The sequence below is a fragment of the Paludibacter sp. genome (genome assembly GCF_009712605.1).
In the GTDB taxonomy this organism is placed as follows: domain Bacteria; phylum Bacteroidota; class Bacteroidia; order Bacteroidales; family Paludibacteraceae; genus Microbacter.
This window is the reverse complement of the sequence record NZ_WASO01000014.1, coordinates 288,356-403,698: the sequence shown is the minus strand read 5'-3', so window position 1 is coordinate 403,698 and position 115,343 is coordinate 288,356. Positions and strand designations below refer to the sequence as shown.

General features: G+C 41.5%; 97 protein-coding genes (2 of these 97 running past the window's edge). 54 read left to right on the top strand and 43 right to left on the bottom strand.

Annotated features, from left to right (window positions below; genetic code table 11):
- From F8N35_RS11995 to F8N35_RS11980, 4 genes are all read left to right on the top strand, one after another.
- Positions 1-674: the final stretch of an ABC-F family ATP-binding cassette domain-containing protein gene (locus F8N35_RS11995; RefSeq protein ID WP_293053303.1), read on the top strand. The gene continues 964 nt to the left of window position 1, outside the view; 674 of the gene's 1,638 nt are visible here — the last part of the coding sequence; its start codon lies off the left edge, out of view; its stop codon occupies positions 672-674.
- Between the two features lie 136 nt (positions 675-810).
- Positions 811-1,921 (top strand): peptide chain release factor 2 gene (gene prfB / locus F8N35_RS11990; RefSeq protein ID WP_293053301.1). Its coding sequence is split into 2 segments (ribosomal slippage): positions 811-873 and positions 875-1,921, totalling 1,110 coding nucleotides; the frame shifts between segments, so codons are not numbered across the junction.
- 56 nt (positions 1,922-1,977) lie between these two features.
- Positions 1,978-3,501 carry a 2,3-bisphosphoglycerate-independent phosphoglycerate mutase gene (gene gpmI / locus F8N35_RS11985; RefSeq protein WP_293053299.1) on the top strand — a complete coding sequence of 508 codons (1,524 nt, stop codon included), beginning with the start codon at positions 1,978-1,980 and terminating at the stop codon, positions 3,499-3,501.
- 104 nt (positions 3,502-3,605) lie between these two features.
- Positions 3,606-4,295, top strand: a complete 690-nt coding sequence (locus tag F8N35_RS11980; protein WP_293053297.1) for a porin family protein — start codon at positions 3,606-3,608, stop codon at positions 4,293-4,295.
- A 2-nt stretch (positions 4,296-4,297) separates the two neighbouring features.
- Here the strand turns inward: F8N35_RS11980 and gmk are convergent, their stop codons facing one another.
- Positions 4,298-4,864, bottom strand: a complete 567-nt coding sequence (gene gmk / locus F8N35_RS11975; protein ID WP_293053295.1) for a guanylate kinase — start codon at positions 4,862-4,864, stop codon at positions 4,298-4,300.
- 46 nt (positions 4,865-4,910) lie between these two features.
- Positions 4,911-5,780 carry a YicC/YloC family endoribonuclease gene (locus F8N35_RS11970; RefSeq protein WP_293053294.1) on the bottom strand — a complete coding sequence of 290 codons (870 nt, stop codon included), beginning with the start codon at positions 5,778-5,780 and terminating at the stop codon, positions 4,911-4,913.
- 116 nt (positions 5,781-5,896) lie between these two features.
- Between F8N35_RS11970 and tsaB the strand changes: the two genes are divergently transcribed.
- The 17 genes from tsaB to uvrB all read left to right on the top strand — a co-directional run bounded on the left by tsaB (position 5,897) and on the right by uvrB (position 27,542).
- Positions 5,897-6,610 (top strand): tRNA (adenosine(37)-N6)-threonylcarbamoyltransferase complex dimerization subunit type 1 TsaB, encoded by a 714-nt coding sequence (tsaB, locus tag F8N35_RS11965; RefSeq protein ID WP_293053292.1) that lies wholly within the window; start codon positions 5,897-5,899, stop codon positions 6,608-6,610.
- A gap of 49 nt (positions 6,611-6,659) precedes the next feature.
- Complete coding sequence (locus F8N35_RS11960) at positions 6,660-9,092, top strand: helix-turn-helix domain-containing protein (RefSeq protein WP_293053289.1); 2,433 nt, start codon at positions 6,660-6,662, stop codon at positions 9,090-9,092.
- Between the two features lie 55 nt (positions 9,093-9,147).
- Positions 9,148-10,047 carry a patatin-like phospholipase family protein gene (locus F8N35_RS11955; protein ID WP_293053286.1) on the top strand — a complete coding sequence of 300 codons (900 nt, stop codon included), beginning with the start codon at positions 9,148-9,150 and terminating at the stop codon, positions 10,045-10,047.
- Positions 10,048-10,068: 21 nt separating this feature from the next.
- Entirely contained in the window at positions 10,069-11,961 is a 1,893-nt protein-coding gene (locus F8N35_RS11950; RefSeq protein WP_293053283.1) for an AMP-binding protein, read from the top strand.
- Positions 11,962-12,599: 638 nt separating this feature from the next.
- Positions 12,600-13,940 (top strand): tRNA (N(6)-L-threonylcarbamoyladenosine(37)-C(2))-methylthiotransferase MtaB, encoded by a 1,341-nt coding sequence (gene mtaB, locus F8N35_RS11945; protein WP_293053280.1) that lies wholly within the window; start codon positions 12,600-12,602, stop codon positions 13,938-13,940.
- Between the two features lie 242 nt (positions 13,941-14,182).
- The gene (gene tgt / locus F8N35_RS11940) at positions 14,183-15,313 is read left to right on the top strand and encodes a tRNA guanosine(34) transglycosylase Tgt (protein ID WP_293053277.1); all 1,131 of its coding nucleotides are present in this window, start codon (positions 14,183-14,185) and stop codon (positions 15,311-15,313) included.
- A 445-nt stretch (positions 15,314-15,758) separates the two neighbouring features.
- Positions 15,759-16,355, top strand: a complete 597-nt coding sequence (locus F8N35_RS11935) for a hypothetical protein (RefSeq protein ID WP_293053274.1) — start codon at positions 15,759-15,761, stop codon at positions 16,353-16,355.
- Between the two features lie 349 nt (positions 16,356-16,704).
- On the top strand, positions 16,705-17,067 hold the full coding sequence (locus F8N35_RS11930) for an MTH938/NDUFAF3 family protein (RefSeq protein WP_293053271.1): 363 nt from the start codon (positions 16,705-16,707) through the stop codon (positions 17,065-17,067).
- A gap of 64 nt (positions 17,068-17,131) precedes the next feature.
- A complete protein-coding gene (locus F8N35_RS11925; protein ID WP_293053268.1) occupies positions 17,132-17,587 on the top strand; it encodes a YbaK/EbsC family protein in 456 nt (151 codons plus the stop codon).
- A 323-nt stretch (positions 17,588-17,910) separates the two neighbouring features.
- Positions 17,911-20,250 carry a TonB-dependent receptor gene (locus tag F8N35_RS11920; protein WP_293053264.1) on the top strand — a complete coding sequence of 780 codons (2,340 nt, stop codon included), beginning with the start codon at positions 17,911-17,913 and terminating at the stop codon, positions 20,248-20,250.
- Positions 20,251-20,254: 4 nt separating this feature from the next.
- Positions 20,255-21,130 (top strand): DUF4249 family protein, encoded by an 876-nt coding sequence (locus F8N35_RS11915; RefSeq protein ID WP_293053261.1) that lies wholly within the window; start codon positions 20,255-20,257, stop codon positions 21,128-21,130.
- Between the two features lie 11 nt (positions 21,131-21,141).
- Complete coding sequence (locus tag F8N35_RS11910) at positions 21,142-21,750, top strand: hydrolase (protein ID WP_293053258.1); 609 nt, start codon at positions 21,142-21,144, stop codon at positions 21,748-21,750.
- Between the two features lie 479 nt (positions 21,751-22,229).
- Positions 22,230-22,739, top strand: coding sequence for an NUDIX domain-containing protein (locus F8N35_RS11905; protein WP_293053656.1), 510 nt, complete (start codon positions 22,230-22,232; stop codon positions 22,737-22,739).
- The gene (locus F8N35_RS11900) at positions 22,739-23,665 is read left to right on the top strand and encodes a nucleoside recognition domain-containing protein (RefSeq protein WP_293053255.1); all 927 of its coding nucleotides are present in this window, start codon (positions 22,739-22,741) and stop codon (positions 23,663-23,665) included. The genes F8N35_RS11905 and F8N35_RS11900 overlap by 1 nt, the downstream gene beginning before the upstream one ends.
- A gap of 61 nt (positions 23,666-23,726) precedes the next feature.
- On the top strand, positions 23,727-24,416 hold the full coding sequence (locus tag F8N35_RS11895; RefSeq protein WP_293053252.1) for a DUF4919 domain-containing protein: 690 nt from the start codon (positions 23,727-23,729) through the stop codon (positions 24,414-24,416).
- 75 nt (positions 24,417-24,491) lie between these two features.
- A complete protein-coding gene (locus F8N35_RS11890) occupies positions 24,492-25,208 on the top strand; it encodes an HAD-IA family hydrolase (protein ID WP_293053249.1) in 717 nt (238 codons plus the stop codon).
- 318 nt (positions 25,209-25,526) lie between these two features.
- A complete protein-coding gene (gene uvrB / locus F8N35_RS11885; protein ID WP_293053246.1) occupies positions 25,527-27,542 on the top strand; it encodes an excinuclease ABC subunit UvrB in 2,016 nt (671 codons plus the stop codon).
- 82 nt (positions 27,543-27,624) lie between these two features.
- Here uvrB and F8N35_RS11880 read toward each other — a convergent pair whose 3' ends face one another.
- On the bottom strand, positions 27,625-27,963 hold the full coding sequence (locus F8N35_RS11880; RefSeq protein WP_293053243.1) for a DUF3795 domain-containing protein: 339 nt from the start codon (positions 27,961-27,963) through the stop codon (positions 27,625-27,627).
- A gap of 119 nt (positions 27,964-28,082) precedes the next feature.
- On the opposite strand from F8N35_RS11880, the gene F8N35_RS11875 reads away from it, so the two are divergent.
- Together F8N35_RS11875 and F8N35_RS11870 are read left to right on the top strand one after the other, a co-directional pair.
- A complete protein-coding gene (locus tag F8N35_RS11875) occupies positions 28,083-28,607 on the top strand; it encodes a hypothetical protein (RefSeq protein WP_293053240.1) in 525 nt (174 codons plus the stop codon).
- Between the two features lie 88 nt (positions 28,608-28,695).
- Positions 28,696-28,989: a hypothetical protein gene (locus tag F8N35_RS11870; protein ID WP_293053237.1), complete on the top strand. Its 294-nt coding sequence runs from the start codon at positions 28,696-28,698 to the stop codon at positions 28,987-28,989.
- A 5-nt stretch (positions 28,990-28,994) separates the two neighbouring features.
- Here the strand turns inward: F8N35_RS11870 and F8N35_RS11865 are convergent, their stop codons facing one another.
- Together F8N35_RS11865 and F8N35_RS11860 are read right to left on the bottom strand one after the other, a co-directional pair.
- Positions 28,995-29,372, bottom strand: a complete 378-nt coding sequence (locus F8N35_RS11865) for a DUF1801 domain-containing protein (RefSeq protein WP_293053235.1) — start codon at positions 29,370-29,372, stop codon at positions 28,995-28,997.
- Complete coding sequence (locus F8N35_RS11860; RefSeq protein WP_293053233.1) at positions 29,369-29,854, bottom strand: histidine phosphatase family protein; 486 nt, start codon at positions 29,852-29,854, stop codon at positions 29,369-29,371. The genes F8N35_RS11865 and F8N35_RS11860 overlap by 4 nt, the downstream gene beginning before the upstream one ends.
- 593 nt (positions 29,855-30,447) lie before the next feature.
- Here F8N35_RS11860 and F8N35_RS11855 point away from each other — a divergent pair.
- From F8N35_RS11855 to F8N35_RS11840, 4 genes are all read left to right on the top strand, one after another.
- Complete coding sequence (locus F8N35_RS11855; RefSeq protein WP_293053230.1) at positions 30,448-31,422, top strand: hypothetical protein; 975 nt, start codon at positions 30,448-30,450, stop codon at positions 31,420-31,422.
- Positions 31,423-31,480: 58 nt separating this feature from the next.
- Positions 31,481-32,239: a hypothetical protein gene (locus tag F8N35_RS11850; protein WP_293053227.1), complete on the top strand. Its 759-nt coding sequence runs from the start codon at positions 31,481-31,483 to the stop codon at positions 32,237-32,239.
- Positions 32,240-32,341: 102 nt separating this feature from the next.
- Positions 32,342-36,286: a hypothetical protein gene (locus F8N35_RS11845; protein ID WP_293053224.1), complete on the top strand. Its 3,945-nt coding sequence runs from the start codon at positions 32,342-32,344 to the stop codon at positions 36,284-36,286.
- Positions 36,287-36,452: 166 nt separating this feature from the next.
- The gene (locus F8N35_RS11840; RefSeq protein WP_293053221.1) at positions 36,453-38,621 is read left to right on the top strand and encodes a gliding motility-associated C-terminal domain-containing protein; all 2,169 of its coding nucleotides are present in this window, start codon (positions 36,453-36,455) and stop codon (positions 38,619-38,621) included.
- Positions 38,622-38,739: 118 nt separating this feature from the next.
- On the opposite strand, the gene argB is transcribed toward F8N35_RS11840, so the two are convergent.
- The 3 genes from argB to prmA all read right to left on the bottom strand — a co-directional run bounded on the left by argB (position 38,740) and on the right by prmA (position 41,385).
- On the bottom strand, positions 38,740-39,507 hold the full coding sequence (gene argB, locus F8N35_RS11835) for an acetylglutamate kinase (protein WP_293053218.1): 768 nt from the start codon (positions 39,505-39,507) through the stop codon (positions 38,740-38,742).
- 4 nt (positions 39,508-39,511) lie between these two features.
- Positions 39,512-40,465, bottom strand: coding sequence for an N-acetylornithine carbamoyltransferase (locus tag F8N35_RS11830; RefSeq protein ID WP_293053215.1), 954 nt, complete (start codon positions 40,463-40,465; stop codon positions 39,512-39,514).
- An 80-nt stretch (positions 40,466-40,545) separates the two neighbouring features.
- Positions 40,546-41,385, bottom strand: coding sequence for a 50S ribosomal protein L11 methyltransferase (prmA, locus tag F8N35_RS11825; RefSeq protein ID WP_293053212.1), 840 nt, complete (start codon positions 41,383-41,385; stop codon positions 40,546-40,548).
- 223 nt (positions 41,386-41,608) lie between these two features.
- Here prmA and F8N35_RS11820 point away from each other — a divergent pair, with 223 nt between their 5' ends.
- The 6 genes from F8N35_RS11820 to F8N35_RS11795 all read left to right on the top strand — a co-directional run bounded on the left by F8N35_RS11820 (position 41,609) and on the right by F8N35_RS11795 (position 47,622).
- Entirely contained in the window at positions 41,609-42,940 is a 1,332-nt protein-coding gene (locus F8N35_RS11820; RefSeq protein WP_293053209.1) for a hypothetical protein, read from the top strand.
- 58 nt (positions 42,941-42,998) lie between these two features.
- Entirely contained in the window at positions 42,999-44,525 is a 1,527-nt protein-coding gene (locus tag F8N35_RS11815; RefSeq protein WP_293053206.1) for an outer membrane protein transport protein, read from the top strand.
- A gap of 305 nt (positions 44,526-44,830) precedes the next feature.
- A complete protein-coding gene (metK, locus tag F8N35_RS11810) occupies positions 44,831-46,120 on the top strand; it encodes a methionine adenosyltransferase (protein WP_068705312.1) in 1,290 nt (429 codons plus the stop codon).
- Between the two features lie 54 nt (positions 46,121-46,174).
- Positions 46,175-46,582 carry a hypothetical protein gene (locus F8N35_RS11805; RefSeq protein ID WP_293053202.1) on the top strand — a complete coding sequence of 136 codons (408 nt, stop codon included), beginning with the start codon at positions 46,175-46,177 and terminating at the stop codon, positions 46,580-46,582.
- A 156-nt stretch (positions 46,583-46,738) separates the two neighbouring features.
- Positions 46,739-47,209, top strand: a complete 471-nt coding sequence (gene greA, locus F8N35_RS11800; protein WP_293053200.1) for a transcription elongation factor GreA — start codon at positions 46,739-46,741, stop codon at positions 47,207-47,209.
- A 20-nt stretch (positions 47,210-47,229) separates the two neighbouring features.
- The gene (locus tag F8N35_RS11795; RefSeq protein WP_293053198.1) at positions 47,230-47,622 is read left to right on the top strand and encodes an HIT family protein; all 393 of its coding nucleotides are present in this window, start codon (positions 47,230-47,232) and stop codon (positions 47,620-47,622) included.
- A gap of 5 nt (positions 47,623-47,627) precedes the next feature.
- Here the strand turns inward: F8N35_RS11795 and fmt are convergent, their stop codons facing one another.
- Together fmt and F8N35_RS11785 are read right to left on the bottom strand one after the other, a co-directional pair.
- On the bottom strand, positions 47,628-48,587 hold the full coding sequence (fmt, locus tag F8N35_RS11790) for a methionyl-tRNA formyltransferase (protein WP_293053195.1): 960 nt from the start codon (positions 48,585-48,587) through the stop codon (positions 47,628-47,630).
- 21 nt (positions 48,588-48,608) lie between these two features.
- Complete coding sequence (locus F8N35_RS11785) at positions 48,609-49,487, bottom strand: NAD kinase (protein ID WP_293053192.1); 879 nt, start codon at positions 49,485-49,487, stop codon at positions 48,609-48,611.
- Between the two features lie 325 nt (positions 49,488-49,812).
- Between F8N35_RS11785 and F8N35_RS11780 the strand changes: the two genes are divergently transcribed.
- The 6 genes from F8N35_RS11780 to F8N35_RS11755 all read left to right on the top strand — a co-directional run bounded on the left by F8N35_RS11780 (position 49,813) and on the right by F8N35_RS11755 (position 54,218).
- Positions 49,813-50,526 (top strand): pyridoxine 5'-phosphate synthase, encoded by a 714-nt coding sequence (locus F8N35_RS11780; protein ID WP_293053189.1) that lies wholly within the window; start codon positions 49,813-49,815, stop codon positions 50,524-50,526.
- 60 nt (positions 50,527-50,586) lie between these two features.
- Positions 50,587-51,264: a MotA/TolQ/ExbB proton channel family protein gene (locus F8N35_RS11775; RefSeq protein ID WP_293053186.1), complete on the top strand. Its 678-nt coding sequence runs from the start codon at positions 50,587-50,589 to the stop codon at positions 51,262-51,264.
- 23 nt (positions 51,265-51,287) lie between these two features.
- Positions 51,288-51,695 carry a biopolymer transporter ExbD gene (locus tag F8N35_RS11770; RefSeq protein ID WP_293053183.1) on the top strand — a complete coding sequence of 136 codons (408 nt, stop codon included), beginning with the start codon at positions 51,288-51,290 and terminating at the stop codon, positions 51,693-51,695.
- Between the two features lie 29 nt (positions 51,696-51,724).
- A complete protein-coding gene (locus F8N35_RS11765) occupies positions 51,725-52,507 on the top strand; it encodes an energy transducer TonB (RefSeq protein ID WP_293053180.1) in 783 nt (260 codons plus the stop codon).
- 9 nt (positions 52,508-52,516) lie between these two features.
- Positions 52,517-53,074: a DJ-1 family glyoxalase III gene (locus F8N35_RS11760; protein WP_293053177.1), complete on the top strand. Its 558-nt coding sequence runs from the start codon at positions 52,517-52,519 to the stop codon at positions 53,072-53,074.
- Between the two features lie 109 nt (positions 53,075-53,183).
- Complete coding sequence (locus tag F8N35_RS11755; protein ID WP_293053174.1) at positions 53,184-54,218, top strand: bifunctional oligoribonuclease/PAP phosphatase NrnA; 1,035 nt, start codon at positions 53,184-53,186, stop codon at positions 54,216-54,218.
- A 40-nt stretch (positions 54,219-54,258) separates the two neighbouring features.
- Here the strand turns inward: F8N35_RS11755 and F8N35_RS11750 are convergent, their stop codons facing one another.
- The 8 genes from F8N35_RS11750 to F8N35_RS11715 all read right to left on the bottom strand — a co-directional run bounded on the left by F8N35_RS11750 (position 54,259) and on the right by F8N35_RS11715 (position 64,321).
- Positions 54,259-55,524, bottom strand: coding sequence for an adenylosuccinate synthase (locus tag F8N35_RS11750; RefSeq protein WP_293053171.1), 1,266 nt, complete (start codon positions 55,522-55,524; stop codon positions 54,259-54,261).
- 159 nt (positions 55,525-55,683) lie between these two features.
- The gene (locus tag F8N35_RS11745) at positions 55,684-56,052 is read right to left on the bottom strand and encodes a VOC family protein (protein ID WP_293053168.1); all 369 of its coding nucleotides are present in this window, start codon (positions 56,050-56,052) and stop codon (positions 55,684-55,686) included.
- Between the two features lie 18 nt (positions 56,053-56,070).
- Positions 56,071-56,826 carry a succinate dehydrogenase/fumarate reductase iron-sulfur subunit gene (locus tag F8N35_RS11740; RefSeq protein WP_068705287.1) on the bottom strand — a complete coding sequence of 252 codons (756 nt, stop codon included), beginning with the start codon at positions 56,824-56,826 and terminating at the stop codon, positions 56,071-56,073.
- A gap of 5 nt (positions 56,827-56,831) precedes the next feature.
- Entirely contained in the window at positions 56,832-58,772 is a 1,941-nt protein-coding gene (locus F8N35_RS11735) for a fumarate reductase/succinate dehydrogenase flavoprotein subunit (protein WP_293053163.1), read from the bottom strand.
- A 38-nt stretch (positions 58,773-58,810) separates the two neighbouring features.
- Positions 58,811-59,482 carry a succinate dehydrogenase cytochrome b subunit gene (locus F8N35_RS11730; RefSeq protein WP_068705283.1) on the bottom strand — a complete coding sequence of 224 codons (672 nt, stop codon included), beginning with the start codon at positions 59,480-59,482 and terminating at the stop codon, positions 58,811-58,813.
- 283 nt (positions 59,483-59,765) lie between these two features.
- A complete protein-coding gene (locus tag F8N35_RS11725; RefSeq protein ID WP_293053159.1) occupies positions 59,766-62,333 on the bottom strand; it encodes an adenosylcobalamin-dependent ribonucleoside-diphosphate reductase in 2,568 nt (855 codons plus the stop codon).
- A 430-nt stretch (positions 62,334-62,763) separates the two neighbouring features.
- Positions 62,764-63,360: an aminotransferase class IV gene (locus F8N35_RS11720; RefSeq protein WP_363928381.1), complete on the bottom strand. Its 597-nt coding sequence runs from the start codon at positions 63,358-63,360 to the stop codon at positions 62,764-62,766.
- Positions 63,335-64,321: an aminodeoxychorismate synthase component I gene (locus F8N35_RS11715; protein ID WP_293053654.1), complete on the bottom strand. Its 987-nt coding sequence runs from the start codon at positions 64,319-64,321 to the stop codon at positions 63,335-63,337. Before F8N35_RS11715 ends, F8N35_RS11720 begins: the two co-directional genes overlap by 26 nt.
- A 307-nt stretch (positions 64,322-64,628) precedes the next feature.
- Here F8N35_RS11715 and F8N35_RS11710 point away from each other — a divergent pair, with 307 nt between their 5' ends.
- The 8 genes from F8N35_RS11710 to F8N35_RS11675 all read left to right on the top strand — a co-directional run bounded on the left by F8N35_RS11710 (position 64,629) and on the right by F8N35_RS11675 (position 69,951).
- Positions 64,629-65,009, top strand: a complete 381-nt coding sequence (locus F8N35_RS11710) for a hypothetical protein (RefSeq protein ID WP_293053153.1) — start codon at positions 64,629-64,631, stop codon at positions 65,007-65,009.
- Between the two features lie 37 nt (positions 65,010-65,046).
- Positions 65,047-65,736 carry a pyridoxamine 5'-phosphate oxidase gene (gene pdxH, locus F8N35_RS11705; RefSeq protein WP_293053150.1) on the top strand — a complete coding sequence of 230 codons (690 nt, stop codon included), beginning with the start codon at positions 65,047-65,049 and terminating at the stop codon, positions 65,734-65,736.
- 24 nt (positions 65,737-65,760) lie between these two features.
- The gene (thpR, locus tag F8N35_RS11700) at positions 65,761-66,345 is read left to right on the top strand and encodes an RNA 2',3'-cyclic phosphodiesterase (protein ID WP_293053147.1); all 585 of its coding nucleotides are present in this window, start codon (positions 65,761-65,763) and stop codon (positions 66,343-66,345) included.
- 61 nt (positions 66,346-66,406) lie between these two features.
- A complete protein-coding gene (locus F8N35_RS11695; protein WP_293053146.1) occupies positions 66,407-66,709 on the top strand; it encodes a hypothetical protein in 303 nt (100 codons plus the stop codon).
- A 510-nt stretch (positions 66,710-67,219) separates the two neighbouring features.
- Positions 67,220-67,774, top strand: a complete 555-nt coding sequence (locus F8N35_RS11690) for a hemerythrin domain-containing protein (RefSeq protein WP_293053144.1) — start codon at positions 67,220-67,222, stop codon at positions 67,772-67,774.
- 44 nt (positions 67,775-67,818) lie between these two features.
- Positions 67,819-68,541, top strand: coding sequence for a hypothetical protein (locus F8N35_RS11685; protein WP_293053141.1), 723 nt, complete (start codon positions 67,819-67,821; stop codon positions 68,539-68,541).
- Between the two features lie 22 nt (positions 68,542-68,563).
- Positions 68,564-68,818, top strand: coding sequence for a DUF2007 domain-containing protein (locus tag F8N35_RS11680; RefSeq protein WP_293053138.1), 255 nt, complete (start codon positions 68,564-68,566; stop codon positions 68,816-68,818).
- A 20-nt stretch (positions 68,819-68,838) separates the two neighbouring features.
- Positions 68,839-69,951 (top strand): transglutaminase-like domain-containing protein, encoded by a 1,113-nt coding sequence (locus F8N35_RS11675; RefSeq protein ID WP_293053135.1) that lies wholly within the window; start codon positions 68,839-68,841, stop codon positions 69,949-69,951.
- Here the strand turns inward: F8N35_RS11675 and F8N35_RS11670 are convergent.
- From F8N35_RS11670 to F8N35_RS11615, 12 genes are all read right to left on the bottom strand, one after another.
- Positions 69,945-73,595 (bottom strand): family 78 glycoside hydrolase catalytic domain, encoded by a 3,651-nt coding sequence (locus F8N35_RS11670; protein ID WP_293053132.1) that lies wholly within the window; start codon positions 73,593-73,595, stop codon positions 69,945-69,947. The genes F8N35_RS11675 and F8N35_RS11670 overlap by 7 nt on opposite strands.
- A 196-nt stretch (positions 73,596-73,791) precedes the next feature.
- Complete coding sequence (locus tag F8N35_RS11665) at positions 73,792-74,979, bottom strand: PLP-dependent aminotransferase family protein (RefSeq protein ID WP_293053129.1); 1,188 nt, start codon at positions 74,977-74,979, stop codon at positions 73,792-73,794.
- A 269-nt stretch (positions 74,980-75,248) separates the two neighbouring features.
- A complete protein-coding gene (locus tag F8N35_RS11660) occupies positions 75,249-76,439 on the bottom strand; it encodes a DUF255 domain-containing protein (RefSeq protein ID WP_293053126.1) in 1,191 nt (396 codons plus the stop codon).
- 293 nt (positions 76,440-76,732) lie between these two features.
- Positions 76,733-77,083 (bottom strand): YciI family protein, encoded by a 351-nt coding sequence (locus F8N35_RS11655; protein WP_293053123.1) that lies wholly within the window; start codon positions 77,081-77,083, stop codon positions 76,733-76,735.
- 14 nt (positions 77,084-77,097) lie between these two features.
- Positions 77,098-77,487, bottom strand: coding sequence for a DUF1398 family protein (locus tag F8N35_RS11650; RefSeq protein WP_293053121.1), 390 nt, complete (start codon positions 77,485-77,487; stop codon positions 77,098-77,100).
- A 365-nt stretch (positions 77,488-77,852) separates the two neighbouring features.
- Positions 77,853-78,281 (bottom strand): hypothetical protein, encoded by a 429-nt coding sequence (locus tag F8N35_RS11645; protein WP_293053117.1) that lies wholly within the window; start codon positions 78,279-78,281, stop codon positions 77,853-77,855.
- Between the two features lie 343 nt (positions 78,282-78,624).
- The gene (locus F8N35_RS11640) at positions 78,625-79,197 is read right to left on the bottom strand and encodes a hypothetical protein (RefSeq protein WP_293053114.1); all 573 of its coding nucleotides are present in this window, start codon (positions 79,195-79,197) and stop codon (positions 78,625-78,627) included.
- Positions 79,198-79,321: 124 nt separating this feature from the next.
- Positions 79,322-81,145, bottom strand: a complete 1,824-nt coding sequence (locus F8N35_RS11635) for an alkaline phosphatase family protein (protein ID WP_293053112.1) — start codon at positions 81,143-81,145, stop codon at positions 79,322-79,324.
- A 324-nt stretch (positions 81,146-81,469) separates the two neighbouring features.
- Positions 81,470-81,916, bottom strand: coding sequence for a MarR family transcriptional regulator (locus F8N35_RS11630; RefSeq protein WP_293053110.1), 447 nt, complete (start codon positions 81,914-81,916; stop codon positions 81,470-81,472).
- A 244-nt stretch (positions 81,917-82,160) separates the two neighbouring features.
- Positions 82,161-86,624, bottom strand: a complete 4,464-nt coding sequence (locus F8N35_RS11625) for an efflux RND transporter permease subunit (protein WP_293053108.1) — start codon at positions 86,622-86,624, stop codon at positions 82,161-82,163.
- Between the two features lie 151 nt (positions 86,625-86,775).
- Positions 86,776-87,891 (bottom strand): efflux RND transporter periplasmic adaptor subunit, encoded by a 1,116-nt coding sequence (locus F8N35_RS11620; protein WP_293053105.1) that lies wholly within the window; start codon positions 87,889-87,891, stop codon positions 86,776-86,778.
- Positions 87,891-88,496: a TetR/AcrR family transcriptional regulator gene (locus F8N35_RS11615; protein ID WP_293053103.1), complete on the bottom strand. Its 606-nt coding sequence runs from the start codon at positions 88,494-88,496 to the stop codon at positions 87,891-87,893. Before F8N35_RS11615 ends, F8N35_RS11620 begins: the two co-directional genes overlap by 1 nt.
- A 365-nt stretch (positions 88,497-88,861) precedes the next feature.
- On the opposite strand from F8N35_RS11615, the gene F8N35_RS11610 reads away from it, so the two are divergent.
- From F8N35_RS11610 to F8N35_RS11595, 4 genes are all read left to right on the top strand, one after another.
- Positions 88,862-89,242 carry a DUF805 domain-containing protein gene (locus F8N35_RS11610; RefSeq protein WP_293053100.1) on the top strand — a complete coding sequence of 127 codons (381 nt, stop codon included), beginning with the start codon at positions 88,862-88,864 and terminating at the stop codon, positions 89,240-89,242.
- Between the two features lie 418 nt (positions 89,243-89,660).
- The gene (locus tag F8N35_RS11605) at positions 89,661-89,852 is read left to right on the top strand and encodes a hypothetical protein (protein WP_293053098.1); all 192 of its coding nucleotides are present in this window, start codon (positions 89,661-89,663) and stop codon (positions 89,850-89,852) included.
- Positions 89,853-89,856: 4 nt separating this feature from the next.
- Entirely contained in the window at positions 89,857-90,615 is a 759-nt protein-coding gene (locus F8N35_RS11600) for a DUF72 domain-containing protein (RefSeq protein ID WP_293053095.1), read from the top strand.
- Positions 90,616-90,652: 37 nt separating this feature from the next.
- Positions 90,653-92,047 (top strand): alpha/beta fold hydrolase, encoded by a 1,395-nt coding sequence (locus tag F8N35_RS11595; RefSeq protein WP_293053093.1) that lies wholly within the window; start codon positions 90,653-90,655, stop codon positions 92,045-92,047.
- Between the two features lie 193 nt (positions 92,048-92,240).
- Here the strand turns inward: F8N35_RS11595 and F8N35_RS11590 are convergent, their stop codons facing one another.
- From F8N35_RS11590 to gcvP, 12 genes are all read right to left on the bottom strand, one after another.
- Complete coding sequence (locus tag F8N35_RS11590; RefSeq protein WP_293053089.1) at positions 92,241-92,411, bottom strand: FeoB-associated Cys-rich membrane protein; 171 nt, start codon at positions 92,409-92,411, stop codon at positions 92,241-92,243.
- A 5-nt stretch (positions 92,412-92,416) separates the two neighbouring features.
- Complete coding sequence (locus F8N35_RS11585) at positions 92,417-93,058, bottom strand: cation transporter (protein WP_293053086.1); 642 nt, start codon at positions 93,056-93,058, stop codon at positions 92,417-92,419.
- Between the two features lie 10 nt (positions 93,059-93,068).
- Complete coding sequence (gene feoB / locus F8N35_RS11580; protein ID WP_293053051.1) at positions 93,069-95,546, bottom strand: ferrous iron transport protein B; 2,478 nt, start codon at positions 95,544-95,546, stop codon at positions 93,069-93,071.
- 43 nt (positions 95,547-95,589) lie between these two features.
- On the bottom strand, positions 95,590-96,723 hold the full coding sequence (locus F8N35_RS11575) for a carbohydrate porin (protein WP_293053049.1): 1,134 nt from the start codon (positions 96,721-96,723) through the stop codon (positions 95,590-95,592).
- A gap of 112 nt (positions 96,724-96,835) precedes the next feature.
- On the bottom strand, positions 96,836-97,441 hold the full coding sequence (locus F8N35_RS11570; protein ID WP_293053046.1) for a response regulator transcription factor: 606 nt from the start codon (positions 97,439-97,441) through the stop codon (positions 96,836-96,838).
- A gap of 10 nt (positions 97,442-97,451) precedes the next feature.
- Entirely contained in the window at positions 97,452-98,177 is a 726-nt protein-coding gene (locus tag F8N35_RS11565; RefSeq protein WP_293053044.1) for a hemerythrin domain-containing protein, read from the bottom strand.
- 9 nt (positions 98,178-98,186) lie between these two features.
- Positions 98,187-98,666 carry a 2-C-methyl-D-erythritol 2,4-cyclodiphosphate synthase gene (gene ispF, locus F8N35_RS11560; protein WP_293053041.1) on the bottom strand — a complete coding sequence of 160 codons (480 nt, stop codon included), beginning with the start codon at positions 98,664-98,666 and terminating at the stop codon, positions 98,187-98,189.
- 150 nt (positions 98,667-98,816) lie between these two features.
- A complete protein-coding gene (porV, locus tag F8N35_RS11555; protein ID WP_293053038.1) occupies positions 98,817-99,950 on the bottom strand; it encodes a type IX secretion system outer membrane channel protein PorV in 1,134 nt (377 codons plus the stop codon).
- A 133-nt stretch (positions 99,951-100,083) separates the two neighbouring features.
- Positions 100,084-103,503: a type IX secretion system sortase PorU gene (gene porU, locus F8N35_RS11550; protein ID WP_293053035.1), complete on the bottom strand. Its 3,420-nt coding sequence runs from the start codon at positions 103,501-103,503 to the stop codon at positions 100,084-100,086.
- Positions 103,504-103,557: 54 nt separating this feature from the next.
- Entirely contained in the window at positions 103,558-104,172 is a 615-nt protein-coding gene (locus F8N35_RS11545) for a fumarylacetoacetate hydrolase family protein (protein WP_293053032.1), read from the bottom strand.
- Between the two features lie 224 nt (positions 104,173-104,396).
- The gene (locus tag F8N35_RS11540; RefSeq protein WP_293053029.1) at positions 104,397-105,032 is read right to left on the bottom strand and encodes a redox-sensing transcriptional repressor Rex; all 636 of its coding nucleotides are present in this window, start codon (positions 105,030-105,032) and stop codon (positions 104,397-104,399) included.
- A 66-nt stretch (positions 105,033-105,098) separates the two neighbouring features.
- On the bottom strand, positions 105,099-107,945 hold the full coding sequence (gene gcvP / locus F8N35_RS11535; protein ID WP_293053026.1) for an aminomethyl-transferring glycine dehydrogenase: 2,847 nt from the start codon (positions 107,943-107,945) through the stop codon (positions 105,099-105,101).
- Positions 107,946-108,357: 412 nt separating this feature from the next.
- Here gcvP and F8N35_RS11530 point away from each other — a divergent pair, with 412 nt between their 5' ends.
- From F8N35_RS11530 to F8N35_RS11520, 3 genes are all read left to right on the top strand, one after another.
- Positions 108,358-110,385: an oligopeptide transporter, OPT family gene (locus F8N35_RS11530; RefSeq protein WP_293053023.1), complete on the top strand. Its 2,028-nt coding sequence runs from the start codon at positions 108,358-108,360 to the stop codon at positions 110,383-110,385.
- A gap of 236 nt (positions 110,386-110,621) precedes the next feature.
- Positions 110,622-113,153 (top strand): M6 family metalloprotease domain-containing protein, encoded by a 2,532-nt coding sequence (locus tag F8N35_RS11525; RefSeq protein WP_293053020.1) that lies wholly within the window; start codon positions 110,622-110,624, stop codon positions 113,151-113,153.
- A gap of 130 nt (positions 113,154-113,283) precedes the next feature.
- Complete coding sequence (locus F8N35_RS11520; RefSeq protein ID WP_293053017.1) at positions 113,284-114,948, top strand: peptide MFS transporter; 1,665 nt, start codon at positions 113,284-113,286, stop codon at positions 114,946-114,948.
- 143 nt (positions 114,949-115,091) lie between these two features.
- Here F8N35_RS11520 and F8N35_RS11515 read toward each other — a convergent pair whose 3' ends face one another.
- Positions 115,092-115,343: the end of a TonB-dependent receptor gene (locus F8N35_RS11515; RefSeq protein WP_293053014.1), read on the bottom strand. The gene runs 2,163 nt beyond the window's last position; 252 of the gene's 2,415 nt are visible here — the last part of the coding sequence; its start codon lies off the right edge, out of view — the gene reads right to left on this strand; the stop codon is at positions 115,092-115,094.

Genomic DNA, 115,343 nt, shown 5'->3' with positions numbered 1-115,343 from the left:
GCTCCGGAAGCTATCCGGTAATTTGCGATGGCGTTGGCAAAAGTTACGACGAACATGTGGTCTTTTCAAATGCCAATTTCACTATTGAGAGAGGAGAGAAAGTTGCATTTGTGGGTAAAAACGGTGAAGGTAAATCGACCATGGTCAAGTGTATCATGAATGAAATTGAGCATGATGGTAAACTGACACTAGGACACAATACCATGATTGGTTATTTTGCACAGAATGAAGCTTCTATGCTAGACGAGAACATTACCGTTTTTCAGACTATCGACGATATTGCCAAAGGAGATGTACGAACAAAGATCAAGGATTTCCTCGGTGCGTTTATGTTTGGTGGCGACGACATCAATAAGAAAGTGAAGGTATTGTCGGGTGGGGAACGTACCCGCTTGGCAATGATTAAGCTTCTTCTCGAGCCGGTCAACCTGCTAATTCTCGATGAGCCGACGAATCACCTGGATATGAAAACAAAAGACATTCTGAAAAGCGCCTTGCAAGACTACGACGGAACGTTGATTCTGGTATCGCACGACCGTGATTTTCTGGATGGGCTTGCGAGTAAGGTGTATGAATTTGGTAATAAAAAAGTAACTGAGCACTTGGGAGACATTAAAGGTTTTCTTGAAAAGAAAAAAATGGAAAACCTGAGAGAATTGGAGAAGAAAAATTGATGCAATAAGAAACTGTGAATTAAGTCGCTCTAACTTTCTGAATATGGCTTGTTGCCTTGCTATTGCCTTAATTTTTGCTTAACTTTGCACTTTGATTTGAAGTAATAAAAACAAAATATAAAATATTAATTAACAAATGATTACGACTGAACAACTGAAAGCAGTGTCAGAACGCGAGGACGCGTTGAGGAGGTACCTTTGACGTCGACAACAAGATAATACAGCTCGAAGAAGAAGAAATGCGCACTCATGCCGAAAATTTCTGGGAAGATCAGAAATCGGCGGAAGCGCAAATGAAGAAAATCCGCGAAATAAAAGTGTGGGTTGAAGGTTACAACGAGGTGCATAATGCAATCGGAGAACTGGAGCTTGCATTTGATTTTTTCAAAGAAGGCGTCGCCGACGAAAATGAAGTAGATGCTGCTTATGCAAAAGCAGTGCAACTGGTTGAAGATCTGGAGATGCGCAATATGTTGCGTCGCGAGGAAGATAAATTTGGTGCGGTTATTAAAATTGTAGCCGGTGCCGGTGGTACCGAAGCGCAGGACTGGGCCGATATGCTTTTCCGTATGTACCAACGCTGGTGCGAACGCCAGAATTACAAGTGCGAAATCACCAATTTTCAGGAAGGTGACGAAGCCGGTCTCAAAACCGTTACCATGCAGGTCGACGGTGATATGGCATATGGTTATCTGAAAAGTGAAAATGGGGTTCACCGTCTGGTACGTGTTTCTCCATTCAATGCTCAGGGAAAACGTATGACCTCATTTACTTCGGTTTTTGTGGTTCCTTTGGTGGACGATACCATCGAAATTGAGGTTAATCCGGCAAACCTTAGCTGGGATACTTTCCGTTCGAGTGGTGCTGGTGGACAGAACGTAAACAAGGTGGAAACCGGTGTGCGTTTGCACTATAAGTTCAAGAATCCGGTTACCGGAGAAATGGACGAAATTGTGATCGAAAATACCGAAAGCCGTTCGCAGTTTGGGAACAAGGACAATGCAATGCGTTTGTTGAAATCGCAGTTGTATGAACTGGAACTCGAGAAACGCCGTGCCGAATCGGCCAAGGTGGAAGCCGGAAAGAAGAAGATAGAGTGGGGATCGCAGATCCGAAGCTATGTATTCGACGACCGTCGTGTAAAAGATCACCGAACAAACTATCAGACCTCTAACGTAGGTGCCGTGATGGATGGTGATATCGATGCATTCATCAAAGCCTACCTGATGGAATTCGGAGGAGAATAGTCTCCAATGGGTCAAAGTAAATTGTAAATTATTAAATCGTAAATAAAATAGGTATTATGAGTAAGAAAGCTATGCTGATGATCCTCGATGGCTGGGGAATCGGCAACAAATCGAAAGCCGACGTTATCTCTGAAACGCCGACTCCATACTGGGACTATTTAGTATCAACCTATCCTAACTCGCAATTGCAGGCATCAGGTGAAAACGTTGGTTTGCCTGACGGTCAGATGGGTAACTCCGAAGTGGGTCACTTGAATATTGGCGCCGGCCGCGTGGTGTACCAGGATTTGGTGAAAATCAATATTGCCTGCCGCGACAATTCAATTTTGAAAAATCCGGGCATTGTGGAAGCATACGAATATGCTAAAGCTAACGACAAGAAAATTCATTTATTGGGTTTGGTATCTGATGGCGGTGTACACAGCTCGTTGGATCATCTTTTCAAACTGACAGAAATTTCGAAACACTACGGTGTGGATAAAACCTATGTTCACTGCTTTATGGACGGTCGCGATACTGACCCACGCAGTGGTAAAGGTTTTATCGAAGCGCTTGATAACCATCTGAAAACTTCGACCGGTAAAATCGCTTCGATCATTGGCCGTTACTATGCAATGGATCGCGACAAACGTTGGGAACGTGTGAAAGAATCATACGACCTGATGGTTGAAGGCAAGGGTACTCCAGCTACCGATGCGGTTGCTGCCGTACAAGCTTCATACGATAATGGCGTTACCGACGAATTTATCAAACCGATCGTGATGACTGATGCTGCGGGTGCTCCGTTGGCAAAAATCGAAAGCGGCGACGTGGTGATTTTCTTCAATTTCCGTAACGACCGTGCCAAAGAGTTGACTATTGTATTGACTCAACAGGATATGCCTGAAGCAGGAATGCATACTATTCCTTTGCACTATTATACAATGACTCCGTACGATGCAAAATTCCAGGGCTTGCACATTTTGTTTGATAAAGACAATGTACAAAACACTCTGGGCGAAATCGTAGCGAAAGAAGGTTTGAAGCAGTTGCGTATTGCAGAAACTGAAAAATATGCGCACGTTACTTTCTTCTTCTCAGGTGGTCGCGAAGCTGAATTTGATGGTGAAGAACGTATCCTGATTCCTTCTCCGAAGGTGGCAACATACGATTTACAACCTGAAATGAGCGCATTCAAAGTGGCCGACGCATTGGAAGAAGCCATCAATACTCAGAAGTTCGACTTTATTGCTGTAAATTTTGCCAATGGCGATATGGTTGGTCATACAGGTATTTACGAAGCAATCGAAACTGCCGTGAAAGCTGTTGACAAATGTCTGAATCAGGTGGTTGAAGCGGCAAAAAAGAATGGTTACGAGGTGATCATCATTGCCGACCACGGAAATGCAGATAACGCTGTGAATAATGATGGTTCGGCCAATACAGCTCACTCGTTGAATCCGGTTCCTTTTGTATATGTAACAGAAAAGAAAGATGCAAAAGTTGAAAACGGTATTCTTGCTGACGTTGCTCCTTCGCTTTGTGGTTTGCTTGGCATTGCTCAACCTACAGAGATGACAGGAAAGAACCTGATTCATTAATTTGATCCGATATATTGCTCCCTTCTTTGATATTTTCAGGGAAGGGAGTTTTTTATTGCAATTTTTCTTGTATAATTGCGTTATAATATCAAAGAGATTTACGAATGAAGCGAATTCTGTTAATAATAAGCTGTTGGCTGTTAGTGGGTAGTGTGTTTGCCGAAGAAGATTTTCATGAGGCAGATCAACGAACCTGGCATTATGGCTTTACGTTGGGAATGAATTCGTATGGTTTTGCAGTAACTCCAAGGGATCCGAAATTAGTAGGTGTGCAGGTCTCGTCTTTTACTCCCGGGTTTACGGTTGGTATTATTGGCGATTTGAGATTGAATAACTTTTTCAATTTGCGATTTACTCCTTCTCTCAATTTTACTCAACGTACTTTATTGTATCACGATTTTACTTCGACAACAAGTAACTGGGAGGGTCAGTATGTGCAGTCGACGTTCGTCACTTTGCCCCTATATATCAAGTATCGTGCAGTCTGGTATAAGCGCTCTCGCCCTTATTTAATTGCAGGAGGAGGTATTGACTGTGATTTGCAACGCGGAAAAGACGTAAATGTTTACCTGAAAACTTATAGCCCTTTTATTGCTTTTGGAATGGGCTGTGACATCTATTTTGATTTCTTCCGCTTGTCGCCGGAGTTTAAATTTTGTCTCGGAATGAGTGATGTGCTGACTCCTCTGTCTTCGAGAGATACAGGCACATTTACTTCTGACCAAAAACGCTATACGGATGTTATTTCGCGTCTGACTTCAAAAGCATTTGTGTTGACATTCAACTTTGAATGATCTTAAGCTGACAAAAATTTTCCGATAGTTTCTTCTGTTTTAGCAATCGCGTCTTCCAGTTGATCGTTGATAATCACAACGTCAAATTTCGGAGCAAACTCAAGTTCCCATTCCGCTTTATTGATGCGCTGTTCGATCACTTCGGGAGCATCCGTTCCACGTCCGTGCAGTCGTTTACGAAGTTCTTCCACCGATGGAGGTTGAACAAACACAGCCAACGCTCTGTCACCGAAATATTTTTTGATATTTACTCCGCCCACTACGTCCACATCGAAAATGAGGTTTTTTCCTTCTGCCAGGCAGCGTTCCACTTCGCTTTTCAAAGTCCCATAGAACTTATCGGGGTAAACCTCCTCAAATTCAATAAATTCGTCATTAGCAATCTTCTGACGAAATATTTCAGGAGTCAGAAAGAAGTATTCCACGCCGTCTTTTTCCTCTCCACGAGGAGCCCGACTGGTTGCTGAAATTGAAAAACTCAGGTTAAAATTCTGTTGAAGAAGATGTTGTATCAGTGTGCTCTTTCCCGAACCGGACGGAGCTGAAAAAATAATTACTTTACCGGACATACGTTAATTTCAAGTTTCAAGTTCAAAGTTCCAAAATGACAGCCTGTTAAAGTACGTTCAGTACCTGCTCTTTGATCTGTTCCAGTTCGTCTTTCATCAAAACGACGATTTTTTGCAGTTCGGCATGGTTGGCTTTTGAACCGAGCGTATTGATTTCGCGACCCATTTCCTGAGCGATAAAACCAAGTTTTTTGCCGGGATTATGCTCTTTTTTCATTGTTTCGCGGAAATAATTCAAGTGGTTTTGCAAGCGAGATTTTTCTTCGTTCACATCCAGTTTCTCGATGTAGAAAATCAGTTCCTGCTCAAAACGATCGGCATTGTAGTTTTCGCTCACGTTTTGCAGACCATCGCGCAGGCGTGTTTTGATGCGTTCGATGCGTTCGGATTCATATTGGCCGACAGTACCCAGTAATCTCTCAATGTTATCCACTTTTGTGGTGAATACCTTTGCAAGCGAATCGCCTTCCTGTACACGGAATTTTACCAGCTGGTCAATTGCTTCCTGCGTTATTTTTGCCACTTCCAACCATTCGTTTTCTTCGAGTTGTTGATCTTCGTTTTTCAGTACTTCGGGTAAACGAAGCAGCGTGGAAAACCAATCGGCAGGTAATGGAATATTTTCCGAGTCGGAGAGTTGTTTTATCTGGTTGTAGTAATCTTTCAGAATAGCTCCGTTGATTTGAGTAGAAGCAACCACGTTGGTCGTGGAAACATTGATGCTCAGGTCTACTTTTCCCCGTTCGAGTTGTTGTGTCACCATGCGACGTAAATCGAGATCTTTTTCACGGTATTGCCCGGGCATCCGTGTCGAAATATCCATTTGTTTACTATTCAGAGATTTAATTTCGATTCTGATTTGTTTGTCGTTGTAGGTGCCGGTGGCTTTGCCATATCCGGTCATGGATTGGAGCATAATGTTGATTCTAAAATTAGAGCGCAAATGTACGCTTTTTTGAGTTAAAAATCGTACTTTTGTGCCACAAATTAGCGCTGTAATATTATGGCGCTTTTGCATCTAAATACTTAATTATGTCATCAATACTTCATATCGAAACATCCACTACTGTTTGTTCCGTGGTTTTATCGGAGAACGGTAAGGTTGTTTCGGAACGAATTTCTCTTACCGGCCCGTCACATGCTTCCTTACTCGGTGTTTTTGTGCAGGAAATACTTCAGGAAACCAAGGCGCATCCCGATGCAGTTGCTGTTAGTTGCGGTCCTGGTTCGTACACAGGCCTGCGCATCGGCGTTTCTACCGCCAAAGGACTTTGCTATGGCTGGAATGTTCCTCTTATTGCAGTAAATACGCTTCAGTTGCTTGCTTCGACGGTTGCTACCGAAACACCGGTAGACGAAAATACGCTTTTCTGTCCGATGATCGATGCGCGTCGCATGGAGGTATTCTCGGCTTTTTATGACAAAGATCTCCATCTGTTTCGCGAAATTGCAGCCGATATTGTGGACGAAAATTCCTATCTCGATATTTTGGCCAGTCATAAAGTGCTCTTCTTTGGAAACGGAGCCGATAAATGCCGTAGCAGCATTACGCACCCTAATGCCGAATTTATAGACGACATCCAACCCAAAGCCTCCAATATGATTCCGTTGGCAGAGAAAGCGTTTGCTGCCGGGGAATTTGTGGATGTTGCTTACTTCGAACCGTTCTATCTCAAAGAGTTTGTTGCAACAGTACCCAAAAATAGGGTGCTGAATGTAGAACAAGGAGTAAATAGCAAAGAATAAAGATAGCTACGGTTGTAAAATCTCAAAGAGAATTAGAACTACAAAAAATTTGACTACGTTTCAAAACAATGAACAGGCAGATTTGGCATTGCAATACATTCAATGCACCGATCAGCACCTGTTTCTGACCGGGAAGGCAGGAACGGGCAAGACCACTTTCTTGAAACGGTTGCGCGAGATTTCTCCGAAACGCATGATTGTGGTGGCCCCGACGGGTGTTGCTGCCATTAATGCCGAAGGTGTTACTATCCACTCCTTTTTTTCGTTGCCCTTTACGCCGTTTATTCCGAAAGAGGCGAGGGTAGAGAACGAAAGCGAGCGTCAATACCGTTTCTCACACATCAAAATTGATATTTTGCGGAGCCTGGATCTGTTGGTGATCGACGAGATCAGTATGGTTCGGGCCGACATTCTCGATGCTATCGACGAAGTGTTGCGCCGCTATAAAAACAAGAACAAGCCCTTTGGTGGTGTTCAGCTGCTGATGATCGGCGACCTGCAACAATTGCCTCCCGTGGTGACCGATGCCGATTCGGAAGTGCTGAAGCGCTATTACGATACCAATTTCTTTTACGGAAGCAGAGCTTTAAGTAAAACCCGTTTTGTCACTATAGAACTACAACATATCTACCGTCAAAGCGAGGCAAAATTTATCGGACTGCTCAATGCCGTACGAGACAATCAACTGTCGCCGGAAGTGATCGATTTGTTGCGTCAGCGTACGATTCCGGGCTTTCAGGCCGACGACTATATAATGCTGACCACGCATAACCATCAGGCACAGCGCATCAACGATCAACGCCTGAAGGAGCTGAAAAATGCCTCGTGGTTCTTCAAAGCAAAGGTCACCGGTGATTTTCCCGAAAGTTCGTATCCAACCGATTTCGAGCTGGAACTGAAGCCGGGAGCCCGTGTAATGTTCCTCAAAAACGATTCGTCGCCCGAAAAAGCCTATTTTAATGGAAAAATCGGGGTAATAACCTCCATCGACGATGAAACGATTTATGTGCAGAGCGAAGGAGAAGAGCGCATTATTGCTGTGCATCCGATGGAGTGGAACAACATGCAGTACACCATCGACGATGCAACGCAAGAGATTGTTGAGACAGTGATCGGCACTTTTGAGCAATATCCGCTCAAACTGGCCTGGGCCATTACCATTCACAAAAGCCAGGGTCTGACTTTCGATAAAGTAGTGATAGACGCACGGGCTGCTTTTGCTCACGGACAGGTGTATGTTGCTCTGAGCCGTTGTCGTTCGCTGGATGGATTGGTGCTCAGCACACCGGTGCACCAGAATAGTTTGGTAAGCAATTCGGAAATAGAACAATTTACCCGTCAGCAAAAAGCGAATGCTCCATCGCAGGAATCATTGCGGACGGCGCAGCAATATTACATGCAGGAGTTATTAATCGATCTGTTCGACTTTACTCCGTTGCAAAAAGAGATTATCAACCTGATATACCGTTTGCGAGAAAACGAACAGGTTGTAAGTGGAAACATTCATGTGACTATTCGCAACACAAAAGAATTTGTTAATCAGGAGATTGTTGAAATTGGCATAAAATTTCATTCTCAGATCAACGAATTGATTGCACAGAACGGAGATGTGGAAAATAATCCCCTGTTGCAGGAGCGAATCAGAAAAGCAACTTTCTTTTTCGGGGAGAAAATCGATCGTTGTATGGCCGACGTGGATGCGTTGGAGTTTGAGACGGACAACAAAGCGATTCGAAAGAGTATTTCTGATGCATTGGATAAACTGAAAGAACAAATCGTTGGCAAAAAACAGGCACTGAAGAGTTGTGCTGATGGTTTTCGACTGAGCGAATATCTTTCGGCAAGAGCCAAAGCTATCCTGAAAGGAGATAAGCCTGAAACTGAAAAGTATAAACCGGCCTCATTGAAATCTTCGGCTCATCCCGATCTGTTACTGAAGTTGCGAGCCTGGCGTAATGCTACTGCCGACCAACAAAACGTGCAGCCTTACGATGTATTGCGGCAGAAGTCGATGGACGAATTGATTGCCAAACTTCCGACAAATAAGAAGTTGCTCAAGTCGATAAAAGGTTTTGGTGCAAAACGAATCCGTGAATATGGCGACGAATTGATTGATATTATTACCGGGTACATGCAGGAAAAGGGGCTTGCCATTGTGGTGGAGACCGACGAAAAAGAGCCGGAAGGAAAAGTCAGCACCTTCGATGTTACATATAATCTATTTACCAGCGGCTTGAATGCCGCAGCTATTGCCAAAGAGCGGGGATTGACACTTACTACCATTGAAGGACACTTGGCACGCTTTGTGAAAGAAGAAAAGATCGATATTGCGGTGTTGCTGCCGGATGACAAGCTTCGGAAAGCGTTGGATTACTTCAAATCGGCAGAAACCGTGGGGCTCACACCGGCTTATGAAGCGCTTCAGGGGGCGTTATCGTACGGAGAATTGAAGTATGTACTCAGCTATTTGAACCGACCCTAAAAACCACGAAACTCACGTTGTTTTGTATTCCATATCACAAATTAAACGTCTGAAGATGAAGAAATTTTATCTTTTTATTTTACTATCAAGCTTTGTTGTGGCCTCGTTTGCACAACAAATGCGTCTTGGCGTAACGCTGAGTGGTGGTGGAGCGCTTGGCTTTGCTCATATCGGGGCATTGCAGGCACTTGAGGAAGCCGGATTTCATCCGCAGTTTGTTTCCGGAACCAGCATGGGTGCTGTTGTTGGCTCTTTTTATGCGGCAGGATACTCGCCGCACCAGATTCTGATAATGACGCAGAACGAAAAAATGTACAAAAAGAGCAAACTTATTAAAGTATTGCCACACAGCGATGCTACTGGTCTGTCGACTCACAATGCCTTGCGAACCGTATTGAAGAAATATATTCCGAGTGATGATTTTGATAGCCTGCCCAAACGGTTTTTCTGTTGTGCAACTGATCTTACTAACGGTCAGGCGGCCTATTTTGGGCACGGAAAACGGTTGAGTGAATATGTGGTGGCTTCGGCTTCTATTCCGGGCGTGTTTGATGCGATTATGATTGATTCTGTTAGTTATGTGGATGGAGGGGCGTTAAACAATATTCCTACACAACCTATCCGTCCTCTTTGTGATGTTGTAATCGGCATAAATGTAGATACATACGATCACGATATGAAGTTGACAGGTCCTATCAGTGTATTAAATAAGACAGTGAAGGTGATGCTTGCCCATAATTCAAAACAGGGTGCCGATATGTGCGACTTTTTGATTAATATTCCGCACAGTAAAAAGATAAGCTCTTTTAGTTATGGGCGTTACAAAGATATTTATATGAACGGCTACATTATCGTGAAGAAATATCTCGCAGAGCATCCCGAAATGTTGAAGTATGCCGATAAGAAACCATCTGTACCTGCTGAAATACCAGTTATTTCTCTGCCGCAAAACTAAAATTACACGAATCAACCGTACATGGAGAAAACGTTAATCAATCTTTTCGAGGAATCGGTTAAGAAATATGCCGAGCGTCCCTTTTTATTCGAAAAAATCACTGATAAGTTTCAGGAAACTACATACAAGCAGACCCGTGAGCTGGTTTACCGCCTGGGAGCTGGTTTACAAGCCATCGGAGTACGCAAAGGCGACGCGATGGCATTGTTGTCCGAAGGCCGCAACTGGTGGATTATGGGCGAATTGGCCATGTTTTACGCCGGGGCTATCAATGTGCCGCTTTCTATCAAACTGGAAGAGAGCAACGATCTGTTGTTTCGTCTGCAACATGCCGATGTAAAGTATATTATGGTTTCAGGCAATCAGTTGCCCAAGATACGCACTATTCTCGATCAGTTACCTGCTGTGCAAAAAGTGATTGTATTTGATCGACAGGAAGAATATGCCGCAAAAGAGCTATTCATTGACGATGTATTACAGGCCGGCGATCAATACCTGAAAGATCATTCGGAAGAGGAATTTCTATCAATAGCCAAATCGTTGAAAAATGATGACTTGGCAACCATTACTTATACCTCCGGTACAACTGCCGAACCCAAGGGTGTGATGCTGACGCATCGCAATTATACTGCCAATATCGAACAGGCGTTGACCCTGTTGATTATACCGGAAACATGGCGCACGCTGGTCATCCTGCCGCTCGATCACTGCTTCGCACATGTGGCCGGCTTTTACATTTTTATGAAATGTGGTGCAGGAGTGGCAACCGTGCAGGTGGGTAAATCACCGCTGGAGACATTGCGCAATATTCCGGTCAACATTAAGGAGATAAAGCCGCACATGATCCTGAGTGTTCCGGCATTGGCCAAGAATTTCCGTAAAAATATCGAGAATGGTGTGCGTGCGCAGGGTAAAGCGCTCAACCGACTGTTTCACATCGCACTGAAAGTAGCTTATATCTACAATCAGGACGGATGGAACAAAGGGGCAGGGTGGAGATGTATGCTCAAACCATTGGTTACCTGGTTCGATAATATTCTTTTTTCAAAGTTACGAGAGAGTTTTGGCGGCAATTTGCAGTTTTTTGTTGGTGGCGGTGCGTTGCTCGACAAAGATTTACAGCAATTCTACTATGCTATCGGCATACCGATGTTTCAAGGATATGGACTATCGGAAGCGACACCGATTATCTCTTCCAATGTTCCGGTCAGCCATAAATTCGGATCGTCGGGAGTGTTAGTACAACCACTTGACATCAAAATTCTTGATAGCGATGGCAAAGAATTACCTGCCGGAGAGAAAGGCGAGATCGTTATCCGTGGAGAAAACGTGATGGCCGGCTACTGGAAGAATCCCGTATCGACAGCCGACACGGTAAAAGAGGGCTGGCTTTACACCGGCGATATGGGATATATGAGCAGCGACGGCTATCTCTATGTGTTGGGGCGTTTCAAGAGTCTGCTGATCGGTAGCGACGGCGAAAAATACAGTCCCGAGGGTATCGAAGAGGCCTTGGTCTCGATGACACACCATATCGATCAGGTAGTGTTACACAATAATCAGGATGCCTATACCACGGCATTAATTGTGCCTAATAAAGAGGCTCTCAAACGCCATATCAAACATGCATCCGACTCACCCGAAGGTCGAAAAGAGGCTGTGCAACTGCTTATAAACGAAATAAACAAGTTCAGAGCCGGAGGCGTACATGCCGGAATGTTTCCTGAGCGATGGCTACCTACAACAATTGCCGTATTGCCCGAACCGTTTACCGAACAAAATCACATGGTAAACAGCACTATGAAGGTAGTGCGCGGAAAAGTGGAAGAAGTTTATGCCGAAACCATCGATTCCCTCTACACCGCCGAAGGAAAGAATATGCTGAACGAAAGGAATTTGCAGAATGTATTTTGATAGAAGATAAGTCTATGTGGAAAATCAGATTGTTTGTGATTTTACTGTCGACATGGGTAATAGGTACATCTTGTACAAATACTGTTCGTCAGCAGAAGGAACAATTGGGGTCTTACGCATCTTTGTATACTCCGGTCATAAATGCTGTTTCCCAACACGATTCCATCAGTTCCTGTTTAATCAAAAAACAATTGGTAGGCTGCTTTCCTGTTGATACAAATCGACTTCAACCTCCGGCTCCTTTGTGTTTTTCGGTTAGCGAAATACTAGATAGATTCAAATCCAACAATGATGCCAAACAGGATTCTCTGTCTATAATCCGGCAATTTGAGGATTTCCGTAATACAAATACACTAATAGCACTCAAAGCAATAACGTATCAAAAATATACTCAGGCTGATTCATTTTATTTCTGGATTCCTGTGTTTTCAGCAAATAAAAGGTATGCAATCGTACAATATGGAAGAAAAGAAACAAATAAACGAAGCGATAAAATTAAAAGGATTGTATTGCGGCAGGATGATAATCAATGGATTGTTGTCAATGAGGAATAATATAATCTTGTAGAATAATATTTGGATGTTGGAGAATGCAACAAATACACTTACCACTTATCCCTTACCACTAACCACTAATTTATGATCGATACTTCACAATTTACAGATAAAAAAGCGGCGTACCTCACGTTGGGATGCCGCCTCAATTTTTCGGAAACCTCCGCCATTGGCAAAACATTGTCCGATGCGGGGTTTCGCAAGGTGCGCGCCGGAGAACAGGCCGACATCTGCGTAATTAATACCTGCTCGGTGACCGATATTGCCGACAAAAAATGCCGTCAGGCCATCCACAAGATGGTACGCAACCATCCTGATGCTTTTGTGGTGGTGACGGGCTGCTATGCTCAGTTAAAACCCGAAGAGATTGCCGGAATAGAGGGCGTGGATCTGGTGCTCGGAGCCAACGAAAAGTTCGACGTGCTCAACTTTATCGAGGATTTGCATAAAAAGGGTCGGGGAGAGGTACACTCTACCGCTATCGACGACGTGAAAGCGTTTCATCCTTCGGTTTCGCACGACGACCGTACCCGCTTTTTCCTCAAAGTGCAGGACGGATGTGACTATCGGTGCAGTTATTGCACCATTCCCTTTGCTCGGGGCAAGAGCCGCAACGGAACCATTGCCGACACGGTAAAGATTGCCGAACAGGCAGTCGCCGAAGGGGCAAAAGAGATCGTTTTGTCGGGCATCAATATTGGTGATTTCGGTAAATCGACCGGAGAAACCTTCTTTGAACTGGTACAAGCGCTTGACAATGTAAAAGGTGTTGAACGATACCGTATTAGTAGTATCGAACCAAATCTGATCACGAACGAAATTATCGACTTCGCAGCAAAATCATCACACTTTGTGCCTCACTATCATATTCCTTTGCAGTCGGGCAACAATGAGATACTCGGTTTGATGCGTCGCCGCTACAAACGCGAACTCTTTGCCGAACGCATTACGGAAATCAAGCGCGTAATGCCTGATGCGTTTATCGGCGTGGATGTAATTGTAGGCGTGCGGGGCGAAACGGACGAACATTTCGAAGATGCCTATCGTTTTATCGAAAGTCTGCCCATCTCGCAACTGCATGTTTTCACCTATTCGGAACGTCCCGGTACCAAAGCACTGGAAATAGACTACACCGTGCCAATAAACGTGCGCAAGCAGCGCAGCGAACGGCTGCACGAGCTGTCGGAACGGAAAACAAGGGCATTCTACGAAAGTCAGATAGGGAAGAGCGCGAAGGTGCTTTGGGAATCAGCTCGGAAAGGCGAATGGATGCACGGTTTTACGGATAACTACGTGCGTGTGTCGGCTCCCTATGACAAATCGAAGATCAACACCATTGAAGAAGTGGTGCTGAAAGGATTTCACCCCGAAGAAGATCATGGAATGATGAGTCTGGACTGCGAGTTAGTACACAGTGCGCAGTAAACAGTACTCAATATAGCGGATAAAAATTGTAAGCATGCTTTGATTTACCCCCAACCCCCTAAATGGGGCTCTAACCATGCAAAATGAGCACAATTAACTCATTTCACAGTCTTATTCCTCCCCTTTAGGGGAGGTTGGGAGGGGCTGATAACCAAAGAAGTAAAAATCAATATTAAAGAAAAGCAGAAAAGTGTTCCGTTATGGAATCTCGGAACAAATAAATTTTGGAATAACATATTCTTATGAATTTTGAATTACAACATACCGATTCGAAGTCAAATGCACGTGCAGGAGTAATAACCACCGATCACGGAACTATTGAAACGCCTATTTTTATGCCGGTGGGCACGGCAGGTTCGGTGAAAGCGGTGCATCAGCGCGAACTGAAGGAGGATATTAAAGCGCAGATTATTCTGGGGAACACCTACCATCTTTATCTGCGTCCGGGTTTGAACATTATAGAGAAGGCCGGCGGACTGCACAAGTTCAACGGATGGGATCGACCTATACTCACCGACAGTGGAGGTTATCAGGTATTTTCGCTTAGCGACAATCGCAAGCTGAAAGAGGATGGCGCACACTTCCGTTCGCATATCGACGGATCGAAACACCTTTTCACTCCCGAAAATGTGGTGGACATTCAGCGTACTATCGGGGCCGATATCATTATGGCCTTCGACGAATGCACGCCCGGAACGGCCGATTACGATTATGCCAAACAATCGATGGAACTCACCCATCGCTGGCTGGCACGCGGCCTTGCGCATTTCGACGAAACAGAACCGAAGTACGGATATTCGCAAACCTATTTTCCTATTGTTCAGGGCTGTGTTTATCCTGACCTGCGGAAGCAGTCGGCCGAGTTTATCGCCTCGCAAAACCGTGAAGGGAATGCCATTGGCGGCCTTGCCGTGGGCGAACCGACCGACAAAATGTACGAGATGATAGAGGTGGTGAACGAAATTCTGCCCAAAGACCGTCCGCGCTACCTGATGGGAGTGGGTACGCCCGCCAACATTTTGGAGGGAATTGAGCGGGGAGTCGATATGTTCGATTGCGTGATGCCCACCCGCAATGGCCGCAACGGAATGTTGTTTACCAGTCAGGGTATAATGAACATGAAGAACGAGAAGTGGAAAGACGACTTTTCGCCCATCGATCCCGCGGGCACTTCTTATGTCGACTCGTTCTATTCCAAGGCATACCTGCGTCATCTGTTCCACAGCCAGGAGTTTCTGGCCATGCAGATAGCCTCGATTCACAACCTGGCCTTCTATCTTTGGCTGGCAGGCGAAGCGCGCAAACATATCATTGCCGGCGACTTCAGCAGCTGGAAGCCACAAATGGTGCGCCAGGTATCGCAACGCCTGTAAACAGCGCATCCAAACATATCGACGGAGTAATATAGCCCGAAAAAGGCCGTATTACTCCGTTTCTTTTTAAAACAAAGTCAATTAATGGTCAATAAAAACGATTTAATTTTAAAACAAAGTCATTTATTTAGCGATCAAACTCATTTAATTTCAAAACAAAACCATTTGTTGAGAGATCGAAAGCATCTGTTGCCTAAACAAAATGATTTGTTGGACGATCAAACTCATTTGTTGAGCAATAAAAATGATTTATCAGGCAGTCGAATGTCATTATTTGTGGGTTTATTGGATCTGTTCAATAAGCTGTGTCAGTAAAATGATAAAGAACAGTGTTTGATTTAGCATTAAGAGAATAAATTAACTAAAAACGTGTTTTATGGAGAGAAAGTTGTAGATTTGGGGCGGAAAAACATATAATAATCTAATACCAAAAATAGAATAACCGATGAAAAACATTCACCCCTTTTTAGTTATGATATTCTTATTTTATGGATATCTAAATGGATCTGCACAAAGTTTAACCGAATTTAGAGCAATGCTGAAAGACTATGGAATGAACATTACCATACCCGATGGTTTTATAGAAACAAAGGTGATACCGAATGATAACATGGAATATGATTATGCTATCAAATATCCGGATCGCGATTTTGAACTCAGGTATGCAATTCGGCCTATTTTATATAAAAGCTATGCCAACGATACAATTCGAAAAGAGATAGAAGGCCAGCGTTCGTTTCGAAATACATCATACGGAACGGTACTGGAGACTATTATTCTGAATATTACAGGAGGAAAGGAGTATCAATGTCAAGCATTTGATAAAAAATCGGTAAAAATGGAATTTAATGCCGATTGGGGGGCAACCTCTTTTCTGGAGCTCAATTCAGGTTTTGGAAAAGGTTATAAATATTGCATGATTATTGCCATTCACAAAGATAATGTGGCAGATGCCTATTATTTCTATTTGTCAAATACAAAAGCAAACTTTTCAGCTAATATGGATCCATTGTTCCATACTTTGAAATTTATAAATGAATAAAGTAAAACATGATAGAGTATAGGATGATGTTGGTTCTCTGCAAATTTTTCAAAGGATACGTTGCCAGCTCGCTTTTATTTCTTGCGGTTAATTACAAAGTAAATTGCGATGAGTTTTACCCCTAAATCCCCAGAAGGGGACTTTGGAGCAGTGCAAGCAGAAGCATTTGAACAAGAAACAAGTCCAGTTGGCAGATTAAAGCCCCTTCAGGGGTTTGGGGTCGTGACATCGTAGATCGTCAGTAGATTTTTAGATAGCGTGAATCACACCTTCATTTTCTATTGCCCCGCAGTACAACTTCCTTCCGAAAAGCCTACCTTTACAGAGTAATTAATCAGACATTCAGCCAATGCAACCCACTATCGATAGCACCCGTTTCGGCGAGATTATCATTGAAGGAAAAACCTATACACACGACGTCGTGATCGGCTTGGACGGAATGGTAAGAAATCGCAACAAACGTTTGTCTAGCGCACAATATGGCACGTCTCACATCATTTCTTTGGATGAAGCACAGGATGTGTATGCTGCCGGAGCTGCATTGCTGATAGTCGGTACCGGACAAACCGGATACGTCGAACTCTCAAAACAGGCAAATGAATATTTCAAACAGCATGGATGTCATGTGCTGTTGATGCCCACTCCCCAGGCGATTGAAACCTGGAACTCTATTGAAGAAGCTGCCATCGGCTTGTTCCATGTCACCTGCTGACACCTCTCACCGGGCCTCTCCGGCCTTACATTGGTATATTTTCTATATTCTAAATCAGATTATTATGCCAGTTGCCAAGTTAGTTGAGTTTCTCAACGCCAATAACATCAAATTTGTCTCCATTCGCCATTCGAAAGCTTACACGGCCAATGAAATTGCCCATTCTGCACATATCCATGGACAGGAACTGGCAAAAACGGTTGTGATACGGGTAAACGGGAAAATGGCTTTGGCTGTGCTTCCGGCTTCGGGACGGGTTCATCCCGACATGCTGAAAGAAGCCATCGGAGCTGAAACGGTATCTGTTTGTAACGAACGTGAATTTCTGGATAAGTTCCCGGGCTGCGAACTGGGTGCTATGCCTCCGTTCGGAAACCTTTACGGAATGGATGTTTATGTATCGACAGCCCTGACCGAAGACAAGGAAATTGCTTTTAATGCAGGAACTCTTACCGAACTCATCAGACTGTCGTACAAAGATTTCGAGAATTTGGTTAAACCTAAAATTGTACGTTTTTGAAGGACCGTATTGCTAATAACGCGATGCGTCATCATTTTAAAACAACCAGAAAAACGGCAAAATTCTTGCAGCTTTTTTGGTTGTTTTATTTAGTCTTGGATTTTACCAAACCGTCTAATAGTGATAAAAAGCATCCTAAAAGGTGTGTAAATGCTAGATTTTGCATTATCTTTGATCTCTCTTTTCACTGGAACGCCAGCAATTATTTGTCTTTCTACATTATTAATACCGTACTAACAAAATCTAAAGGGTTAAATGCTTGATTTTCTAACGTGTTTAAGTACATGTGATAAGTTGTAACTCTTAAGCAGATTTTGTTGTGTATGATATTTCGATTTTTACTCATAATAACCTTTTTAATTTATGTTTCCGCTTTATCTGCCATTGTACCGGTGACAGATAAAATCAGTCTGAGTGGGATCATCAAAGACCATGCAAATGGAGAAGCTTTGATGGGCGTAACCGTAAGCATTCGCGAACTGAGAGCAGGAGCTCCGACAAATCAGTCCGGCTTCTATTCTATCACCATACCCAAAGGTCAATATACCATTGAAGTCTCATATCTGGGCTATCAAACGCAGATTTTACACTTAGATTTGACAAAGTCGAAAAATCTGGATCTGGAAATGCAGATGACCCCTAAAGAGATGAAAGAAGTGGTGGTTTCTTCCCCAAAAACGGATCTGATAGCGTCCAATACCATGAGCAAACAGCAGGTATCTATTAATACAATGCGTAAAATGCCGGCTCTTATGGGTGAAGTTGACTTGCTAAAGGTAGTTCAGTTATTGCCCGGTGTCGTATCGGCAGGCGAGGGATCATCAAGTTTCAGTGTTCGTGGAGGAGGCATTGACCAGAATCTGATACTGTTAGATGATGCACCTATTTTTCATGCTTCTCACATGATGGGTTTCTTTTCAGTTTTTAATAACGATGCAATCCGGAATATGACCCTTTACAAAGGAGACATACCGGCGGCATACGGAGGGCGCTTGTCTTCTTTGTTGGAAGTCCAAACAAAAGATGGCAATTCGAAAAAGATCTCTGGCAGTGGTGGTATTGGATTAATATCCAGCAGGCTGACATTGGAAGGTCCTTTGGATTCAGATAAAACCACTTTTATTGTATCGGGAAGGCGTACGTATGCTGATATGTTTCTAAAGTTGTCTCATAATGCCGATATAAAAGATAATGAATTGTATTTCTATGATTTAAATGCTAAGATAAATCATAAGTTTGATAAAAATAACCGCGTTTTTGTTTCGGCCTATCTGGGTAGCGACTTTTTTAATAACAGTAACGTTGGGTTCAGTTTTGGAAATGCGGCTGTTACAGCTCGATGGAATCACCTGTTTTCTCAAAAGTTCTTCTGTAATATTTCTTTGAATTATAGTCGTTTTAAATACAATCTGCAATCAAAATATAGCACAGATAATAATTTTGACTGGCAATATGCCATGCGGGACTTTAATTTCAGAAGCGATTTTACGTATGTTAGTAATCCTCGCCATACCCTGAAATTTGGTTATACCGGTATTTATCACATTCTTCACCCGGGCAAAATTGTCACAGAAGATAAAGCACCGGGAGCAAGTGATTTTGTATTGCCAAGTGTTTATGCTATAGAAAACGCATTGTACATAACAGATGAGTATAAATTGTCGGACCGCTTATTCGTAAAAGCTGGTTTGCGTTCTACCTGTTTTGCTGATATTGGCAAGGGAACAGTCTACAATTATGACCAAAATTATAATGTGGTGGACTCAACCGTTTATAAGCCGGGACAAATAATAAAGGCTTTTTTTCGGGTTTCTCCTCGTTTAGGCATCAACTATCTTATTGATGAACATTCGTCTTTAAAAGCCAGTTATGCCCGCACTAATCAATATTTACAAATGGCATCCAATTCCACGGCCGGAACACCGCTTGACCTTTGGTTTACAGCCGGTAAAAACATTCAACCGCAAGGATGTAATCAGTTTGCAATCGGTTATTTTCGTAGCTTGTTCACCAATACAATTGAAACATCGGTCGAGTTGTTTTATAAGAGGATGTCTAATACCATTGATTTCAAGGATCACGCACGGTTGATTATGAATCGTGAACTAGAAGGAGAATTGCGTTTTGGTAGTTCTTATGCTTATGGAGCTGAATTTCAGTTGCAAAAGACTCAGGGAAAACTTACAGGATGGGTTAGTTATACCTATTCTCATGCTCAATCTACAATTAACGGAATAAATGATAATCAACCATACAGATCGCCATATGATAGGCCTAATACGATTTATTTAGCTGGAAATTATGAGTTGAATAGAAGTCTTTATTTTGGAACAACATTTGTTTATGCAACCGGACTGCCCATTACGTATCCTGTGGGAAGAATGGAAATAGACGGTGTAATTCTGCCTGTTTATTCAAAACGCAATGCTTATCGTATGCCCGACTATCACAGGTTGGACGTTTCTCTTACGTGGGTGCCCCGCGGTATCAAAAACCGCAAATGGAAGAGTGAATGGAATTTTTCTTTGTACAATGTCTATGGACATAAAAACGCATGGGCTATCAATTTTGTACAGGAACAAAACAATCCGTATAAAACAAAAGCAGAAATGACTTATCTGTTTTCGGTTGTGCCATCTATTACGTATAACTTTAAATTTTAACACCATGAAATTCAAGTTATTCTTCATTACAATATTTGTGACAATATTATTTGCGTCCTGTACAACAGATATAGATGTAAAGCTTGATTCTATCCCTTCAGAACTGGTTGTAGACGGAGCTATTAGCACAGACACTGCAGAACATGTGGTACATCTGAAGAAGACCGGAAATTATTTTTGCGACCAACCAGCAAACGTGGTTTCTGGTGCTTCCGTCACTCTCAGCGATGGCATAAAATCAATAGCCTTGTTTGAAGATGAGCAAGAAAAGGGAGCATACAAAACACCATCGAATTACTTTGGTGTGGTTGGGCGTACTTATACTTTAACCATAACTGATATAGACGTAAATGGAGATGGAATACCTGAGACATATACGGCCTCAAGTACGCTCAATGCAGTTCCTCCGCTTAAAATGATACAAGTGGAAAAGCAAGAACTGTTTTATGAAAACGTGTGGGCTGTAAATGCTTGGATGAAAGACCCATCAGGGGTGTCAAACTATTACCTGACGAAAGCCTATAAAAATAATATCTGTATTTCAGATACAATTACGGAATGGGGATTGGTTAGCGATGCTTTATTTGATGGTACGGAGGTTTGTGGTAGAACCATGTTGTATATTCATACAGAAAATAAAGCGGAAAAAATTCATTCCGGAGATCGGGTGATGCTTGAAATATGCGGTATAACAAAGGATTATTATAGTTTTATCGGTGAAGTAAAAGCCGAATTCCGGGGGCATAATCCATTGTTTGGAGGCCAGCCTGCCAATATCAGAACGAATGTTATACAGACTTCCCCGAAAAATGCAGCAAACTATCCCAGAGGTTATTTTGCTGCATATGCAATTTCGAGAGCAGGAACGGTTTACAAATAATTTTAATTACAATGAGAATTGAACATTTACCGGAGGATAATGCGGCACGAATCAGTCCGTTAGTATCCAGAAACCGTACATTTGAACTTTTAAAACAATACAACTGTGAGGAGTTTCATATTCAGCATGCGGAAACGGTAGAAGCTACCATGCGCTATTTCGCCCGAACTTTAGGTTATACGCAAGAACAGGAGTTTTGGGGATTGGTTGGCTTGTTGCACGATCTGGATTTTGAACAATTTCCGGATGAACACTGCATTAAAGTTCAGGAAATTATGGAAGCCGAGAATATTGATCCGGAGATTGAACGAGCGGTGGTTTCTCATGGTTATGGCCATAGAGTAAATGTACAGCCGGAACATGAAATGGAAAAAGTGCTATATGCGGTAGACGAGCTGACCGGCCTGATTGGTGCGGCAATACTTATGCGGCCAAGCAAAAGCACACTGGATATGACAGTTTCTTCGTTGAAAAAGAAATTCAAAGACAAAAAATTTGCTGCCGGATGTTCGCGTGATGTCATTCAGCATGGAGCTGAAATGCTCGGGTGGGAGCTTGACTACCTGATAGATGAGACCATTAAAGCAATGCAGGAAAAAGAACTATCTGAAAAATCATGAAAAGATTTACGACCAGATACAAAACAAAAGACAACGGCTTATAGTTTGATAATGAAACGCTATAAGCCGTTTTTTGTATGTTTGAAGAATATATAGAAAAGAACTGGTTATGAGCTTGCAATGATACTGCGTCAGATTTGGAACGGCCTTGACCGGTGAGCCAAAAAACAAGTGAGAAAGTGGTAAGAATCACCCTTGTTCGAAGTTTGCGACGTAAGGAGAAAACAAGTTTGGGTGATTACCACTTTCGAACGCCGGTTTTTTGAGCGAAGCGGGCATAGCCTTGAATTTTTTGCTTCCTTTTGGCTTCAAGGCAAAAAGGGAGTCGGGGTTATAGGGGTGGAAACCCCTTACTAAAATCTTAAATATACAATTCTTGCCGTTTCGTTTTTTTTACCTTCTCATGCCTGAAAATATAGTACCTTTGCACTGTTTTTCTGTGAAAGATTTTCAGCAGGCAATTTAATTCAGATCAAACAATTATGGACGAAATATTTCCGTTGGTAGATGAGCAGGGCAACGTAATCGGCAAAGCAACCCGCAAAGAATGTCACGGGGGAACGTTTTGGTTGCACCCTGTGGTTCATCTCCATATTTTTAACAGTAAAGGCGAACTCTTTCTTCAAAAACGAGCCATGACTAAGGATACACAACCCGGTAAATGGGATACTGCTGTCGGCGGTCACGTGGATTACGGAGAAGAAGTGGAAACGGCACTAAAACGTGAAGCTTTTGAAGAATTGGGCGTTACAGGATTTACTTCAAGTGTTGTTGCACGATATGTTTGGCAGTCGGCAGTAGAAAAGGAATTGGTAAATGCGTTCCGAACCGTTTATGACGGAAAGTTCAAACTCGACTACAATGAGCTGGACGAAGGTAGGTTTTGGACCATTGATGAAATAACGGCCTCATTGGGTAAAGGTATTTTTACGCCTAATTTTGAACATGATTTCATGTTGGTAATGAAATCCCTGAACAAGGAACAATAATGCAAAGAGTCGTTTCCTGTATTCGTCTGGCCTTGCCGAAAGCCACACACACTATCGTCTGGTTGCTGAAACTGATGCTGCCGGTGGCTTTGTTCGTCAGTTTTCTGCAATACTGGGGAGTAATGGACTGGATGGCACAGTATCTGTCTCCGGTGTTTATTCATATTGGCTTGCCAGGTGCTTCTGCTATCGTTTTTATTACCAGCCTGTTTTTGCCTCTCTATTCGGTTTTGGCTGTGATCGCAACCATGACATTGGGAATGCGAGAAATAACAATTCTGGCTATAATGTGCCTGATTTCGCATAGTTTGATAATAGAAACCGCGGTACAAAAACGAACGGGCTCTTCAGTACTGAACATGCTGGTAGTGCGTATTGGCATGAGTTTTACGGCTGCAGTGTTATTGAACTGGCTTTTGCCAACAACAGGATTTGCCGTATCACATTCTACAGAACAGGTAACGCACCTTTCATCTGTTACTGATGTACTGCTTTTGTGGGCTAAGAGCTCCATAATGTTGATTATTAAGGTTTCATTAATTCTTTACGGACTCTTTATTCTACAAAACCTACTCAACGAATTTAAGTGGCTCGATAAGATTTCAAGCTTCTTCGCGCCAATTATGAGATTTTTCGGGCTCTCAAGAGAAGTCTCATTTCTGTGGTTTGTTGCACAGACACTCGGGCTAGCATACGGATCGGCTGTGGTGATCGAACAGGTGGAAAAAGGTATAGTAAACAAGCGGGATGCCAATATGCTCAACTATCATATTGCCGTCAATCACTCATTGCTGGAAGATACGTTACTATTCGTTTCAATTGGTGTATCGATGTTCTGGATCGTGGTTCCCCGCATTGGACTGGCTTTTCTGGTCGTTTGGGGCATTCATGCAATACGAAGAATTATCCCGTCGATAAAATTGTAATTATCTCCATTAGTGAAGTATTTTTTGATAGAGTTATTTTAATTTACAAATTGTACATAACATGCTAAGAAATATATTATTGTGTCTTGTTATTTCAGTAACTACTTTATGTGTTGCACAAAAACAACCTGCTACGCCGCCCAACTATAATTCGCTAAGAAGAATCATAGTAGATGAAAAGTTTGATTGCTATTACCCGAAACTGATGCAACGTTTTCTGGCAAATGACACAACTATGACGATGGAGCAGGTACGTTCTCTGTATTATGGATATACGCTGCAAAAAGAATACAAGCCTTATTATCACAATACAAAGGATTCGCTGTTGTTTTCGTATGCCCGAAAGGTAAGCAAGACAACCGCAGACTGCGATACCATTATTCGACTCACCAGACAATCGTTGAGTGCTTTTCCATTCGATCTTTATAAGCTCAATCAATTGGCCTATGCTTATCATATGACTGGCAGAAACGATTTAGCTCATCTTTATACACTGAAAGCAAAGCAAATAGCCGCAGCTATTTTTTCAACAGGAGATGGGAGAACCCAGATGACAGCATGGCACGTAATTTCGGTTTCGGATGAATATGAACTGATTTATCTGCTGGGATTGTTTCCCGTCGACCAGCGCTTTGTTTACAGTGATTGTGATTTTATCACTGTAGCAAAAAACAGATTGGGCGTTAGAGGCTTCTATTTCAATATCAAAAGACTGATAGATGTAAATGGAGAAATGCCCACTTCTAATTGAATTAAGAACTTTATTCATACCTGAAAAACCGTGCTACGAGTATTAATTTAAGAATCAACTAAATAGTTTTAAGGCATGACACTTCAACCCGTCAACGATTTTGTTCAACAACATTCATATCCCGAGTTTTCATTAAAAGCAGTATTTTTCGACATGGACGGCGTTCTTTTCGATTCGATGCCGGCACATGCCGAAGCCTGGGTCAGAGCTATCCGTAACATTGGCATGCCTTTTACGCATTATGAGGCTTATATGCACGAGGGACGAACCGGATCGGGAACTATTAACGGCATTTTTCAACGCGAACTGGGACGTAATGCTACCAAGGAAGAGCTGGATGCCATTTATCAGCACAAAAGCGAAGAATTCAGAGATCTTAGCGAAACCATACCTATGCCGTTTGCCGACAATTTACTGAACAAGATCAAAGCAAAAGGTTTGGATATTGTTTTAGTAACCGGTTCGGGACAGGCAAGTCTGCTCGATAATTTGGAAGTTTACTATCCTGGAATTTTTCGTCAGGACAAAATGGTTACGGCTTTCGACGTAAAATATGGAAAACCCAATCCGGAACCTTACCTGATGGGCTTGCAAAAAGCGGGGGTAAAACCATGGGAGGCTGTAGTTGTGGAGAATGCTCCCCTAGGAGTGGAATCTGCCAAAGGTGCCGGAATATTCACTATTGCCATCAACACCGGTATTCTGGAAGATGACGTCCTGATTGATGCCGGTGCAAATATCGTTCTTCCCGGTATGGAAGAGCTTTTCAATCAATGGGACAACTTATTCTGATTAGTAATTTCAGACTGTATTTCGGGATATATACTAACAATGGTTCGTTATAAAATATGTTTCTCTCGCAAAGCCGCAAAGTCACAAAGAAAAACTTTCGGTTTTTCTTTGTAGCGTCTTAAGTCATAAATATATGTAGATCAATTATTGATGAGTACTTTGCGCCTCTGCGTCTTTGCGTGAAAAAATAAGTCGCAGAAAAAAACGATAAATCGTTTTTTTTATCTATCAATTTGATTTACAGCACCATAAGTGCTTTTGCAAAGAAGTGTTGTATTAAGGCAGATCTTTATCATTATAAATTAATAATTAGATACAGTGGATTTCAAGATTATATCGGAATACAAACCTACCGGCGATCAGCCTGAAGCAATTCGTCAGTTGGCCGAAGGGCTCAATAATGGAACAAAGTTTCAGACATTGCTTGGCGTGACCGGTTCCGGAAAAACCTTTACCATAGCCAATATGGTGCAGGAGGTGAATCGTCCGACACTGGTTTTGAGCCACAATAAGACTTTGGCTGCGCAGCTTTACGGAGAGTTCAAGAGTTTCTTTCCTAATAATGCGGTGGAGTATTTCGTTTCTTACTACGATTACTATCAACCAGAAGCTTATCTTCCGACCAGCGACACCTACATTGAAAAGGATCTTTCGATCAACGATGAAATAGAAAAACTCAGACTTTCAGCGACTTCGGCATTATTGTCGGGACGCAGAGATGTGCTGGTGGTGTCCTCCGTATCCTGCCTGTATGGTATCGGAAATCCGGAAGACTTTTACAGCAATACTATTCCCATTCACAAAGGCCAAACAATAGCCAGAAATGCGTTTCTCCGTTCTTTGGTGGATAGTTTGTATTCGCGAAACGAAATTGATTTCAATCGTGGTAATTTTCGGGTAAAAGGAGAAACGGTTGATATATTTCTGGCATATTCAGACGTTGCTCTGAGAGTTGTTTTCTGGGGTGACGAAATTGACGAAATAGAGACCATAGATCCGTTTAACGGTAATACTATTGAGATATTCGACCAATATCAGATTTATCCAGCCAATATCTTCGTTACAACGAAAGAACGCATCAATCGTGCCATAAATGAGATTCAGGACGACATGATGAAGCAGGTGGCTTTCTTCGAATCGGAAGGAAAACCATATGAAGCCAAAAGAATCAAGGAGAGAGTGACTTACGATCTTGAAATGATACGCGAATTGGGTTATTGTTCGGGGGTAGAAAACTATTCGCGCTATTTTGACGGGCGTGCTCCGGGTAGCCGGCCTTTCTGTCTGCTCGACTATTTTCCGAAAGATTTTTTGATGGTAATTGACGAAAGTCATGTTACGGTACCACAAATCCGCGCGATGTACGGAGGCGATGCTTCACGTAAACAGAATCTTGTAGAATACGGATTTCGTTTACCGGCAGCGATGGATAACCGTCCTTTGAAATTTGAAGAATTTGAAACGCTGACACCGCAAGTGATATTCGTAAGCGCCACGCCGGCGGACTACGAATTAAAACAGTCGGATGGGGTAGTGGTGGAACAGGTGGTGCGTCCTACTGGCTTGCTCGATCCTATTATCGACTTACGGCCCAGTCTGAACCAGATAGACGACTTGATGGAAGAGATTGCCCAACGTACCGAAAAAGACGAACGGGTGTTGGTAACCACGCTCACCAAGCGTATGGCCGAAGAGCTGACCGACTATTTCATGAAAATGGGTATCCGCTGTAACTATATCCACTCCGATGTTGATACGCTGGAACGGGTGAAGATTATGGAAGATCTCCGTAACGGACTCTTTGATGTTCTTGTTGGTGTAAATCTGCTTCGTGAAGGGCTCGATTTACCAGAGGTTTCTTTGGTGGCTATTTTGGATGCAGACAAAGAAGGCTTCCTCCGGTCGCACCGTTCACTTACACAGACTGCCGGTCGCGCTGCTCGTAACCTGAATGGTCGAGTGATTATGTATGCCGATAAAATCACCGACAGTATGCGTCAGACCATTGACGAAACAGCCCGTCGCCGCGAAAAACAGTTGGCATATAACGAAGCAAACGGCATCACTCCAAAATCGATCCGCAAGGGTCACACTTCAGTTTTAGGTAAACAGGCTGCCGAAAAAGCAGCAATGAAGGCTTATGTTGAACCGGAAACCGTGAATGTGGCTGCAGACCCAGTGGTTCAGTATATGAGCCGACCTGCCCTTGAAAAAGCTATCGAGAAGACCCGCAAAGCCATGCACGATGCAGCCAAGAAACTTGAGTTCATTGAAGCTGCTCAATACCGCGACGAACTTATCAAGCTGGAAGAGTTGTTGAAAAATAAAAAATAATTCACCACACGGAATACACAGAATAGACTGCTTATCTTTCAGTGTCATTCCGTTTATTCAGTGTATTCCGTGTGCCCAGATTTCATTGTTTTAGCGACTTCAGGTTTTCCAGCGCAAACGGAGCATGTTGGTGGATGCCTCCTACGATTGAACAGTTTTCCAGTTCCGCACAGTCACCACACGTATTGTATCCTTTACTTTTTACGCAATTACGCACCTGGCATTCATCGCAATGGGTGAATTTCACTCCCTCTTCACGGCAGCCGGTGCAATTGATAATCTCGTATGGAATATCAACACCAAATTGTTTCGACCACTCTTCTGCGGTTTGTTTTCTCAATTCGTCATCGTCCAGTAATGTGGCTTTACGTGCACCGCAGTCGGCGCAATCTAGGCCACAGCAAGAAATTAGTGTGTTCATAAATATTATTTTGTTTGTGGATAAGTGTCTGCTATATTGGCGACAAATGAATATTCTGGCTTAATATTTTGATTCAAAGTGTCACAAAATGCATTATATTTGAAGTATATTCTGCGTTCATGGAAACAACCATAAGGAAATCGCATAACCATAAAGGCATTCAGGCTTTCAAAGATAAGCTATTTGCCACGCTCTTTGGATTGGCTGTGGGATTTTCTTTTTTGTGTTCGTGTATCAATCTCAATACTGATGATTATCCGTGGGCAGAGTATTATACATTTCAGTTTTCAAGACAAGCTCTATTGAGCAAAATTAACTCCTTCAAAGACCGAAATCCTGATTATCAGTTGGTAGTTACATTACAAAGCGGGCAAAAAGTGGAACTTAAAAACACTTATACGGCTCATTTTTGCCATGTCTACTTTTATTTGAAGGACAGAAACGAAACGTTACATTGTGTCGTAAATATAAGCGATACCGCCAAGATTACTCAAATTGGACTTGAGGCGGTGTCAAAAGGAGTAGATTTTGGTCGCTGGCGTGAAATCAATACCAAAAAATTAACTCAAAAAGAGAATCGGGAGTTAAAGGCAATATTCGAAAAACAGATTCTTAATCAGTTAGGACAATGGAGACGGAAGTAGCATTTTTCTCACCTCTTTAACCTTTTACGATTACCAATCCAAAATCATTATCTTTGTACAATCTCAATAGAATAATTCCACGCAGTTTATGATAACAATGTTTTTGTGTCTCGTACTTATTTTGATGCCCGTTACAGGCCTATGGTTCTTTTATCCTAAATTCACCAAGAATACACAATTACCATTTATGTTGAAACTGGCGATTGGGGTTATTTTCTTTTCTATCGGGCTGGTTGTCACGTATGCAGCCATGTTACTGCAAATAAGTGCACTGAGTAGTCATGGCATCAGTAATATGGGCGGAGTGAAAATGTTGATACCTGTGGGTATTTTCACAAATCTGGTAGGCATTGCTTATATTGTCTTCTTCAAAAAAGACTGACACTGTTACTTCTTCAGAACCTCTTTCTTCGCAATATTCTCAGCATATCTAAAAGCTGCTATGCGAGCTATCAAGTCATAGGGAATCTCCTTGTTCAGCGGGAACCGGACGGTTCCACGCCCGATTTGGTATTCGGACAACTCTTCTTTGAACCGCTCGATGCCTGACGAGGTAGGGTAGAATCCAATATGGCTTTTGTATCCGGCAAAATAGACCATCGCACCGTGCAACTTGAACACCGGGATCTGATAACTGATACCTTCTTCCGCATCCGGTGCCACACTGCGAATCGTTTCCCGTACTTTTTGAAGCCTGATAGCTATTTCGTCCGGGAAACGTGCAATGTATTCGTCAATATTTTTAGCGACAGAATCTTTATTCATTTATCGGGATAGAAAAACATTTCCAAAACTCCCGTCGAAGGTTGTAAATCGTCCCATTTCTCAACATCGAAATCAAGCACTGCCACAGCAGATGTGGGAAGATGCTGGTTAAAATTACCAGTAAGTTTGGCGATAATATATGAAAGATTCGGATTATGGCCTACAATTAAAACGGTATCGGCCAAAGGTACTTCTTCAATTAGCAACTGTTTTATGTCGGCAAAATTGTAATCTCCATAAAGAAATTCTTCTTTAATAAGCCTTTCGATGCCGTATTGTTCAGCAAAAACGGTAGCAGTTTCTACAGCTCGCTTTGCCGGACTACAAATCACATCGTTTGGTGTTATTTCGGTACTATACAGTTGATTGGCAATTTTAACTGCATCATTTTTTCCTCTTTCGCATAGAATACGATCAACATCCGGGATTCCGGGTTGCAGAATTTCCGCTTTTGCATGGCGGACAAGTATAAGCTTTTTCATATGATCTGAATATTTTGAATTGATTGTTTCGATGTTTCCAAGGCAAATATATCCTTTTATTGCAAAAAACTCCTCGCGTAAAGGATGTTTTATATCAGGTTTTTGAAAATTGAAACAAAACAGCAATTTTATAGATGATGTTTCTATTGAATTATATAAATAAAACGATGAAGAATTTAAGCAACGAGAAACAGTTTTCCGCATCATCTTGTTGGCGTTTAGAGTGTGCTTCGATCGATTTTCTACCAACCAACTAGAGCTGATTAAAGCTCCTGGTTGAACTTTTTTGACTGAGTATAATAAATGCTATACTACGTTTATGTCAAATCAATATATTTTATGTTATTTATATAAATTATGGCTATTTATTTGTTTATTGTTAACATAATTATATTTGTTTAATAAATAACGAAATGAATAAATTCCATACATTTGTAGCGCTAAAATGTAGCAAAACCTAATGCTATTGCTTGATGTAGCGTGAATGTTTTGACTATTGACGTTAATAAAGCTACTTAATTAACTATTATCCAAATAAATAAAGTTAATGGTAGTATTATTAATAATATCTAAAGAGAAAAATATAATTATCTGTGAGAAAAGTAATTGCAGCCATATTCATCTGCGTTATTTTTTCCCATGTTCACTCTCAAACCAAAATAGGTGGAATCATAGGTCCCTCTGATACCAATGCCTATTTAGAACTTGGAGATGCTGCCAACGGGAAAAAGGGTTTGCTGCTGCCCCGCGTCAACTTAAATCTAACGACATCCCCGGTTCCATTAACATCGCATGTAAAGGGGATGCTGGTGTATAATAAAACCACGAATGGTAATAATTTACCCTACGTTTCCGAAGGTATTTATTATAATGATGGAACGCAATGGATTAAAATAATTGACATTTCTTCCACCTCTTCACTTACCAATGCCAACAATGGTCTTTCGAAAAGCGGTGCTAACATCGTGCAACTCGGAGGCTCTCTTATCAAGCCCACAACAATTACCGCTTCATCGGTTAATACTTTTTCTCTATCTGGTCTGCAAACGGGGTCAAAATCCGACAGTCTGATAGTTTCTGATGCTTCGGGAGTACTGCGCAAAATTTCTTTCAACGAACTTATTCAAAATCTGAATGTGACGAATGGGCTTACCTACGACCCGGCTACTCACACAATCTCGTTTGGGGGCAAACTCACTCAACCCACCACTATCAAAACCGATGCAACCAATACCCTTTCCATTACAGGATTGCAAACGGGCAGCGATACCGACAACTTCTTAGTGGCCGACCCCGCTACCGGTGTTATCAAATCGGTGTCCTCCTCCGCCATTGCAAGCGGCCGAAAGGTAGTGGTACATAAAGCCAATCAAGGCGACATCTCGTTTTCTACTCCTTACACGATAACCTCTGCCGACAAAATACAGGTGTACCGCAATGGCACAGAAATAGATTTTGCGGCTTCATTAGGCAGCAATACCATCACCCTTGATTTTATCAAAAACGGAGATGGCTCAGTTACAAGCTGTTTTGCGGGAGATGAGATTAAAATTTACCAATGGAGATAAAAACATTAAAAAACAATAATTAATTACCTATTTTATTCACATTTAAAATTTCGAAGAGATGAAAACAAATTCTACAAAACATTGGATGAAGGTGGCCGGCCTTTCGCTTGCCATCGGTACTCTTGCCTTATCGGCAAATGCTCAGAATACAACAACCGCAATTGACAAACAAGCATCTGTAGTTATTGCAACTACTCCAAAAGTTGGAGCTATCAGAGTAGTCGATAATAAAGGAACGATTAAGTATTTACAATCTAAAAATGGCCTTACTCAGATAACAAATACTGATCCAACCAATGGAAGTGTAGTAACCACCTGGCAATTGGGAGGAACATTGACTGATAATACGTACATAGATGCTACTGGTAAAATTTTTGGCTTAGATGGAATTACTCAGGCAGCAGCAACGGATGCAGCTTCAGCTGCTGATTTGAATGCTGTACACACGGGAACAACCGCAGGCAAGTGGACCTTATTAGTTCGTGATGAAGCTACTGGTGCAATTAAAAAACTGTTATTTTCAGATCTAGCAAAAGGTGGACAAACGAGTGCGAAAATTGGAACAGATAAACTTGCAGATGGGACTACAGTAAGTTCTGCTGGTGCTGATTATACTTACACTGATGCTACATTTCCTGTTGATGTACAGAAAGTATCTGTTTATCGTAATGGAATAAAATTATTAGCAGGTACTGATTATTCTGTTTCTGGTTTAGCAGGTGCCGCTACGGTAACAGTTAAACATGCAAGCGGAACGGACCCAGAAGATTATTCATTTATTGCAGGTGATAGAATCGAAGTTCAGTGGGTTAAATAAAAATTTCCCTATATATTCTTAGAGGCAAGGATAATTCCTTGCCTCTAAGCTACTTTTTTCGTTTCAGTTTATACACAATCAAAATCTAAGGTACTGGTTAAAATGCTTTCATCTTCTTCTAAAATCTGGATATTTTTACTCTTCTCATTTGCACTTACTCCGAATGTAATTGCTCAGACCACCGTGCGTGTTATCGACAATAAAGGCACAATAAAAGATATCGAACAATCAAAATGGAAGCAGGTAGGTAATGACATATACAACAAAAACTCCGGCAATGTAGGAATTGGAACTTCAACTCCGATGGCCAAATTTGATAATGAGGGGGCTACCATATTGGGTTCAACAGCATTATCCAACTTTACAACCAACACTACACTCACAGCTTTTACAACTGTGGATGCTTTCTCTGGAGCGGTAATCACACAAACAACTCCGGGCATATCATTAACATTACCTTCACCTACCAATTCAACAGCAGGGAGAATTTTTCAGGTATCCAATAACAACACTTCTACACAGATAATTACAGTGGGAGGTGTTATTATTGCACCAGGAAGTTCCACTCTTTTTCGTTGGGATGGAGGAGCGTGGAATTCGCTGACAGCTGCGACCGTTACTTCAGCTACTAACGACTGGCACTTAACAGGCAATAGTGGCATTTCAACGCCCGCAATTCCTACAACATACGGAACAACATCATTGGGAGTCACAGAAAATTGGCTTGGAACAAAAGATGCGAATGATTTTGTAGTAGGAACTCAAAATATAGAACGATTAAGAGTTAAATCGGATGGTAGTATTGGAATTGGAACTGCAACTACAGCAGCAAATACCTTATTTACAATCAATCCAACTACAAACAACTTTAGAAATGGAATAAGTATGACTCTCACTGGTGCAAGCAGTTCTGCTACAGGCATCAGTATAAATTCAAGTACGAGTAATGTTAATGGCCTTTTAGTCACAAATTCTTCCGGTGCGACAACCAGTGCGTTTTATGGACTGGGATCTGTATTGAGTAATACAAATATTGTATCAGGTTATTTAGGTTATCGCAATGGTAGTGGTGTAAGTTATGGATTATATGGAGTTAATGGAACTATAGGCTCTTATACTTCTGCATCCAATAGTTATGCTGCTTTCCTTCAGGGACGAACGGTAATTTCATCCGATGGATCGCCATCATCTCCTCTTGGCGTTGACTTAGAAATTCAGAATACTACTGCAGGAGCAGGAAATCCGGCAATACTATCAATGCGGCAAACAACACAAAATACTACATCAGGAACATCATTGGCAAAGATTAATTTTGGTGATAGTTATTCGACATCGAATGTTCCTCAAGCCCAGATACAAGCTATAAGAGATGCTGCAGGAGGTGCATCAAATGATCTACCAACGGCATTGATATTCAGTACAACACCTGACGGATCTGCAACAATTGCAGAACGAGTGCGTATCAGTAATGCTGGGAATGTCGGAATTGGAACCACCTCACCATCTACTTTATTACACATTAATAGCAGTAGTAGCCCTGCTTTTCGGTTGGTGGATGGAACGCAAGGCACAGGAAAAATTTTAACTTCAGATGTGAATGGAAATGCCTCTTGGTCAGGAATCTCTTCCATAGGTTCAATTTCTTTATCGGCAGGTACGGCAAGTACTGCACCTGCCTGGTCTGTGTCTCCTGTTAGTTTAGGTGGAAGTACACAATTAAACATTCCTCTGGCAAATACAATCGGTGTCACTGCCGGGCTGATAAGCAATACCGATTGGAATACGTTTAATAGCAAAGAGCCAGCTATAACAGCAGGCACAACAGCACAATACTGGAGGGGGGACAAAACCTGGCAAACGCTGAACACATCAGTAGTTCCAGAGGTCACCAACTTGTATTATACTGATGCCAGAGCCCGATCAGCTATTTCTCTTACAACAACCGGCACAAGTGGGGCTGCAACTTATAATAGTACTACTGGGGTCTTGAATATTCCAAATTATGCTGATGGCGGAATTACTTCTTTGAATGGACTAACGGGGCTTACTCAAACGTTTGCAACAGGTATAGCTGGGACAGACTTTAATATCTCATCAAGCGGGACTGTTCATACATTCAATCTTCCCACTGCTAGTGCTACAAACAGAGGCTTGCTGTCTTCATCGAATTGGACAACCTTCAACAATAAAGTATCGAGTGTTACTGCGGGAAGTACAAAAATAACGATCGGAGGAACTGCTACGGCTCCGACTGTTGATATAAATACTTCAAATCTAGGAACAATTGGCTTGTCAACAGGAACGACTGGTACAGACGTGAATGTGAGTGGTTCTCCAGTCAATTTGGGTGGATCCTTCACTCTTAATATCCCTACAGCAAGCGCAACAAATCGGGGGGCAATTTCTTCGGCAGACTGGACTACTTTTAATAGTAAGATAGGGAGCGTAACTGGAAGTTCTCCAATAACAGTGACAATGGCCGGAACTAATGCTAATGTGTCAGTAGGATATGATAACTCAACAATAAAAGTAAATGGGAGTAATCAATTGTATACGGTAAATAATGGTACTGTTACAAACTTTTCCGCAGGAGATTTATCTCCTTTGTTTACAACAACTGAGGCTACCACTACTACTACACCAGCATTGTCTTTTGCTTTGTCGAACGCCCCTGCCACTACAATTTTTGGCAATAACACAGGAGCAAGTGCAGCCCCTTCTTACTTCTCATCTGGTAGTTTATCTGTTGCCGGTGATGTGACAGGTACACTGGGTACAACAACAGTAGCAAGAATCCAAAATATTCCTGTAAAATCAGGAATACCATCGAACGGCCAGATTTTAGCATATAACAGCACAACAAGTCAATGGGAACCCGCAGCCAATAGCGGTAGTGGGTGGAGTCTTACCGGTAATGCCGGGACCACCGCTGGAACTAATTTTTTAGGGACAACGGATAATCAGGATTTAGTTTTCAAAACTAATAATACAGAATCGGGTAGAACTAGTGTTTATCAATTTTCAACTTCGTTTGGTATCGGAGCAACAGCAGCATACCAATCAACTGCTATTGGTAATAGCGCAAAAGCTTCTGCTGCAACTGGAGTCGCTATTGGCTTTGGTGCTCAGTCAAAGGATCAATTTGGCATCGCTATTGGAGGCGGAGATGATGTGAGTGGAACAAACGCGGCAAATGCATCAGCCCAAGGAGCAATTGCTATTGGTTATAAAAGTAATGCAAATACTCAGTATAATATTGCTTTGGGAAACAACGCGCAGGCTATAAACGCATCATCAGCAATAGCAATAGGCGTAGACACTAAAGTACAGGGATGGCAATCAACAGGAATTGGCTATGGAGCAACTACAAGTCAACAAAATACTCTTATTTTAGGAAATACATCTGGAAGCGGAGCTGCTACAAAGGTTGGTATTGGGACAAGTATTCCTGCAAATGCAATGCATGTTAAAGCCACGGCAGACCCGCTACGGTTAGAGGGTTTGCAAGAATCAACTAATACTAATGATAGAAATTTAGTAGTAAATTCTTCCGGCGAAGTAAAAATATCTATCCCTAGTTCCAGTGGTTTTTCAGGCTATATGAATATCTCCCCTAATAATGTGACTTTTAATGGAGGTGGTATTAATAAAATAACTGTAGGTACTGCATTGATGGACATAGCAGGAGAATATAATACTTCGTCGGGGATTTTTACTCCTGTTAATTCAGGAATATATGTTTTTGAAATGATGATTACTTACAGTGGAAATGGTTATAATACTCATGATATTTATGGAGACGGAGATAACAGAGCTGTGTTTGGCTTTGCATCAGGTGGTAATTGGATAGCAAGGTTTAATTTTGAAAGTTCAATAGATCCAAGGGCAAATTTCTGTAAAGGGGTTGTCAATTTAACTGCAGGACAACAATATTATTTTGGCATTGTAAATTCTTCATATAGTACTAACGGAACAATTACAACTTATTCCTCTGGTAGCACCGGCAGCGGCATCGGCACCTATTTTAGCATACAAAGAATTAAATAAAAACAATTTATTTGTTGGATATAATTTCCTAGTATATTTATTTTATATCAAAAATAAGGGCAATATACAGATTATGGCTGTGAATCCAAATTTTCTTAGCAAAAGGAAATGCCCTTTTGTATTTTTCAATAATAGCTACATTGTAAGTATCACTTCTATGACGAACATGAAACGATACTTATTGCTGTATCTGTTCATTTGGTTTTATACATATACTTGGTCAACAGAGCCTATTTATATCAACGACACTTACACTGTAGCCGCTGGCAGTGCCACGCAATGGTATGGCAATGTGGTACTGGGTTCTAATGCACGGGTGTATATCGAAGATGGTGAAAAGCTCTATTTTTATGGAGATACATTGAAAATATTTCCAGGGGCTCGAATCTATGGATCCAATACGGCCTGGACTATGCTAAACCACGGCACGGGAACAGGAATGTTTGTATTCAAACAACCCAACCCCAACACCGGAACCATCACGCAACAGATACTTGATGGTGGTAATGGTAGCAATCCTGCCAACAGTTTGCAAAACACCCTTACGTCCATAGAAATCAACAACCCGAAAGGAGTGCTGCTTCTCAACACCGATGCCCGTGTCGGTACATCCATCACCTTTACCACCGGACATCTCTTTTTGAATACTCGGGATATGGTTTTGACAAGCATTGCCAATCTCTTGGGTTACGATGCCGATAAATATGTGGTTACGGCATCAACAGGACATCTTGTAAAGGAAAACTATACGGGAGCTTTTATATTCCCTGTAGGATATGCTGTAAATGACTATACCCCGGCCACCGTGTCACCGGTCACTGCCAATACAATGCACGTTAATGTTAGTTCATACGCCGCCTCAGCACCTGATGAGGCAGACCTTGCTGGTATTACCCGCACGTGGAATATTTACGGGAATACCACAGCTTCGGCAACCATCAGTCTTCAGCACAATTCGAAAACAAACATGCTAGGATTTTCGTCTGCGGCCAATTATATAACACGATACGGAAAAGCACCCAACAACTCGGGTTACTATCCAAGTACGGATGAATGGCAGTTTAATTATCAGGAAGCAAGTTTGGTGGGCAGCGTTCCCGGATCGGAAATCCTCACTCACAAATTTGACAGCCTTGCGACTTACTCAATTAAGAGAGAAGCATATTACACGAAAGCCAGTACAAATGCCAAAGGTGCAATCGCATTGCTAAAGCAGGCAATATTGGTAGATGCCAATCATAATGGCATTGAGGGCGATACGGGTGACCAGATTCATTACACCTTTACAGTGGCAAACATCGGGAAATATAAACTTACTAATGTTCATATAATCGATCCTAAAGTTACGGTTGTGGGGACAACCATAGATAGCTTGGCTCCGGGAGTAAAAGATTACACTACATTTACTGCCGACTATAAAATTACAAAGGCTGATGTGGATACAGGTTACGTAGTGAATTTGGCACAGGTAGTTGCAATAGATATTTTTGGTAAACTGGTAAACGATTATTCTGATCCAAAATCACTTGCAGGAGATAAACCTACCACTATTTATACAGCAGATTCTAAACAACAGGTGTTAAGTGTAACCAAAACTGCAACCGCACCTAAATTTGACGGGAAAGCGAAGTTTAGCTGGAAGTATACCATTACGTTGAAAAACACGATGCCGGTGTCGTCAAAAGATACGCTATCGAACATACAGGTAAATGATGATCTGACAAAAGTATTCACCCACGGAGAAACCTTCGAGGTGCTGAGTGTTGTCGCAAGCGGTTCGCTTGTTGCCAACAGTTTGTATAACGGCAGTAGTGATATTGCAACATTACTGGCATCCAAATGCCGTTTGGCTCCGCAACAAACAGACTCTATTATTATCTCTTTACAAATTGACCCACACTGGTATTCAGGTAAAGTGTACAATCAGGCAACGACGGAAGGTAGTTCTAAATTGATAGGTAACGTTACGGATGTTTTATCTAACGACCCTCACAATACTGAAGCCGGGTTTGTTGTTCCAAAACCAACAATAACGAATGTACCTGTAGCAGCTCTTATTATACCTGATGGGTTCTCTCCCAATGGCGACAAGTTTAATGATACATTTGAAATTATACATGCACCTTACCTGCGTCTTAAATTCGAAGCATATAATCGGAATGGTGATTTGGTTTACAAGAGCAATGATTATAACAACGAGTGGGATGGTAAAGGTACCGGTAACTTCCTCGGCAAAAATCTGCCAGATGGTACTTATTACTATATTCTTGAAACAACCGACACCAAGACCAATGTTGTTGAACACTACACGGGATATCTGACATTAAGAAGATAGGCTGTAGAACAATATAGTCTATAAAATGAAAAACCATTAAGATATTAAGGTTGTCGGAAAGTTCCCGACATGCAACTTAATGTCTTAATGGTTTATTTATGTATGGTGATTGTTTTCGCTACTTCACCTTGGTACCCGATTTTCCATCTATAGCATCCGCTTTAGTAATAATCACCTGACTTACTCCTGCATCAATCGCTTCAAAAGCATTCTCCAGTTTGGGAATCATACCGCCCTGAATGACCCCGTCAACAACATATTGAGAAAAATTCTCCTTGCTGATTTCTTCAATCACGCTGTCGTCATCATGTTCGTCGCGTAAAACACCTTTCTTTTCAAAGCAATAGATCAATGTTACGTCGAAAAATTTAGCCAGAGCTTTAGCCGCTTCACCGGCAATGGTATCTGCATTGGTATTGAGTAAATGTCCCTGTTTGTCGTGCGTAAGCGGAGCAAGTACCGGCACAATACCTTTGGAAATCAGATCGGCCAGCAAGCCTGCATTTACCGACTTTACATCGCCAACAAAGCCGTAATCCACTTCACCCACCGGACGTTTAGCTGAAAGCATATAGTTCATATCGGCTCCCGTGAGTCCCAGAGCGTTAATCTCCATAGCCTGCAACTGTGCCACAATGTTTTTATTGACCAATCCGCCATAGACCATGGTTACCACCTTGAGGGTTTCGGCATCGGTCACACGACGACCATTCACCATAATGCTCTCAATGCCCAGCTTGGCGGCAATAGCAGTTGCCGAGCGGCCTCCGCCGTGAACTAACACCTTGTGGCCTTCGATAGCCGCAAAATCACATAAAAGCTGTTTGAGCGTGGCCTCCTCTTCAACGATTTTTCCGCCAACTTTTACAACAGTCAGTTTTTCCATCATTTTAAAGATTTTCAAGCATTCGTTTCAAAACTACCTGCGCCGAAATCTCACGGTTGGCTGCTTCCGGGATCACTATCGATTGCGGACTTTCAATTACATCATCAGTCACAATCATGTTGCGGCGAACAGGCAGGCAATGCATAAAATAAGCATTATTAGTTAATGCCATCTTTTCTGTACTTACGGTCCAGGAACGGTCCTTGCTCAATATCTGCCCGTAGTTTGGATCTGTATAAGCTGCCCAGTTTTTAGCATACACAAAGTCAGCACCAGCCAATGCTTTATCCTGATCGTATTCCACACGAGCACCACGAACAAACTTTTCATCTAATTCGTAGCCATGAGGATGGGTAATCACAAAGTCTACGTCAGCTTCATTCATAAAGTCGGCAAAAGAATTGGGAACGGCCTGAGGCAGAGCCTTAGGGTGGGGTGCCCAGGTCAGAACAACTTTCGGACGTTGGGTCTTCTTATATTCTTCAATGGTTATCAAATCGGCAAATGCCTGTAGTGGGTGACCAGTCGCAGCTTCCATGCTGAATACCGGACGACCGGAATATTTGATAAACTGATTGACAATAGTTTCGTTATAGTCGTATTCTTTGCTTTCAAACTGCGCGAACGAACGAACGCCAATAATATCGCAATAGCATCCCATCACAGGAATAGCTTCGAGCAAGTGCTCCGTTTTATCGCCATCCATGATAACACCTCTTTCCGTTTCGAGTTTCCAGGCGCCCTGATTCACATCCAGTACAATAGTGTTCATCCCCAAATTCATCCCTGCTTTTTGTGTACTTAGGCGGGTACGCAAACTAGAATTGAAAAAGACCATCAGCAGCGTTTTATTTTCGCCCAGATGTTTATATGCGTAACGATTTTTCTTTATCTCAAGCGCTTCGGCAACCGCAGCTTTCAGGTCGCCCAAATCTTTTACGTTCGTATAAGTTTTCATAGTCAATGTTTAATTGGTAATCGTTTAGTTGTGTAATCGTTGTAGGATTCCCGTCGACAACGCTTAAACAATTCAACGTATCAACGTTTTTCGTATACCGTGGTTACCCAGTTATTCTTTTCTTCAAATTTGATAAAAGTCAGTCCGTTTTCTGTAGCTTCAGCTTCAATGGCAGGCATGTCTGTCTTGTAGAATCCGCTCATTAATAGTAATCCTCCTGAAGAAAGACAGGCTGCATAATGTTTCATATCATTGAGAAGAATATTACGATTAATGTTGGCCAGGACTATATCAAATTTACGCCCGGAAAGCAATTCGGCTCCCCCTTTTGCTACTTCAATATCAGGATAACCATTCAGGCGTATATTCTCGACTGTGTTATCGTAAGCCCATTCGTCGATATCAATAGCTGTAATCGGTTGCGCTCCTTTCATAGCAGCCAAAATGGCCAGCACTCCCGTTCCGCACCCCATATCAAGGAGTGATTTCCCGGCAACATTCATCTTTATCAATTCACCTATAATAAGGCTTGTTGTTTCATGATGACCGGTTCCGAATGACATTTTGGGATCAATTAAAATATCATATTTTGCTTTGGGTACATCTGTATGGAAAGAGCTGTGAATCACACAATCATTACCAATTACAATAGGAGAAAAATAGTGTTTTTCCCACTCTTCGTTCCAGTTCTTGTCCTTTATCAGTTCAAAGGTATAGTCAACTTCAATATCACAGGGTAAAGTTTCTTTCCAGTTTTTTAGGTCTTTTTCATCAAATAACGATGCAGCACAATAGGCTTTCATTCCGTCATTTGTATAGACAAAGCTCTCATATCCGATTTCAGCGAGTGTTGCAGATACTATATCGTTCTCAAAACCACGCGAATTGTTAAGAGATAATGTCAGTTCAATGTAATCCATCAGTGTTTGGTTTATTTTCGTTAAAATACAAGCGAAAAGTATTATTCACAGGGCTTTTGGTATAACTTTGCCCATAGTAAAAAAGTATACAAACTTAGATAATAATTCTGAGACCGTAAACGTTCTATATTGAAATCTTTTCCAAAAAATTAAACCGTAAGATTACAAATCTGTCTAATATAAAAAGGTAAAAATTCACCCTTAAAGAAAAGGAGATATAATCATGAAATCAAAAGTGTTTTTCGTAGCCGCTCTGATGTCGCTTCCGGCATTTATGTTCGGGCAAGATCTTTACGATGACCTTTATTATAAACCCGGAAAAGACAAACCATTGCGGACGCAGCAGGCAAAACCTGTAGTTCAACATGAAGAGTCCTCTGCTCCACAAAACGATCAATACAAAATTGAATCGACAAGAGTGGGCGGAAAGGATATTGTTGTGGTAAGGAATATGAACGGCGATACCGTTTATTATTCCGGAGATAATCAGGAACCGGTTATAGACAGCTCTAAAGTCGGCATCGCTAATGGCGAATATGCAAACAGAATCAAACGTTTCCATAATCCTGATGGTACTATTATCATTAACGATGGCGACGAAAACGGCGCATACCCTCTCGATAACGTCAACTGGACTGTAAATGTTTATGACAATTTTGGTTGGGGATGGCCTTACGGTGGATATCGTCATTATCCATATGGTGGATACTTAGGTTATGGCGGATACTGGAATAACTGGTATTCTCCGTGGTACTCCAGTTGGTACGATCCTTACTGGGATTGGAGCTTCGGTTGGAGTTCTGGCTTTGGTTGGGATTATCCATATTACGGCGGATATTACAGCTGGGGATATCCTTATTATGGATGGGGTGGTTATCCATATTACTACGATGGTTGGTATGGTGGCAATTGGGGACGGTCTATTCCGTATAACTATACTGCCGACAGTAGAAGACAGGCTATGACAGGTACCAGTCGTAGTGCAATAACCGGCTCACGCTTTGCTTCTTCTACAGGATCACGAAGCAGTAGTTCCGCATTCAATTCTGCAACTGCTGGTACGCGTAGCAATACCATCGGAACAAGAGGAAGCAATCAGAATACTGCATTTTGGAATAACTTCCTTTCAAACAGAGGTTACAATGTAAATAGCGGTAGCCGTGCAGCTGCAGGCACAAGCGGTTCTACTGTTAGCGGAGGCAGTCGCTCAGCGGGCAGTAGCGTAACCAGCGCGCCATCTTATAATTCCAGAGGTAATTACAGTAGCGGAGCCGGCAGTCGTCGTAGCTCGGAAGTTGTATCAGTTCCATCATCTGGCTATTCTACCCGCTATAGTAGTGGATCAAGAAGCTCATCAAACAATAGTAGCACCTACGACAGCGGTAGCAGAAGATCGTCATCGCAATCGTATGAGAGATCATCATCTTCTGACTATAACAGCAATTCATCCAGCTACTCGTCGGGAAGCAGATCAAGCTACTCTTCAGGAAGTAGTGGAAGTTATTCAGGTGGTGGATCACGTAGCAGCAGTAGCGGAAGTGGTGGCCGTCGTTAACCGATAGCCTAAACGAGAACGAATGAAGAATAGATATCATTATTAAAACAATTATATTATGATAAAAAAGAGTTTGCTTTCATTAGGTTTGATATTAGGCTTTGTTTCCGGCATTCATGCACAAGATGAATTTGATGCTCTTAAAGCCTCGCAAACACAATTAAAAGGAACTGCACGTTACATGGGGATGGGGGGGGCATTTACAGCCCTCGGAGGTGATGCTTCGGCTATCACGCTTAACCCCGCAGGTCTTGGAGTATATCGGAGTTCGGAAATAACGGCGACTCTGAATATGATGAATAACTCTACAAGTTCAACATGGAACGGAGTAAGTAACAGCGACAATAATATCTTTGCGCATTTCAATAACCTTTCTATAGTGGCAACTATTCCGGGAACCGACCAGTATAGTTCAGCTCTGAGCTTTACGTTTGACCGCCTCAAATCTTTTAACAGGAACGGCGTAATTTCGGGAGCAAACCAATTTTCATCACTGACCGATAATATAGCTTATCGTACCGGAGGTATTCCTGAATCAGCTCTTCAATCATCCAGCGATCCATACAATAACACAAGTATTCCATGGATCTCTGTCTTGGGTTATGAAGGCTACCTAATCAATCCGAGTTCGAGTGGAACTAATCAGTGGACATCTCTTTTGGGCAGTACCGAAAATGTGCGTCCCTCTTATAGCTTTTCGGAAAGAGGATACATTGACCAATACAGCATCGGTTACGCTGGAAATATATCCAACATTGTTTATTTGGGTGCCTCTATCGGATGGCAAAGTCTGAATTATTCACTGATAAGTTACTACGGAGAAAGTTTCGGCTCTGCAGAAAATTTTAATCTCAAAAATGAAATATATACGACAGGATCAGGATTTGACGTAAAATTAGGAGTTATTGTGCGTCCGACAGATTTTCTGCGTCTGGGGTTTGCTTACCATACTCCGATGTTTTATAACATGACGGATAATTATTACGCATCGCTATATTCTGCAGTAAAAACAGCGTCAGGTACATTTAATGGTACGGTGGCTACTCCAAATGAAGGCGGTTACAGTAAATATAAAGTACAAACGCCGTCATATTATACATTTGGTTTAGCTGCTATTTTAGGTAAAAAAGGAATTCTGAGCTTTGATTACCAATATCAGGATTTTTCCACTATGAAATTAAAAAATCAGGATGGAGATAGCCAAGCTTTTCAATTTGAAAATGATGGTGTAAAAGCAAATATGAAATCGGTAAGCAGTTTTAAAGTCGGAGGTGAATTCCGTGCAACTGATAATATAGCATTACGTTTGGGATACAATTATATTTCACCGGCAACTAAACCTGATGCCTACAGGGTTTTAGCAAACAACTCAGTGCGAACGGATAGTGAATATTTTTTGGATGTAAATACCCAAAACTTTACGGCAGGGATAGGGTTCCGCTATAACAACTGGAATTTCGACCTTGCATACGTATTGAGCAATCAAAAACAGGACTTTTATGCTTATGACGATGCCAATTTGGCTCCGGCAAGATTGAATACTCATAATAGTAATGTGGCATTTACTGTAGGTTTTAGATATTAATTATCAATAGAATAACTTGTAAAAGCCTGCATTTTCGATTCGAAATGCAGGCTTTTTTATTGAGCGTAATATTTTTACTTGATTATTTGCAATTAGAACAAAATGACGTAACTTTGCATCGTCAAAATAGTGGATAGATTTGATTGCTTGCAACCACGGAAAAAAATGCTAAAACGTGATTCTTTCTCGTTAATGCAGTGCTAATTAAGCATTGCCTTTTTATCCCAACCAAATTTTATTCATAGCATGACAAGGTGTGAAATGATTTCATGCTTTTATTGTTAGTTTAATAATGTATTATCTAAATGAAGACGACGAATTATTTATTTACTTCAGAATCAGTTTCTGAAGGGCATCCCGACAAGGTTGCCGACCAGATTTCTGATGCAATTCTGGATAATTTTCTGGCTTTCGATGAAAATTCAAAAGTAGCCTGTGAAACGTTGGTTACAACAGGACAGGTAGTATTAGCCGGTGAAGTTAAATCGAGTGCTTATGTTGATGTGCAGGAAGTTGCACGTCAGGTAATTAACAAAATTGGTTATACAAAGAGCGAATATAAATTTGACGGTGATGCTTGTGGTGTTTTTTCTGCGCTTCACGAACAGTCAGACGATATCAACCGTGGTGTTGAACGCGCAGAACCCCTCAATCAGGGAGCCGGTGACCAGGGAATGATGTTTGGTTATGCTACCAAAGAGACAGAAAACTATATGCCACTTCCATTAGAATTGTCGCATCAATTATTAATAGAACTGGCTATTTTGCGTCGCGAAGCTAAGGAAATTGGTTATTTGCGTCCTGATGCCAAATCGCAGGTAACAGTTGAATATTCAGAAGATGGCGTTCCACAACGCATCCACACCATTGTGGTTTCGACACAACATGATGAGTTTGTATTGGCCGGAAATGGCAAAACTCAGGCTGAAGCCGACGAAGAAATGGTGGCTAAAATCAAAGAAGATGTAAAAAATATCTTGATTCCACGAGTGTTGGCTAAGAATCCGGAATGGAAAAAGTTGCTCGATGACAATTATATTCTTCACGTTAATCCGACCGGAAAATTTGTTATCGGCGGTCCGCATGGTGACACCGGATTGACAGGACGTAAAATTATCGTTGATACTTATGGTGGTAAAGGAGCTCATGGAGGTGGTGCATTCTCAGGAAAAGATCCTTCAAAAGTTGACCGTTCTGCCGCTTATGCTGCCCGTCATATTGCTAAAAATGCTGTTGCTGCGGGTGTTGCCGATGAAATACTGGTTCAGGTTTCTTATGCCATCGGAGTAGCTCAACCTCTTAGCGTATATGTAAATACCTATGGAAGAGCCAATGTAGAAATGAGAGATGAAGAAATTGCTCTACGCTTGGAAAAACTGTTTGATTTGCGTCCGAAAGCAATAGAACAGAGACTAAAGCTGAGAAATCCCATCTACTCTGAAACTGCATCGTATGGTCATATGGGTCGTGAACCGCAAGTGGTAAAAAAGACTTTTTCTTCTCGTTACACTGATACTATTGAAAAAGAAGTAGAGTTGTTTACGTGGGAAAAGCTGGATTACGTGGACAAAATTCGTGAAGAATTTTCTCTTTAAGCCGTTGGATTTTTATATATTTGTGTATCTTTACAGTTCAAAACACCGATAAACATGGCAGATAATTCAGGAAATATCATTTATGTTATTGCTGTCATTATTGCTGTTTTGAGCAGTATACTGTCCAAGAAGAAAACGAACAGAACGGAACCTGAACCATCAGCGCCATCTACTCCTGCACACAGTTGGGAAGATGTGATAAGAGAGCTGACAATGGATAAAAATCCTGTGCCGTCTCACGTTCCGGAGTACAAAAAAGAGACTGTTCAACATAAGTCTCAGCCTTTTCTGGACGAAGAAAAGAAGTTACACAAAGACACGGTTATAAAAATAGCTCCCGTTGTAACAACAACGTTGAACGATCCTGAAGAGCAGGAAAAAGTTTCTTTGCCTGATTTTTCTAACTACGATGAAATAAAAAGAGGAATTCTTTTTAGTGAAATCTTTAGCCGGAAATTTTAATTTTTTCGGGTGATATTATCAGAAAGAAAAAAATCCGTATCTTTGTAGCGTAATTATTCAACGAACATTTTAGTATAACAAAATAAGAAAAGAGTTCCGGCAATTGTCGGAATTCTTTTTATTTTCAATCAATTACAATAAAAAACAGGTTTTACCATGGCAACATCGTATATGACCCGGGAGGGTTACAAAAGGCTATTGGACGAGATTAATCAATTGGAGAGTGTACAACGGCCTGCCATCTCACGTCAGATTGCAGAAGCCCGCGATAAAGGTGATTTGTCTGAAAATGCAGAATATGATGCAGCAAAAGAAGCTCAGGGTCTGCTTGAAATGAAAATCGCCAAAATGAAAGACACTCTGGCTAATGCCCGTGTAATTGACGAAAGTACATTAAATACCGATAGCGTACAGATTTTGAATAAAGTCAAGATTAAGAATCAAAATAACGGACAGGTTATGACTTACATGTTGGTTTCTGAAAGTGAAGCTAATCTGAAAGAAGGTAAGTTATCGGTTAGTACACCAATAGGTCAGGGTTTAATGGGTAAGAAAGTCGGTGATACAGTTCAGGTAAAAGTACCATCTGGCATTATTCCTTTTGAGATTGTCGACATTTCAATCTAAGATCAATAAAACTAACGATTATGGCAACTATTTTTTCTCGTATTATTGCAGGCGAAATACCGTGCTATAAAGTGGCAGAAGACGATCGTTTTTTTGCATTCCTCGATATTAATCCGGTCGCAAAGGGACACACTCTGGTGGTTCCAAAAATTGAAGAAAATTACCTTTTCAATCTTGATGATGTAACTCTTCAGGCTTATATCCTGTTTGCAAAGAAAATTGCAAAGGCGATAGAGAAGGCAATACCCTGCAAAAGAGTAGGCGTGGCTGTCATTGGATTGGATGTACCACATGCCCACATACATTTGGTACCCTTGAATTCGGAAGCCGATATCAATTTTGCAAAAGAAAAGCTAAAGCTCTCACCTGAAGAGATGAAGAGCATAGCTTATAATATCAGCTTTTTTGCTTAGCATTCTTATTCAAATTTATAAGCTTCCGTAAGCTTATTTCCCCGAAGAAAATCTTCAACCGACATTCTTTTCTTTCCGGCAACCTGAATACTTTTTAGCCGGATAAAACCATCAATAACAGCTACTTTTACCTGCTTGGGAGATTCAATTACGATACTCCCACAGGTAAGTGTATGCGTTGCGGGTTCTTTTTCAGTTTCAAAGATTTTTACATTCAGTTCTTCACCGTTGTCGGTTTTCAGAAAAGACCATGCAGCAGGGTAGGGAGCTAATCCCCTGATTAAGTTATAGACGGTAGACACGTTTTGATTCCAATCAATTTTACAGGTCTCTTTGAAGATTTTCGGAGCTGCTTTTAATGTCATGACGTCAGGCTGTGGCATAGCAGACACATTCTCATCTATGATCATATCCACAGTCTTTTGTACCAGCCTGGAACCTGTTATCATGAGTTTATCATGAATATCTCCGGCTGTTTCTGACTCTCCGATAGCTACTTTTTCTTGTAAGATAATATTTCCGGTGTCTATTTCATGCGTCAGGAAAAATGTAGTAACCCCGGTTTCTGCATCACCGTTGATAACTGCCCAGTTGATTGGAGCGGCACCACGATATTGAGGTAAAAGTGATGCATGAAGGTTGAAAGTTCCAAAACGAGGCATATTCCAGACTACTTCTGGAAGCATCCGAAATGCAACCACAATTTGTAAATCGGCGTTCAAGGCTTTTAATTCTTCCAGAAAAACAGGATCTTTCAATTTTTCCGGTTGTAAAAGAGGCAAGCCTTTTTCTAATGCATATTGTTTGATAGGTGAAAACTGAATTTTGTATCCACGCCCGGCGGGTTTATCGGGCATCGTGATCACTCCTACTACATTATAATCATTTTCAACTAAAACACGAAGGCTCTCCACTGCAAAGTCGGGAGTACCCATATAAACAATCCGTAAATCTTTCTTATTCATCAGTGTATATTAAGTCTGGAATTATTCCATTCGTTTGTCTGCACCCCACATTAATTTGGATTTTAGCGTATTAAAAAAAGTGTGGTTGGCTCTTTTTAGTACATTGACTGTGTGTTCCGCTTTCCTTATTTTCAGGCTGGTACTCTGCGGGAAAACGTCTGACCGCCCATCCAGAGCAACAAGAAAGCTCTTGGAGCGACTGCTGACGGAGATCTCCAACTCCCAATTATCCGGAATAATCAATGGTCTTATACTCAATGTGTGAGAAGCTACAGGAGCAAGAATAAATGTATTTGATTGAGGCACAACGATTGGACCACCGACACTCATAGAATAAGCTGTTGAACCGGTCGGGGTAGAAATAATCAAACCATCAGCCCTGTAGGAATTCAATAATTCTCCTTTGACATTAACGTGGATAGTCATCATAGATGAAGTATCTTGTTTTAGTAATGCAATTTCATTCAATGCAAAAGAATACTCCTGCCAATCTGAATTGTCAGTTATTAGTTGCAGTACAGAACGTTCTTCAATTTGGTATTGGTGATTGACAATCTCCTCGAGCGCTGCTTCAATTTCATTATCAGCCACATCACTCAAAAAGCCTAAACGTCCAGCGTTGATTCCCAGGATAGGAATTCCCTTATTGCCTACATGTTTAGCTGTATTCAGGAATGTACCATCTCCTCCCAGACTAAGTGCTATATCAGCAGAGAAATCTCCATCATTAATTGTGTTCTCTGGTGAAACTGTAACATCACATCCCGCGTTCGTCAGAAAATCAAAAAACGATGCTTCAATCAAAACCTCAATATTTTTCTTTTGTAAGGTTGTCAATAAATGCGTTGCAGTATCTATGGCTTCCTGGCGAAAAGTATTTCCAAAGAGAGCTATTTTCATATGATAATAATTTTCTTGTTTAATGACATATAGAACTGCATGTTGCTGAAATTATGTCCCGATAGCTATCGGGAATCCTTGGGCATTTGTGAAGCAACATGATCATTTCATTTTTATATATTTTAAATGATACGGAAGGTGATTTACTGAAGCAATATATTGATTAAGAAGATTATAAATACAATATTATTTTTGGATAAATCATCAATTAAGAAAAAGCAATCTTGGTGGTTGCTGGTTTTTTCCTTAACTTTGTCTCTATAACCAACCGATATGCAAAGAAACAAAATGCGTATCATACTTACAAATATAGCAGAAAAATTTAATGACGAAGTTAAGTGTTAATATCAACAAAATAGCAACTCTTCGTAATGCAAGAGGAGGCAACGCGCCGGATGTGTTAAAGGTAGCAACTGATTGTCAATTGTTTGGAGCAGAAGGCATAACCGTACATCCAAGACCAGATGAGCGCCATATTCGTTACGCTGACGTATATGCATTGCGTCCGATTGTGTCTACCGAATTCAATATTGAAGGTTATCCTTCCCCTGAATTTATCGATTTGGTTTGCAAAGTTAAACCCGAACAGGTAACGTTAGTGCCGGACGCACACGATGCCATCACCTCCAGTGCTGGTTGGGATACCATTGCTCATGCTGCTTTCCTGAAAGAAGTGGTAGCGGAATTTCAATCGCATGGAATTCGCGTTTCAATATTTATTGATACCAATCCGGATAATATACGTAATGCGGCGTTGACTGAAACCGACAGAGTCGAGTTGTATACAGAACCTTACGCCACAAACTACGTTCTTTCTCCGGAGCAGGCAGTCGCACCATTTGTTGAAGCTGCAAAGGTAGCCCGTGAAGTGGGTCTGGGTGTTAACGCCGGTCACGATTTGAGCCTGGTGAATCTTAGTTACCTTCACAAGAATATTCCCTGGATGGCTGAAGTCTCAATAGGTCATGCACTTATTTGTGATGCCTTATATTTAGGTTTGGAACAAACAATAAATTCATATAAAAAGCAGTTATTGTAATTAATTTGTGCCTTGGGGCATAACACTATTCTGTCGTAAAATTAAATCATTTATTTTCCCATGAACTTAATGCTTATCCTGCAAGCTGTTGCACAGCTTCCTACCACAACTCCGGTTACTTCAGAAAAAACCGAAACCATGTTTGACATCGTATTAAAAGGTGGTTGGATTTTAGCTCCGATTGGTTTTTTGCTTTTATTGGCTGTGTACGTCATTATTGTTCGTTCATTTGAACTGCATAAATCGTCAAAAACAAAAAATCTGGTAGATAAGATTGCCCCAATGCTGAAAGAAGGCAATATCGACAAAGCTATTACAGTTTGCGAAAGTAGTAATATGCCTATTGGAGAGGTACTTACATGTGGATTGAAGAATCTTGGCAATCCTGTAAGCGACATCAAAGACTCGATGGAAGCTGAAGCCCGCCAACAAGTGGATGACATGAGCCGGGGTATGAATTATCTGGCCATTATTTCTTCTGTTGCTCCGATGTTCGGTTTTCTTGGAACAATTTTCGGGGTTATCAAAATTTTCTATAGCATTTCATTGACCGATAACATCAGTATTGGTGGTATTTCCGGAGGTCTTTACCAAAAGATGATATCTTCAGCTGCCGGTCTGTTGGTTGGTATTATCGCATTTTCGGCCTATCATATTCTCAACGGCCGTATCGACCGCATCATTTCAAGTATGGAGCGTCAGAGTAATCAGTTCCTGAATTTGCTTCGCAATAAATAATCAGACTTTTAATATTTTATCGTATGATTATCAAACGTAAACGGGAAATGCAACCCGAGGTTTATACCGCCTCGTTGAATGACATCATGTTTTTTCTGTTGTTGTTCTTCCTGATTGTTTCTACTCTTGTAAACCCGTCGGTTATTCAATTGGTGTTACCAAAGGCAACGGCTAATGTGCAGAAAATGTCGAAACAAACCATCAATATCTCCATTAAAGAAGATCCTGAAGGTTTACGCTATTATTTGAATGACCTTCCGATAGCACTACCTCACATTCAGCCGACAATACAACAAATGGTTGCAAATACATCCGATGCTACAGTTATATTACGTGCCGACCGTACCATTCAGTTGCAGGATTTAGTTTCTGTATTGGACATTGGACACCAATTACATGTAAAAATGATCCTGGCTACCCAAAAAGAATAAGCGGTTGTAACTGTTGAACTAACGTAAATATGAGGAAATCAAAAATATACGGTCTGGCTGGTACAACTTTATTTGCAACTCTGGTACTGCTCTTGTTTTTTCTGGTTAGGATTGTCTCTATTCAGGACAATTACACAGAACCGGTTGAAATCAATCTTGGAGATGCAGAAGATGGGGTAGGGGCTGCTGTTACAAATCCGGCACCTCCTGTTCAAACTGTTCCTCCGCCTCCATCGCATACAAAACAACAGGCAAGTGATAACGAAAACTTAGCGACTCAGGCTGACGAATCGCCTGTGCAAACAGTAGAAAAGAAGAAAACGCCTGTCAAAAAACCGACCGCTAAAGAACTGGAAGATAACAGGAAAAAGATTCAGCAAGAGCTAATGAAGCAGCAGCAAGTAAAAGCTCAGGCTGCTCAACAGGCGGCTATTACCGATAAAGCCAGAAAAATGGGCAGCGTTTTCGGTTCAAATCATGGTAATGGCAGCGGAGACGGACAAAAAGGAGATGGAACAAAAGGCAATCCGCTAGGCAAAGTGGGCGGTACCGGGAGTGTAGTCGCCAATGTATCCGGGCGGTCCATAACGTCGACTCCCAGTCCTTCATATAACTCTAATGATGAAGGAAAAGTTACTGTGAATGTGACTGTTGATAAAGATGGAAATGTGATCAGAGCATATATAGGCTCGGCAACTACATCCAGCGATGCCCTTCGGGAAGCCGCATTACAAGCTGCCCGCAGAAGTAAATTTTCTTCAGGTTCTAATGAAGCTATAGGAACAATCACATATCGTTTCATTCTTAAATAGGAAAATATTATGTTAAATAGAAAGGGCGCATTTATCTTTTTAGCTACCGGATTTGAGGAGATTGAAGCGGTTGCCACGATTGATGTTCTCCGAAGAGGGAACGTACCGGTTACAATAATTTCGATCACAAAAGAACTAACTGTCACCGGAGCACACAACATTAATATTGTAGCAGATGCTTTATTTGAAGAGGTAGCTTTTGATGGTAGCGAACTGCTAATTTTGCCAGGTGGAATGCCTGGTTCGCAAAATCTTCAAAATCATGAAGCGCTTGGAAAATTACTTCAGGCACATTTTGAACAAAATAAATTGGTTGCTGCTATTTGTGCAGCACCAAAAGTTTTTGGACATCTCAATATATTGAACGGGAAGAAGGCTACATGTTATCCCGGATTTGAAAATGAATTATTGGGAGCTGTGCTTTCTAATAACGGTACAGTAAGAGATGAAAATATCGTTACCGCAAAAGGAGCTGCCTTTGCTATTGAATTTGGTCTGCAACTGGTAGAAATTCTACAAGGCAAAGAGGTAGCTGATAAAATTGCTCAGGGAATGCTAATGAGGTAATCTTTCAACCTCCGCCAACTCTACTTAACATAATATTAATTATAGGAAATTCAAATTGCCTGAAATTTCAATATTTGAACAGGCCAAAATATCTAAACTGAAATATCGAATGCTCACACGAATTATAGATAAACATAAAATTGATGATGCGCAGTCATTAATTAACGAATCGAGTCAAATAGCTATTGTTACACACATGAGTCCTGATGGAGATGCAATGGGATCTTCACTTGGTTTGTATCAGCATTTGATTAGTTGTGGCAAAAATGTTTCAGTAATTGTTCCCAATCGTTTTCCGGATTTTCTTGCCTGGATGCCCGGTGCTGAAAATGTTTTTGTATACGACGAACAGAAAGAACAAACTGAAATTGTCTTAAAGAAATGTGATTTGTTGTTTGCTCTCGATTTTAACACTTTGACCAGAATTGGCAATTTGAACAGCATTGTAAAAAATCTTTCTTGTAAAAAGATTTTAATTGACCATCACCGCGATCCGGATGATTTTTGCAATGTAGTTATCTCATATCCAAAAATAGCATCAACATCGGAACTGGTCTTTCGGATGATTTATGCAATGGGGTTCTTTCCTCAAATGACACTTTCTTGCGCAGAATGTCTTTATGCCGGTATGATGACAGATACAGGGGCTTTTACTTTCAACTCAAATGATCCCGAAATCTACTACATCATTTCAGAGCTATTGAAAAAAGGTGTTGATAAAGATGCTATTTACTCAAAAGTTTACAATACATATTCTGTTGATAGATTGAGGCTTATGGGATATACACTTGGCCAAAAGATGGAAATTTTGCCTGAATATCATACAGCAATAATTACGTTAACGAAAGCAGAGCTGGACAAATTCAATTACAAGGAAGGCGATACAGAAGGATTTGTAAATATTCCATTGAGTATCAAAGGAATTGTCTTTTCTGTATTGGTAAAAGAAGGAAAAGAGATGGTAAAACTGTCGCTTCGTTCAAGAGGAACTTTTCCTGTAAACAAAGTAGCATCTTCGTTATTTAATGGAGGCGGGCATATAAATGCTTCGGGAGGCGAGAGCTACGAATCGTTGAAGGATACCGTTAAAAAATTGAAGGCGGCACTCCCCCATTACCAGAAAGAATTAGAGGAATCCTGCTAAGCAAAATTCCTCTTTTTTTATTGATTTTCAGACGACTAAATTATCCTCTGAAGATTGTTTGTTTTCTATCCGGTCCAACAGAAACGACTTTGATTGGAGTATTGAGTTCTTTTTCCAGAAAATCAACATAAGCATTGAATTCTTCAGGGAACTCGTTTTCATGCTGCATTTTGGTCATGTCGCATTTCCAGCCCGGAAGTTCTGTATAAATCGGTTCGATAGAATCGTCGGCTTCGTATGGGAAATAGTCGATTTCCTCACCATTCATTTTGTATGCCACACATGCTTTGATGGTATCAACGTCATCCAGAACGTCGCTCTTCATCATAATCAATTGAGTGACCCCATTAATCATAATAGCGTATTTCAAAGCTACCAAGTCTACCCAACCACAACGACGCGGACGTCCGGTTACGGATCCATATTCATGACCTAAATTTCTGATTTTCTGACCAATTTCGTCATGTAGTTCTGTAGGAAAAGGACCGCTACCAACGCGGGTACAATATGCTTTAAAAATTCCAAATACTTCGCCAATGTTTCTCGGAGCAACGCCCAAACCGGTGCAAACTCCCGCACAAATTGTGTTTGACGAAGTAACAAACGGATAAGAACCAAAATCGATATCGAGCATGGTACCCTGAGCACCTTCTGCCAGAATTGAATTTCCTTTCGAAATGTAGTTGTTTACTTCATGTTCGCTATCGATGAATTGGAATTTCTTCAACACTTCGATTCCGGCAAACCATTCTTTCTCAATTGCTTCCAATTGATCGAGAGGGTAGTTGTACTGTGCCAAAATAGCCTTGTGACGAGCAATGGCAGCTGCATATTTTTTATCAAAATTATAGAGCAAGTCCCCTACCCTTACACCATTACGACTAATCTTATCAGTGTATGTCGGACCGATGCCCTTGCCAGTGGTTCCAATTTTAGCATCACCTTTAGCAGCTTCATAGGCAGCATCCAACAGACGGTGAGTTGGCAAAATCAGGTGAGCTTTCTTGGAAATGAGAAGGCGTTTCGTCAGATCATGACCGGAAGCTTCGAGGCCTTCAACTTCAACTTTGAAGAGAGCCGGATCCAGCACTACCCCATTCCCAATAATATTGATTTTGTTGCCCTGGAAAATTCCGGAAGGAATTGATCTTAATACATATTTCTGACCTTCGAATTCGAGGGTATGTCCGGCATTAGGACCTCCCTGAAATCGAGCCACCACTCCATATTTAGGTGTAAGTACGTCAACTACTTTACCTTTTCCTTCATCGCCCCACTGAAGGCCTAACAGAACATCAACTTTCATTTGTTTATTTTTTATAGTCATATACTATGAATCTTACGTAGAAATGCGTGTAAAGTTACCGATTTTTTATCGAATTTCTACCTTTTGAGAAGAGTTTCACACACAAAAAACTGCCTCAAATTGTAATGCTACAATCCGAGGCAGTTAATATGTTACAGGTTATCTTTCGGGTAGGATTTCAACCCAATATCCATCCGGATCTTCTATGAAATAAATTCCCATCGCTTCATTCTCGAAACAGATACACTCCATTTGCTGGTGAAGCTGATGCGCTTCCTGGTAATGCTGCGTCGTAAATGCAATGTGTATTTCATTATCTCCTAAATCATAAGGTTCGGTTCGATCCCTTAACCATGTTAGCTCTAACCGATGATTTGTCTGATTGTCGGACAAATATACAATAATAAAACTATCATCAGGAGCATTGATCCGTCGAACTTCTTTCAATCCAAGCGCTTTATCGTAAAAGGCCAGACTTTTTTGAAGATCGAAGACATTGACGTTGTTATGTACAAATTTGAAATCCATCGAAAAATAACGATCTGATTAGTCTTTCAGTTTTGCAACAAGGAACTCACGGTTCAGGCGTGCAATGTGCGAAATGGAAACATTCTTAGGACATTCAGCTTCGCAAGCACCTGTGTTGGTACAGTTACCGAAACCAAGTTCATCCATTTTTGAAACCATAGCTTTTGCACGGCGAGCAGCTTCAATTTTACCCTGTGGCAATAGTGCCAACTGGCTAACTTTAGCAGCAACGAACAACATAGCAGAACCGTTTTTACAAGCAGCAGCGCAAGCACCACAACCGATGCAAGATGCAGCATCCATAGCTTCGTCAGCTTTTTCTTTCGAAATAGGAATTGCATTTGCGTCAGGAACACCACCGGTGCTGATTGAAATAAAACCACCAGCCTGCATGATCTTATCGTAAGCGCTACGATCCACCATAAGGTCTTTGATTACAGGGAAAGCGCGAGAACGCCACGGTTCGATGGTAATAGTTTCGCCGTCTTTGAACTTACGCATGTGCAATTGACAGGTAGTAACATCTTCATCAGGTCCGTGTGGGTGACCGTTGATATAAAGAGAACACATACCGCAGATACCTTCGCGACAGTCGTGGTCAAATACTACCGGTTCTTTCTTTTCTGAAACTAACTTTTCGTTCAGTACGTCGAGCATTTCAAGAAATGAACTATCGGTAGAAATATTGCTCAACTGGTAGCTTTCAAAAGCGCCTTTAGCCTGAGGCCCTTTTTGACGCCATATTTTCAGGGTTATATTAATTGTTTTTTCCATTTTGCTTACTTATAATTCCGTTGTTGAACATGAATAGATTCGTATACCAGAGGCTCTTTCAAGAGGCTGGGTTCTTTGTCTTCACCTTCGTATTTCCAGCAAGCAACGTAAGAGAACTTGTCGTCCTGACGTTTTGCTTCGCCTTCTTCTGTCTGGTATTCTTCGCGGAAGTGACCACCGCAGGATTCTTCACGGTGAAGAGCATCTTTCGCCATCAAGTAACCGATTTCGATGAAGTCAGCTACACGAAGAGCTTTTTCCAGTTCGGTATTCAAATCTTCGCTTTCGCCCGGAATAAATACATTGCTCCAGAATTCTTTCTTGATTTGTTTGATCTCTTCCAGTGCTTTTTCAAGGCTTTCTTTTGTACGGCCCATGCCCACAAAGTTCCACATCACATGACCTAAGTCTTTGTGAATAGAATCAACCGAACGGTTACCCTTAATAGACATCAATTTCTGAATTTTTGATTGTACTGAGTTTTCAGCTTCAACAAATTCTTCCTTTTCGGTACTCATACGCGGCGTACGAATCTCGTCAGCCAAATAGTTTTGAATAGTGAAAGGCAATACGAAATAACCGTCAGCCAAACCCTGCATCAACGCAGAAGCACCCAAACGGTTTGCTCCGTGATCAGAGAAGTTAGCTTCACCGATAGCGAACAGACCTTCAACGCTGGTCATACATTCGTAGTCAACCCAAATACCACCCATTGTGTAGTGGATAGCCGGATAGATCATCATCGGAGTTTCGTATGGATTTTCGTCAACGATTTTATAGTACATCTGGAAGAGGTTACCGTAACGTGCTTCAACAACATCACGACCCAGACGATTGATAGCTTCAGAGAAGTCGAGGTAAACGGCCAAGCCTGTTGTACCTACACCATAACCGGCATCACAACGTTCTTTTGCGGCACGAGAGGCAACGTCACGCGGAACCAGGTTACCGAATGCAGGATAACGACGTTCCAAATAGTAGTCACGATCGTCTTCTGCAATCTGAGTAGGTTTCAATTTACCTGCACGGATAGCTTCAGCATCTTCTTTCTTTTTCGGAGTCCAGATACGACCGTCGTTACGCAGTGATTCGGACATCAATGTCAGTTTCGACTGGAATTCGCCGTGAACCGGAATACAGGTCGGGTGAATCTGAGCGTAGCAAGGATTTGCAAAATAAGCCCCTTTCTTATAAGCCTGAATTGCAGCAGAACCGTTAGATCCCATAGCGTTGGTAGAAAGGAAGAACGTATTACCATAACCACCTGTAGCAATAACTACAGCGTGACCGAAGAAACGTTCCAAACGACCAGTGCGAAGGTTGCGGGCAATAATACCGCGTGCTTTACCATCAACAACCACAACGTCCATCATTTCGTAACGGGTGTAAAGTTTTACAGAACCTTTACCAACCTGACGGCTAAGAGCTGAGTAAGCACCTAACAACAACTGTTGTCCGGTCTGACCTTTAGCATAGAAAGTACGTGATACCTGAGCACCACCGAAAGAACGGTTGTCGAGCAACCCTCCGTATTCGCGTGCAAAAGGAACACCCTGAGCAACACATTGGTCAATAATACAGTTGGAAACTTCGGCCAAACGATAAACGTTAGCTTCGCGTGCACGATAGTCACCACCTTTGATTGTATCGTAGAAAAGACGGTAAACAGAGTCACCATCGTTTGTGTAGTTTTTAGCAGCATTGATACCACCCTGTGCAGCGATAGAGTGAGCACGACGGGGTGAATCCTGGATACAGAAGTTCAAAACATTAAAGCCGAGTTCACCAAGTGATGCGGCAGCTGAAGCACCGGCCAAACCTGTACCTACAACAATAACGTCCAAACGGCGTTTGTTGGCCGGATTGACAAGCTTTTGAGAGGCTTTATAGTTGTTCCACTTTTCAGCTAACTTCCCTTCGGGAATTTTAGAATTAATTTGTGTCATATCTTATCTGTTTATTGTATTCTGAAATAAAGAAGAGATTAAGCTCCACATCCTAATAAGAAGTAAACATTAATACCGGTAAGGCAAGCAATAAGGATAGTTGCGTAAATAATGCCGATTACCTGCAAACGAGGTTGCCATTTGCTGTTGTTGACACCGATGGTTTGGAATGCACTCCAGAAACCGTGTGTAAGGTGAAACCACAATACCCAGTACCAAGCAATGTATAAAAGGTTATAAACCGGATTGCGCAACAAAGTAGCCACCAAACCGTAAGCTTCTTCTGCATGTACTTGTTCTGCACCACCCATAAAGGCTTGCAACTGCATTTTAGCCCAGAAATGAGTTAAGTGTAATGCAATGAACAACAATACGATAGCTCCCAAAACGAACATGTTGCGGGCAGCCCATGATGTTGTTTGTGATTTCTTGCCGGAAGCATAACCCACTTCGCCACGAGCGCGTAAGTTCATCCATGACAACCAGATACCATAAGCAATGTGAACAAAGAAGCCGGCAGCCAGAATGGGTACCATTACTGTAACAACAGGCAATTCCATAAATTCACATCCTGCCTGATACGTTGCAGGCCCAGCCAACAACAACATGTTGAGAAAGGTGTGCAAAGTCAAAAAGACAAATAGAAATAGCCCTGACAAACTCATAATGAGCTTTCTTCCAATCGAAGAATCGATAATAAATAACTTCATAACAGTTTTGAATTGATGTTTATTGAAAGGATAATAATAAGCAGAATGTTTATTTATTTTGCCTTAATCTTTTGTAAATCAGGATCATTAAACCTGAAGAACCTATTTTAAAATGCACTGCAAATGTAGCTAAAAGCCTTGGTTTCACAAAAGAATAAAGAATTTTTTCTGCAATTTAATTCTAAAGAATATGAGGCTAAAAGATTCGCATATAACCTGACTGTATAAAACAACAAAGGAGAAGTACAAAAAGCACTTCTCCTTTCTATTTATTGTCAAATCATTAACCGCATCGTGAATAGCCACACGATTTACAAGATAGGCATCCTTCCTGATAAATCAGAGTTTCCTGCCCGCAGTTAGGACACTGTTTACCTTCTATGGTCGTGCCATCCGGAATGTATTTTTTCAACGCTCTTTCAACCCCGTTTTTCCAGGTATTGATCGATTCGCTATTGAGTTGCAAACCGGAAACCAATTTTATAACCTGATCAATAGGCATTCCATAACGCAATACACCGGAAATCAGTTTTGCATAGTTCCAGAACTCAGGGTCAAATTTGTGCGAAAGGCCTTCTACGGTTGTTTTGTAACCACGTTTATTGGTAAACTGGAAGTCATAGCGTTTTGAACCGTCTTCCGACACATTTTTAATGATTTTGCCTTCCGTTACATTCTTAGGCAATAAGATGCCATCTTCGTCATCCGACAACCCGGTAAAGATTTCATACGGACGATCGTTCATGATGCCGACAAAAGCAATCCATTTTTCTTTGTTATTCTGGAAACGAACCACGTCGCAGTCTAGTTCCTTAGGACGAACTGACACTTCGGTATAACAGAAACATTTTTTATCTTTTTCCTGTTTTTCTTCCGTATCTTCGTCTTCCTTCTTCTTGTCTTTGCTAGCAGAAACAAGTACTCCGGCACGAGAACCTTCACGGTAAACGGTACATCCTTTGCATCCCGATTTCCACGCTTCAACGTATAAAGTTTCCACCAATTCTTCTGTCACATCAGATGGGAGATTGATCGTAACGCTAATGGAGTGGTCAACCCATTTTTGAATACGTCCCTGCATCTGCACCTTTTTCAGCCAGTCAACATCAGCAGAAGTTGCTTTGTTGTAAGGTGATTTTGAGAGCATTTCCTCAAGTTCTTCGTCAGAATAATGCTTGGTGGTAGGATAGCCATTTGCTTCCATCCACGTTACAAATTTGTGGTGGAATACAAAGTACTCTTCCCATGTATCACCCACTTCATCAACAAAGTCCACGCGCACTTCCGGATCGTTTGGATTCACCTTCCTGCGGCGTTTATAGTAGCATGAGAATGCGGGTTCAATGCCCGACGTAGTTTGCGTCATCATGCTGGTTGTTCCTGTTGGTGCTATGGTGAGGCAAGCAATATTACGACGTCCGTATTTAGACATTGCTTTGTATAATTCAGGATCGGCCTCTTTCAGTCTGTTGATATAAGGGTTGCCTGCTTCACGTTTGGTATCATAGATTTCAAAAGCGCCACGCTCTTTAGCCATTTCAACCGAAGAAGCATAAGCCGCTAATGCTACTGTTTTATGCACTTTTTCAGAGAAGTCCGTTGCTTCGTCTGTTCCATAAATCAAACCTAATGCGGCAAGCATATCACCCTCAGCAGTAGTGCCCACACCGGTACGGCGACCCATTGCAGTTTTACGTTTAATCTTTTCCCATAATTGTACCTCGGTCAGTTTTATGTCTTCGCTTTCGGGGTCAGATTTAACTTTCTCAAGGATCTTATCGATCTTTTCCATTTCAAGATCAATGATGTCATCCATGATACGTTGCGAGAATGCCACATGCTTTTTGAATAAATCAAAGTCGAAATAAGCATCTTTCGTAAACGGATTTACAACATACGAGTACAGATTGATTGCCAACAAGCGGCAGCTATCATAAGGACACAATGGAATTTCGCCACATGGATTGGTTGAGACGGTTTTAAAGCCCAAATCAGCGTAACAATCCGGAACTGATTCTTTGGTGATAGTATCCCAGAAAAGCACACCTGGTTCTGCCGATTTCCATGCATTGTGGATAATCTTCTTCCACAAAACATTGGCATCAATTTCTTTAATGACAGCCGGATTTGCCGAGTTAATAGGATATTGCTGATTGTAAGGAGTATTATTTACAACAGCCTGCATGAAATCATCGTGCACTTTTACCGATACGTTAGCACCGGTTACTTTTCCCTGCTCCAGTTTTGCATCAATAAAAGATTCTGAATCAGGGTGTTTTATCGAAACGCTCAACATTAAAGCTCCGCGACGACCATCCTGTGCAACCTCGCGGGTTGAGTTGGAATAACGCTCCATAAACGGCACCAAGCCGGTAGATGTAAGAGCAGAGTTCTTAACCGGAGAACCTTTGGGGCGGATATGAGAAAGGTCGTGCCCTACTCCACCACGACGCTTCATCAGTTGAACCTGTTCTTCGTCCAACTTAATAATAGCGCCATAAGAATCGGCATCTCCGTCGAAACCAATTACAAAACAATTTGAAAGTGATGCAACCTGAAATTCGTTTCCGATTCCGGTCATAGGACTACCTTGAGGTACGATATACTTAAAGCCTTTCAAAAGGTCAAAAAGTTCGTCGTGCGACATCGGATTGGGATAATTTGCTTCTATACGTGCAATTTCAGATGCAATGCGATGGTGCATGTCATCCGGGTTCTTTTCATAAAGATTGCCGAACGAATCTTTGAGTGCATATTTAGTTACCCACACGCGTGCGGCCAACTCGTCACCTTGAAAATATTCAAGGGAGGACTGAAATGCTTCATCGTAAGAATAAGTTTGCTTTTCCACTTGTCAAAAAGTTTTAATTATAAGGCGTTTATTGTTCAGTTGTATTGTTCGATTTTCAGAATACAATGATACAACAGATTATTCGAAAAGAAAAATATATCGGCTACTATTTTTCCAAAGTTTTCCAAAAAAAAATATATCTATCAGAATATTAGATATATAAAATTTTTACATTGTAAAAAAGTTATCCAAAAAGAAATCCGGGTGTAGATTTACGAATCTGCAACCGGATTATAATCATACATAATAAATAAAACATTATTTAATACTAAAGCAGCTGCGAATAGCAAATAAATCTATATAAAAATTCACCAGTATCACAGAAGGATCAGTCTAAAAACATATCCTATCAGCTAATTATCATTCGCATGTTTGTGTATACGACAGACTTTTAAAACAATTCCCGAAATAAAAATAGTTCCGGAATTGACTATTGAGCAAACCGGATATCCGAAATTTCAATGCAAGGGGTAGAATCAAAATCGAGCATAGCATTTATCAATCGAGCAGAAAGAAAATGATTCAGATCATTGACCTTAATTTCGCAGCTAAAAATTCGTTCTTCCCTCAATAGTCGTTGGCGTTGTGTTCCATTGAGCAGAAAAGTAGATGGTGTAATCCATCGTTTACCGTCAAAAAACGCTATATTAGAAAAAGTAGTGTCGGTAATATATCCATTTTTAATGATGAGAAAATCTTCGTCAGGCGCATGCGCAGGTAAGTTTTGAAATGCGCTTCTGTCTACGTATTTGTGCGTATAATCGATGTCGTTTTTTTCTATCAGATATAGCGTATTAATCTGACGGGGCGTGTAAGATTGGCAATCTACAGAATGAATTGAGTCAGAATAAACAATCCGGCATTTTGCAACCCCTTTGATCTCTTTATCAAATAGTTGATTGGGTAGAATGATGGGGCTCTGAATGCCGAATAGAGATCTTCTCGAATCATTCATTCTGTTTATATGGTCTTCCAAATGGCTGGGACACCCATTTTCAATTTTAATACTTTCCAGTAGCAGGCACATATACTTTAGCTTTCATTTCGTTATACTCATCGTCCAGATTACTCTTGGCTGTAATTCCACCTCCACTCTTAAACACGAGACCTTGTTCCGTTTCTTCAATAAAACGAATCATTACGGCACTATCAAGACTACGACCATCGAAAACGCCAAATACTCCTGAATAATAACCTCTATGATAACTTTCAGTATCCAGGATAATTTCAGTAGTTTTTATCTTTGGCGCACCAGTTATTGAGCCAGCAGGTAGCATCGAAAAAATTATATCTCCCAAATGCTCCTTATAATCTGCATGCAAAACACCGGCAATTTCAGAACTTACCTGCAAAAGAGCTCCTTCCTCTGTAACCACTTTATCAATATATCTATAACGGGTTACTTCTACGTTTTCAGCTATCACGCTAAGGTCATTGCGTAAAAGATCAACCACACAATTGTGCTCTGCCTTTTCCTTTTCGTCGTTCAGAATTTCCTCCACTGCATTGGGAAGGCTGGCATTAATGGTTCCCTTCATGGGAAATGTCTTAATGCATCCATTCTCTATCTGCACAAACGTTTCCGGCGAAAAACAAACAAAATGATCTTTATACCAAAGTCCGTATTTTGATTTTGATGCGTGAAAAATATGATTCGTTGAAGTATTACATTTTATCGGGGTCTGGCAGGTTAGATTAACCACAAAACTATTGCCACGACGTATTTCAGAGATGACTTTCTCGAATTGACCTGCATATTCATCTTTTGAAATCGGGAACGCTTCCATTTCTATCTGACGATCGGATAAAATGTTCTTAGCATTAGAAAATAACGGAGTCTTGAAAAGAAGCTGTTGCTCGTTTACTTCATCAAGAGGAAGAATGATGGGCTTTTTTTGCAGAAAATCAATAATAAACAGAAAAGGACGTCCTTCTGATCCCCAGGAATTCATTTTATGAATTGCGGCTTCTTTTGTAACCGTATTTATTCTGTTCATCCTTATTCTTTATTGCTCTACAAAGGTAATGAATAAGCCAGTTCAACGGAAATGATTATAAATTTGATGCAACAGAATTATTGCAAAAAAATTATCAATTAAGAGTAAAAAATCATTAATCCTATATTATCTTTGTGATATAAATCCATTAAAAAGCCGGTAATAAAGAGCTTAGAGAAGCTAATAAAAACCGTTTAAGTATCTTTCGGTCAATAAATACCGAATAATCTAAAGAGAAAACCCAACTGAAGGGCGTAAGATTAATTTGATTAGGCATACGAATCATTTCAATCTTACAATGATGAAATTCTATTTTTTTGTCATCTTATCGTTGATCGCCATCGGATTTATAAGTTGTAACAGTGATCTGCCAATACCCAACAATATCAATATAGTTGGCCGATGGATTGCAAGAGATATAGCAGACACATTGACATTTGATTCAAATACAGGTGTCGTCTACCATTCAAATGCCAGTTTCCACAATGAACAATATCAATATCAACTGAAAGGAGATTCCATAACGTTGATATATGCCAGTTCGGAAGATTATTATTCACCTCCGACTACACATCTTTATTACATGAATAAAGAGTACTTATCTATTGACTTTAAAAACGCGAAATGTTATGGCTTTCCTCAAAAAGTCATCAACTATTTGCGGTTTAACAACAACTAACCAATATTCAGATTATTGCACCAATACTCTTTGCTGAATGAATTTTTTCAAAAGTATATCCGGACAAATACAAGGTAAATCTCTTCGTCAATTGGTTGCCAATTTTCGAAACGAATATATTTCTAACGGGATAGTAGAATCAGATCTTAAAGAAAATCCGATAGACCAGTTTGAAATCTGGTTCAATGAAGCTGTAAGCAACAAACTACGGGAACCCAACGCCATGCACCTGGCAACGGCCACTCCCGATGGGAAACCATCCGGACGAGTGGTTTTGTTAAAGGGATTTGATGAGCGCGGTTTTATCTTCTACACCAATTACTCCAGTCGTAAATCGCATGAACTTGAGGCTAACAACCATGCCTCACTTACTTTTCTGTGGATTGAATTGTATAAGCAAGTGAGAATAGAAGGTCTCGTTCATCGCATTCCTCCAATAGAAGCCAACCATTATTTCAGCAGTCGTCCAAGAGGAAGTCAGATCAGCGCATGGGCTTCGATGCAGAGTCAACCAGTGAACAACAGGCATGAATTGGAACTGCGCATGGAAGATATTGAAAAAGAGTTCAGTGGGAAACCGGTGCCTCGTCCTGAAAACTGGGGAGGATATTGCCTTGCACCGTCAAAAGTGGAATTTTGGCTTGGAAGATCCAACCGATTGCACGACAGAATACTATACGAACTTCAGGCTGATAATACATGGACTAAACAACGTCTTTCTCCTTGATTTTATCGGCATTTCAATAGCCAAATGAAATCAAAAAGAGCTTTTCTTGCCATTCCATGCAATGGCGGAACATTCGTAACCGAAGCTATAAACCAACTAAAATCGAGTTTATCGGACTATAGCATCAGGTGGATATCGACGGACGATCTTCATCTGACACTTTTCTTTTTCGGGCAGATTTCCGTACAACAGGTTTCTTCCATACAAGACACCATTTTTACCATAAAAGACAATTTACAGAGCTTTACCTTTGTTATTGATTCGACGGGAATATTTTATTCGAAACATAATCCACGGGTACTCTGGCTGGGAGTTGAAAGATCAGACAAGCTGATTGCTATAAAGAATGGGATCGATCAGGCGTTGGCTTCAATCGGTTTTTTCCCCGATAAACAGCCTTTTGTTCCCCACATTACCGTTGGCCGGTTTGCATCCCATCAGATAGCGCCTACGCAGCTTATCAATACAATTAACGAAATGACCAACATGACACCAATAATTTGTGACGCACAATCAGTCATTTTGTACGAAAGCATTTTATCACCCGACGGTTCGCAATACAAACCAATTGAAATATTCAAACTAAACGATTCCGCATTGGAGAAATGAACTTAGTTCAATTCTGTTCGGAAATCGAACGTTATATTCACCATATAAAACCACACTCTACATGACCAAAAATCGAATATCGTTGTACATCATTCTGTTGTTTTGCTTATTACTAACAGCAAGTTGTGCCCACAAAGAAGTTGTGGATGCGTGCCTTAAAGGGCATACTTATGGATTCTGGGGCGGGTTGTGGCATGGCATCATTGCTCCTTTTGATTTCATAGGAATGCTGTTTCGAAAAGATGTCACTATGTATGCCCAAAATAATAACGGTTGCTGGTACGCTTTTGGCTTTTTAATCGGCAGTGGCGGTTGGGGCATTATTGGAGGGAAAGGTATTTTTGGAAAAAGCAAACGCTGTTGAAGAATACAATCTTCATGTAATCATTATTAATGACTTAACTCACATATTATGAACTTCTTTAAAAGAAAAACAAGTTGGTCGAATGCTGAGTTTGTGGTTTTCAAGCTCGCCATTGCAAGTGCTTACATTCTGATTGGAGCCTATTTTCATCATTACATTCGTTTGGCATGGCTTCCAATCCTTGTCCTATTCTTAGTCTCAGTGGTATGGACATTAATTTTATGGATCAAGAAAATGAAGCAAAAAGATTCTATGTGATATCTTCATTCCATAAACAATGAATCTACCCAGGGCACAAGAGTTGTCTCAGAATAACAGCAACATTTTGTTACCGAAAGAGCATAAAAGACGCACCGAAAATGTGTCTTTTTCTTTTTGAAAAATACCATCACCTATTTGACGAACTATATTTGTATGTATAACTAAGTCTGAAAGTGGCACAACCGGATCACACCGCCCCTATTGCTACACGAATCGACATAGCTGTTCTAACATCTAAATATTTCTGATATGAAACCGACTGAAGATCTGAAACAAGAACATAAAGCAATCAAAACGATGCTTGGGATTATGACCCGAATTGCTGATGACATTCGGAATGGTAAAGAATTTGACGTAAAAGATATTGAAAACATTGTCTATTTTTTACGGGTATTTGCAGATAAATGTCATCACGGAAAAGAAGAGAACGTACTTTTTCCGGCATTAATCGCCTCTGGAATGCCGGCCGAAAACGGACCTGTATCCGTTATGCTTCATGAACATACGTTGGGCCGAGGTTACATCAAAGAAATGAGCGATGGAGTCGAAAATTGGAAAAATCACCAGGTGACTGCTGATAAGTTGATTGCAACGGCAATGACAAACTACGTCACATTGTTACAAAATCATATTATGAAAGAAGAGAATGTGCTTTTTATGATGGCCGACAGAATGCTGGCTGCAGCAGGACAAGCAGAAATTGCACAGCGTTTCGAGCAAATTGAAGAGGAAGTTGTGGGACATGGAGTACACGAAGAATTTCATCAACTACTGGATGAGTTGCTTATAAAATACCCTGAATAAATACGTATCGACGAAAATCATCGGAGCATCAAACCACAAAAGAGATGAAATACCTGATAACGCTTTGTTTTTTGCTCATCATACAAACGAGTTTTGCAGGGCCACCGTTCAGCACTGATGATCCGGAACCTGTGAAATATCGGCACTGGGAATATTATGTTGCTTCGATAAATCTTTTCCAATCCGGTTTTGTCAGCGGAACATTGCCTCACATAGAAGTTAATTATGGCATAATTCCTAACGGGCAGTTACATGTTCTGCTGCCATTAAATTATAATATGCAGAAAGGTAACGCGTTGCAATACGGATATGCAAACAGTGAAATTGGCTTTAAATATCGCATATTTGATAATAGCCAAAGTACATTTCAGATAGGCACTTTTCCCATTCTTGAAATTCCGACAATCAATAATCAGAATTTCGGCAATAACAAAGTGCAGATATATCTCCCGGTGTGGATACAAAAATCGTGGGGTAAATTAACAACTTACGGTGGCGGCGGCTATTGGATCAACCCCGGAAATAATAATAAAAACTGGATGTTTACCGGGTGGGAAATGCAATATGATTTTTCAGAACGGATAACAATAGGTGGAGAATTGTACTTTAAAACGGCCGATACAAATGACGGAAAACCATTTTTAGGAATAAACCTGGGAGGCATGATTAATTGCAGCAAGACCTTTCATGTAATTTATTCTATAGGTCACAGCATTACACACGACAACACATTCATGTCATATCTGGGTTTATTGTGGACCATTTAGGCAAATCAAATAAAACTTAAACATGAAACCCGATAAAGAACATACCGTTGAAGCTTATGCCGGCACATTGTGGGAAGCTCAGCTCATACAGAGCCTTTTGGAGAATGCCGAAATTGAGTCTTATCTGGTAAATTCTCTTTTAAATGCATATGCTTTTAATCCTTCTATCGCCGGAAATGTCAAAGTAATGATTTCGAGTAACGATATTGACAAAGCAACGATTATAATCAATGACTATTACACCCACAAAGGAGAGGAGGATGCCATGGAGGAATAGTCTAATACAATACCGGGTCTATGCGTAAATTAATATTTTGTACAACACTCCTGTTTTCAGTTACATTATTACAGGCTCAGAAGACTTACCACGGGTTACCCGTTATAACTGCAAAAGATTCCATAGCCGACTACCGTTTGGGAGATGACTGGTATGAAAGCAAATGGAGAATATCACCTCAAATAACAACCGACACCCTTATCATTCAATGTTTTTTACCTGTAGAAGATTTTACTTTTTACACAGACAAGGACAGCATTCAAATCTGTCTTCATCCAGGTCAAGTGTATCCATTTTTTGTATTGCTCAACGACACGTCATATGCCAAGACTGTGATCCGGGCAATTAAACCACATTTTACAGCCTTATCCTTTGATTCTGTTGCATCGCCGTCTGTTCATCTGATTTACGAGAATAACAATCAGAATTCCTATCTGATTCAATTACACGACAAATATCGCATAGATCGCCTTGTAAAAGGAGCAGAAAGTGATTCGGAACGAGCCCTGAAAATTATACACTGGATTCATGGCTTGTGGAAACATGATGGCTACAATGCCGCAGAGAAAAAGGACGCCTTGTATATTCTCGATAAAGCAGAAAAAGGAGACAATTTTCGTTGTGTTGAGTTTGGCATAGTTACGGCGGCATGCCTGAACTCAATCGGGCTAAAAGCAAGAGTGCTCAGTCTGAAAGTAAAAGATGTGGAAACCAGATTATCCGGAGCCGGACACGTTGTCGCCGAAGTATATCTGAATGACCTGAAAAAGTGGGTACTACTGGATAGTCAGTGGGATGCAATGCCGATTCTGCATGGAATTCCTCTTAATGCCGTTGAATTTCAGAAGGCCATTACAGAACATTATTCCCAGCTTGAAATAAGCTCGTTATCTGGAGTAAGCAAGCGCATGTATACCAGCTGGATATATCCATATCTTTACTATTTTAATTGCCCACTCGACAACCGGGAAGGCGTGGATATCGATAAACTTACCATTGACGGCAAGAAAGCGCTGATGCTGGTGCCTCTGGGAGCAAAAAATCCCACTATTTTTCTGGCTAAATACAAACTGGATTATTGCATTTATACCCATTCGCTTAGCGATTTTTATGCTCCACCTTCGTCTCACTGATTTTGAACTTCAAAGGAGTAACTACCGGAGTCTAATTCAAACAATGATTTTCCATTGTCACTTTTCAGAAAACGTATTCCCTTCGCGGATTTAGCAACAGTTCCGCTTTCATTGATCCGGCTGATGTCTGATACGTTTAGACTGAGTGTTGCAGAGGTATTTGCAGGCACCGTAACCTTGTAGATCGTTTTCCCATTTTCCTGCCTCCAGGAACTCTCTATCCGCCCGTACATCGAATCGTAATATCCTTCTGCATGAGTCATTATTCCGTCCGGATCGGGAGTTGGCCGGAGAATAAAATGCTTGAACCCGGGTGAATTTTCATCACGCTCAATTCCTAAAGAGTAATTATACATCCATGCGCCTACCGAGCCAAACGAATAGTGATTAAAGGAATTCATGCTATTATTGCCTCCGAAACCGTTGTCCAGCGTATACGAATTCAGTCGTTCCCAAATGGTAGTAGCTCCCTGTTTTACCGGATAAAGCCATGAAGGATAGGTCGTTTGCTGAAGCAACCTATAAGCCATAGAATCCAATCCATTATCTGACAATACTTTACTAATCCATGCAGTTCCCACAAAACCTGTCATCAGGGAATACGGTGGTCTAACAACATTTTTATCGTCTTTAGCTTCATGACTGATATTCCGAACAAGATGGCTGATGGCGGGTTCTTTGTTTGAATCGTTCAGCAGGTTTAGTGCCAGAGGAACTACATACGACACCTGATTATCACATATTTTTGGAGGAAATAACTGACGCGTTTTCTTTGTCTCCGGGTCAATATAAGTAGCATTGAAATACTGTTTGCGTTTTGCAAAAAGTGTAGCGAAAGTACGAGCATCTTCTTCTTTGCCAAGAACTTTTGCCATACGATGCATTAAATCCAAATCGTAAGCATAGTAGGCATCCCACACAAGATTATTTACCCCAACAGGACCGATCAAATTACCTTCCGGACTCAACCAATCTGCCAACTGACCTGTAGTTGTTACAACGGTTTTGGCATCGATATTTCGGTTCAAATAGTCGACGTAACGTTTCATAGCATCGTAATGTTCTGCCAACATGGAGCTGTCTCCGTATTGAAGGTACGATTCCCAGGGAACAGTAATACCGGCACTACCCCACACGATGCCTCCGAAACCGCCGCCTATAGGAGCCACATCCGCAAAACGTCCGTCGTCGTACTGAGTATCATGCAGAGCGAGTACATGCCGGCGAAGGAACTGAGGAACCATTCCCATGTAAGTAGCTGTACGTGAAAAAACCGAAATATCGCCACTCCACCCCATTCGCTCGTTGCGTTGCGGACAATCAGTGGGGATAGACAGAAAATTACCCTGCATTGACCAGCAAATGTTTTCCCACAAGCGATTAACATCCGGATTGGAGGTCGTGTAATGAGATATTATTTTTTGAACGGAACTCAGGACTTTGCCTGTAACTGAAGAGAGAGGTAAGGGCTTATTCAATCCGGTAATTTCGATAAATCTATAACCGTGAAAGGTAAAATGAGGCTGGAATGTCTCTTTTCCTCCTTTACAAATATAAATATCCTGAGCCAGCGCTGCCCTTATATTCTCCAGCATGATCATATCTTTATTCTTGCTGTATTCCTTCATGTGGGGATATTGCATTTCCGCAAACCGAAATGTAATTACATGGCCTTTTTTATACCCCTCCAAACGAATGCACGGTACTCCTACCATATTTTGTCCCATATCATAGACATACACACCGTGGCGAACTTCACTCGCACTTTGAGCCGTGAGTTCGTTGACCTGTTTGACATTGTCTCCGATCTGCCCTATCAGTTCTGTCCGGTCGGGATTGTGGAAAACCAGCATTTTCTCAACAGTCGCCTGATGATCTTTTTCAGTCAGAGAGTCCTTATAAGTTGTTCCGTCAGTCAACACCTCCACAGCCTTGCTCCACTCCGAATCATCATACTTCGAAGTCGTCCATTTTTCAATCAATTGCTCTTTCGTCGCATCGTATACTTCGCCCTGAAAGAAACTTCCGTAACGTACCGGTCCGTTGGTAAAATATTTCCACATGGACGGGTCGGAGGTGATTGTTTTAGATGTGCCGTCATTGAATCGGATTACCATTTTCATCAAAAGAGATTGGCGGTCGCCGAAGTAATTCCAATTGACAGGCAAGTAGGACAAGTTACCGCTCCACCAGCCTTCTCCCAACATTACTCCTACCGCATTTTTGCCCTGTTGTAACAAAGAAGTCACGTCATAAGTCTGATAAAAATGAGTTTTATCGTATTGTGAGAGTCCAGGATTAAACCAGTCGTTCCCCACCCTGTTTCCGTTAATCCATAGTTCGTAAATACCCCTTGCCGTTACGTATATACGAGCTGATCGGATTGTTTTATTGCCATTGTCAAATGTAGTTCGCAACATCGGCATTGCATTTCGGGTAGGATCGGCTACGAGAAAACAGCCGTGCTTATCGCCGGAAAGCACTATAGAACGATTTTTAATTTCAATGTTTGTTTTGCCACTTTGAAGATCTTTGGCAAAAATTCCTTCGTATTCACCGTTATCCGGAATATCTTCCGCAAATAAAACACTGGAAGGACTCCGGTAATTCCTGATTTGCAAATTCGAAAAGGCAGCTTTCTGGTGTTTCTCCAGCATAAAACCCACGTCAGCCACCATCGGGAATCCGATATAATCGCCACCAACTCCCATTGGATTTACCTGAATCCCGAAAGGAATGTAAGCATTATGATTTGCCAGCTTTGGAATCACAATCTTTTGTCCGTCAATCTCAAAATTCAAAGTACCGACCGATGACTCGACCAGGATGGTATGAGCAGCATACACATTACCAACAGTGATAATTGATGTTGGAACAACTACAGAACCAATAGGTTTATCCTTTTTGTCTCCGGGGTGATATCCTGCCCGATAAACCTTTATCTGAGCAAAAGCATCTTCTTTATTGATAAGACCTGAGCAGTCCAGTTCCACCCTGATGTAAGACGCATTTAGTTTATTGGACAGATTAAACACATTCTTGTTTTTATCCATCAACCGCTTATCGTTCGCACCAAACACGAGAGATGCCTTCGAAGAACCGGAAGCGGCATCGAGCTGAATGGTACAGCCAATCTTGAATACCGAGAAATAGTGAGAATAGAATGGAATTTGATCGCCCGCACCTCCAATCCATTTTGCACCATTCCAGGCCTGTAGAGAAGGATTCATTAACCCCGTTTCAAACCACGAATCAGCCGTAAGCTCTTCATTTTTTTGATTCCAAACAGTCAGATGCCAAGTGTAACGCGTTTCGGCCTGTATAGGAGTCCCGCGATATTCTATATTCAGAGAAATGCTGCTTTCCTGTTTTCCGCTATTCCAGACCATATTGCCATTGTCGTCATTGACCACAATTTGATACGCTTTCTGAAAATATCCCCGCTCATTACCTTCGACCTGCATTTGCCAGCTAAACCGGGGTTTAGCAACATCAATACCTATCGGTGAAGATGTGTATTCCGTAAGCAGGTTCGTGATTTTGCAAAGATGAGTTGATTGGGCAATAACCACCGAATTAACAGGTAGGTATAAGAGCAGAAACAGTATTGCCCGGCAGCAGAAAATTGTAGTGGCGCGTTTCATTTTGGTACAGATTAATAAACAATACTCGACCTAATGAGTTACTCTCAAATATAGTTATTTTTCGATAAAATATATTCTGATTTTTACATTAAAATTGCTGTTATTTGCTGACTAATTAATGAACCGGAAACAATTCAACATTCAATAATAAACTGCCCGAATGATAAATACCATCCGGGCAGAAATGAATTCATTATTATCCTAAACTTGCCAGTACTTTTGCCAATCTACAAATCCCCACTTCAATCTCATGCTCGTTGGAACAGGAGAAATTCAGCCGACAGGTATTCACGTCCGTTTTGCCGACGTAGAAAGGATTTCCGGGCACAAAAGCCACGTTCTCTTTGATGGCCAGATCAAACAATTTCATTGCACTCTGACCTTCGGGCAACGTCAGCCATAAAAACATTCCGCCTTCAGGACGCGTAAACTGTATCTCCTTCGGAAAATACTGTTCAATGGCAGAAATCATTGCATCGGCCTGTTTGCCATAAGCCCGGCATATTTGCGATATGTGCAGATCGATATCATAATCACTAAGATACTGATGTACCAACCGCTGCGTAAAATAATCAGTATGCAGATCAGCTGCCTGTTTAGCAATGATCAAGCGTTCCATCACATCATCAGGAGCCACTATCCAACCCATGCGAAATGCCGGAACAACCGTTTTAGAAAAGGTTCCCAGCAATATAGTTTGCTCAGGCAAATAATGGTAAAACGAGTTTTTCTGTTCTCCCCTGAAGCGAATATCACCATACGGATCATCTTCTACTAAGAACATTGGTTTTCCTTTGCAGGTTTCGGCAACTTCTCGCCTACGCTCTTCCGTATAACTAATGCCGGAAGGATTCTGAAAATTAGGAATCAGGTAAGCCATACGGGGATTTTCCGTATCAATTTTCTGTTTTAATATTTGCGTATCAATACCTTCGTCGGTGAGTAGAACCGTTACAAATCGGGGATGAAAGATAGAGAAAGCCTGTATAGCGCCTAAATATCCGGGCTCTTCCATCAACACGGCATCACCTTCGTTGATAAAGATTTTCCCCAACAAATCAAGTCCCTGTTGCGAACCGTTTGTAATAAGAATATTCCGTGGATCGATCTTCAACCCTTTGCGTGCATAGCGCTCTGCAATCTTCTCACGCAATGGCAGGTAACCTTCCGTATTGGCATACTGGAGAATATTCCGGTCCAACCCGGACATCAGTTTCGCTGCGCTCGCCTGAAGTTCTTCTAACGGAAATAGCGCTTTGTTGGGTAGTCCGCCTGCGAACGAAATTACTTCGGGCGAAATAGCTACTTTCAAAATTTCACGGATAAACGAACGTGGAACTCCTTCCATGCGAGTGGCAAACCTGCCGGTTGATGATACATTCATAAGACAAAAATTATAAAAGTGAATATAAAAAGAAACCCCCTTCCGGTATTTACCGAAAGGGGGTTGAATATTTTGCGCAGCACAAAACTATCACCTTCGGCAAATCCAGGGGATTCCGATGATAATAATAATGACCGCGATAATGTTTAGACTAATTCTCATTTCCAATTTTTTAATTGCCCGAAAGCATGATGCAAAGGTAGAAATTTTGTTTTAAAAAATCATTATATTTAATCAAAACAAGAAATCTATTGGCAGAAATATGCCTTTTATTTGTCTCCCCGGAATCTTTTCAGTTCGTCGGAATAGAATTTAATCTGATCAGGCGCATTTTGTTCCGTTGCTTGTTTAAGTGCCAGTTCTTCTTTCTGAATGGCCTCTTTTTTATTTCCCAAATCGAACAGAATATGTGCATAAGTATCGTTAAAAGCGTGCGTATCCGGCTTATTATCCACTGTTTTCTTCGACCATATCTGGGCCAGCTTCAATGCATTGGTATCCTTAAACTTTTTATAGTTTTCGTAGACAGTCCAACTTACATCATTCAGGTCCCAAACTGTAAACTTGTGCGCTGTGAATAGAGTCGATGTCATGTTTATCAATTTATCCCATGCTTCTTTGTTCGTTTTATCGGCAGAATAGCTCATCCTGGCCTTACGAAATTCATTGATCAGTTTCGCTTTTGCAAAGAGTGCAGTATCTATTTTCGACAGTTTTTCATACTGGCTCTCTTTTCCCGGACGGGCATAATATCCAAACAGACTGGTAAGCTTACTATCTACAGCTTCCTGTCCGAATTTCTTTTCGTATTGAGTTTTATTTTTGATAAAGAAATTGAACGAATATCCTTCAATATCCTTCATAAAATAGGAAAACAACTCCCATGAAGTTGGCGAGAACCGGACAGAGTCATCAACGAGCGAGAAATGCTCGTCTATATATTTCGTATCTGCATTTATATTGCAGGAGTAGTAATTTTTCAGGGTTTCCTGAGAGCGATCTCCATGATTGATTTTTTTCTGCAGTCCGATCAAATTTTTAGTTGAATCCAGTGCCGCTTTTCCTGTCTCCAAAAAAAACGATGCAGGACCGGATCCAAGAGCCATATGCACAATATTGCCATTTCCGTCAAGAAAGAGATAAGTAGGCCAGGCATGTATGTTGAATTTTGCAAAAATTCCTGCATCCACCTTATTAATTTTATCACAATCCACTTTCCAGTTCAGAAAGTGCTGATTAAAAAAGGTTCCAACTTCGGGTAATGGAAAAATATTCTTTGCCATATACTTACAAGGTCCGCACCAGGAAGTGTAACAATCGACAAAGAGAAGTTTGTTCGCTTGTTTGGCTTTGGCTAAAGCCGATTGCAACGTTGAATCACCAAGAAACTGTATCCCCTCATTCTGAGCCGACAGAGAAACAGATACAGCTGCAAAAAAGATTAAAATGATTTTTCTCATGATGGTAAGATTATTTGATTAAAAAAGCACGCTAATATTTTAAATGATTATCTGATATGTCACCAAATTGAGTCTTATTTCGTCTGAATTGGGAATCGACATAGTCAAAGGCATTACTTTTAGTATCGTCCGACCTTTCAGGTCGTGTGGGTTCAAGCTATGCTCGCGCGCAGGCCACAGACCTGCGGTTATGAAAATGAGGCTTTTCAAGCCATTAGGCAAAATATCAGATACTCAGAATGTTTTATCTTTCAACATATTGAGTAGTAAATCAGTCTGGTATCTGTAATCTATCAGCCGGGCTGCCCCACTTCCCGTATTTCCACACTGGTATTTTCGCCCAGCAGTATCGGACATTTTTCAGCAATGCGTGTTGCATCATCCACATCTATTGCCCGAATAAGGATATAACCGGCAACCGAATTCCGGTCGGCTACATAAGGACCTTCAATAACCTCGTTACCACGCTTTAGTACGCGACCTTCTCTGGAAAAGTGGTTACCTCCGTCGACCAGTTGTCCTTTATCTTTGATGAAACTTATCCACTCCGTCCATTGTTGCATATACCCGTGCATCTGTTCAGCTGTTGGTTGGGCTTCTTCGGTGATTATGTCCATCCTGAATATTAATACAAACTCTTTCATCAGCAAGACAATTATTAATGAGGAATCCGTTCTTCCAGCACTTCGTTTGAGGCTTTATCGAAATAGGTACAGAGCATATCGTCCAGACTGACAAACCATTTTTCGATACCCGTTTCAGCACAATGATAACAAAAGGTATAAAAGTCGGTCTGGCCTTGCTGATGGATTTTCAAATAGTGAATAAAACGTTTTCGATCGCATTCATCATTAATAACCAGTGCATCGTATTGAGGCAATGATTTGGCTTGAAATCCTTCTTCCCCGAAATAAATAGTATGCCCATCGTTCACCCAGGTTTCAAAAGCCGTAACGCCCATTTGCCTGATTTCTGCAATATATTTGGGAAAGTCGGCACCCGACTTCACCTTGCTGTGAGCCTGTTCAATCTGATCTACTGTAAACATAGTTTTTAGATTTAGATGAGTTGTGTAATTCGTCACGCAAGATAAGCTATTATTTAGTCAATATCTTCAAAAACAGGAGACTTTAGAGTTTTTTATTCACTAAGAATGTATCTGCTAACCGGAATGAATGATTACAATGAAATATTTAGGTCTTTAAAAGAGCAAGTTGTTCCCTCATACCCGACAACCAATCTCCATTTGGGTCGGATCCGCCCAGCATCCCCAAACAACCAAGGCATGCGCACGGGGGGGTACGAAAGTATTCGCTGTTGCATAGCAACAAAGTGAATATAGGGGCAATACAAGCTAATATTTTGTAATACGAACTATTATCATAGTAATATATTAGCAACTGTAGTTTTGTCTTAATTAAGAGAAGAATCCGCTTTTCTAATTACTAATTTCATATCCAAATCAACCAATCTTAAAGCCTCGTTCTGTTTATTCAATGAATCAATAGCAACTTCAATCTCAGGTTTGGATAGGTTCTTCTTTTTTAATTTTTGATATAGTGATTCTGATAAATTTACTTCAAACTCTGCTTTCATTTGTTCAAGCATATGTCCATAAGTTATATTCTTCTCAGGGAAAGCAATAGCATTAAATGCATTGTGCTTTTCAATGAAGCCTTCAAGATCTTTTTGAATTGAAAGCGAAAGCGTCTGATTTGCCAAATATAATTTAAGAATTAATCTTTTCCCAGATTTCTTATTTTGTGAAAGAAAATAAATTATAAAGGCGACTGAAATTGAAGTCACGGTATACCAGAATTCTGGCTTTCCAAAAATATTCATACTCCTTGTTTTAATTTTTTATTCTAATTCAACTTTCCTCTTATAAGGCAGTTTTTCTTAATATGACTAGTAACATTATATGTGCAGTTATATCCCGAAAATAGAAAGTCGTTTTGCAAGTATATTTTATGAGATACTATACAGCACAGGAGATCAGTTATTTCCTGCCTCAAAACTACAAATTTCTTTTCGTTAAATGCTTATTTAGGTTAATATTATTTTTATTACCAACAAAAAAAGCCCCGTCCTATTGAGGACTGGGCTCTATACATCATTTGGAAAATTGTATCAGGAGACAGGTAAGAATGAACTAAGCACAAACTCAACCTGTGTTATTTTTCTTTTATGTACCGGATAAATACTCTTTTATTGTATTGATGATCCGAATGGGAGAATCGGCCAGTACCATATTTACCAGCCAGTCGGGCAAACCAGTACCGGGGTCTATATAAAATTCAAGCTCCATGCGGGAACGATTGTTGTCGATGGGCCAAATCTTACACTCTTCCCGAAAATCTTTAATACGGACGTAATCTCTATTTTCTACAGTTGTGCCACGAAATGGAACGGAAGTCAACCGGCGTTCTCCGGTTGCACTGTTTATCGAGGCTGTGATGTTCATATACAAATCTCTGTGCTTAAAGGGCCAGGGCAAACGGTAAACCAGGTATAATTGAGCTAAACGGTCCTTTTCGTAATGCAGCACTTTCAATTGAGTAACATCTTTTGTCCACCAGTCGGTTTGGTGTACATTTTCGAGCATAGCAAAAATCTTTTCGGCCGATATTGGCAATTCTGCAACTCCCTTGAAATATTTCAATCCTTTTCCCGCTTCATGGCGAGAATACAATTGTACCCCATGTTTTTCTTTGATAAACTTCCAGTTCTGAGCTGAAGTCAGAAAAGGGAAAAACATGATCGACAAACACAATATTATGAGGTAATTCCATTTGTTTTTCATTTCAATTTTCTCTTTAGAGTACAAAGATAACTCATGAATACAATTGCTGTCATCAATTCAGGAATAAATAACGCAGGCCTTACCTTTTGGCCAGATCGTCATACAGGCATTGCAGAAAAGCCTTCCCTTTGGTAAATTCCACCGAAGTTGGATCGCCGTATACCACCTTTTTCTGAGCATGGTCGTACACCACTTCGCGCTGCGGGGAGGCGAAGCCGAATCCGTCGACAAAGTCAAAGAAGCCGAACTGCGGATTATTGCGATTCAACAGGTTTTTACTAAAGGTAAAGGCCGAATGATCGATTCCCAACTGGTAAAGCAGGGTAGCAGCCTGATCAATCTGACTACCGTAACGATCGACCTTCACGGGATGCCGCACTGCCCCACCCGCCCAGATAATGGGAATTTTGTATCGGTTTGGATCAGTGTTATCTATTGTTGCCGGATAACGCATGGCATGATCGGGGACAAACACCAGCAGCGTATTTTTCCAAAGTGGCGATTTCTTAAGTTCATTAATAAAAACGCCCAAACAACTGTCGGTATAAGCTACCGAGTTGAGATATGGATCTTTGAGCCGGTGCATCGGCACTTCAAACGGCTCGTGACTACTGAGGGTCTGCACAACAGTAAAGAATGGCTGGCGGGGCGGATGCTGCAAATCGGTTAACACTCTGCGAATCAGAATATGATCGGGAGCTCCCCATTTTGACATTCGCTCTTTGAGTGAAAAATCCTTATCCGAAATAATTTTGTCGATGCCCGAACTCATCAGATAAGAGCGCATATTGGTAAAGTCGGCATCACCACCATAATAGTACGAACAGGCATAACCCGCATTTTTCAATGATTTCTGAATGGATGGCAGGCTCTGACTTTTCACCGGATACTTCATTATCGAGGTGGTAGGCTGCGCCGGATAACCGCTCAGGTTGGCAATAATTCCCCTATCGGTGCGGAAACTATTGGCATAGATATGGGTAAAAACCACCCCTTCTCCGCACAAGCGGTTCAGGTTTTGTGCCACAGGAAGGCCTCCCAATGACTCGAAATCTTTCGACATGAAACTCTCAAGAATGAAGAAGATAACATTAGGGCGTTGCTGGTTCAACAACGAAGGAACGGAATCGGCTGCAATAGGTTTTTCCCGTAGTTCGGCGAATATACGATGTGCCTCTTTGTCGTTCATAAAACGATATTGTTGTCCGAAATCATTTTCTGCCCCGAAAGAAGCCATAAGGTTGAAGACCGGATTGACGGCTGAATGATTGAGAAACAATACGTTGCTAAAATAGGCATTCCCCACGTTCATGGTTGATACGGAAATGCCGCCCCGAATGGGAATAATCAGCATGGCCGTAAGTAACGTCATAAAAACGGTATAGACCACGCGACGTACGGGCACCTTCGGCATTTTTTGATACAAGCCGAGTACATAGCGACGGAAAAGCCAGTAAGTACCCGCAAAACAGAGCACCAAACAAACAACGCCCAAAATCAACATCCATGTTGATGCACTTGCCAACGCATCTTTGGGCGATTTCAGGTAAAACAGCGGTGTAGTATCGATGCGAAACCTCCAAAAGGAGTACAACACAATATCGACCAGAAAAATAAGTGCTATAACAAACAACACCACCATACCGTAGACATTCACCGCTGGAGCAATATATTTACGATCCGCCCAGATGGAAGCTATAAGCAGCAAGGCCGGAATAACGACGAAATAACCTGCCGTGGAAATATCCATGGGCAATCCATGCCAAATCACGGCAAACCAGTCGCCAAACGACGCTTTAGAAGACTGGTCCCAGTGGTAAAGCATAAACAGCGGTTTCTGCACTACAAAAAGGAGAATAAAGAAGAGATAGCTCTTAAGAAAGGTAAAAAGTCTTGAACTCACGGCACGTTTTTTTAACTGGAAGTAGTTTGTAACAATTCTACAAACAGTAATTTATGTGATTTTTTAATCTTACCTTTGATTTATAGCGTCAACAGGTAAGATACATATAAAGATTAAACCCAAAATTAATCAATAGAAAAAATTTATGTTGATTAATCGACGATTTTTGCAGATTACCTGCAAAAATGTCGGGGTTAACCCTGACAAAAATATTATTTTTCGTCAGCCCTTCGGGCAAATTCCGCTATCGCGGAATTTGGGTTAAAGGCATGTTCGTATGCCGGACGACAAACAAACACGCCATTTATAGCGAAGCATAGCAATTCAGACAACCATTGAGAGGTTGTGCATCATATGTCTTAATACATCCTGAAAGACCACCAGTTGACCTTCATCAATATTCTTCATTGCATGTGAAACCATGTCAGAGACAATGTGGTTCACCTTTTCATAAACAAGCATTCCTTGTTCGGTAATGCAAATACGTTTCTTGCGTTTGTCTTCAGCATCTGCAATTCTTTGTACAAGGCTTTTATTTTCCAGACGATCAAGCAGGCGTGTTACGTTAGGCTTGTCTTTCTTTGTCAGGCCGCACAGAGTTTGCTGTGTTACCATATTTTGTTTCACAAGACAAGCAAGTATGGCATATTGCTCAGACGAGATGGCAATACATTCGCGGGCAAATGCCTTATAGAAAGGACGCTTTATTTTATCTCCCACTCTACCGGAAAGAATATTGAGTACGGTTTCGTATTCTACTACAGCTTCCATATTTTTAGTTCAATTTTAGATGCAATGACGATGTTTAATCGAATTGTTAATCCTTGCAAAAGTACTCCCGAAAGAGCAAACTGCAAAAGAATCCAATTTTTGTTTAGCCTTTTTTAACCGACTGGTTATTAAACAAAAGTCATTCAATTTATTATCAGATTATACTTCACTAAGATCTCTTTTCAGAAGTATCTGCCGGACAATTTGACCCGATTCCATTTACAACCGTCCGGCAGATTTCTTCTTACTTCTCATATCTACCGGTTACCTGCAAATAAGCAACCAGTTTGGATTTATACCTGGTCTGACTATCCGTCAACTGGTTTTTAGCCTGTTGCAGCATCGTTTCAGCCTCAAGCAAATCGGAGATGTTTATCATCCCAGCATTGAAATTATCACGGTTTATGCGAAGATTTTCTTCTGCCTGTCCGATGGATTCGCTGGCAATAGCAATCTGCTTGTAGGATTCCGTCAGTTCGTTCCAAGTCTTCTCAATTTCAAGCGTCAGCAATTCGGTATTATTCTTGCTTTCGTTACGTGCTATCTGTTCCTTTTGTTTACGTGCTTTCATTGTATGCGAAGCCTCCCACCAATCGGAAATTGGTACCTTTACCGAAGCCATCACCAAACCAAACGAATTGTGCGAACCTGCAACATTCTGATATACACCTCCTACCCCAACAGCAACTTCTGGCATGTACTCTCCCAATTTCAGCTTTGATTGCAATTCTTCCGCCTTCACACTTTGACCGAGCAATTTATACTCCTCGCGGTTTGTTACAGCCTGTTTCGAATCAAGATATACCTGCTCGGGCGTTTTATAGAGAGGAATTTCTTCCCCGAATACGATCGTAGAATCGTAAGGCAGACCTATATACTGACACAAAGCCATGGTAGATAGTTTAATGCCATTGGAAAGCTGAAGCTCATTTACTTTCGTATCACTTTTTTTCAGGGTTACTTTCATCACGTCATTACGATTAATCAAACCTGCATGATAGGCATCGTTAGCTTGTTTATAGGTACTATCAAGCAGCATTTGCAACATGCGCAAAGTCTTCATTTTTTCGCGCAACGACACGATCTGCCAGTACTGTTCTTCGGCTTTTTGCACTACTTCGCTCTTCGAAAGAACTACCTTGCTGGCACTGACATCTTCTCCCAGTTTTGCAAGCTTATTGCCGTTGATGATACGACCTCCGGCAAATACCGGTTGCATAATAAGTACATTTCCAACAACTGCTTTATCGAGAGTCGATACAGACATTCCCGGAAAATAGGCATACTGCGATGCCGAAGCCAACGTTGACAAATCTCCGTTGTAGACCGGCAGATTGACCGAAGGGACACTTACCTTGAGCAGGTTTTCGCTAAACTTCACATAGTTTGCCGAAGCACTGATTTTAGGGAAATAACTGGTGAAGGCTGCCTTTTTTGTTTCCTGCGAAGCCTGAAGTTCAAAATTGGCATTTTTGACCTTCGAATTATTTTGTACAGCCAGTTTCTTGCACTCATCCAGCGATATATCTCTTTTTTGCGCCGTCATTGTTGCCGAAGAAAATACAAGCATCAACAAAAGAATTGTAGCACCGCCACCCATGCGTTTCAGATATGGAATATGTTTGTGTGCCTTTTTCACTAACGGCTTTTCGCGATACAGAACCGTATAGAGAACCGGAAGAATAAACAGTGTCAGCACCATCGAAATAAGCAACCCGAAACAAATTACAGTACCCAATGGACCCCACAGCGGCGAGCGACTGACAATCATCGGAATCACACCTACAGAAGCAGCAGCCGATGTCAGGAAGATCGGACGCATACGTCGTTTTCCGGCAGCAAGAGCAGCTTCTTTCACACTCATGCCATGCAACACTCTCAACTCTTGCAGGTAATCGATCAGAATAATGCCGTTACGTACCACAATTCCGCACAAACTGGTAATTCCTATAAAACCGGTCAGACTGAAAGGATAGCGAGCCAAAAACAGTCCGATGGCGGCACCCGGCAATCCGAGCAACATCGTTGACATGATGATAGATGCGAGTTTTATCTTCTTGAACTGGAATAACAGAATAAAGAAGATTACGGCAATACTAATGGCCAAAGCATACGACATCGGAATAAATGAAATTTCCTGATCTTCAAGTTCACCACCATACGAAAGTGTAACACCTTCAGGCAGTTTCAGCTTATCGAGTTGCGGTTTTATCTGATCGGTAATACTTGATGCCATATAGTTAGCCATAACATCAATTTGAATAGTTAGCGTACGGGTACCGTTGCGATGCACAATGGTTCCCTCCTCCCATTCGGGCGACAGTTTGGCAAACGAGCGCAAAGGCATAGCTGAATAGGTAGCCGGAGAGGTAATGAACTGATTGCTGAGGTAATCGATATTCTTCTTGGTTCCCTGATCCTGACGCAATTCTACACCGACAGGATAATCATTTTCCCACACCGTTGTCAATGGAATGCCATTAAGACCTGTCATGACCGAAGTAGCTACCACGCCCTTGGAATACCCCATACGATTGGCTTTATCCTTATCCAGATCCACACGGATATTCTGCTTTTTCTGACCCCAGTCGGGATTAACCCAAGCAATACCCTTTACCGGTTTAATAACCGAATCTATCATAGCTTCGGCTTTGCGTATATCCTTGATAGAATCGCCGGAAATGCGCAGTTCGATAGGGTATTTACTTTTTTGCAACGCAAGGATTTTCCATTTGATATGGGCATTAGGAAATGCTCCGTTAAATTTTTTGTCGTACTCTTCACAAACGGCACGTGTTGCCTCATTATCGGTAGTATTCACCATTAATTGTCCGTAATTGGTACTGGGTAAGTGTGGAGCATATGCCGTGTGAAAACGGGGTGAGCTTGTCCCGATAAAACTGGTTACAGTGGTTACACGCGAGTCTTTCTCAAGAGCATTCGACAAGGTGTTCATTACCTTAGCTGTACTTTCGAGCGAAGCTCCTTCATCCAGATACACTTCAACCGCAAACTGATTCCGTTCCATTTCAGGGAACAACCGTTGATCGATCGCCTTAAACAAAACTACCGCCAGTATAACCGAACCGATACCAAAAGCAATCGTACGTTTCGGATGCCTGAAAGCCTTTTCAAGCATGGTATCGAATGCGGCCTGCATTTTATCTAGAAAGCTCTTCTTGCCAACCTTCTCTTCGTCCGATTTAAGTCCCTTTTTGATAAAGAAAAAATTGAGGAAAGGCACCACAAACAGAGCCACAATAACAGACACTACCAAGGCAATACAGATAGTTAGAGGCAATGGTTGCACAAAGTCACCGGATGTTCCCGGAAGCATAAACCCAAGCGGAATATACACAACACAAATGGCCATGGTTGCCGTTAAAATGGGAGTTACAAGTTCACGGGCACTTTTTATAGCAGCATGCCACGAAGACATGCCGTGGTCTTTTTTCTCCACATAGTTATCAATAACGACGATTGAATTATCGACTATCATTCCCAAGACGACAATCAAGCCGGCAAGCGACACAGTATTGAGTTCAACTCCGAAAAAGTAGAGAAAACCTAATGTAATGAGCACGGCAATAGGTACCGTAAGACCCGCAATAGAGGCGACACGCATAGGTAACAACATCATTACCACTAGCATCACTGCTACAATTGCGATTATAAACTCACGCATAAAATCGGCAACCGAATCGTATACATAATGAGGTAAATTGGAGATCACATTTGCTTCAATATCTTTCGGGCAATGTTTTTTGAAAACATCCAGTGCTTTATCTACATCTTTACCGAATGCCACGATGTTATTCCCCGGTTGCATTTCAAGCGAAAGCAGAATGGTTTTCTTCCCATCCTGACGGATATAGCTTTCCGGATCTGAATCGGTATGACGTTGAATGGTAGCAATATCTTTCAGTCGCACTACCCCACCCTTCGGATCTGAATAGACAATCTGATCGGCTAAATCTTTTTCCGACTGGAAATTGGCCGGGAAATGCACGTTCAGGTCATGTGTCCCGTTTTTAAGCGTACCGGCAGGCGAAACCAATCCGGCAGGCTGATATTGAGCCAGCAGCGATAACGACTTAATATTGTATTCGTTCAGTTTTTCTGGAGCTACATTGACATAGATTTTATCGCGTAAAATACCGTAGTCTTTTATCTTCGATACGGCAGGAATCTTACGGCATTCCGATTTCAGTCTTTTAAGCTGTTCTTCCATGTCTTTATAACCTTTCGTATCCGACGACATGGAGATAAGCATTGCCGAAGTATCGCCAAAATCGCTGTTGGCAATAAGAGCTGCCACTCCCGGAGGCAACGACGACTTAAATTCGTTTAGTCCGTGTTTGAGTTTGGACCAGAAAGCATCTGCATCTTTCACATTATCGTTCAACTCCACATAAATAATCATCATTCCGTCTTTCGATTCGGAATAGGTATCTTTCTTTTTTACCTCTTTAAATCCGAAGAGGTAATTTTCCACCTGTTTGGTAAGTTGTTCCTCTACTTCAGCAGAAGTTGCACCCGGATAAACGCCAATTACTAAACCCTGACGTATCGTAAATTGAGGAAATTCATTCCGGGGCATTTTGATCAGCGCCACCACCCCAAAGATGATAAACAACACCACTAAAATATTGGTAATGTTGTGATAGCGCATAGCCCAGCCTATATAGCCTATCTTTTTCTGTTTCATTTGATTGAATTTTATAGCTAAGAATCAATACATAATATCCCTGACACCAAGTTCTAATACCAGAATATCGCTGATGGATCTTCTAATTACATTCGTGTCTCGGTGGCTTCTCGTTAAAGAACAGATTTTGTTTGGTTCTTAACTGTAGTCTTTAGAATGTTATCTTTCCGTTATCCGTCAATTTGTGCATACCGCTCACGACTACCTTCTCGCCAACCGACAATCCAGACAATATCTCCACAAAATCGCCCTGGTAATTTCCTGTTTTTACCAAGCGTTTCGACACTGTTTTTTTTGCAGTATTGACTACGAATACATAATTGTTGTTGCCATTATCTTTATCGACAGCAGGCATAGGCACACCCACAATTGTACGTTGAGCGTTGGTTGTCAGCTTAACATCACAAACCATACCCGGTTTCAGTTCCATTTTGGTATTATTGACCGTAATTTTCACTTCATAAGTCCGGGAAATCTGATCGGCCACTACACCAACATTAGTAACAGTGCCCTGAAATTCTTCATTGTCAAGCGCCGATACTGTAAATGTTGCTTTCTGGCCTTTTTTGATCAGATTGATTTCATTTTCAGGAACAGCAACTTTTACATATACCGTATTGATCTTTACCAATTCAATCGGAGCATTAATGTTGCCGAGACTATTCATTCCCGGCTCAATATTGCGTTTGCCGATAACACCACTCTCGGGTGCGTATAAATTACATTTTTTCAAATTATTTTTCGCCAGCGCTAAAGACGATTGTGCCTGTTGCAGGTTGCTTTCCATCTCCACCCATTTAACTTCAGGAAGACTGCCTTTATCGTGAACCTGTTTCAAGCGTTCGTAGCCATCTTTTGCTTGTTGATACTTTGCCAGCGACACTTCGTACATACTCTGAGCATCGGCCTTATCAACAACTGCCAACAACTGTCCGGCCTTCACCGGATCACCTGCATTGACCAACACTTTCAACACAGTTCCCTGAGTTTGGAATGTCAACGGAATTGTTTGAGTAGGTTCAATAGTACCACTATATTGCAATACATTTGAAGTGGATATCTGCTGCACATCCGACATTTCCACTTTCGGATCAACAGTTTTATCTGCTTTTTCCAGACTACATCCTGCCAGTGTGAGGATGCTCAAAACTACATAAGCCACCTTCTTCATCTTGTCATAAATTAAGTTTGAATTATCTTTATTCTTAAACGATATATCAAAACGTTTTTCGTATTTTAGTCGAATACTGATTAAAAAAAACGGCATTATTTGCGTAATGCCTTAATCAGGTAATCAAGTAACACATTCAAACGGGTATCCCAATCGGGAATCTGATCGTCAATTGCCATATCCAACACCAGACTTCTCATCGCACTCACCATCGAATATGCTAGGAGGTGTGCCTGATCACGAAGTTCATCGCAAAATTCACCAGATACGAATCCCGCAATAAATATATCTTCCACCATGGCCACCGACTTAACATTCAATTCCTTAACTACATGATGTGTCCGGGATAAATCCTGAATAGCCATTTCTTCTGTAACTATCTTATAGAGATTGACTTTGCTCTTTGCTATCTGAAACGAAACCGCAAAAAAGGCCTTCAGCTTTGCAGATGCTGTTTGTTCCTTTTGAACTGCTTCTTTCGACAGATGATAAACTTGGTGCATTTCAGTACGAAGCACTGCATCGAAAATTTCTTCTTTACTCTTATAATAGTAGTAAAGCGTACTCTTTCCTTTGCCCATTGCCCGTGCAATGTCCTCCATTGTTGTCTTCTGAAGGCCAAACTGTTGAAACAATTTCTGAGCTGTAGAAATTATTTCATTCCGAAGTAAATCTTCTTTAGATAATTGTTCAGTTGTCATTTTTTAGACTAAAATCGTTTTATAGTACAAAAATAGAGTGAATTTATGAGACAACGCTGTTTTAAATGTTAAATATATAAAACAAAGCAATCAAAACAAAACATATACGATTCATCATTCCATTTTATGAGTTACTACACTCTTGAATCATCACACTTAAAATCATATTTACGTTAAAATAAATCATATATATTATTGTCAATTTCAAATAATTTAATCAACTTTGAGGCGCAAAACCAAAGCAGAAAATTAAACAAATCAGATTATACGCATATAATCAAATAATAATGTGGAGTCCGGAAACCACTCAAACGGGGCGTAACTGAAAAGCCATAAGAGTAGGAAACCTTAAAAACCAAAAAATCATGAATTACTATTTAGCAGCATTGAAAAAGTACGCTGTTTTTAGCGGAAGAGCCAGACGAAGCGAGTATTGGTATTTTTCGTTGTTCAATTTTATTTTTATGCTTGTTGCCCTTGGATTAGACAATCTGCTTGGGACAACCGTGGGAGGACTTCCTTACGGATTATTTTATTTTGTATTAGCCTTGGCAATGTTAATCCCGGGCTTAGCCGTATTTGTGCGTCGAATGCATGATATTGGCAAAAGCGGATGGTGGTATTTTATTGTTCTCATTCCATTTATTGGCAGTATCTGGTTATTAGTATTATGCTGTACCGACGGAATTTGCGGCGATAATGCTTATGGTTCAGACCCGAAAATACTTGAGGAAGTGAGCTTTTGAATTGTCAAATAAATCGTTTCAATTTTTCATTTTGCAACTCATAATTCGTTACTATTACGATGGCTTATTTCAGCCTAACGTAAAACGAAGCGAAACATTCATCATCTCACACAGCTGATCTAAGTCCTGTAATGACGATATAAATCGTCATTACAGGACTTTAATAGTTACTACCATAGTTTGTCCTTTCCTATTGAACTAAAGCAGCAATGAATTTCAGTCAATACTCGAAATTTAGCAGTTGTGCACATTCTGGAGTGGTCAAAATGAGCTAAAAGTATCATTTTCGAGAAAAATCAAGACAACTTCAAAATAGGATTTAAGTATATCCCCCCGATTATCTTGATTGTTTTTTCAAGAATCATTCTCTGTTTTCATTACTACCTTTGATACAGTAATTTAATTGGAGGATCAAATCATGAAACGCCCGGCATCTCTTGTAATCGGCATTTTACTGCTATTTTTGGCATTTGCCCAACTCTTGCGGTTCCTTTTTGCCGTACCAATAATAGTTGCGAATTGCATTAGCATTCCGGTTTGGCCAAGTGCAGTGGCGGCTGTCTTTCTGGCTTTACTGGGAGTTTGGCTGCTGAATGAAAGAAAGCAATAGTGCAATGACTGCAATTCCAAATCGTGGCAATTTATTTGTAGGCACATCCGGCTGGAGCTATCAGCACTGGTCTGGCTGCTTTTATCCTCCGGAAATACCCCCATCCCGATATTTGGAATATTATATCACTCACTTCGCATGTGTTGAACTGAACGCCAGCTTTTACCATCTTCCGTTCAAAACCACAGTAGCCGGATGGATGCGTCGTACACAGGATTCGTTTCGTTTTTGTACCAAAATGAGCCGTTTCATTACACATCAAAAACGCCTGGTCAATTGCGATGAAGCACTGGAAAACTATTTTCAGACCTTTGACTATTTGAAGCCAAAATTAGGTCCTGTTTTGGTTCAATTGCCTCCTAATTTCCATTGCGACAGAGAACTATTTATTCATTTTGCTGAATTGCTTAAGAACAGACATCCGGATTATCGTTTTGCGGTGGAAATCCGCGATGGATCGTGGATCAACGATGACTTTTTTGACTTATTGAGCAGCTATTCCATTGGCTTCGTCATTTCGGATACCGGAGGTAAATTTCCATTCGCAGAAATTGTCACCACTGACTTTGTTTACATACGCTTTCACGGCCGCGAGCAATTGTATGCTTCTGATTACACCACGCCGGATTTGGTATTGTTTGCGGAAAAAATTTGCTGCTGGTTAAACGAAGGCAAGGATGTATGGGCTTTTTTCAACAACGATTACGAAGGTTTTGCTCCAAAAAATGCGCTAAAGTTAAGAGAATTAGTATATTTGCAATAATTAAATCAACTTTCGGGAAACATTAAAACACCAACTCATGAAAACACGATTAATCTTTCTGGTGACCTTGCTATTCTCCGTTAGTACTTTTGCCCAACAAATTACCGGCGATTGGTACGGAGCTTTAAAAGTTCAAGCTGCAATGCAACTGCGGATTGTTTTTCATATCTCTCAAAACGGCGATAAATACAGCGCTACGCTGGACAGTCCCGATCAGGGGGCAAAAGGAATACCTGTCAGCAGCACTTCATTTGCTAATTCAAAACTGGATATTTCCATGCCCAATCTGATGGCTGAATACAATGGAGAACTCAAGGGTGATTCCATTACAGGCACTTTCAAACAACGCGGGATGTCATTTCCATTGAATCTTACCCGACATGCCGTCGAAAAACAAACGATCAAACGTCCGCAGGAACCAGTGCCTCCATTTCCATACTATTCCGAAGAGGTAACCTTTCCCAATTCATCCGCCGGGATTACCCTTGCCGGTACATTGACTTTGCCTAAAAAAGAGGGTAAATTCCCCGTTGTCGTACTTATTACCGGCAGTGGATCACAAAACCGTGATGAAGAAATATTTGGACACAAACCGTTTCTGGTAATTGCCGATTATCTGACCCGAAATGGCATTGGGGTTTTGCGTTATGACGATCGGGGATTCGGCAAATCGACGGGAAATTTTCAAAAAGCACTGACCACAGATTTTGCCTCGGATGTAGAAAGTGCAGTCGCTTATCTGAAAAGCCGGAAAGATATCGACACAAAGAAGATCGGATTGATTGGTCATAGCGAAGGAGGAATGATTGCCCCCATGGTAGCTTCCAAGTCGAAGGATATACGCTTTATTGTGATGCTGGCGGGAACAGGTCTGCGTGGTGACCAGTTGATAGTGTTGCAACAGGAACTGATCGGTCGTGCCACCGGAGCCCCCGAACAAGAGCTTGCTATATGGAAAGAGGCTGGTGAAAAAGGAATGGATATGTTGAATCATACCACCGCTCCAGAAGCGCTAAAGCAAAAACTCACTCAATTGCTTACCGAAACTTACCTGAAATTAAAGAAAGATACTGCTCAGGCAGACATAAAGGCTCAGATATCTATGCAGGTTGAACAGATGACCACCCCCTGGATGAGGTACTTTCTGAAATACGATCCTCTACCGGCACTATCAAAAGTAAAATGCCCGGTACTTGTACTGAATGGAGAAAAAGACTTACAGGTTCCTGCCAAAGAAAATGTTCCTCTGATAGAAAAGGCTCTTCAACAAGGAGGAAATAAAAAGGTAACCGTCAACATTTTTCCCAATCTTAACCATATGTTTCAGGAGTGTAAAACCGGCGCTCCCGCAGAGTATGGCTCAATTGAACAAACTATTGCTCCTGTTGTTCTAGAAACCATCGAAAAGTGGATAGCACAAACGATCAAATAATAGACATTATATCGATTAAGTGTATATAAATCTTAATTGCCGACCTCTCCTCCCAAGGGGAGGAGGAGCAAGACAGTGAAATCTTTAGAATTCAATTCATTTTGCAGATTTTCCCCTCTCTTCGGGAGAGGGGTCAGGGGAGAGGTCAAATGCGAAAATTAAGAAATGACTTCACCGGTATAATGTCTAGCATTTACGAACATCCGCACGATGGCTTCTGTCCCTTGCGAACCGTATTTTTCAGATCGCATCCGCTGCATCCGTCACACGGAGAGCTTTTACGACCAAAGCGTTTGACCAAAGCTCGTACCGCGAATCCGGCAGCAACAATCAATATGATATAAACAATAATTTCCTGTAGCATAATCGTCAATCTTTACAAGAGCAGCCACACCCGCAAAGTTGGTTGCTCTTTGCTTTTTCAAAACATTCCCGTCCTTCCGTAAAAGAAAACACTGCCAACCCCAGAGCACCGATACCGTCAATAAAAGGCCATTGCGTGAGGGCATAAATACCACTGCTGGCCAGAAGAACCAACGACATATAAACGCAGGTTCTGGAACAGGCGGCATCGGCCAGAATGGCTTCAGAATTTAGTCGTTTACCTACGTAGGTTTTACCCCAAATCAACGCCCACATAAAGGCAATTGAAATAAGTGAAATTACAATGCCCCAAAACGTTGTCTCCGGTTTATGCCCTTCAACGAAAGTAACAATCGCGCTCAAAATCAAGCCGGCAGTAAACAGATAAAATGAAATACCTGTAATACGAAGGGCTGTACGTTCGAAATTATCGCGATTGCTAACGGGATTCTGTCGAATGCGAATCACCATGTGAGCAATTCCAAGCCCTGAAATAACTTCTATCAAACTGTCGATACCAAAACCAAACAGGGAAAGACTTTCGTCTTCTGCGCCAAAATAAAGAGCAAATACTGCTTCCAGCACATTGTAGACAATGGTAAACAATGCAAGTCCGAAAGCATATTTATAGAGCTGTTTTTCGTTCATAATTTTAGAATTAACCAAACAGACTGCCTATTTGGTAAGTTAAGCAAGCGATCAGCCAGGCTAATGCCGTCGTATAGACAATGGTAAATGCGGCCCATTTCCAACCGGCTTCTTTCTTTATAGCCGCAACAGCAGCCACACAAGGAAAATAGATAAGAATAAAGAGCATGAAGCCGAAAGCCACCAACGGTGTAAACACCTTTTGTCCGATTTCCGGGCCCGATGTATGACGTTGTTCTATCAATTTATCTTTCAGCGTTCCCGATTTTTCATCAGCCTGATAAAGCACTCCCATTGAACTAACAACCACCTCTTTGGCAGCCAGTCCTGTAAGAAGGCTCACTCCCATTTTCCAGTCATAACCCAATGGAGAAATAACCGGTTCGATAGCATGGCCCAATTGTCCGATATACGATTTTTCCTGTTTCTCGGATTGCTGTTGCAGAGCGACTTCCTTAAGATTTATATCCTTTTGAACCTTCGTTAATCCCACGTTTGCCTCGATAGACTGACGTTTGGCATCATAATTGGTGCTGTACTTCACATCACGTGGGAAATAGCCCAAAGCCCAGATAATGATGGAGGCCAGCAAAATCACATTCGACATTTTTTTCAAGTACTGACGCGCCTTGAACCACATGTGAATCGAAGTGTTCTTCATCGTCGGAACCCGGTAAGGCGGCAATTCCATCACGAAAGGTACTTCCTGTTTATTGAACAGAAAACGTTTCAGCACCAATGCCATCAAAATTGCCAACACAATACCAATGATGTAAATAGCAAACAGCATCAGTGCTTTGTTACCGGGAAAGAATGCAGAAATCAACAGCAAATAAACCGGAAGCCGGGCGCTGCACGACATAAACGGAATAATAAGCATCGTGAGGATGCGATCTTTTTTGTTATCGAGCGTACGGGTTGCCATAATGGCCGGCACGTTGCAACCGAAACCCATCAACAAAGGAATAAACGACTTGCCGTGAAGTCCGATTTTGTGCATCAGCTTGTCCATAATGAACGACGCCCTCGCCATGTAACCGGTATCTTCCATCATCGAGATAAAGAAGAACAGAATCAATATATTCGGCAGAAAAACAATAACACTGCCTACCCCGCCGATAATTCCATTCACCAACAAATCGCGCAACGGCCCTTCGGTCATGGCATTTTGCACGGTATCGCTCAGCCACGACACTCCCGTTTCGATCCACTCCATAGGATAACCACCAAGAGTAAACGTGGCCTGAAACATCAACCACATAAAGAAAAAGAAGATCGGGAAACCCCAGAACTTATGCGTCAGCAGATCGTCGAGTTCCCGTTTGCTTTTACGTCTGTCTTTTTTCGGCTCCTTGTAGGTTTCCTTCAACGCCCCGTCGATAAAGCCGTATTTTGCATCGGTAATAATCGTTTCTGACGATTCGCCGTATTCTTTTTCAAGCAACTGTATGGCACTTTGTGCTTTGTTTTTTATCTGATCGAAATTTGCACAGGACTCCAGTTGCGAAAGCATTGTTTTATCGGTTTCCAGCAGCTTGATAGCCACATAACGTGATGAAAGTTTATCCGTTACTTCTGGTGATTTCCACACTTCGTCCTGTATTTGTCTTATCGCTTTTTCAATTTCAACGCCGTAGTTAATGTGAATATGGCGTACATCTGGTTCCCTGTCTTCGTAGACCTCAATCACCTTGTCGAAAAGTTCATTCACACCCACTCCTTTCGAAGCCACAGTGGGAACGATAGGAATACCTATCATCTTGCCTAAGGCTTTGTAGTCGAACGAAACGCCTTTCTTTTCAAGTTCGTCGTACATGTTGAGGGCAATCACCACTTTCACGTTCATATCGATAAGCTGGGTAGTAAGAAAGAGGTTACGCTCCAGATTGGAAGCATCTACAACATTCACCACAATATCGGGCATCTGCTCGGTAATGTGACGACGCACGTAAAGTTCTTCAGGTGAGTACTCTGTAATAGAATAAGTTCCGGGCAAATCCACAATACGAAAGGTGTACGGATCGCGCTTCATCGTTGCTTCTTTAGCATCGACCGTCACACCGCTGTAATTCCCCACTCTTTCGTGGGAGCCGGAAGCATGATTAAACAAGGTTGTTTTTCCACAATTAGGATTCCCAACCAGCGCCACGTTGATGGTAGTACTCTTTTCTCTTGCAGAACGAATGATCTCTGCACTGTCTAGCGTTCCTGAAAAATCAGCACCGACAGGTTCGTTTTCATCTTCGGCAGCCACTATTTCCACCAGGCGGGCTTCGCTTCTTCGCAGTGACACTTTATAGCCCATAATCTCGTATTCCACCGGATCCTGCAAAGGGGCATTTTTGATAACAGTTACCTGCTTCCCTTTCACAAAGCCCATTTCGGTTATACGTTTTCTGAACGCTCCGTGACCAAGCACTTTAGTTATAATGCCTTGTTCACCCGTTTTCAGATCGGCTAAAAAAGTGGTTTTAATTGTTGTTGTCATTATATTGAGTTCTTTTTATCGATAAATAAGGTCAGCCGGTTTGTCAGAATTCGATTCCGACTCTCACCATACCCACCAGAGCATTGGGCAATTTTGCATCCGTACCGGCTGGATTCACAACATATTGAATATCTGGTTTCAGATAAAGATTTTTCGTCAGTTGAGCTTTATACAGTGCTTCAATCGAAAGTTCTCCTCCCACGCCATTGTTATTGTGTATCCCTGCATATGCAAAAGCAATGCCACACATGTCATTTGCCCTGCAAGCAAACGGTGCTTGCCAGTTAACGCCCAGACTGCAATAATAGTTGTTGCAATTTTTGCTGGGGCTCCATCCCAGTTGAGAAAAGAGTCCGACACCACCTTTGTCTGTTTTAACAATCTGCTGATCGGCAATTGCATACAAGCCGTAGTTATGAAGAGTGGTTTGTGTGCTGTCGCACTTACGGTGAGTATAAATCCCGAATTTGTATTTTCCTTCGAGATTACGCAACAAACTGGCCGAAAGTTGCCATTCGGAAATTGCCAGATAACCGTCGTTTTTACTCAGTTTCCAGTGGACATTATAAGGATTAGATTCATATTCGTCGGGAGTGCCGTCAAACAGCGCCACTTCCCACGATAAGGCCGGAGAAATATTCCACTGCAAAGATACACCTAATGCCGTGAGTGGAAAAATGGGAGAAGGGATATTGGACGAAATGCTCGACTGAATACCGAAAGAGCTATTATTAAACGAAGCACCGTAAGAAGTAGCCGCAAAATCTACATTCAAATCCTGTAAGCCTGCGGTTACCGTTATTTTATCAATTTGCTGCTTGTACCACAGCTCATACATGAACGTAAGGTTTCCGGCTTCAATATTGGTCACTCCCTGAAAATCGCCCACCAAATTTGCCGATGGTTCGCCTCCGTGAGTATTTCCTGCATTCACAAAGCATGAACCACCTTTCCATAAACGTGCTTTTTCGGTGTCAAACCCTATTTTCAGATTGGCAAGTCCCAGATATGTCGAGCCGGTTTTAATACCACCACGCATATTAACCACCCAGTCGCCAATGTACGATGCGTTGAAAGATAAAGGAGAAGTAGTTTGAGCCGACAGATAATTATTTAATCCGGCTATTAGGAAAAGCAGAAAAGCAGTAGAGAAACGGTTCATTTTAGCAGTTGTCATCTTTTGTCGTTTTTACACTGCAAAAGTACAACCTTCAAAAAGGCAGTACCATCCCCACAAATGAGGATTATGATGACATTACCCTACCCTTTTCTAATGATAGGTATATCTTTTATTCAATATCCTCGTAGGTAATGAGGTTATTAAGCAGTGCATACACCGTGAGTCCCGAAACCGATTTAATGCCTGTTTTACGAACAATATTTTTCCGGTGCGTGATAACAGTATGTATTGAAATAAAGTGTTTCTCTGCGATTTCCTTATTAGTCATACCTTTTACGACACATCCCAGAATCTCGTTTTCACGTTCGCTCAGTTCTTCGTTTTCTGCTTTGTCTGACGAATTTGCCGTCACTTTGATGCCATTCAGTTTGTTGACAATCTGAGTCTGATCGTCGTTTACTGTCAATACTGCATCAAACTGTGCCATGATCCATTCGTCCACAAACGTGTAAACCAACGCCACCAAAGCCACTTCGGATGGAATATTCATAAAACTTCGAATCGACGTCCGGTGTTGAAAGCTCATTATTGACGGATTAAAGACAACAATGTCAGGCCGATTGCTCACAATCAGTTCCTGAATACGGCTTACGTTGGATGACGTAGCGACCAACTGATAACCAATCGCATCGTCGAGTAACGAAGCAAAGCCTTTGCTCACCATCAACGAAGGTTCAATAAGCAAAATCCGTTTCTTAGCTCTGTCTACCTGCATAGCATTGAATTTAGCTTAATGAAATATTTTGCTCAATCAGGATTACGGACGGCACCAGCAGTTTTTCTTCGATGAGCGTATGCCTGTTCAGGTCGTCTTCAAAATTAAACAACTGAATAAGAAGCTCATCTCTGAGGTTATCTGTATTGTCGTAAGGGATATATTTGATGATAATATTTTTGAGATCAGTCAATTTCACCTCAATATTGGCATGTCGATCCTTATACTGACGAATGGAAAATTTACTCTTTTTAGGAGCGTTAAGCAACTGCATAATATACGGAAATACCGTTTGATCTTCATGTGCCAGATGACTTTCCACCTCTTTCCGGTACTCATTAAAAAAGCGGTTCAGCGCCTTCCCGTGAGTTTCGTTGCAAGCCTCTACCAAGCGATCCAACAAAATCTGAATATTGGGCAGTGCAACGTTCAGATAGTATTGATGCGATTGTTGCAAATAGCGAATCACCTGTTCTACAGGACATTTAGCTATTTGCTCTTCGGCCGGTATCATGTCAGTATCGAGCAATACGTTGCAAATCAAAAGCAGCAGGTTCACGTCAACATTATGGCGTTTGCAGACCTCGTCTACCGTTTTCTCACCAAATCCAAGCGAGATGCCGAGGCGGCTTAGTACCGCCAGATTGCGATAGTTGACATGAATCAGATCGGCCATTTTCATCTGAGGCGAAAATGCCGGATAATTCTTCATTGAATATGTTGTCAGGTTTGCCATTTTTGTAAATTAAGCTTTGCAAATCAGAGCTACAGCGTAAGCCGACATACCTTCTTCCTTACCCACAAAACCAAGCTTCTCGGTGGTTGTGGCCTTGATAGAAATGTCGTCCGAAGAAATGTCCAAACATTTTGCCATCACTTCTTTCATTTCCGGTATCCGGTCTTTGAGTTTCGGACGCTGAGCACAAACCGTAGCATCTATATTGCTGATTTCAAATCCTTTTTCTTTAATAATTGTGCCTGTCTTTGCCAATAAGATTTTACTGTCTATATTTTTGAATTCTCCTGCATTGTCGGGGAAATGATAACCAATGTCGCGTGAGTCAGCAGCTCCCAGTAAAGCATCGCAAATGGCATGAATCAGTACATCGGCATCCGAATGTCCCAACAAGCCTTTTTCATGTTCTAAACGGATTCCTCCCAACCACAGTTCACGTCCTTCCACCAATTGATGAACATCATATCCCATTCCGACTCTTATTTTCATACGATAATAATTTTATTGAGCAATGATTAAAACAAGCAACAAAAGTACTACATAATGAATCCCACTTTGATACTTGTTGGTTATTTTAACAAAAATTCCCCGCATTCCATTCAGGAAATGCGGGGAATAATCTTATTCTTATTGTTGTTTTTATTTCACAAGATTCGTAAGCCCATCTAAATCAAATCCCAGACTAAATCGTAACGTCTGATCGAGAGGATTCGTTTGAGAAGTTGCAATGACATAAGCAGCATCGAGCCTGAATACGTTTAATTTAAATCCTGCACCAAACGTAAAATATTTGCGGTTACCGCTTAATTGAGATTCATAGAAATAACCACAACGGACAGCAAATTGCTTGTCATATTCGTATTCCAACCCTAACGACAACTGAATACGTTTCAGAAAGTCTTTATCTCCAAAAGATTTAAAGATACCTGAAAGCATGGAAATATCCGAATATTTCTGATGACCTTCCACTGTTGTTGCAGTGTCTGCCGGAATCAGCAATTTGTTAATATCCATGTTAATCGAAATGGTGTTATATTCATCTATCGGATGCAGATAAGAAGCACCTAAACGGAAGTTAGTAGGAAGGAATTGCTTTGTATTCCCCTTGTCATAGGAAACTTTCGATCCGATATTGGAAATATTAGCGCCAGCGGAAAACTTACCGTCTGAGTTTCCTGATCCGGTAACAGTCTGAGTATAATATGCAGACACATCAGCAGAGAAAGCATTTGCCGGCCACATATCGCTAATCATGCCACCACCAAGATCGGAGTGAATATAACGCAAAGCCACACCACCAGAAAAATTGTCCGATAATTTACGGGTATACGCAACATCAAGCGCAAATTCTGAAGGCTTGGTATTACCCTGTGAGACACCATTAACATCGGTCAAATCAACCTGACCTAACGAGAAATAACGCAAAGACCCACTAATAGACTGATTCTCGTCCAGTTTGTAATAACCTGCCAAATAAGCCAGATTAATATCACTCACCAATTTACGCAACCATGGAGTGTACGAAAGAGAAATACCCGCTGCATCTTCTACAAACGCATATTTTGCCGGGTTCCAGTATTGCGAGTTTACATCGGGAGAAGTAGCAGCTCCTACATCACCCATACCTCCGCCCCGCGCATCAGGAGCAATTGATAAAGATGGAACTCCGGTAATAAGCGGATTCAATGTTTTATCTACCGTCGAACTCTGTGCAAACGTACTTATTCCACCTAAAAGAAATAACAGAATAACAACTGTTGTTTTTTTTGTCATAATGTGAGAAATATGTGGCTATATATTTTACGACTGTATTACAGTCAGTTATTTAGAAATCAAATATATGCCACGATTATTTTATAGTTAATCTTTTGGCAAATATCAACTTAATAACGAATTGATATTTGTTTTATTGTTTAGTTATAATTACTTTTTGCGTTTTTGATGTTATTTTTCCATTCTGCGTCGAAATATCTATTCTGCAAAGATAGACACCAGCTTTAAGCTCTGCTCCACGACTGTCTGTAACATTCCACGGAATAGTGGTTTTTGTCGATTCTGTTGAGGTACTTGTTGAAAGCATATTCAACAACCGCCCACTTAAATCAAACACCGAAATTCTGACATTCAGCACTACATCCGGGCGGTTATGCTCCAGGACAAAGTTTGTGTGTCCATTTACAACAGGATTGGGGTAATTGTACAAAGAAATAAAATCAGGGGCCAGTCCCTTTACCACTTCATACTCTAATGTCTTTGAAGTCGAATTATTTAACACATCCCAAACTTTGAATGTCAGCGAATGTTTCCCTTCAGATTGTGTTGGCAATGAATACAGAACGGTACCACTTTTATAATCACCAACTGTCGGTTCAAAATAGTCATTTACAACATAATATTGTGCCGGATCCCGATCAATCAACACCGTCATATCGTGCCCAATACCGTTTCCGACGGTATTTATTCCGGTATCATCCCGGACTTTTGCAATAAACAACGGCGTTTCATTTACTTTACCTCCTGAAACAAAAGCTGTTGTATTCAAGTAAATACTTACATCCGGCCCATTATTTTCCCATTGCAACGAATTATTAGAGCCTCCGATTGCAAAGTTAACAAAATCTCCCTGACCTTCACGCCCTTTTTCGTCAGAAGCATACATATTTATTCGTCCTGCACCAAATTTATAGTCGATATCCTTGGGTATAACGCTTTCTATAGCGAAATAACCGTTTTTCGCCTCTGTATTTCCGGCAAACAACATGGTTGGACGATCCTGATACACAAACGGTGTCGAGCCGGCATCGTTGGCCAAGGTAGTCATATTTTCCAGTTTATCGTAAATTCTGATCATCACTGACCCGTTAAAATCAGAGCATACGTTTGCACCGCCCGGATTATTGATGTGTCCTTTCAGTTTCAAGGGACTTAAAGCATTGACGGTGATCAATTGGTTGGCTGCGATTCCATTGACAGAATCGATAACCACCGTATAATTTGGAGCCGGAAAATTCAATCTTAATGCAGGGTCGCCTACCAGTATAAAATTAAGCTTATTACTGTTACCCAGTAGCGCGTTTTTAGTAAGACGCATCACATCTCCCAGCCTCAGGGCATACCCGTTAGCATCTTTATAAAACACGTTCTTCGCAAATTGCTTGTTCAATGCAAAATTATCGCTCGAAAAAACCAAACGGGTAGTTGTAAACAGCGCAATACCTCCACCCGAGGGATTCAATAGTACACTTTCTCCAGCTGACACGTCGGTATAATCGCAACGCGTAAAATCGCATGTTGCCGTTACCCACAATGCAAGGTTTTGATTGTACATGGCCGTAACATCTTCCTTTGTTATAATCTGCTCGTTAGCAAGATATAAATGATTACCGTGACCGGTATAATTTAGCATCAACAGTCCTGATTTTATAAGATTCAGTAGCTTCGTCTTCGCCGCCGGATAACTTTCTCCCGTAGATGAAACTACCTGTGGATAGGCATCCATGTATAATTTATTCACCTGAAGATACGGATTAGCATTGGCTGTCCACTTTGCAATTGTATCCGCCTGAGTCATATGCAAATTAGCATCGCCGTCATCGGCAATAAAGCAAACCTTATTTTTCCAATAACCGGTATTGGTATTATCCATGTATGCTATTGTCTTGTCAACTACCGCTTTGGCCTGATCCACTGTGGTAACCGGAAACCTTCCGACCCCAATATCCAATTGATCGGAAGCAAGATTGACCCCATCGGTATCGTCCAAAAATCCGAAATAGTCATCCGACTGATATGAATCTATCTGATTAATTGAATTATACGATTCAAATACTAACAACTGGCGCAAGTCTGGCGATGTGGATAATATGCCCTTGTTATCGTAACACCCACGACCAAACAATAACAGATATTTAGGAGCTTGGCCCAAACCGGCTTTCGCTCTGTTGTAGAACATTTTCATCAACCTGCGGTATGCTGTTGCATCCGGAGTTCCCGATGAAAATTCATTATAAATTTGATCGGGAGTAACCACCACTACGCTCAAATTATCTTTTTCCCTGTGTTTTTGAGCCAGTCTTTCAGCCTGATCGACAAAGGCAGATGGAGCTATAATCACCATATCGGTTTGCTCCAATGCGTGGAGATTCTGATTCGGCACATTCGTTTGCACTATTTCAGGAGTACCAAACGCCGAAGCCTGAGTAGGATCAATGGCCAGATATTCCTGCAAGGTTTGTGCAGACGAAATAAAGGTCAATACCGAACTGTTTCTATTGACTGGAATTTCAGTAATATTCTGTGGGTCGGACACGTTCCATATTTTGACGTTACTTCCGGCAGCAGACAATGTGTATTGCAAAACTGCATTCTGATTGAGAAAGTCCGGATTACGAAACGGTAACACGGCACTTGTCATCGAAAGTTTACGGTATTGATTCGCTTCAATGTAATTCAGATAACCCGTGGCTGATGACACCATCGGGTTAAATGTTAGAGCAAAAGAGGGGGAATCTGACGTCGGAGTGTAAGCATAAGAACCGCTTCCCGAAATAGCATAATCGTATGTTCCCGTAGATGAAAATGGAATCGATCCCAACGAAGTTCCGTTATATGCAACGGACATTGAACTGGAAGATGTAGAAGTAGCAGCAGCATTCACCCTGATTTTACCCTGACGGCTTGTATCGGTATTTGGGAATGAGAATCCGAACGAATTACTGGTATTTCCGGTAAATTTTTCTCCATAGAATTCGCGACCGGAAGTGGCCAGGTTGACCAAATCTTTTTCGTGAACATCACGGTCGAGAAAATAATCGATAGTTGCGGTTGGCGTCTGGCTTTCTGCTGCTGTGGTGGTTATTTGCTTTGCCGCAATGGACGTTTGTGTTACGAAGTAATATCCATAATTTGAATAAGGATTCACAGTATGCACAAACTGCATTTTTGTTGCATCATATTGCCAGCTAACCGGGCCCTGGGCATAAAACAATATATAATCGCTGCCAATATATATAGAGGTTTCCGGCAAGTCATCCAAATAGGTGCTTGTGAAAGATTCGGGCAACATGGCACCCCCATAACCATGAACATGAACATTCTGAGGATTAGTAATCCCCATTTGCTTCAACTGATCAAAAGTAATTTTGTAAACACCTGTTGACGAAACTCTTATCTTAGACCATTGTCCGGCAGAAAGTACTGAATTGGGCGCAAAAATTTGCACGCCGGTAGCAGATACCTTCTTGTATCCATCCTCATTTTGAGCCCTCACTACCAAGGAGATGCAAATCAAAAATGCTATACAGAGCCAACCACCTCGCACTTTCATTATTTACACAAATAAATGTCAATTACATATAAGTTTCAAAAGTACGCAAAAAGATTATTTAATCAAAAAGTCGAACATCAATTCGTTTTCGATATAACCCTGCAACCTGTCTCCAACCTTTACCGGACCAACACCAACCGGCGTCCCAGTAAAAATGAGATCTCCCATTTTCAGTAGGAAAAAGCGACTCAGATAGGATATGATCTTATCGACAGAAAAAATCATATTTGCCGTATTACCCTGCTGAACTGTTTTCCCGTTAATATCCAATCTGAAATTTATATTCTGTACGCTTTCAAACTGACTTACCGGAATAAAATGGCTAACCGGCGCCGAGTTATCGAATGATTTACAAATTTCCCACGGACCGCCCGATTCCCGTTGTTTTTTTTGAAGATCACGCGCCGTAAAATCTATGCCAAGTCCGATTTCACTGTAATACCGGTGAGCAAACTGCTCGTCAATGCCTTTCCCCAATTTATTAATCCGAATCACCAGTTCTACTTCGTATTCTATCTGATTAGAAAAATCCGGGTAATAAAAAGGCTTGTTATCTTTCAGCAAAGCTGTTTCCGCTTTCAGAAAAAACGTAGGTTCCACCGGCAGCTCATTGAACGACAGCTCCTTATTATGATCTTTATAATTCCAGCCTATTGCAAATATTTTCATGCGTTCATTATTATTTTTTAGATAGTTGTCGCATGGAACTCGCAATGAACATGTCCTTTGGTTTGAACATCTGTTTTAATGCTCGTTTCATGTGTTTATAATCGTTTTTTTAAGGGCATATGGAAATAACATTCAGCGAAGCTAACTTCATGTTACAATATGACACGTATTGGATGCAGCAAAGCCGTCGCATAAAGCAACGGCTTTCTTTGATTACAGTATCATTATGGATTCATTCTCAATCTATTAAACATCACAGCAAGGTGAGCATATATAGATGTATTCTGAACTACGATATTATTGGGCACCCGGATTCGGATAGGAGTAAAATTCCAGATTGCCTTGAAATCGGCCTGAATCATCATATCCGCAACCTCCTGCGCCTGATTGATCGGCACAGTCAAAATGCCTATGTTCACTCCGGTTTGTTGCCGAAGCTCATTCATCCTGTCGATATAATGAATAGGAATATGATTGATATTTGTACCGGCCAGCTCAAACTTCACATCGAAAGCCGCAATAATTTCGAGTCCGAACTGCCTCAATCCGTTATCCTGCAAAAGAGCACCTCCCAAGCGTCCCACACCGAAGAGGAACGCTTTGTGAGTCTCGGTAAATCCCAGAAATGTCTCAATCACTTCGATTAACGTAAAGGTGCTATACCCGACACGGGTTTTGCCGGTAACGTTGATGTATGACAAATCCTTTGCCACCATTGAAGCTTCAACGCCAATATCTTTAGCAATCTGGGTAGACGAAACAGTGGTTTCTCCCCGTTCTAAAGCGAGCTTTGCATAGGATAAATACCACGGTAAACGCCGTAATGCAGGTTCCGGCAAATGTAGTTGCGTTGAGTCCATTTCAAAAAGATCAATGTTTATATACGAATTTCGTTATCCCGCTGTGTTGTTTTATCTACAGACAAATCAACACTGGCAGGAGCAAGTCAGGTTTCTATCGCCAAATGCATTATCAATACGGCCAACCTGCAACCAGAATTTATTGTCTTTTACCCATTCAAGCGGATATGCTGCTTTGGTTCTGGAATAAGGATGCGACCATTCATCAGCCGCAATTTCAAATTCGCAGTGTGGTGCGTTCAACAACACATTGTCGGTCTTGTCTGCCGTTCCGTTTTCTATTTCTTTGATTTCATTATAGATAGTCAACATAGCTTCCACAAAGCGATCCAGTTCTGCCAATGATTCGCTTTCGGTTGGTTCCACCATCAACGTGCCATGTACCGGAAATGAGAGTGTCGGAGCATGAAATCCAAAGTCCATCAGACGTTTGGCAATGTCGGTTTCTGTAATACCAGCCGATCCTTTGAAATGACGGCATTCCAGAATCATCTCGTGCCCTACTCTTCCGGTTGCTCCGGTGTAAACAATGCCATAAGTATCTTTTAGTTTTTCTGCCAGATAGTTTGCATTGAGAATAGCAATTTCCGTAGCTTTCGTTAAACCTTCAGCTCCCAGCATTCGAATATAGCCATAAGAAATTGGAAGAACGCTTGCACTGCCGTATGGTGATGCTGCTACAGCCGTATATTGAGCATTCTCATCAATAGCAGGATGTTGCGGAAGGTATTTTGCCAAATGTTCGGCAACACAAATAGGGCCTACTCCAGGGCCACCGCCACCATGAGGAATAGCAAAGGTTTTATGAAGGTTAAGGTGACACACATCAGCACCTACAAAAGCCGGAGAAGTCAGCCCTACCTGAGCATTCATGTTGGCACCGTCCATGTAAACCTGACCTCCGTTAGAATGGATAATTTCGCATATTTCGTGAATAGCAACCTCAAACACACCGTGAGTTGACGGATATGTAATCATTAATGCTGCCAGCACATCTTTATTTTGTTCTGCTTTTGCTTTAAGGTCGGCCACATCCACATTTCCATTTTCATCACAGGCTGTAACCACTACTTTAAAACCAGCCTGAGCTGCACTTGCAGGATTGGTACCATGGGCAGAAGCAGGTATCAGCACTACATTGCGGTGTGTTTCACCTTTATCAATGAAATAGTTGCGAATAGTGATCAGACCTGTATATTCGCCTGCTGCTCCGGAATTTGGTTGCAGAGTAACAGCCGGCAAACCTGTAATTTCGGCTAGGTACGATTTCAATCCTTCAATCAAAAGGTGATAACCTTCAGCTTGTTCCGCAGGTGCAAATGGGTGCATTGCTCCCCAGTGCGGACTGCTGAGAGGAAGCATTTCGGAAGCTGCATTCAACTTCATCGTACACGATCCTAGCGAAATCATGGAATGAGCCAGAGAAATATCCCTGCGTTCAAGCTTTTTGATATATCGCATCAGGTCGGTTTCAGAACGATAGCTACTGAATACCGTCTGCTGAAGATATGCTGAAACGCGTTTTAATTGTTTCGGAATAATATCATTTTCTACTGTTGGCAATGTTTGCTCTGTTTGCTTTCCAACCACTTCTGCAAACAAAGCGATAATATTTTTTAGCTTCGTTTCCGTAGTCGTTTCATCAAGACTGATACCAATTTCGCCAGACACGAAATATCTGAAATTGATTTTACGTTCTTGCGCTTTTTCTTTCAATGATTCAATAGAAACACCCTTAGGCAATTCCATTTTCAACGTATCGAAATAAGTGCCGTTCACATTATTAAAACCAATCTTGTTGAGCTGAGCAGAAAGCTGCATGGCGTAAGTATGAATTCGCTCAGCAATGTTCTTCAACCCGTCAGGACCATGATAAACAGCGTAGAAAGAAGCCATTGTGGCCAACAAAGCCTGTGCTGTACAAATATTTGAAGTGGCACGTTCTCTCTTGATATGTTGTTCCCGCGTTTGCAAAGCAAGACGATACGCCGGTTTTCCATGAACATCTTTCGAGATACCGATTATACGGCCTGGTATGTCACGCTTAAACTCGTCCTTGGTCGCCATATAAGCTGCCGAAGGTCCGCCGTATCCCATCGGAATACCAAAACGCTGAGTAGTGCCGAAAGCAACATCAGCGCCCCATTCTCCCGGAGGGGTCAGCAGTGTCAAAGCCAGCAAATCAGCAGCCACAGCAACCTTACATCCGTTTTCGTGAGCTTTTTCCACAAATTGAGCATAATCTCTTACCTCTCCGTTTGAGTCCGGATATTGAAGGATGGCACCAAAAACAGGAACAGAAAAATCAAATGTGGCAAAATCTGCAACTAACAATTCTATTCCCTGTGGAACTGAACGCGTTTTAAGTACAGAAAGAGTTTGTGGCCAAACATTCTTATCAACCAGCAAAGTGTTCACTCCGGCTTGTTGTTGTGCACGGGTGCGGGTATTATGAAACAATGTCATTGCTTCGGCTGCGGCGGTAGCTTCGTCCAGAAGAGAAGCATTTGCCAACGGAAGGGCCGTTAGTTCGGTAATTACTGTTTGAAAGTTGAGTAACGCTTCAAGTCTCCCTTGCGAAATTTCAGCCTGATAAGGAGTATATGAAGTGTACCATACAGGATTCTCGAACACGTTTCTCCAGATCACGGCCGGAGTAACAGTGTCGTAATAACCCATTCCGATATAATTGGTAAACAATTGATTTTTCAAAGATAATTCATGGATATGATCGGCATATTCATGTTCTGACATGGGAGTCGGCAGTTGCAGTTTTTTTGTCAGCCGGATGTCTGCGGGTATAGTTTGACCGATTAGTTCATCCAAAGAGTTAACACCAATGGTTTTTAGCATTTTCGACATGTCATTGGGGCATATCCCGTTGTGACGATCAACAAATTGTTCGGATTGCATTGTAGGTAATAAGATTAAAAGAACGACATTCAATAAAAGCACGGACATTCAATGGATTACGCCAATCCATGATAATCCTAATCAAAGCTCAAAGTTACGGCTCTTTTAGGAAAAGTGAAAGAAAAAAACATATAACTTATTGACATCTACCAGTGTGATAGCTATCAGGTATCTATTGTTTCAAATTATCAACCAAATACAATTATTTTATTGATTTTGTAACAAAACGATCCTCTTTCAATGTTTCCTGACAAAATATTCCGTTGAAGAATTCAATAAATAATTATCCGTCAGCAAACAGTATTGGTTAATAGAAAAAAAGCCAGTACCTTTGCCTGCAATGTTAAAAAATGGACATCTTTTATAAAAAAACAAGAGCTGTTTACTGTTTACTAATTCTAAAAATGTTGATATGGCAAATGAAAACAAACCGCTCGGATCTGGTGGGTCTTTGAAAGAGTTCACCCTCCGCGCGTTGTTAATCGGTTTGGTACTCGCAGTTGTTTTAGGAGCTGCCAATGCCTACCTTGGCCTTGGTGCCGGTATGACGATTGCTGCTACTTATCCGGCTGCTGTGCTGGGGATGGCAGTGTTGCGAATGATGAAAAAGAGTACGATTCTGGAAGAGAACTTCACCCGTACCGTGGGAAGTATCGGAGAGTCGGTGGCTGCAGGAGCCATTTTTACACTTCCTGCATTTTACATCACGGGAATCTGGAAAGATAATTTCTCATCATGGGAAACGTATCTGACGGCTTCTCTGATTCTAATTGCCGGTGGTATTCTCGGAATTTTGTTTGTGGCGTTGATGCGCCGCGTAATGGTTGAAGACAAAGAGTTGCCATTCCCCGAAAGTCAGGCGGCTGCCGAAATTCACAAAGCCGGGCAAAAAGGAGCCTCCGGTTCCAAATTCCTGTTTTACTCGATGATTGTCGGCGGACTCATCAAACTATTTGGCGAATTCAAAGTGTTTGCTGTATCCTGGAGCCAGTTTATTTACACCGGCGCTAAAACCATTACCGGAACAAGCATTAAAACTCAGGGAGGATTCCTTGCCGGAGCTCCTAAAATCAGTGCCGCTTATTTCGGCGTGGGATATATCATTGGTCCGCGTTTGGCGTCTCTTAATTTCAGCGGTTCTATTCTGGCATGGGGATTATTCATTCCTATCATTATGCTGATTGTTGGCCCGAGCGTCATCAATGATCCTGTTTACAGCCTCATGGCAGCTGACGGCACACCCAACTTTGCCGGATGGGAACATCTTTCAACCGACATTTGGAAATACATCGTTCGTATGATTGCTATCGGTGGTATGTTGGTTGCCGCATTTTTCACGCTTTACAACATGCGAAGCAGCCTTTTTGTTGGTTTGAAACGTGCTGTTGGCGATATTCAAAAAGCAAAACAAGAAAGCAGTGAAGCAGTTGACCGTACCGAAAAAGACCTGAAATTTACCTGGGTGATGATGGGTATCGCGTTTGCCGCCGCCCTGACTTTTTTCGTAACATATTTCATATTCAATGCCTCTATAGTAATTGCCATCGCTGCTGCTTCTCTGATGGTTCTGCTAGCCTTTTTCCTTTCTGCCGTTTCCGGCTATCTGGTGGGAATTATCGGAAGTAGCTCCAATCCTATCAGTGGATTAACTGTTACCGTAATAGTTGTTACCGGACTCATATTCCTTGCCTTGGGAATCACACACGACACGCAGGGTGTAGCCGCTGTATTGGGAGTTGCCGCTATTGTTGCTGTAGCTGTTGCCGTGGCCGGTGAAATGTTTCAGGATTTGAAAGCCGGACATATTTTGAAAGGGACTCCCTGGAAAATGCAGATTGGAGATATTATCGGCGTGGTAATTTCAGGACTGGTAATGTTTGGCGTTTTGATTCTGCTCAATCAGGGCGACATCGCGAAAGGAAATGCAGAACACTACGTTGGTGGTTTCGGAAGTAAAAACCTGACAGCACCACAGGCCGGGCTTTTCGCCGTATTGTCGAACGGTATTATTGCCGGAAAAATGGTATGGGGACTGATTATTACCGGTATGCTGATGGGTGTAGCATTAATTCTGATGAAAGTAAAAAGCCCGATGTTGATCTTTGTTGGAATGTACCTGCCTCTGGAAACGGTTGCTGCAATTTTCCTTGGCGGTTTATTTAAGGGCATCCTGGACCATTATGTAGCAAAAAAACAACTAAACGAACATCAAAAGGGTGTTGTGGAAAATACCGGAGTTTTAATGGCGTCAGGTCTGATTGCCGGAGAAGCCCTCATGGGATTGGTTATTGCTATTTTTGCTATTGGCGATGTTTTCTTAGGCAATGTATTCAGCCTGTTCAGCAATCCTCCCTATCTTTTAGGTCTTGTAGCTTTATGTTTAGTGGGATATTTCTTAATCAGAGTTCCCCTTAAAACCGCAGATAAAGCCAAAGAATAGATTATCTGACACATTTTCAAAAAGCGCTTTGATACAACAGGCTGTATCAAAGCGCTTTTTTCGTATTAAGACGCCATAAATTCAATGGATAAGCACTTTTCGCTACAATGAATCAGCATAAATTAGAGTAAGATTTTATCCTGTGAAATCACAAAACATGCTAAATTCATACTATTTTATTGGTACTTAACGTTAGATGTAATAATTTTGAATTTATTATTGCTAATCGTTAAATCGTGAAGAAAAGTTTTTATATCCTATCCATCCTGCTTATTTGTGCCTCTAAAGTAGCAGCTGTTTCGGCATTTCCATGGCCGGTAAAGATCAAGCAACCCGACGGAAGTTATGTGACTGTTGTGCAGAAAGGTGATGAGCATGTTCACTGGATGGAAACAACAGATGGCATGACCCTGATGAAAAACGCCAAGGGTTACATCACTTATGCCACAACTGACACAAAAGGCAACATGATTGCATCGGATATAGTTGCTCAGGATGCAACAGAACGTTCCGATAAAGCAAAAAGCTTCCTTTCAGGACAGGCCAGAAAAGTTTTTTTCAGTCAGCTTCAACTTGACTCGATGACCTCCCAAATCAAAGCATCGATCATTAAACGCCAAAAAAGTTCGGCTCTTCCAACAGGAACCGTCAAAATTCTGGTTGTTTTGATGGGATTCCAGGATATTGCTTTTACAAAAACAACTTCTGACTTCAATAATTTATTCAATCAAACAGGCTATAGTGTAAATAACAATCAAAGTTCTGTTAAAGAGTTTTTTACCGCTACTTCGTATGGAAAATTCGCAATGAATTTTGATGTGAAAGGCCCTTTTACTGCAAGTAAAGTAAGATCATACTATGGCAAAGATGTAGGCGGGGTCGGAAATGACCAGCATCCTGATTCCCTGGTAGTAGAAGCTATCAGAGCCGTACACACGTCTGACCCTTCATTCGATTTTTCGGGCTATAGCGCTATAAATGTTATTTTCGCTGGAAATGGGCAGGAATTCACAGGAGTTTCCACAGATGCGATATGGTCGCATCAGAATGATTTCACCCCTCCAAGCTATTGCTCAATAACCCATTATCTGTGTACTCCTGAGCTCTATGCCACAAGTACAAATGTAACGTGTACTATGGGAGTCTTGTGCCATGAATTGAACCACGTAATCGGAGCTCCCGATTATTATGACACCAATTATGACACCACCGGTGATGGTAGTTATATTGGTACCGGAGTATGGGATCTGATGGCAGAAGGAAGCTGGAACCGGGTAGGCTCAAATTATTATGGCACCTGCCCACCAAACCTTACCCTATACCAAAAATATAGATATGGATGGATTACGCCGGTTGAACTGAAATCCCCGACCACCATCTCCAATATGGCAGCAAACAGCACAAAAGGAGAAGCGTATATTTTCAAAACGTTGACGCAAGGTGAATATTATATGCTTGAAAACAGACAGCAATCCGGCTATGACAGTTCGTTGCCGGGACATGGCCTTCTGATTTATCACATTGCAAAAGATGCAGATGACCTGTATTATGATCTCAACATCACATCTCCTCAAAAAGTGTACCCGGTTTGTGCATCTGCCTCGACAAATCCGACATCTACGGTAGCATCATACGGTAACATTGATTCCGGAGGATGCACATTCCCTGGTACGTCCGGCAAAACATCATTTACAGACAGCACCACACCTTGGGCAAAATCATGGGACAACACCTTAACTGGTAAACCCGTAACAAATATTTCTGAAAACGGCGGAACTATTTCATTCGACTTTATGAAAAATGTAAATGTAGGTCCGGCACCACTAAATTTAACAGGAAAAGTATCCAACACTGACTACGTGTTATCATGGACAGCTCCCACCACTATCCCTCAAATTGGAGATTCGATACAGGAAGTGCATTGGGACGGAGCAGCTTTGGATGGAGCCCTTTCTACAGGACAACAGCAGACAATGTCATGTGCTCAGGTCTTCAGTTCGTCAACATTAGCTTCGTATGTGGGCAAAACATTCGCTGGTGTTAAGTTCTATCCTTACGATGCAAATGCAAGTTCGTATCACATTCAGGTTTTTGAATATTCATCCTCGACCAATAAAATGACCCTTAAATTGGATGAATCGGTAACTGGTGTTAAGTCTAGCCAATGGAACGAGATGTATTTCACTAATCCATGGATAATTCAAGCGGGAAAAGTCTATGCAATAGGTGTTCAGTATACCTCTGCATCGGGATATACCGTATCGGTAGACAGAGGTCCGAAAGTTGAATCGACAAGCGTTGGTAATTATGGCGCTGTTATTATTGAAAGCGGAACACCTTATACCATTGGGTCTAACAATGACTACAACTTCAACGTCAGAGGTTTAATCAACAAGTCGCCCCTTAGTTCTTACAACATTTACTTCAACGGAGATTCTATTGGGAACACCACTTCATTGGATTTCACCATCCCTTCGGCAAAAAGCGGTACCTATTGCATCCGCACGGTGAACAACGGAATAGTGGGGACAGAAAGTGCCTGCATAGATTATATTGCTCCGAAGTTTACACAGCCTTATATTTTATGTGATAATGAAAAGGTGATTGTATATGGTATGACAGAAGGAACTACGATTTACGTATATTCGCCTGTGGGAAAAATGATAAAGAATGTCATTTCTGATGGTAACCCATATTCGTTTACATTGCCAACCGGAGCATGGATAGTGAAAGCCGGGTCTTTGACCAAAAAAGTAATTATCAAATAAATAGATAAACCCATAGACTAATACGTACTTATAAATGATTACCGGATAAATGGTTAATTGGGAGATATCAGGATTAAAAACTATCTTTGTTTCTCAATTTTACCAATAATAATCCATTAAGTATTCATTTATGTTTAAAGAACATCCCAAAGGGCTTTTTGCTCTAGCATTGGCTAACACTGGTGAACGCTTCGGCTACTACACGATGTTAGCCATTTTTACGTTATTTCTTCAGGCAAAATTCGGATTCGACACTTCACAAACCAGTTCGTATTTCAGTTGGTTTTTGGGTGCTGTTTACCTCACTCCTCTTTTGGGTGGATTTCTTGCCGACAAATGGCTGGGTTATGGTCGCACCATCATGATTGGCATCATAATCATGTTTGCCGGCTATCTCCTTTTGGCTATTCCAAACAATGACCGTACTTTTTCTCTCATTGCGATGGTATCGGCTTTAGCCTTGATTTCATTGGGAACCGGCCTCTTTAAAGGAAACCTGCAGGTATTGGTTGGTAACTTGTATGACGATCCGAAATACAGCAGTAAACGCGATTTGGCTTTCAGCCTTTTCTACATGTGTATCAATATTGGCGCATTTTTCGCACCTTCTGCTGCCGAATGGATTACTAACTACAGCCTGAGTCAATATCACATGGTGTACGACGCTCATATTCCCGCACTCGCCCACCAATTGCTCAACGGCACTATTTCTACTGATGGTTTGGCACAATTGACAACGTTGGCTGCAGAACAAGGCACAAAACTACCCCTCGCCGACTTTTCAAGCCTTTATATTGAAAAATTGAGTGCCGCATACAACTATGGTTTCGGAATTGCCTGCATCTCGCTGGTTATCTCTATTGCCATCTTCGTTGTCTTCAAGAAAACATATAAACACGCTGATTACAACGCCAACAAACCGACCGCTACTTCGCACGTGGAAGAACTTACTCCAAAACAAACACGCGAACGCATTTTTGCTCTTCTGATGGTTTTTGCTGTAGTTGTATTCTTCTGGATGTCGTTCCACCAAAACGGATTGACAATGACTTTCTTTGCCCGTGATTACACGACAGGCTCTGTTTCCGGTCTGGATAGAATCGGATTTTCACTGGTTACCATGGTTCTGCTTATTGCAGCCGTTTATAGCATCACCAATATCTTTCAATCCAAAACAGGAAAAGGGAAAGCCATTTCCGGGCTATTTCTTGCCGCTTCTCTGGGTGCAATCGCTTTGGTATATGCACATATGGAACCGTCCATTAAAATTACACCTCAGATCTTCCAACAATTCAATCCCTTCTTTGTAATTGTTTTAACGCCTCTTTTCGTGGGTCTGTTCTCATGGCTGGCAAAAAAGAAGAAAGAGCCGTCAGCGCCCCGTAAAATCAGTTTTGGGATGGTGATTGCTGCTGCTGGTTTTGCTTTATTGGCATTCGGTTCGATTGGGTTACTTTCTCCTTCAGACCTGAAAGCCTCGGGAGGTGTAAGTCCTACTCTGGTCTCACCGGACTGGCTGATTGGAACATACCTTGTATTGACTTTTGCCGAATTATTCCTTAGCCCAATGGGCATTTCATTTGTTTCCCGAGTTGCTCCTCCAAAATACAAAGGATTAATGATGGGAGGCTGGTTTGGTGCTACGGCACTCGGCAACAAGCTAACAGGCGTAATTGGTGACCTGTGGGGAAGTATGGAACTCTGGATGGTATGGGGCGTACTGGTACTTTGCTGCCTGGTTTCAGCCATCTTTATGTTTGCTATGCTCAAAAAGCTGGAAACAATTACCAAGTAAGTACTGTTCAATCATATAATTTACAGAAAAGCCATTAAGACGATGAAGGTATCTTCATTTTCTTAATGGCTTTAATTTTTCCTATCGTTTATCGAAACGCTTGTCCCGTACGGACTAAATATAAATAAACAAGTACTTTATCGCTACAGGTTTATCGGAACCAATAACTTAATACTGAAGTTCCGCCCCATATTATACACTCCCGTTCGACCGGTTGCATTGTTTACATCCTCGTATTTAAGACGGCTCAAATGGCTTTGGTAAGCCACATCAGTCAGATTATTTCCTGTCAAATAGAGAGAAAAGAGCGTATGGCCTTTGTGTATAATATCGCCACCAATTCCGGCATACAGTAAGGAATAGCCAGGTGTACGGGTTTCCGTACCATAAGCCGC

Bases quoted from the DNA above. Each gene is read 5' to 3' on its own strand.
- F8N35_RS11630 (WP_293053110.1), bottom strand. From the start codon at position 81,916: ATGGAAGCTGTAGTAGAATACGAAACCGTACTCAATATTCTTTCCGGT.
- feoB (WP_293053051.1), bottom strand. From the start codon at position 95,546: ATGACAACAACAATTAAAACCACTTTTTTAGCCGATCTGAAAACGGGT.
- F8N35_RS11850 (WP_293053227.1), top strand. From the start codon at position 31,481: ATGAAAACAAATTCTACAAAACATTGGATGAAGGTGGCCGGCCTTTCG.
- F8N35_RS11980 (WP_293053297.1), top strand. From the start codon at position 3,606: ATGAAGCGAATTCTGTTAATAATAAGCTGTTGGCTGTTAGTGGGTAGT.
- F8N35_RS11815 (WP_293053206.1), top strand. From the start codon at position 42,999: ATGATAAAAAAGAGTTTGCTTTCATTAGGTTTGATATTAGGCTTTGTT.
- F8N35_RS11565 (WP_293053044.1), bottom strand. From the start codon at position 98,177: ATGGCAAACCTGACAACATATTCAATGAAGAATTATCCGGCATTTTCG.
- F8N35_RS11915 (WP_293053261.1), top strand. From the start codon at position 20,255: ATGAAATTCAAGTTATTCTTCATTACAATATTTGTGACAATATTATTT.
- F8N35_RS11910 (WP_293053258.1), top strand. From the start codon at position 21,142: ATGAGAATTGAACATTTACCGGAGGATAATGCGGCACGAATCAGTCCG.
- F8N35_RS11645 (WP_293053117.1), bottom strand. From the start codon at position 78,281: ATGAATATTTTTGGAAAGCCAGAATTCTGGTATACCGTGACTTCAATT.
- F8N35_RS11590 (WP_293053089.1), bottom strand. From the start codon at position 92,411: ATGCTACAGGAAATTATTGTTTATATCATATTGATTGTTGCTGCCGGA.
- gcvP (WP_293053026.1), bottom strand. From the start codon at position 107,945: ATGCAATCCGAACAATTTGTTGATCGTCACAACGGGATATGCCCCAAT.
- F8N35_RS11680 (WP_293053138.1), top strand. From the start codon at position 68,564: ATGAAACCCGATAAAGAACATACCGTTGAAGCTTATGCCGGCACATTG.
- F8N35_RS11660 (WP_293053126.1), bottom strand. From the start codon at position 76,439: ATGAGAAAAATCATTTTAATCTTTTTTGCAGCTGTATCTGTTTCTCTG.
- F8N35_RS11845 (WP_293053224.1), top strand. From the start codon at position 32,342: ATGCTTTCATCTTCTTCTAAAATCTGGATATTTTTACTCTTCTCATTT.
- F8N35_RS11530 (WP_293053023.1), top strand. From the start codon at position 108,358: ATGGCAAATGAAAACAAACCGCTCGGATCTGGTGGGTCTTTGAAAGAG.
- F8N35_RS11875 (WP_293053240.1), top strand. From the start codon at position 28,083: ATGGAAACAACCATAAGGAAATCGCATAACCATAAAGGCATTCAGGCT.
- F8N35_RS11615 (WP_293053103.1), bottom strand. From the start codon at position 88,496: ATGACAACTGAACAATTATCTAAAGAAGATTTACTTCGGAATGAAATA.
- mtaB (WP_293053280.1), top strand. From the start codon at position 12,600: ATGATCGATACTTCACAATTTACAGATAAAAAAGCGGCGTACCTCACG.
- F8N35_RS11610 (WP_293053100.1), top strand. From the start codon at position 88,862: ATGAATTACTATTTAGCAGCATTGAAAAAGTACGCTGTTTTTAGCGGA.
- F8N35_RS11880 (WP_293053243.1), bottom strand. From the start codon at position 27,963: ATGAACACACTAATTTCTTGCTGTGGCCTAGATTGCGCCGACTGCGGT.
- gmk (WP_293053295.1), bottom strand. From the start codon at position 4,864: ATGTCCGGTAAAGTAATTATTTTTTCAGCTCCGTCCGGTTCGGGAAAG.
- F8N35_RS11640 (WP_293053114.1), bottom strand. From the start codon at position 79,197: ATGTTTTTCCCTTTTCTGACTTCAGCTCAGAACTGGAAGTTTATCAAA.
- porU (WP_293053035.1), bottom strand. From the start codon at position 103,503: ATGAAAGTGCGAGGTGGTTGGCTCTGTATAGCATTTTTGATTTGCATC.
- tgt (WP_293053277.1), top strand. From the start codon at position 14,183: ATGAATTTTGAATTACAACATACCGATTCGAAGTCAAATGCACGTGCA.
- F8N35_RS11895 (WP_293053252.1), top strand. From the start codon at position 23,727: ATGCTAAGAAATATATTATTGTGTCTTGTTATTTCAGTAACTACTTTA.
- metK (WP_068705312.1), top strand. From the start codon at position 44,831: ATGAAGACGACGAATTATTTATTTACTTCAGAATCAGTTTCTGAAGGG.
- F8N35_RS11600 (WP_293053095.1), top strand. From the start codon at position 89,857: ATGACTGCAATTCCAAATCGTGGCAATTTATTTGTAGGCACATCCGGC.
- F8N35_RS11780 (WP_293053189.1), top strand. From the start codon at position 49,813: ATGACGAAGTTAAGTGTTAATATCAACAAAATAGCAACTCTTCGTAAT.
- F8N35_RS11785 (WP_293053192.1), bottom strand. From the start codon at position 49,487: ATGAAAATAGCTCTCTTTGGAAATACTTTTCGCCAGGAAGCCATAGAT.
- greA (WP_293053200.1), top strand. From the start codon at position 46,739: ATGGCAACATCGTATATGACCCGGGAGGGTTACAAAAGGCTATTGGAC.
- F8N35_RS11710 (WP_293053153.1), top strand. From the start codon at position 64,629: ATGATGAAATTCTATTTTTTTGTCATCTTATCGTTGATCGCCATCGGA.
- F8N35_RS11770 (WP_293053183.1), top strand. From the start codon at position 51,288: ATGATTATCAAACGTAAACGGGAAATGCAACCCGAGGTTTATACCGCC.
- F8N35_RS11570 (WP_293053046.1), bottom strand. From the start codon at position 97,441: ATGCAGGTAGACAGAGCTAAGAAACGGATTTTGCTTATTGAACCTTCG.
- F8N35_RS11830 (WP_293053215.1), bottom strand. From the start codon at position 40,465: ATGAAAACTTATACGAACGTAAAAGATTTGGGCGACCTGAAAGCTGCG.
- F8N35_RS11665 (WP_293053129.1), bottom strand. From the start codon at position 74,979: ATGAATGTATCATCAACCGGCAGGTTTGCCACTCGCATGGAAGGAGTT.
- F8N35_RS11935 (WP_293053274.1), top strand. From the start codon at position 15,759: ATGAAAAACATTCACCCCTTTTTAGTTATGATATTCTTATTTTATGGA.
- F8N35_RS11605 (WP_293053098.1), top strand. From the start codon at position 89,661: ATGAAACGCCCGGCATCTCTTGTAATCGGCATTTTACTGCTATTTTTG.
- F8N35_RS11620 (WP_293053105.1), bottom strand. From the start codon at position 87,891: ATGCCGTTTTTTTTAATCAGTATTCGACTAAAATACGAAAAACGTTTT.
- F8N35_RS11740 (WP_068705287.1), bottom strand. From the start codon at position 56,826: ATGGAAAAAACAATTAATATAACCCTGAAAATATGGCGTCAAAAAGGG.
- F8N35_RS11625 (WP_293053108.1), bottom strand. From the start codon at position 86,624: ATGAAACAGAAAAAGATAGGCTATATAGGCTGGGCTATGCGCTATCAC.
- F8N35_RS11585 (WP_293053086.1), bottom strand. From the start codon at position 93,058: ATGAACGAAAAACAGCTCTATAAATATGCTTTCGGACTTGCATTGTTT.
- F8N35_RS11675 (WP_293053135.1), top strand. From the start codon at position 68,839: ATGCGTAAATTAATATTTTGTACAACACTCCTGTTTTCAGTTACATTA.
- F8N35_RS11520 (WP_293053017.1), top strand. From the start codon at position 113,284: ATGTTTAAAGAACATCCCAAAGGGCTTTTTGCTCTAGCATTGGCTAAC.
- F8N35_RS11925 (WP_293053268.1), top strand. From the start codon at position 17,132: ATGCCAGTTGCCAAGTTAGTTGAGTTTCTCAACGCCAATAACATCAAA.
- F8N35_RS11720 (WP_363928381.1), bottom strand. From the start codon at position 63,360: ATGTGCCTGCTACTGGAAAGTATTAAAATTGAAAATGGGTGTCCCAGC.
- F8N35_RS11920 (WP_293053264.1), top strand. From the start codon at position 17,911: ATGATATTTCGATTTTTACTCATAATAACCTTTTTAATTTATGTTTCC.
- argB (WP_293053218.1), bottom strand. From the start codon at position 39,507: ATGGAAAAACTGACTGTTGTAAAAGTTGGCGGAAAAATCGTTGAAGAG.
- F8N35_RS11650 (WP_293053121.1), bottom strand. From the start codon at position 77,487: ATGTTTACAGTAGATCAGATTGAACAGGCTCACAGCAAGGTGAAGTCG.
- F8N35_RS11735 (WP_293053163.1), bottom strand. From the start codon at position 58,772: ATGACACAAATTAATTCTAAAATTCCCGAAGGGAAGTTAGCTGAAAAG.
- F8N35_RS11795 (WP_293053198.1), top strand. From the start codon at position 47,230: ATGGCAACTATTTTTTCTCGTATTATTGCAGGCGAAATACCGTGCTAT.
- thpR (WP_293053147.1), top strand. From the start codon at position 65,761: ATGAAATCAAAAAGAGCTTTTCTTGCCATTCCATGCAATGGCGGAACA.
- F8N35_RS11860 (WP_293053233.1), bottom strand. From the start codon at position 29,854: ATGAAAAAGCTTATACTTGTCCGCCATGCAAAAGCGGAAATTCTGCAA.
- F8N35_RS11545 (WP_293053032.1), bottom strand. From the start codon at position 104,172: ATGAAAATATTTGCAATAGGCTGGAATTATAAAGATCATAATAAGGAG.
- F8N35_RS11685 (WP_293053141.1), top strand. From the start codon at position 67,819: ATGAAATACCTGATAACGCTTTGTTTTTTGCTCATCATACAAACGAGT.
- F8N35_RS11805 (WP_293053202.1), top strand. From the start codon at position 46,175: ATGGCAGATAATTCAGGAAATATCATTTATGTTATTGCTGTCATTATT.
- F8N35_RS11655 (WP_293053123.1), bottom strand. From the start codon at position 77,083: ATGAAAGAGTTTGTATTAATATTCAGGATGGACATAATCACCGAAGAA.
- F8N35_RS11750 (WP_293053171.1), bottom strand. From the start codon at position 55,524: ATGAAAGTTGATGTTCTGTTAGGCCTTCAGTGGGGCGATGAAGGAAAA.
- F8N35_RS11760 (WP_293053177.1), top strand. From the start codon at position 52,517: ATGTTAAATAGAAAGGGCGCATTTATCTTTTTAGCTACCGGATTTGAG.
- F8N35_RS11575 (WP_293053049.1), bottom strand. From the start codon at position 96,723: ATGACAACTGCTAAAATGAACCGTTTCTCTACTGCTTTTCTGCTTTTC.
- F8N35_RS11955 (WP_293053286.1), top strand. From the start codon at position 9,148: ATGAAGAAATTTTATCTTTTTATTTTACTATCAAGCTTTGTTGTGGCC.
- F8N35_RS11930 (WP_293053271.1), top strand. From the start codon at position 16,705: ATGCAACCCACTATCGATAGCACCCGTTTCGGCGAGATTATCATTGAA.
- F8N35_RS11690 (WP_293053144.1), top strand. From the start codon at position 67,220: ATGAAACCGACTGAAGATCTGAAACAAGAACATAAAGCAATCAAAACG.
- F8N35_RS11865 (WP_293053235.1), bottom strand. From the start codon at position 29,372: ATGAATAAAGATTCTGTCGCTAAAAATATTGACGAATACATTGCACGT.
- F8N35_RS11950 (WP_293053283.1), top strand. From the start codon at position 10,069: ATGGAGAAAACGTTAATCAATCTTTTCGAGGAATCGGTTAAGAAATAT.
- F8N35_RS11730 (WP_068705283.1), bottom strand. From the start codon at position 59,482: ATGAAGTTATTTATTATCGATTCTTCGATTGGAAGAAAGCTCATTATG.
- F8N35_RS11870 (WP_293053237.1), top strand. From the start codon at position 28,696: ATGATAACAATGTTTTTGTGTCTCGTACTTATTTTGATGCCCGTTACA.
- F8N35_RS11900 (WP_293053255.1), top strand. From the start codon at position 22,739: ATGCAAAGAGTCGTTTCCTGTATTCGTCTGGCCTTGCCGAAAGCCACA.
- F8N35_RS11745 (WP_293053168.1), bottom strand. From the start codon at position 56,052: ATGGATTTCAAATTTGTACATAACAACGTCAATGTCTTCGATCTTCAA.
- F8N35_RS11840 (WP_293053221.1), top strand. From the start codon at position 36,453: ATGAAACGATACTTATTGCTGTATCTGTTCATTTGGTTTTATACATAT.
- F8N35_RS11890 (WP_293053249.1), top strand. From the start codon at position 24,492: ATGACACTTCAACCCGTCAACGATTTTGTTCAACAACATTCATATCCC.
- F8N35_RS11595 (WP_293053093.1), top strand. From the start codon at position 90,653: ATGAAAACACGATTAATCTTTCTGGTGACCTTGCTATTCTCCGTTAGT.
- porV (WP_293053038.1), bottom strand. From the start codon at position 99,950: ATGACAAAAAAAACAACAGTTGTTATTCTGTTATTTCTTTTAGGTGGA.
- gpmI (WP_293053299.1), top strand. From the start codon at position 1,978: ATGAGTAAGAAAGCTATGCTGATGATCCTCGATGGCTGGGGAATCGGC.
- ispF (WP_293053041.1), bottom strand. From the start codon at position 98,666: ATGAAAATAAGAGTCGGAATGGGATATGATGTTCATCAATTGGTGGAA.
- prmA (WP_293053212.1), bottom strand. From the start codon at position 41,385: ATGGATTACATTGAACTGACATTATCTCTTAACAATTCGCGTGGTTTT.
- fmt (WP_293053195.1), bottom strand. From the start codon at position 48,587: ATGAATAAGAAAGATTTACGGATTGTTTATATGGGTACTCCCGACTTT.
- F8N35_RS11765 (WP_293053180.1), top strand. From the start codon at position 51,725: ATGAGGAAATCAAAAATATACGGTCTGGCTGGTACAACTTTATTTGCA.
- F8N35_RS11820 (WP_293053209.1), top strand. From the start codon at position 41,609: ATGAAATCAAAAGTGTTTTTCGTAGCCGCTCTGATGTCGCTTCCGGCA.
- F8N35_RS11970 (WP_293053294.1), bottom strand. From the start codon at position 5,780: ATGCTCCAATCCATGACCGGATATGGCAAAGCCACCGGCACCTACAAC.
- pdxH (WP_293053150.1), top strand. From the start codon at position 65,047: ATGAATTTTTTCAAAAGTATATCCGGACAAATACAAGGTAAATCTCTT.
- F8N35_RS11670 (WP_293053132.1), bottom strand. From the start codon at position 73,595: ATGAAACGCGCCACTACAATTTTCTGCTGCCGGGCAATACTGTTTCTG.
- F8N35_RS11540 (WP_293053029.1), bottom strand. From the start codon at position 105,032: ATGGACTCAACGCAACTACATTTGCCGGAACCTGCATTACGGCGTTTA.
- F8N35_RS11775 (WP_293053186.1), top strand. From the start codon at position 50,587: ATGAACTTAATGCTTATCCTGCAAGCTGTTGCACAGCTTCCTACCACA.
- F8N35_RS11695 (WP_293053146.1), top strand. From the start codon at position 66,407: ATGACCAAAAATCGAATATCGTTGTACATCATTCTGTTGTTTTGCTTA.
- tsaB (WP_293053292.1), top strand. From the start codon at position 5,897: ATGTCATCAATACTTCATATCGAAACATCCACTACTGTTTGTTCCGTG.
- F8N35_RS11755 (WP_293053174.1), top strand. From the start codon at position 53,184: ATGCTCACACGAATTATAGATAAACATAAAATTGATGATGCGCAGTCA.